This is a genomic window from Bacillus kalamii (assembly GCF_047238185.1).
GTDB lineage: Bacteria > Bacillota > Bacilli > Bacillales > DSM-1321 > Bacillus_AD.
In genome coordinates, this window is the sequence record NZ_JBDFMI010000006.1 from 452,501 (window position 1) to 567,843 (window position 115,343).

General features: G+C 42.8%; 108 protein-coding genes, 4 tRNA genes, 1 pseudogene and 2 riboswitches (2 of these 115 running past the window's edge). Of the genes and pseudogenes, 31 read left to right on the forward strand and 82 right to left on the reverse strand.

Annotation, left to right across the window (positions count from 1 at the left end; translation table 11 throughout):
• The 3 genes from ABC357_RS19980 to ABC357_RS19990 all read right to left on the reverse strand — a co-directional run.
• On the reverse strand, positions 1–867 hold the 5' portion of the coding sequence (locus ABC357_RS19980; protein WP_412889331.1) for a LacI family DNA-binding transcriptional regulator. Its footprint begins 162 nt before the window's first position; 867 of the gene's 1,029 nt are visible here — the first part of the coding sequence; the start codon lies at positions 865–867; its stop codon lies beyond the left edge, outside the window.
• 57 nt (positions 868–924) lie between these two features.
• Positions 925–1,443, reverse strand: a complete 519-nt coding sequence (locus ABC357_RS19985) for a GNAT family N-acetyltransferase (RefSeq protein WP_412889332.1) — start codon at positions 1,441–1,443, stop codon at positions 925–927.
• Between the two features lie 99 nt (positions 1,444–1,542).
• The gene (locus ABC357_RS19990) at positions 1,543–1,977 is read right to left on the reverse strand and encodes an N-acetyltransferase (protein WP_412889333.1); all 435 of its coding nucleotides are present in this window, start codon (positions 1,975–1,977) and stop codon (positions 1,543–1,545) included.
• 114 nt (positions 1,978–2,091) lie between these two features.
• On the opposite strand from ABC357_RS19990, the gene ABC357_RS19995 reads away from it, so the two are divergent.
• The gene (locus ABC357_RS19995; protein ID WP_412889334.1) at positions 2,092–2,511 is read left to right on the forward strand and encodes a YkvA family protein; all 420 of its coding nucleotides are present in this window, start codon (positions 2,092–2,094) and stop codon (positions 2,509–2,511) included.
• On the opposite strand, the gene ABC357_RS20000 is transcribed toward ABC357_RS19995, so the two are convergent.
• The 5 genes from ABC357_RS20000 to ABC357_RS20020 are packed head-to-tail and all read right to left on the reverse strand — an operon-like array spanning position 2,500 to position 6,345.
• On the reverse strand, positions 2,500–2,853 hold the full coding sequence (locus ABC357_RS20000) for a MaoC family dehydratase (protein ID WP_412889335.1): 354 nt from the start codon (positions 2,851–2,853) through the stop codon (positions 2,500–2,502). The two genes, ABC357_RS19995 and ABC357_RS20000, sit on opposite strands and share 12 nt — an antisense overlap.
• A complete protein-coding gene (locus ABC357_RS20005; RefSeq protein ID WP_412889336.1) occupies positions 2,850–3,212 on the reverse strand; it encodes a hypothetical protein in 363 nt (120 codons plus the stop codon). Before ABC357_RS20005 ends, ABC357_RS20000 begins: the two co-directional genes overlap by 4 nt.
• Positions 3,209–4,306 (reverse strand): acetyl-CoA C-acyltransferase, encoded by a 1,098-nt coding sequence (locus ABC357_RS20010; protein WP_412889337.1) that lies wholly within the window; start codon positions 4,304–4,306, stop codon positions 3,209–3,211. Before ABC357_RS20010 ends, ABC357_RS20005 begins: the two co-directional genes overlap by 4 nt.
• Positions 4,291–5,757, reverse strand: coding sequence for an AMP-binding protein (locus tag ABC357_RS20015; RefSeq protein ID WP_412889338.1), 1,467 nt, complete (start codon positions 5,755–5,757; stop codon positions 4,291–4,293). The genes ABC357_RS20010 and ABC357_RS20015 overlap by 16 nt, the downstream gene beginning before the upstream one ends.
• 18 nt (positions 5,758–5,775) lie before the next feature.
• The gene (locus ABC357_RS20020) at positions 5,776–6,345 is read right to left on the reverse strand and encodes a biotin transporter BioY (RefSeq protein ID WP_412889339.1); all 570 of its coding nucleotides are present in this window, start codon (positions 6,343–6,345) and stop codon (positions 5,776–5,778) included.
• A gap of 171 nt (positions 6,346–6,516) precedes the next feature.
• Here ABC357_RS20020 and ABC357_RS20025 point away from each other — a divergent pair, with 171 nt between their 5' ends.
• Together ABC357_RS20025 and ABC357_RS20030 are read left to right on the forward strand one after the other, a co-directional pair.
• On the forward strand, positions 6,517–7,470 hold the full coding sequence (locus ABC357_RS20025) for a LacI family DNA-binding transcriptional regulator (RefSeq protein WP_412889340.1): 954 nt from the start codon (positions 6,517–6,519) through the stop codon (positions 7,468–7,470).
• A 96-nt stretch (positions 7,471–7,566) separates the two neighbouring features.
• Positions 7,567–7,863 (forward strand): hypothetical protein, encoded by a 297-nt coding sequence (locus ABC357_RS20030; RefSeq protein ID WP_412889341.1) that lies wholly within the window; start codon positions 7,567–7,569, stop codon positions 7,861–7,863.
• 96 nt (positions 7,864–7,959) lie between these two features.
• Here the strand turns inward: ABC357_RS20030 and ABC357_RS20035 are convergent, their stop codons facing one another.
• The 4 genes from ABC357_RS20035 to ABC357_RS20050 all read right to left on the reverse strand — a co-directional run bounded on the left by ABC357_RS20035 (position 7,960) and on the right by ABC357_RS20050 (position 12,955).
• The gene (locus tag ABC357_RS20035) at positions 7,960–10,080 is read right to left on the reverse strand and encodes a catalase (protein WP_412889342.1); all 2,121 of its coding nucleotides are present in this window, start codon (positions 10,078–10,080) and stop codon (positions 7,960–7,962) included.
• 120 nt (positions 10,081–10,200) lie between these two features.
• Positions 10,201–10,701, reverse strand: a complete 501-nt coding sequence (locus ABC357_RS20040) for a hypothetical protein (RefSeq protein ID WP_412889343.1) — start codon at positions 10,699–10,701, stop codon at positions 10,201–10,203.
• 91 nt (positions 10,702–10,792) lie between these two features.
• The gene (locus ABC357_RS20045) at positions 10,793–11,422 is read right to left on the reverse strand and encodes a DUF305 domain-containing protein (protein ID WP_412889344.1); all 630 of its coding nucleotides are present in this window, start codon (positions 11,420–11,422) and stop codon (positions 10,793–10,795) included.
• An 84-nt stretch (positions 11,423–11,506) separates the two neighbouring features.
• On the reverse strand, positions 11,507–12,955 hold the full coding sequence (locus ABC357_RS20050) for a DEAD/DEAH box helicase (protein WP_412890084.1): 1,449 nt from the start codon (positions 12,953–12,955) through the stop codon (positions 11,507–11,509).
• Between the two features lie 293 nt (positions 12,956–13,248).
• On the opposite strand from ABC357_RS20050, the gene ABC357_RS20055 reads away from it, so the two are divergent.
• The 3 genes from ABC357_RS20055 (at position 13,249) to ABC357_RS20065 (ending at position 16,049) form a co-directional block, all read left to right on the forward strand.
• Positions 13,249–13,446 carry a hypothetical protein gene (locus ABC357_RS20055; RefSeq protein ID WP_412889345.1) on the forward strand — a complete coding sequence of 66 codons (198 nt, stop codon included), beginning with the start codon at positions 13,249–13,251 and terminating at the stop codon, positions 13,444–13,446.
• A 439-nt stretch (positions 13,447–13,885) separates the two neighbouring features.
• Complete coding sequence (locus ABC357_RS20060; RefSeq protein WP_412889346.1) at positions 13,886–15,328, forward strand: amino acid ABC transporter substrate-binding protein/permease; 1,443 nt, start codon at positions 13,886–13,888, stop codon at positions 15,326–15,328.
• Positions 15,321–16,049 (forward strand): amino acid ABC transporter ATP-binding protein, encoded by a 729-nt coding sequence (locus ABC357_RS20065; protein ID WP_412889347.1) that lies wholly within the window; start codon positions 15,321–15,323, stop codon positions 16,047–16,049. The genes ABC357_RS20060 and ABC357_RS20065 overlap by 8 nt, the downstream gene beginning before the upstream one ends.
• 162 nt (positions 16,050–16,211) lie before the next feature.
• Here ABC357_RS20065 and ABC357_RS20070 read toward each other — a convergent pair whose 3' ends face one another.
• Positions 16,212–16,907 carry a GNAT family protein gene (locus ABC357_RS20070; protein WP_412889348.1) on the reverse strand — a complete coding sequence of 232 codons (696 nt, stop codon included), beginning with the start codon at positions 16,905–16,907 and terminating at the stop codon, positions 16,212–16,214.
• A 17-nt stretch (positions 16,908–16,924) separates the two neighbouring features.
• On the reverse strand, positions 16,925–18,034 hold the full coding sequence (locus ABC357_RS20075) for a mandelate racemase/muconate lactonizing enzyme family protein (protein WP_412889349.1): 1,110 nt from the start codon (positions 18,032–18,034) through the stop codon (positions 16,925–16,927).
• An 86-nt stretch (positions 18,035–18,120) separates the two neighbouring features.
• Between ABC357_RS20075 and ABC357_RS20080 the strand changes: the two genes are divergently transcribed.
• Entirely contained in the window at positions 18,121–19,392 is a 1,272-nt protein-coding gene (locus tag ABC357_RS20080; protein ID WP_412889350.1) for a transcriptional regulator, read from the forward strand.
• A 115-nt stretch (positions 19,393–19,507) separates the two neighbouring features.
• Here the strand turns inward: ABC357_RS20080 and ABC357_RS20085 are convergent, their stop codons facing one another.
• The 9 genes from ABC357_RS20085 to pruA form a co-directional block, all read right to left on the reverse strand.
• Complete coding sequence (locus ABC357_RS20085) at positions 19,508–20,623, reverse strand: amidohydrolase (RefSeq protein WP_412889351.1); 1,116 nt, start codon at positions 20,621–20,623, stop codon at positions 19,508–19,510.
• A gap of 116 nt (positions 20,624–20,739) precedes the next feature.
• On the reverse strand, positions 20,740–22,122 hold the full coding sequence (locus ABC357_RS20090) for an FAD-binding oxidoreductase (RefSeq protein ID WP_412889352.1): 1,383 nt from the start codon (positions 22,120–22,122) through the stop codon (positions 20,740–20,742).
• 51 nt (positions 22,123–22,173) lie between these two features.
• On the reverse strand, positions 22,174–23,349 hold the full coding sequence (locus ABC357_RS20095) for a M20 family metallopeptidase (RefSeq protein WP_412889353.1): 1,176 nt from the start codon (positions 23,347–23,349) through the stop codon (positions 22,174–22,176).
• Between the two features lie 38 nt (positions 23,350–23,387).
• Positions 23,388–25,013, reverse strand: coding sequence for an amidohydrolase (locus ABC357_RS20100; RefSeq protein ID WP_412889354.1), 1,626 nt, complete (start codon positions 25,011–25,013; stop codon positions 23,388–23,390).
• Between the two features lie 297 nt (positions 25,014–25,310).
• Positions 25,311–26,687: a sigma-54 interaction domain-containing protein gene (locus ABC357_RS20105; protein WP_412889355.1), complete on the reverse strand. Its 1,377-nt coding sequence runs from the start codon at positions 26,685–26,687 to the stop codon at positions 25,311–25,313.
• Between the two features lie 204 nt (positions 26,688–26,891).
• Positions 26,892–27,146: a biotin/lipoyl attachment domain-containing protein gene (locus ABC357_RS20110; protein ID WP_412889356.1), complete on the reverse strand. Its 255-nt coding sequence runs from the start codon at positions 27,144–27,146 to the stop codon at positions 26,892–26,894.
• Positions 27,147–27,174: 28 nt separating this feature from the next.
• The gene (locus ABC357_RS20115; protein WP_412889357.1) at positions 27,175–28,437 is read right to left on the reverse strand and encodes a Glu/Leu/Phe/Val family dehydrogenase; all 1,263 of its coding nucleotides are present in this window, start codon (positions 28,435–28,437) and stop codon (positions 27,175–27,177) included.
• Between the two features lie 20 nt (positions 28,438–28,457).
• Entirely contained in the window at positions 28,458–29,651 is a 1,194-nt protein-coding gene (locus tag ABC357_RS20120) for an ornithine--oxo-acid transaminase (RefSeq protein ID WP_412889358.1), read from the reverse strand.
• 84 nt (positions 29,652–29,735) lie between these two features.
• On the reverse strand, positions 29,736–31,283 hold the full coding sequence (pruA, locus tag ABC357_RS20125) for an L-glutamate gamma-semialdehyde dehydrogenase (RefSeq protein ID WP_412889359.1): 1,548 nt from the start codon (positions 31,281–31,283) through the stop codon (positions 29,736–29,738).
• A 221-nt stretch (positions 31,284–31,504) separates the two neighbouring features.
• Between pruA and ABC357_RS20130 the strand changes: the two genes are divergently transcribed.
• Both ABC357_RS20130 and ABC357_RS20135 read left to right on the forward strand, forming a co-directional pair.
• Positions 31,505–32,917 carry a sigma-54 interaction domain-containing protein gene (locus ABC357_RS20130; protein ID WP_412889360.1) on the forward strand — a complete coding sequence of 471 codons (1,413 nt, stop codon included), beginning with the start codon at positions 31,505–31,507 and terminating at the stop codon, positions 32,915–32,917.
• A gap of 107 nt (positions 32,918–33,024) precedes the next feature.
• Positions 33,025–33,360, forward strand: a complete 336-nt coding sequence (locus ABC357_RS20135; RefSeq protein ID WP_412889361.1) for a heme oxygenase — start codon at positions 33,025–33,027, stop codon at positions 33,358–33,360.
• A gap of 217 nt (positions 33,361–33,577) precedes the next feature.
• Here the strand turns inward: ABC357_RS20135 and ABC357_RS20140 are convergent, their stop codons facing one another.
• A complete protein-coding gene (locus ABC357_RS20140) occupies positions 33,578–34,039 on the reverse strand; it encodes a YbaK/EbsC family protein (RefSeq protein WP_412889362.1) in 462 nt (153 codons plus the stop codon).
• A gap of 314 nt (positions 34,040–34,353) precedes the next feature.
• Positions 34,354–34,459: riboswitch (SAM riboswitch) on the forward strand.
• Positions 34,460–34,562: 103 nt separating this feature from the next.
• Here ABC357_RS20140 and ABC357_RS20145 point away from each other — a divergent pair.
• The 4 genes from ABC357_RS20145 to ABC357_RS20160 are packed head-to-tail and all read left to right on the forward strand — an operon-like array spanning position 34,563 to position 38,209.
• Entirely contained in the window at positions 34,563–35,576 is a 1,014-nt protein-coding gene (locus ABC357_RS20145) for a methionine ABC transporter ATP-binding protein (protein WP_412889363.1), read from the forward strand.
• Complete coding sequence (locus ABC357_RS20150; protein WP_412889364.1) at positions 35,566–36,237, forward strand: methionine ABC transporter permease; 672 nt, start codon at positions 35,566–35,568, stop codon at positions 36,235–36,237. The genes ABC357_RS20145 and ABC357_RS20150 overlap by 11 nt, the downstream gene beginning before the upstream one ends.
• A gap of 27 nt (positions 36,238–36,264) precedes the next feature.
• Positions 36,265–37,092 carry a MetQ/NlpA family ABC transporter substrate-binding protein gene (locus tag ABC357_RS20155; protein ID WP_412889365.1) on the forward strand — a complete coding sequence of 276 codons (828 nt, stop codon included), beginning with the start codon at positions 36,265–36,267 and terminating at the stop codon, positions 37,090–37,092.
• 28 nt (positions 37,093–37,120) lie between these two features.
• A complete protein-coding gene (locus ABC357_RS20160) occupies positions 37,121–38,209 on the forward strand; it encodes an iron-containing alcohol dehydrogenase family protein (protein ID WP_412889366.1) in 1,089 nt (362 codons plus the stop codon).
• A gap of 58 nt (positions 38,210–38,267) precedes the next feature.
• On the opposite strand, the gene gpmA is transcribed toward ABC357_RS20160, so the two are convergent.
• Entirely contained in the window at positions 38,268–39,023 is a 756-nt protein-coding gene (gpmA, locus tag ABC357_RS20165) for a 2,3-diphosphoglycerate-dependent phosphoglycerate mutase (RefSeq protein ID WP_412889367.1), read from the reverse strand.
• Between the two features lie 262 nt (positions 39,024–39,285).
• Here gpmA and ABC357_RS20170 point away from each other — a divergent pair, with 262 nt between their 5' ends.
• On the forward strand, positions 39,286–40,062 hold the full coding sequence (locus ABC357_RS20170) for a DUF817 domain-containing protein (protein WP_412890085.1): 777 nt from the start codon (positions 39,286–39,288) through the stop codon (positions 40,060–40,062).
• 44 nt (positions 40,063–40,106) lie between these two features.
• On the opposite strand, the gene ABC357_RS20175 is transcribed toward ABC357_RS20170, so the two are convergent.
• From ABC357_RS20175 to ABC357_RS20190, 4 genes are all read right to left on the reverse strand, one after another.
• Positions 40,107–40,595: a PaaI family thioesterase gene (locus ABC357_RS20175; RefSeq protein WP_412889368.1), complete on the reverse strand. Its 489-nt coding sequence runs from the start codon at positions 40,593–40,595 to the stop codon at positions 40,107–40,109.
• A gap of 197 nt (positions 40,596–40,792) precedes the next feature.
• Positions 40,793–40,933 (reverse strand): hypothetical protein, encoded by a 141-nt coding sequence (locus ABC357_RS20180; RefSeq protein WP_412889369.1) that lies wholly within the window; start codon positions 40,931–40,933, stop codon positions 40,793–40,795.
• A 133-nt stretch (positions 40,934–41,066) separates the two neighbouring features.
• A complete protein-coding gene (locus ABC357_RS20185) occupies positions 41,067–42,581 on the reverse strand; it encodes an NCS1 family nucleobase:cation symporter-1 (RefSeq protein WP_412889370.1) in 1,515 nt (504 codons plus the stop codon).
• The gene (locus ABC357_RS20190) at positions 42,578–43,816 is read right to left on the reverse strand and encodes a Zn-dependent hydrolase (protein ID WP_412889371.1); all 1,239 of its coding nucleotides are present in this window, start codon (positions 43,814–43,816) and stop codon (positions 42,578–42,580) included. The genes ABC357_RS20185 and ABC357_RS20190 overlap by 4 nt, the downstream gene beginning before the upstream one ends.
• A gap of 229 nt (positions 43,817–44,045) precedes the next feature.
• On the opposite strand from ABC357_RS20190, the gene ABC357_RS20195 reads away from it, so the two are divergent.
• The gene (locus ABC357_RS20195; protein WP_412889372.1) at positions 44,046–45,209 is read left to right on the forward strand and encodes a PucR family transcriptional regulator; all 1,164 of its coding nucleotides are present in this window, start codon (positions 44,046–44,048) and stop codon (positions 45,207–45,209) included.
• Between the two features lie 48 nt (positions 45,210–45,257).
• Here the strand turns inward: ABC357_RS20195 and aspD are convergent, their stop codons facing one another.
• From aspD to ABC357_RS20210, 3 genes are all read right to left on the reverse strand, one after another.
• Positions 45,258–46,892, reverse strand: coding sequence for an aspartate 4-decarboxylase (aspD, locus tag ABC357_RS20200; protein WP_412889373.1), 1,635 nt, complete (start codon positions 46,890–46,892; stop codon positions 45,258–45,260).
• Between the two features lie 24 nt (positions 46,893–46,916).
• Complete coding sequence (gene aspT, locus ABC357_RS20205; protein ID WP_412889374.1) at positions 46,917–48,605, reverse strand: aspartate-alanine antiporter; 1,689 nt, start codon at positions 48,603–48,605, stop codon at positions 46,917–46,919.
• 167 nt (positions 48,606–48,772) lie between these two features.
• On the reverse strand, positions 48,773–49,453 hold the full coding sequence (locus ABC357_RS20210) for a YdeI/OmpD-associated family protein (RefSeq protein ID WP_412889375.1): 681 nt from the start codon (positions 49,451–49,453) through the stop codon (positions 48,773–48,775).
• Between the two features lie 104 nt (positions 49,454–49,557).
• On the opposite strand from ABC357_RS20210, the gene ABC357_RS20215 reads away from it, so the two are divergent.
• Both ABC357_RS20215 and ABC357_RS20220 read left to right on the forward strand, forming a co-directional pair.
• A complete protein-coding gene (locus ABC357_RS20215) occupies positions 49,558–50,442 on the forward strand; it encodes a PucR family transcriptional regulator (protein WP_412889376.1) in 885 nt (294 codons plus the stop codon).
• 118 nt (positions 50,443–50,560) lie between these two features.
• Complete coding sequence (locus ABC357_RS20220) at positions 50,561–51,658, forward strand: ABC transporter ATP-binding protein (RefSeq protein ID WP_412889377.1); 1,098 nt, start codon at positions 50,561–50,563, stop codon at positions 51,656–51,658.
• A 67-nt stretch (positions 51,659–51,725) separates the two neighbouring features.
• Here ABC357_RS20220 and ABC357_RS20225 read toward each other — a convergent pair whose 3' ends face one another.
• Both ABC357_RS20225 and ABC357_RS20230 read right to left on the reverse strand, forming a co-directional pair.
• Complete coding sequence (locus ABC357_RS20225; protein ID WP_412889378.1) at positions 51,726–52,202, reverse strand: hypothetical protein; 477 nt, start codon at positions 52,200–52,202, stop codon at positions 51,726–51,728.
• Between the two features lie 105 nt (positions 52,203–52,307).
• Positions 52,308–54,659, reverse strand: a complete 2,352-nt coding sequence (locus ABC357_RS20230; protein ID WP_412889379.1) for a glycoside hydrolase family 65 protein — start codon at positions 54,657–54,659, stop codon at positions 52,308–52,310.
• A 228-nt stretch (positions 54,660–54,887) separates the two neighbouring features.
• Here ABC357_RS20230 and ABC357_RS20235 point away from each other — a divergent pair, with 228 nt between their 5' ends.
• Positions 54,888–55,661 (forward strand): DUF1189 family protein, encoded by a 774-nt coding sequence (locus ABC357_RS20235; RefSeq protein ID WP_412889380.1) that lies wholly within the window; start codon positions 54,888–54,890, stop codon positions 55,659–55,661.
• Between the two features lie 40 nt (positions 55,662–55,701).
• Here the strand turns inward: ABC357_RS20235 and ABC357_RS20240 are convergent, their stop codons facing one another.
• Positions 55,702–56,721, reverse strand: coding sequence for a LacI family DNA-binding transcriptional regulator (locus ABC357_RS20240; RefSeq protein WP_412889381.1), 1,020 nt, complete (start codon positions 56,719–56,721; stop codon positions 55,702–55,704).
• Between the two features lie 289 nt (positions 56,722–57,010).
• Between ABC357_RS20240 and ABC357_RS20245 the strand changes: the two genes are divergently transcribed.
• The 5 genes from ABC357_RS20245 to ABC357_RS20265 all read left to right on the forward strand — a co-directional run bounded on the left by ABC357_RS20245 (position 57,011) and on the right by ABC357_RS20265 (position 63,449).
• Positions 57,011–58,291, forward strand: a complete 1,281-nt coding sequence (locus tag ABC357_RS20245; protein WP_412889382.1) for an ABC transporter substrate-binding protein — start codon at positions 57,011–57,013, stop codon at positions 58,289–58,291.
• Between the two features lie 118 nt (positions 58,292–58,409).
• Positions 58,410–59,360 carry a carbohydrate ABC transporter permease gene (locus ABC357_RS20250; protein WP_412889383.1) on the forward strand — a complete coding sequence of 317 codons (951 nt, stop codon included), beginning with the start codon at positions 58,410–58,412 and terminating at the stop codon, positions 59,358–59,360.
• Positions 59,361–59,372: 12 nt separating this feature from the next.
• Complete coding sequence (locus ABC357_RS20255; protein ID WP_412889384.1) at positions 59,373–60,197, forward strand: carbohydrate ABC transporter permease; 825 nt, start codon at positions 59,373–59,375, stop codon at positions 60,195–60,197.
• A 207-nt stretch (positions 60,198–60,404) separates the two neighbouring features.
• Positions 60,405–61,073 (forward strand): beta-phosphoglucomutase, encoded by a 669-nt coding sequence (pgmB, locus tag ABC357_RS20260; RefSeq protein WP_412889385.1) that lies wholly within the window; start codon positions 60,405–60,407, stop codon positions 61,071–61,073.
• 102 nt (positions 61,074–61,175) lie between these two features.
• Positions 61,176–63,449, forward strand: a complete 2,274-nt coding sequence (locus ABC357_RS20265) for a glycoside hydrolase family 65 protein (RefSeq protein WP_412889386.1) — start codon at positions 61,176–61,178, stop codon at positions 63,447–63,449.
• A 426-nt stretch (positions 63,450–63,875) separates the two neighbouring features.
• On the opposite strand, the gene ABC357_RS20270 is transcribed toward ABC357_RS20265, so the two are convergent.
• Together ABC357_RS20270 and ABC357_RS20275 are read right to left on the reverse strand one after the other, a co-directional pair.
• Positions 63,876–64,217, reverse strand: a complete 342-nt coding sequence (locus ABC357_RS20270; protein ID WP_412889387.1) for a zinc ribbon domain-containing protein YjdM — start codon at positions 64,215–64,217, stop codon at positions 63,876–63,878.
• A 303-nt stretch (positions 64,218–64,520) separates the two neighbouring features.
• Positions 64,521–65,774, reverse strand: a complete 1,254-nt coding sequence (locus ABC357_RS20275) for a hypothetical protein (RefSeq protein WP_412889388.1) — start codon at positions 65,772–65,774, stop codon at positions 64,521–64,523.
• 226 nt (positions 65,775–66,000) lie between these two features.
• On the opposite strand from ABC357_RS20275, the gene guaC reads away from it, so the two are divergent.
• Positions 66,001–66,984 carry a GMP reductase gene (gene guaC / locus ABC357_RS20280; RefSeq protein WP_412889389.1) on the forward strand — a complete coding sequence of 328 codons (984 nt, stop codon included), beginning with the start codon at positions 66,001–66,003 and terminating at the stop codon, positions 66,982–66,984.
• Positions 66,985–67,074: 90 nt separating this feature from the next.
• Here the strand turns inward: guaC and ABC357_RS20285 are convergent, their stop codons facing one another.
• Genes ABC357_RS20285 through ABC357_RS20295 form a run of 3 tightly spaced genes read right to left on the reverse strand, consistent with a single transcriptional unit; the run spans position 67,075 to position 69,938 of the window.
• Positions 67,075–68,550, reverse strand: coding sequence for a sodium:solute symporter family protein (locus ABC357_RS20285; RefSeq protein WP_412889390.1), 1,476 nt, complete (start codon positions 68,548–68,550; stop codon positions 67,075–67,077).
• A complete protein-coding gene (locus ABC357_RS20290; protein WP_412889391.1) occupies positions 68,547–68,747 on the reverse strand; it encodes a DUF3311 domain-containing protein in 201 nt (66 codons plus the stop codon). Before ABC357_RS20290 ends, ABC357_RS20285 begins: the two co-directional genes overlap by 4 nt.
• An 18-nt stretch (positions 68,748–68,765) precedes the next feature.
• On the reverse strand, positions 68,766–69,938 hold the full coding sequence (locus ABC357_RS20295; protein ID WP_412889392.1) for an aminotransferase A: 1,173 nt from the start codon (positions 69,936–69,938) through the stop codon (positions 68,766–68,768).
• A 284-nt stretch (positions 69,939–70,222) separates the two neighbouring features.
• Here ABC357_RS20295 and ABC357_RS20300 point away from each other — a divergent pair, with 284 nt between their 5' ends.
• A complete protein-coding gene (locus ABC357_RS20300) occupies positions 70,223–71,665 on the forward strand; it encodes a sigma-54 interaction domain-containing protein (protein WP_412889393.1) in 1,443 nt (480 codons plus the stop codon).
• Between the two features lie 48 nt (positions 71,666–71,713).
• Here ABC357_RS20300 and ABC357_RS20305 read toward each other — a convergent pair whose 3' ends face one another.
• The 9 genes from ABC357_RS20305 to ABC357_RS20345 form a co-directional block, all read right to left on the reverse strand.
• Positions 71,714–72,880, reverse strand: coding sequence for a GGDEF domain-containing protein (locus tag ABC357_RS20305; protein WP_412889394.1), 1,167 nt, complete (start codon positions 72,878–72,880; stop codon positions 71,714–71,716).
• 118 nt (positions 72,881–72,998) lie between these two features.
• On the reverse strand, positions 72,999–73,988 hold the full coding sequence (locus ABC357_RS20310) for a glutaminase (protein ID WP_412889395.1): 990 nt from the start codon (positions 73,986–73,988) through the stop codon (positions 72,999–73,001).
• 283 nt (positions 73,989–74,271) lie between these two features.
• Positions 74,272–74,775, reverse strand: coding sequence for a HugZ family pyridoxamine 5'-phosphate oxidase (locus ABC357_RS20315; protein ID WP_412889396.1), 504 nt, complete (start codon positions 74,773–74,775; stop codon positions 74,272–74,274).
• 17 nt (positions 74,776–74,792) lie between these two features.
• On the reverse strand, positions 74,793–75,584 hold the full coding sequence (locus ABC357_RS20320; RefSeq protein WP_412889397.1) for an ABC transporter ATP-binding protein: 792 nt from the start codon (positions 75,582–75,584) through the stop codon (positions 74,793–74,795).
• 1 nt (position 75,585) lies between these two features.
• The gene (locus ABC357_RS20325) at positions 75,586–76,572 is read right to left on the reverse strand and encodes a FecCD family ABC transporter permease (RefSeq protein ID WP_412889398.1); all 987 of its coding nucleotides are present in this window, start codon (positions 76,570–76,572) and stop codon (positions 75,586–75,588) included.
• 27 nt (positions 76,573–76,599) lie between these two features.
• A complete protein-coding gene (locus ABC357_RS20330; protein WP_412889399.1) occupies positions 76,600–77,586 on the reverse strand; it encodes an ABC transporter substrate-binding protein in 987 nt (328 codons plus the stop codon).
• A gap of 170 nt (positions 77,587–77,756) precedes the next feature.
• Positions 77,757–78,269, reverse strand: a complete 513-nt coding sequence (locus tag ABC357_RS20335) for a QueT transporter family protein (RefSeq protein WP_412889400.1) — start codon at positions 78,267–78,269, stop codon at positions 77,757–77,759.
• Between the two features lie 150 nt (positions 78,270–78,419).
• Positions 78,420–79,175, reverse strand: a complete 756-nt coding sequence (locus tag ABC357_RS20340) for a 3-oxoacyl-ACP reductase (protein ID WP_412889401.1) — start codon at positions 79,173–79,175, stop codon at positions 78,420–78,422.
• An 88-nt stretch (positions 79,176–79,263) separates the two neighbouring features.
• A complete protein-coding gene (locus ABC357_RS20345; protein ID WP_412889402.1) occupies positions 79,264–79,485 on the reverse strand; it encodes a DUF2829 domain-containing protein in 222 nt (73 codons plus the stop codon).
• Between the two features lie 122 nt (positions 79,486–79,607).
• Here ABC357_RS20345 and msrA point away from each other — a divergent pair, with 122 nt between their 5' ends.
• A complete protein-coding gene (gene msrA / locus ABC357_RS20350; RefSeq protein WP_412889403.1) occupies positions 79,608–80,123 on the forward strand; it encodes a peptide-methionine (S)-S-oxide reductase MsrA in 516 nt (171 codons plus the stop codon).
• A gap of 87 nt (positions 80,124–80,210) precedes the next feature.
• On the opposite strand, the gene ABC357_RS20355 is transcribed toward msrA, so the two are convergent.
• Positions 80,211–81,332 carry a M20 metallopeptidase family protein gene (locus ABC357_RS20355; protein ID WP_412889404.1) on the reverse strand — a complete coding sequence of 374 codons (1,122 nt, stop codon included), beginning with the start codon at positions 81,330–81,332 and terminating at the stop codon, positions 80,211–80,213.
• Between the two features lie 612 nt (positions 81,333–81,944).
• Positions 81,945–82,907, reverse strand: coding sequence for a helix-turn-helix transcriptional regulator (locus tag ABC357_RS20360; RefSeq protein ID WP_412889405.1), 963 nt, complete (start codon positions 82,905–82,907; stop codon positions 81,945–81,947).
• A 109-nt stretch (positions 82,908–83,016) separates the two neighbouring features.
• Here ABC357_RS20360 and ABC357_RS20365 point away from each other — a divergent pair, with 109 nt between their 5' ends.
• Complete coding sequence (locus ABC357_RS20365; protein ID WP_412889406.1) at positions 83,017–83,496, forward strand: GyrI-like domain-containing protein; 480 nt, start codon at positions 83,017–83,019, stop codon at positions 83,494–83,496.
• Between the two features lie 457 nt (positions 83,497–83,953).
• On the opposite strand, the pseudogene ABC357_RS20370 reads toward ABC357_RS20365, so the two are convergent.
• Positions 83,954–84,376 (reverse strand): annotated as a pseudogene (locus ABC357_RS20370) (cytosine deaminase); the annotation flags it as partial.
• 135 nt (positions 84,377–84,511) lie between these two features.
• Positions 84,512–84,610: riboswitch (SAM riboswitch) on the forward strand.
• A 105-nt stretch (positions 84,611–84,715) separates the two neighbouring features.
• On the opposite strand from ABC357_RS20370, the gene ABC357_RS20375 reads away from it, so the two are divergent.
• A complete protein-coding gene (locus ABC357_RS20375) occupies positions 84,716–85,837 on the forward strand; it encodes a 5-methyltetrahydropteroyltriglutamate--homocysteine S-methyltransferase (protein ID WP_412889407.1) in 1,122 nt (373 codons plus the stop codon).
• A 302-nt stretch (positions 85,838–86,139) separates the two neighbouring features.
• Here the strand turns inward: ABC357_RS20375 and rlmH are convergent, their stop codons facing one another.
• The 14 genes from rlmH to ABC357_RS20445 form a co-directional block, all read right to left on the reverse strand.
• Positions 86,140–86,619, reverse strand: coding sequence for a 23S rRNA (pseudouridine(1915)-N(3))-methyltransferase RlmH (rlmH, locus tag ABC357_RS20380; RefSeq protein WP_412889408.1), 480 nt, complete (start codon positions 86,617–86,619; stop codon positions 86,140–86,142).
• 94 nt (positions 86,620–86,713) lie between these two features.
• Positions 86,714–86,872, reverse strand: coding sequence for a CxxH/CxxC protein (locus ABC357_RS20385; protein ID WP_412889409.1), 159 nt, complete (start codon positions 86,870–86,872; stop codon positions 86,714–86,716).
• Between the two features lie 207 nt (positions 86,873–87,079).
• A complete protein-coding gene (locus ABC357_RS20390; protein ID WP_412889410.1) occupies positions 87,080–88,258 on the reverse strand; it encodes a S1C family serine protease in 1,179 nt (392 codons plus the stop codon).
• 132 nt (positions 88,259–88,390) lie between these two features.
• A complete protein-coding gene (locus tag ABC357_RS20395; RefSeq protein WP_412889411.1) occupies positions 88,391–89,185 on the reverse strand; it encodes an MBL fold metallo-hydrolase in 795 nt (264 codons plus the stop codon).
• Positions 89,186–89,259: 74 nt separating this feature from the next.
• The gene (locus ABC357_RS20400) at positions 89,260–90,066 is read right to left on the reverse strand and encodes a two-component system regulatory protein YycI (protein WP_412889412.1); all 807 of its coding nucleotides are present in this window, start codon (positions 90,064–90,066) and stop codon (positions 89,260–89,262) included.
• On the reverse strand, positions 90,047–91,399 hold the full coding sequence (locus ABC357_RS20405; protein WP_412889413.1) for a YycH family regulatory protein: 1,353 nt from the start codon (positions 91,397–91,399) through the stop codon (positions 90,047–90,049). The genes ABC357_RS20400 and ABC357_RS20405 overlap by 20 nt, the downstream gene beginning before the upstream one ends.
• The gene (walK, locus tag ABC357_RS20410) at positions 91,396–93,225 is read right to left on the reverse strand and encodes a cell wall metabolism sensor histidine kinase WalK (RefSeq protein WP_412889414.1); all 1,830 of its coding nucleotides are present in this window, start codon (positions 93,223–93,225) and stop codon (positions 91,396–91,398) included. Before walK ends, ABC357_RS20405 begins: the two co-directional genes overlap by 4 nt.
• 7 nt (positions 93,226–93,232) lie before the next feature.
• Positions 93,233–93,943 carry a response regulator YycF gene (gene yycF / locus ABC357_RS20415; protein WP_412889415.1) on the reverse strand — a complete coding sequence of 237 codons (711 nt, stop codon included), beginning with the start codon at positions 93,941–93,943 and terminating at the stop codon, positions 93,233–93,235.
• A 163-nt stretch (positions 93,944–94,106) separates the two neighbouring features.
• Positions 94,107–95,534 (reverse strand): LysM peptidoglycan-binding domain-containing M23 family metallopeptidase, encoded by a 1,428-nt coding sequence (locus ABC357_RS20420; protein WP_412889416.1) that lies wholly within the window; start codon positions 95,532–95,534, stop codon positions 94,107–94,109.
• Between the two features lie 348 nt (positions 95,535–95,882).
• Positions 95,883–95,955 (reverse strand) — tRNA-Phe (locus tag ABC357_RS20425).
• Between the two features lie 6 nt (positions 95,956–95,961).
• Positions 95,962–96,037 (reverse strand) — tRNA-Asp (locus ABC357_RS20430).
• Between the two features lie 74 nt (positions 96,038–96,111).
• Positions 96,112–96,183, reverse strand: a tRNA-Glu gene (locus ABC357_RS20435).
• A gap of 9 nt (positions 96,184–96,192) precedes the next feature.
• Positions 96,193–96,268 (reverse strand) — tRNA-Lys (locus tag ABC357_RS20440).
• A gap of 232 nt (positions 96,269–96,500) precedes the next feature.
• Positions 96,501–97,793: an adenylosuccinate synthase gene (locus tag ABC357_RS20445; protein WP_412889417.1), complete on the reverse strand. Its 1,293-nt coding sequence runs from the start codon at positions 97,791–97,793 to the stop codon at positions 96,501–96,503.
• Positions 97,794–98,086: 293 nt separating this feature from the next.
• Here ABC357_RS20445 and ABC357_RS20450 point away from each other — a divergent pair, with 293 nt between their 5' ends.
• Positions 98,087–99,511, forward strand: coding sequence for a polysaccharide deacetylase family protein (locus ABC357_RS20450; protein ID WP_412889418.1), 1,425 nt, complete (start codon positions 98,087–98,089; stop codon positions 99,509–99,511).
• A gap of 74 nt (positions 99,512–99,585) precedes the next feature.
• Here ABC357_RS20450 and dnaB read toward each other — a convergent pair whose 3' ends face one another.
• The 5 genes from dnaB to ABC357_RS20475 form a co-directional block, all read right to left on the reverse strand.
• Positions 99,586–100,950, reverse strand: a complete 1,365-nt coding sequence (gene dnaB / locus ABC357_RS20455; RefSeq protein ID WP_412889419.1) for a replicative DNA helicase — start codon at positions 100,948–100,950, stop codon at positions 99,586–99,588.
• A gap of 198 nt (positions 100,951–101,148) precedes the next feature.
• Complete coding sequence (gene rplI, locus ABC357_RS20460) at positions 101,149–101,598, reverse strand: 50S ribosomal protein L9 (protein ID WP_412889420.1); 450 nt, start codon at positions 101,596–101,598, stop codon at positions 101,149–101,151.
• A complete protein-coding gene (locus ABC357_RS20465) occupies positions 101,595–103,565 on the reverse strand; it encodes a DHH family phosphoesterase (RefSeq protein ID WP_412889421.1) in 1,971 nt (656 codons plus the stop codon). The genes rplI and ABC357_RS20465 overlap by 4 nt, the downstream gene beginning before the upstream one ends.
• Positions 103,566–103,621: 56 nt before the next feature.
• Positions 103,622–104,563: a YybS family protein gene (locus tag ABC357_RS20470; RefSeq protein WP_412889422.1), complete on the reverse strand. Its 942-nt coding sequence runs from the start codon at positions 104,561–104,563 to the stop codon at positions 103,622–103,624.
• A gap of 229 nt (positions 104,564–104,792) precedes the next feature.
• Entirely contained in the window at positions 104,793–105,539 is a 747-nt protein-coding gene (locus ABC357_RS20475; protein WP_412889423.1) for a DUF2087 domain-containing protein, read from the reverse strand.
• A 439-nt stretch (positions 105,540–105,978) separates the two neighbouring features.
• On the opposite strand from ABC357_RS20475, the gene ABC357_RS20480 reads away from it, so the two are divergent.
• A complete protein-coding gene (locus ABC357_RS20480) occupies positions 105,979–106,731 on the forward strand; it encodes an SDR family NAD(P)-dependent oxidoreductase (RefSeq protein WP_412889424.1) in 753 nt (250 codons plus the stop codon).
• 91 nt (positions 106,732–106,822) lie between these two features.
• Here ABC357_RS20480 and rpsR read toward each other — a convergent pair whose 3' ends face one another.
• The 6 genes from rpsR to ABC357_RS20510 form a co-directional block, all read right to left on the reverse strand.
• Positions 106,823–107,059 carry a 30S ribosomal protein S18 gene (rpsR, locus tag ABC357_RS20485; protein ID WP_050616648.1) on the reverse strand — a complete coding sequence of 79 codons (237 nt, stop codon included), beginning with the start codon at positions 107,057–107,059 and terminating at the stop codon, positions 106,823–106,825.
• A gap of 58 nt (positions 107,060–107,117) precedes the next feature.
• On the reverse strand, positions 107,118–107,639 hold the full coding sequence (ssb, locus tag ABC357_RS20490) for a single-stranded DNA-binding protein (RefSeq protein WP_412889425.1): 522 nt from the start codon (positions 107,637–107,639) through the stop codon (positions 107,118–107,120).
• 72 nt (positions 107,640–107,711) lie between these two features.
• Positions 107,712–107,999 (reverse strand): 30S ribosomal protein S6, encoded by a 288-nt coding sequence (gene rpsF, locus ABC357_RS20495; RefSeq protein ID WP_412889426.1) that lies wholly within the window; start codon positions 107,997–107,999, stop codon positions 107,712–107,714.
• A 165-nt stretch (positions 108,000–108,164) separates the two neighbouring features.
• Entirely contained in the window at positions 108,165–109,265 is a 1,101-nt protein-coding gene (ychF, locus tag ABC357_RS20500) for a redox-regulated ATPase YchF (RefSeq protein WP_412889427.1), read from the reverse strand.
• A gap of 173 nt (positions 109,266–109,438) precedes the next feature.
• Positions 109,439–109,636 (reverse strand): DUF951 domain-containing protein, encoded by a 198-nt coding sequence (locus ABC357_RS20505; protein ID WP_412889428.1) that lies wholly within the window; start codon positions 109,634–109,636, stop codon positions 109,439–109,441.
• A 20-nt stretch (positions 109,637–109,656) separates the two neighbouring features.
• Positions 109,657–110,541: a mechanosensitive ion channel family protein gene (locus ABC357_RS20510; protein ID WP_487247128.1), complete on the reverse strand. Its 885-nt coding sequence runs from the start codon at positions 110,539–110,541 to the stop codon at positions 109,657–109,659.
• A gap of 201 nt (positions 110,542–110,742) precedes the next feature.
• Here ABC357_RS20510 and yyaC point away from each other — a divergent pair, with 201 nt between their 5' ends.
• Complete coding sequence (gene yyaC, locus ABC357_RS20515) at positions 110,743–111,384, forward strand: spore protease YyaC (protein WP_412889430.1); 642 nt, start codon at positions 110,743–110,745, stop codon at positions 111,382–111,384.
• Here the strand turns inward: yyaC and ABC357_RS20520 are convergent.
• The 5 genes from ABC357_RS20520 to rsmG all read right to left on the reverse strand — a co-directional run.
• A complete protein-coding gene (locus ABC357_RS20520; RefSeq protein WP_412889431.1) occupies positions 111,375–112,088 on the reverse strand; it encodes a DUF554 domain-containing protein in 714 nt (237 codons plus the stop codon). The genes yyaC and ABC357_RS20520 overlap by 10 nt on opposite strands.
• An 88-nt stretch (positions 112,089–112,176) precedes the next feature.
• A complete protein-coding gene (locus ABC357_RS20525; RefSeq protein ID WP_412889432.1) occupies positions 112,177–113,016 on the reverse strand; it encodes a ParB/RepB/Spo0J family partition protein in 840 nt (279 codons plus the stop codon).
• On the reverse strand, positions 113,009–113,770 hold the full coding sequence (locus ABC357_RS20530; protein ID WP_412889433.1) for a ParA family protein: 762 nt from the start codon (positions 113,768–113,770) through the stop codon (positions 113,009–113,011). The genes ABC357_RS20525 and ABC357_RS20530 overlap by 8 nt, the downstream gene beginning before the upstream one ends.
• 345 nt (positions 113,771–114,115) lie before the next feature.
• Positions 114,116–114,982, reverse strand: a complete 867-nt coding sequence (gene noc / locus ABC357_RS20535; RefSeq protein ID WP_412889434.1) for a nucleoid occlusion protein — start codon at positions 114,980–114,982, stop codon at positions 114,116–114,118.
• A gap of 187 nt (positions 114,983–115,169) precedes the next feature.
• On the reverse strand, positions 115,170–115,343 hold the end of the coding sequence (gene rsmG, locus ABC357_RS20540) for a 16S rRNA (guanine(527)-N(7))-methyltransferase RsmG (protein WP_412889435.1). The gene runs 543 nt beyond the window's last position; only the last 174 of its 717 coding nucleotides appear in the window; its start codon lies beyond the right edge, outside the window; the stop codon is at positions 115,170–115,172.

The following is a 115,343-nucleotide window of genomic DNA, read 5'->3' on the forward strand; positions in this document are numbered from 1 at the left end:
TACCTCATAATCATCAAATCCGATTACAGCTATTTGATCAGGAATAGCCATTCCTTTTTCCTGAAGATACGAAAGAGCTCCTGCTGTCATAGTATTATTGGCAATAAACAATGCTGTAACTTGTTTAGACTCAACCAATTCGCTCGCCAGCCGATAACCTTCCTCAAATGTGACATCGCCTGTTTTTATGAGACGCTCCACCGATTCAAATCCGGCTTCCTGCAATGCCCAGCAATAGCCTTCAAATCGTTCCTGTGATGAAGAAATGTCATTCTTGCTGGATATAAAACCTATTGAAGTATGTCCTTTCTGCAGGAGATGCCTAATCGCCTCAGAACTTCCTTTGAATTGATCGGCGCGCACACAGTCGCCCTGGAAGGACCTAATATTTCTATCTATTAGGACTATGGGATATTGTTCAGTCACGACATCACTAATTTGTTCGAACTCTTTTGCAACAGGCGCTAAGATTACCCCATCAACCAATTGAGCATTGAACATCTGGATCAGTTCGCGCTCCACCTGCAAATCTTCATAGGAATTGCACAGTATCATTTTGTAGCCATTCTTCGTAAGAATTGATTCTACTCCTTGAGCAACTGTCATAAAAAAAAGATTGGCCATATCGGAATAAGCTTTCACCGGTATGATTAATCCAACCAAATATGATTGCTTGCTTCTTAGAGATCTGGCGATAGAGTTGGGAAAGTAGTTTAACTCTCTCATTGCCTCATGCACTTTTTTACTGACCTCCTCAGATACATAACGGGTTCCATTGATCACATGCGAAACTGTCGCCGTTGAAACACCTGAACGTACTGCTACATCTTTCATACTTGGTTTACTGCTTTTTTGTCTGCCAGCCATGAATAGTAATCCTTTCTCTTGTCCAATCATTCATTTAACTATTATATCACAATATTTTCATGCGTTTTTATGGATGCTATAGACGAAGTGGGGCATATCCATATTGTAGTAATGCTTAACAAATGTCTTCTCAACGGACATTCCGTTTCGTTCTGCCACTCTTTGGGAAGATTTATTTGTATCCCGTATAATGCTCACTACCCGATGTTTATTCAACACTCTAAAGGCGTACTCTTTACATCCAACGGCCGCCTCAGTGGCAAATCCTTGATGCCAGAATTTTCGCTTTAATAAATAGCCGATTTCCAACTCAGGAGTCCCTTCCACATCCTGCATTGTCAATCCTGCCTGTCCGATAAATGCACCGGTCTCTTTGTGAATGATAGCCCACAGCCCAAATCCATCTTTTTTATATCTTTTCCGTTGCTTATCGAGCCAATCCTGCACTTCTTCATCGTTAAATGCATGTTCATACGCGTACATCACTTCTTCATCCTGCAGTATTTCAGAAAGATTTCCATAATCCTCCTGTGCCATTTCCCTTAAGTACAGCCGCTCGGTTTCAAAAACAACCATAATTAGCGCATCTCCTTTCTATAATTCTTTATTTTATCACGATGGCTCTTTTCTTTAGGAAAAATCGAATGATTATAATCAAAAAGCTTTTAGCAAGCGCTAAAAGCCACGTTTCATCATATATCTTTTTTCACCGGTATCCGTATCGCTGTCACTTGAATAAACATGGAATCCATGCCGCTCATAAAAAGCCAAGGCACGTTTATTTTCAGCAAATACCCCTAGCTCCAAATCCGAATGCTTGTTGCAAGCAAAATGAATAAGCTGGCTGCCGATTCCTTTGCCCCGAGCATTGCCGGCTACAAACAATGCCCCGATATACTTCTGGTCAATCAACGAAATAAACCCTTGAATGCGTCCTTTTTCTTCATATACATACGTTTGGCTTCCTGGAAGATAATAATCCCTCACTACGTTATATTGAGAGCGCCAATATGAATCTCTTATAAAAGGGTGCCCTGCGATCGCGGCTTCCAGCCATATATCCATTATGATGTTTATTTCCTCTTCAATTTGCTTTAATCCTCTGATCAAGCTAATGCACTTCTTTCTTTTAGTCGTATATTTTGCATTATGGGGGTAAATGGACTACTTTACTAGTATAGATAATAACACGATCCAGATATCCATTTTAGGAGTGTTGTACATATGGAAAATGAAAATGGAAAAAAGGGAATAGCTGCATATTGGGGTAGGGCGAAAAAGCTAACGGCTGACAGAAAAAAGCTGACAGAGCTCATACAGAAAGCGCTCGCCAAATCAAATGGAGAGAAAAATGTGCTTGGGAACGCATGGAGCCAATTGCAACTTTTGGTTCAATTGGTCCGTTCATGGATGAAAGGAGAATATAAGGACATCCCTATGCGTTCCATCATAACGGCTGTAGCATGCCTGATTTATTTCGTGGCTCCGGCAGACTTGATACCCGATTTCATATTAGGGTTAGGCTATGTGGATGATACTGCTGTACTGGCATTTACATTCAGGCAAATCGCTAAAGATATAGACGATTTCCGTGTTTGGCAAGAAACAAACCGATCCCCAAAGGAAGAAGAATCATTCGAGTAAGCCCGTTGCAATAGTCCCTGCAAGCACTTGCCTGCTGCCAACGAAGCCTTCTATATCATACACATTCCCCAGGGATGAAATATGTAAAGATACTTCTTCCCCTGCATGGACAGGGGATATAAAACGCAACGAATGGCGGACGATGGATATGCCTTCCGGAACCGCCTCATCGGACAAAATGCCCCAAAGCTTAGCCATGGATAATAATCCATGGGCCACTATCCCATTAAATCCGCTGTTTCTTGCCGCCGTTTCATCTATATGTATTGGATTGTGATCACCGGAAAGTGAAGCATACTCCTTAATATCCTCCGATGTTAACATAAAATAGATTTCTTTCATTGTTTTCCTCCTGCCGATAAAGTGGATTCCCCCGAAAAGCAAAGCTGGCCCAAGCGGTCGTAAACATCCATTGTTTCCAAAAAAAACGTTCTGCCATGGAGTGCCCGCCTCTGTTGAATGGCCAATGAAAAAGTATACGGCTCGTCTATATATACGTGTTTCGTCTGGGTCCATTCCTGTTTATGGAGAATAACTGGATGAATTAATTCCCACGGCTTTTCTACCTTTTGATAGGCAAGTAAAATGGCCGGTGAAGGAACGGTTGAGCGATCCTGCCTTTGTCCTTTTACAATATGCAAAAATGGCCGAATGTCTTCTTCCGTAAAAACAATCAATTGTTCTACCTGCATATCTTTCATGATACCACCTCGAATAAGACCGCAACTCCAATCCCGCCGCCGCTCCCCACTGCTGCCAATACATATTTTGCGTCCGGAAGATGGCTCACAGCATGGAAAAGGCGAGTTACTAAAATGGCTCCGGAAGCCCCGTATGGATGGCCCATCATCAATGCTCCCCCATATCGATTCAATTTTTCATAGGAAATGCCCAATTCTTTAGCGCATGCTACAATCTTTACCGCAAACGCCTCGTTTAACTCCACTGCATCAATATCGTCCATATCCAATCGGCAACGCTTCAATAGTGCTTGTATGGCAGGCACAGGGGAAATCCCAGGAAAATTCGGATGGACCGCAGCCACTTCACTGTCCACGAAACGCAGCATCTTTTTGTACCCTTTTTCCCGTGCCTTTTTTTCAGACATGACCAAAACGGCAGAGGCGCCATCGTTGATGCCGCAGCTATTGACAGTCGTTACTGTGCCGCCCTGCTGTTGGAAAATAGGTTTTGCCCTTTGTATAAGCTTTTGCCAAGCTCTTTCCTTCAAAAAGCATTCATCAACAGAAAAGCCTTGAAGCGGGACTAGCTCTGGAATAAATAAACCCGCTTTACTCGCTTTCAAGCTTCTTTCGTAGCTTAATTGCGCATAACCGTCTTGAACAGCCCGTGAGATTCCATAAAAGCCCGCTACCATTTCTGCCGCTTCCCCCATTTCAGGATCGCCGATGCTATCCGGGGAAAAGCGCGCACGGCGGCTGAAAGGAGAAGTGCTCGCACTTTCCACCCCTCCAGCTATATAACATGATCCTGCTCCTCCCTGCACGTTATAGCAAGCCATTCGGATCGCTTCTAATCCGGAACTGCATTGGCGGTCAATCGTCAAACCTGGCACTGCTAGCGGAAGCCCCGCTTCTAGAGCCGATAACCTGGCCACATTCCCTCCGGGCCCCACGACATTCCCCAAAATGATATCGTCTAGTTCTCCTATGGCAGAAGGAACCAATCCCCTTAAGAGCGGCGCCGCCAATTGATGGGGTTCGAGACTTTTCAACATGCCGTTTTTTTGGCCGATGGGCGTCCTTTTCGCTTCTACAATCATCGCGTTTTGCAATTGTATGACCTCCTGCCCAAGTGTTCATATAATAAAGGCCTTGAAATCTTTCCTCCAGCTGTCAAAGGCATAGTGTTAATGAAATGCCATTCACGGGGGACCTTATAGGATGCCAGACGCTCTCGGCAGTACTTTTTCAACTCTTTTCGCGAAGCATTTCCTTTAATCACAGCAGCTGCGATTTCCCCCCAATGTTCATCTTTTATCCCTAAAACGACAGCTTGCTCTACCGACGGATGACCCAACAGGACTGATTCGACTTCTTCCGGGAAAATATTGATGCCTCCATAAAGAATCATATTATTCTCCCTGCCCGCGATGGTCAAATACCCTTCTTCATCAAGCGATCCAATATCCCCAACTGTCATCCAGCCATCTTTGTCATGCACTGCACGTAAAGAGCCGCTGCTTTTTTCCTTGTAACCCAAAAAGGTCATCGGACTTTTCACATAAATCCTTCCCGCCCGATTCGGCGGAAGGCTGCTTCCGTCATTGCCGCGAATATCCAATTGCACATTATAAAAAGCTTTACCGACAGAGCCTGGTTTTTCCTGGTTGCACATATACGCGACATAACTCAATTCACTGGCCCCATAATATTCATAAAGCCGGCTATTGGGAAATACCTCTCTCACCCGCAGCTTCAACTGATCTTGCCATTTTGCGCCGGATGATATGATAACCAGTTCTTTATGTATGACCCTATCCTCCTGAACCAGCGACTCAAGCATGGTCGGAACCAGGTAAAGCGCCGTAATTGGATTGCATTCAATAGAATGATAGACTCTGCCGGCCGAAAAGGAGGAAAGCAGATAAATGGATCCTCCCAAATGAAGAGTGCTTAATGCCCCGTAAAGAAAATGGGAATGCAAAAGTGAACCTGCAATAAGCACGTGGTCTTTGCCACTTCTTTGAAAATCGATTGTATCGCAGGAAAAACTCTCAATCCATGAAGATTGGGAGCGGATAAAAGCCTTTGGAGTGCCGGTCGACCCTGATGTAAAACCCATATAAAAAGGGGAAGAGCCATCAACAGGCATTCTTTCAGCATCAGATGCAGCCTGGACTTCCCGCCAATACTCTGCCCACCTATATAAACGGCTATCTATCCCATTAAAATGGCCCATTAGGTGTTCAGACGCGATAATAATAGAAGGATTACTTAAAGACACTCTCTCTTTAAGTTCATATTCGGTCCAACGTTGATCAAAAGGCACGACTGTCCAACCCGCCAAAGCAGCTCCAGCAAAAACCGTTAAAAATAGTTTTGGGTTCGATAGGCAAATTCCGACCGTTCTATTAGAATGACCAAAAGCAGTGAACCAGGATGCCTGTTTGCTTAATAAAGCAGCCCACTCCTTGTAGGTTAGGTTTCCCTCCTCTGATATAATCGCCAACCGTTCAGGATATTTTTCGCTATGTTTCAGGCAATCATCCATGATTGATGCCATTTCCACTCCCCCTATCGCTTATGCGGCGCGTTTAGATTCTACCAATCCCAGTTGCTTCACAATCACTTTAGACTTACGGATCCGGTACACAAGATACGAGCTCAGAACTATCTTCAGGAAATCGCCTGGAAGGAAGACTAGGCTGATTTTCAATACATGTATGATTGACAGATCCATCACGAATGCTTGTACAGTGACACCGCATGCATATAAGAGAATAATACCAAAAACGACATTCACAATGAACATTTTAAAAAAAGTGACTTTCCTCATGCGTTCCACACTATAACCAATCAAAAAAGCGACCGGAATATACCCAAATAAATACCCGGCGCTAGGGCCTACAAAGACACTCGGGCCTCCCCTGCCGCCGCTTAGTAAAGGAAGCCCCGCTGCAACAATTAACAAAAATACAATCAGGCTTCCTCCGCCTCTTTTCGCCCCCAATATGCCGCCAGCTAGCATAACCCCAATTGTCTGCATGGTTATGGGAACGGGCGTAAATCCAAGAGTGATCGGCGGCAGCAAACCAAGCACACCCATAATGGCCGCAAATAAAGCAACTTGCGTCATATCTCTTACCTTCATATCATTCCAGCCCTTTCTCTGTTTATTAAGCTTATTGTAGATAGCAAAAAAAATTATGTCAACTTAAAACATTTTAAGTTGACATTTATCTTCTGCAGTATGTATTGATATGAAATGGTTTCCATAGGTTAAGCTATGTATATATCAATTTGTCAAAAAAGGATGTGCGATATGGCAAACATAAAAGATATCGCCAAAATGGCGGGTGTATCAGTTACAACTGTTTCAAGAGTGTTGAATCAGCATCCCTATGTAAAGGAAGATAAAAGAAAAAGAGTAGAAGATATCATTAACAAGCTCGATTATCGGCAAAATTCAAATGCTATCCATTTAGTGAAAGGCAAAACCGAGACAATCGGCGTTATTGTCCCTTACATCGACCACCCCTACTTTCAAATGCTGGTCAGCGGAATTACAGAAGAAGCTTTTAAACAGCAATATTCCATCCTTTTATGCCCTACAAATTATAGCATCGAGGCGGAAAATACCTACTTAAAAATGCTGCAGGCAAAACAAATAGACGGCCTCATTTTCTGTTCGCGCGCAAGCTCTTGGGAACGCTTGGTTTCCTATTCACGATATGGCCCAATCATCGCTTGTGAGAAATCAGAACTTTTGCCGTGTGTTTATACAGACCACTACAGGGCTTTCACAGCCGGGGTTGAGTACCTTGTACAAAAAGGGCATACCCGCATTGGCTATTGCAGTGGCAGGACTAACAGCCAAAGCTCGGTAATGAGGGCACTTGCCTATCAACAGACTTTATCTTCATTGGATCTGCCAGTTACTCAATCTTGGGTTTTTAATGAGTGTTTTACAATCGAGGACGGAAAGGCAATCATGGCAAAACTTCTCGCTTTGGAAGAAAGGCCGACTGCATTGCTCGTCAATGGGGATAGTATAGCAGCCGGTATGATCATGCAGGCAAAAAAAGAAGGGTTATCCATCCCGGAGGATTTGGCCCTCATCGGAATCGACAATCAGCCGATTTCCGAAGTATTGGAACTAACGACCATTGACCAGCATTTAAAGGAATTGGGGCTACAAGCATTCAACTCTGTAAAACATAGAATTGCGTGCCAAACAGAAATCCCTTTTTCAATTATTGAACGCCTATCTGTTTAAAACACCTGCTTCAGGTGTTTTTTTCTTGACTTGAAATGCTTTCCATCATTTAAAACGAAAAAGAGGCAAAAAAATGTATGGAGGTATTTTTCTATTATGGCTATAGATAAAAATGTATATCTGCGCGGAATCTTTGAGATTGATTTGGACGGGTTTTATTATTCTTTCGGTGAGTTACACATCAAAGGCTCTGATCTTCGACTAACTCAGCTACCGTTTCCCTCCTGTAGCGAAGCTATCCAGCTTCCATTAACCAGAATAATGGCAATTAAAAAGCCATACAGAAATATCCACTTGTGTTTTGATCACAAGCGAAGTTCTTATATTCGTTCACTCTGGATTCAAAAAGGCAATTTAGAAGAGTTTTACTCTTTCATGAATTCTATGCGTTAACATAAAAAGCCCGTTTCACGTGGAACATATTTACTTTTTATCCATTATATAAAAAACTCCACTTTTTAAGGTGGAGTTTATTACAGACCATACTCATTAAATGTTTCTGTTCCAATGGCGTTGTTTGGCAATACCTTGAACCAAGGCCTTGCTAAAATCGCTGACATCGCCGGTAGCATTCATTTTTATAATTAGTCCGGCATCATCATACAATTTTTCTTCTGTGCTCATGCTTTCAGGAGCAAGCGGCTGGATGCCTGCTGCTTTCAATAAGTCCGCTCCTTCATTCACAGCAGCCACCGTTTTGAAGTGCTCAAAAGCTTCCGCTGCAATAACGATCGCTTTTTTATTATTCATAAGCCGCTCCACGCTTTGTTTTCCGCCCGCAACATAGACGCCATCAAAAACGACGGAATCGGCAGTGAACAAGTTTTGGTCCACCGGAAGAACCTGTCCTTCCTGGCTTTCGATTTGCCCTAGATTTTCACTGATGATTTCATATTGGGCCCCTTCTTTTTTTAGGGCGTTGATAACATCGGTTACTTCCTCATAATTGAAACCATCATGGGCAAGGATGGCTACTTTTGTTGTTTTCGGGCTGGCGGTTGTATTCATCATGCTTAAAGCAGGTGAAACGTCACTCACTTCATAAGCAGGGGTTGTTTTCGGAGCTTGGGCACCGATTGCTACTGCTACATTTTTAGCCAATTCCGTGTCGATGCGGCCGATCAATTCAACGACCTCCTGCTGTAATTCCTTGCTGGTCAATTTGCCGACTTCGAAAGAAAAAGCCTGCTGGATATGCTGTTTTTCAACTGGAGACATACTGTTCCAGAAAAGGATTGCCTGGCTGTAATGATCTTTAAAGCTTTCACTTCTTTTTTGCACTTTGCGCCCTTCAACTTTTTCCTGATAGTGTACATACCCGCCTTCTTCAGCTGTTGATGTCTCAGGGTAATTATCGCTTAAACCATTCTTATGGTAGCTTGTCTTCCCTTGATGGATATTCATTTGTCCATATCCGTCACGTTGGTTGTTATGGACAGGGGCTACAGATTTATTAATCGGCAGCTGATGGAAATTAGGGCCGCCTAAACGAATCAGCTGGGTATCTGTATATGAGAATAAACGTCCTTGAAGCAACGGATCATTTGAAAAGTCGATACCAGGGACTACATGGCCTGGATGGAATGCCACTTGCTCGGTTTCAGCAAATACATTGTCCACGTTACGGTTCAATGTCATTTTACCGATAATTTTAACCGGCACTACTTCCTCCGGCCATAATTTAGTTGGATCCAAAATGTCAAAATCAAATTTGAATTCATCTTCCTCCGGAATCAGTTGGACACCGAATTCGTATTCGGGATAATCCCCTCTTTCAATGGATTCCCATAAATCACGGCGGTGGAAATCAGGGTCTTTACCAGCTAATTTTTGGGCTTCGTCCCATACCAAGGAATGGACCCCAAGGATCGGTTTCCAATGGAATTTAACAAAATGGGCTTTGCCTTCTTTATTGACGAATCGGAATGTATGGATACCGAAACCTTCCATCATGCGATAGCTGCGGGGGATCGCACGGTCTGACATATGCCACATTAACATATGGGCTGCTTCCGTATTGCGGACCATGAAGTCCCAGAATGTATCATGGGCAGACGCAGCCTGAGGCATTTCATTGTGCGGTTCAGGTTTTACTGAATGGATAAAGTCCGGAAACTTAATCGCATCTTGAATGAAGAATACAGGAATATTATTGCCGACAAGGTCGAAATTCCCTTCGTCCGTGTAGAATTTTGTTGCAAATCCTCGAACATCGCGGACTGTATCCCCCGAACCCTTTGATCCAGCAACGGTTGAGAAACGCGTAAAAACAGGCGTTTTCTTACCGGCCGCACTAAGAAAATCGGCGCTGGTGTATTCGCTCATATCTTCATATGCTTCGAAAACACCATGTGCTCCATATCCTCTCGCATGGACAATCCGTTCAGGGATCCGTTCATGGTCGAAGTGCGTCATTTTTTCGCGGAAATGAAAATCCTCCATTAATGTAGGGCCTCTATCTCCCGCTTTCAATGAATGTTCATCTTCTGAGACGCGCAACCCTTGGTTCGTCGTCAATTTTTGTCCATAATCATTAACTCTGTGCTGTTCCAACTGTTCATTTTTCTTTTCTGCTCCTTGTGAAGAAGCATTATTCATATCTTTATTCATCTAATAATCCTCCCCAACCGTATCAATGTTTGATTCAATATAATTGATATACCACTGTCGAAACGAGATAAACCAACTTTCATATATCCTCTAGACGGTTGGGAAACAAAAAAACCCCTTTTATGGGGTTTGGCCTGTTTGAATAAATTGCTGAATTTCATGGACTCTTTCTACTATTTTTTGATATTGTTTCTCCGTTTCAGGAGATATGGCATGGCTGACTTTTTTTGTATAAGGATCTTTATTTGTTTTCACTTCTTTATCTTTTGTTGCCTGGCCGCCAGATTTTTTGACATCTTGCTGAGCAGATTTGCCTTTGGATGTTTTTTGGTTAACGGATTGATTTTTTTGCACAGATGAAGAAGGATTTTCTGTTCCGTTATTTGTAGAATCTTCCTTTTTCGCGCTCTCCTGATTTTCTTTCTGCTCCAGAGAAGCATGCTTGCTCTCTGCAGGCAATGAATTTGACCCCACCAACAATCCAGCCAATATCCACATAGACGTAATTGTGCCATAGATAAGAAATCGGCTTTTTACAGCATTATTCTTTTTAATCAAGTAATGGCCGATCAAAAAAAATACCGCCCCTCCGACAAACCATCCGGCCGTTGCCAGTATCATAAGCTTTCTCCCTTTATCACAGTTTTCCTAATTATATCATGGACTTGCCTGACCTAAAGAAAGCCAACCCCTTTAAAGGATTGGCTTTCTGTTAATGAAGTTTTACACGCATCCGTTCCATTTCCTGCAGCTGGTCGCCTTGATTCTGAATGATGCCGGCTGCAAATTTCCGAAGCTCCGGATCTGATGTGAACTGAAGGATATTTTTAGCCATTTCAATCGCCCCTTCATGATGGGGAATCATTCCATCAAGAAAATCTTTATCAATATTTCCCGTTGCTCGTACATTCTTCATTCGTTTGAACATTTCTTGAGCGATTGACTGATATCGCCGTATATAGGTTGCTTCTACTTCTTTATCTATTGTGGGATTTGCTTTCAATCGCTTGAGCATGGCTTTCATTTGGCTGACGCCTTTTAATTGATCAGTGATGATTTGGTCTGCCAGCTTTTTCACCTTGCGGTCTCCCCCATATTTCAGCTCATTTTCCGACATGGATATGGCTGCTTCGTGATGGGGAATCATTTCATTCAGGAAATCGATTGATGGATCACCGGTCTTCTCTGCAGCATCCATCTCTTTTATCATTAACCGTAAGATACTGTTATAATTCTGCAGGTATATGGCTTCTTTCTGTTGTGGCGCGGCCTGTGCCTGGAATCCTGATAGGCCAAGCATAAACCCGGTACATAGAATGGCCATTTTGAAGCATTTCATCATATGGGCATAGCTCCTTACATATAAGTGTGAATGACCTTATTATGCAAAAAGATTTGGCCAATTATGCAGGCCCGGCGCGAAAAGCTATTTTAATGCTTTATGAACTTTCAATTGCTTACCCTTAATTTTTCTTTGCTTCATTTCCTGCAGGACATGCTGCCCTTTTCCATTCATAATTTCTACATATGAGCATGTATCCTGAATGGTAATGATACCTATGTCCTCTGCCGTAACGGAAGGAATTGAACAAATGGTACCGACAAAATCAACGGCTCTGACTTTTTTCTTCTTGCCGCCGTTGAAGTACAATTTCATGATATCTTTATTTAGATTTTCACTTTTTTCTTTTTTCAGCTCCGGCTTTTCTGCCATTTTTTTCTTGAACGTCTGTTTCTTCTCCTGAACCAGGACAGCGTTCGGCTTCTCCATTACCTTAAGGGGACCGCCGATAAAATCTTCAATGGTTTGAATCATCACTTCATCGCGGGATGATGCCAGCATGATAGCTTTCCCCGATTTCCCGGCCCTTCCTGTCCTTCCCGTACGATGGACATAGCTTTCTTTTTCCACTGGCACATCATAATGGACCACCAGCGATATATTCTCTATATCGATTCCACGGGCTGCCACGTCTGTTGCAATCAAATAGCGGCATTCCCCTTTACGGAACCCTTCCATGACACTGAAACGTTCTTCCTGCCTCATGCCTCCATGGATCCGGCCGCAAAGAAAACGAAGCCTTTTCAACTGTTCGTACAATTGCTCCACCCGTTCCTGAGTTCGGCAAAAAACAATACAACTATCCGGATTTTCCACCGTTACCACATCGAGAAAAGCATTCAATTTTTCACCATCTCTCAGCATTAAGACAGCTTGATCAATATCACTCTCTTGGCGGGAGCTATCCATCTTTATTTCTATTTGCACGGCATGATTCATATACTTCATGGACAGCTGTTCTACATCTTCAGGGATGGTGGCCGAAAAGAGCATGGTCATCTTTTCTTCCGGAAGATGGTCCATGATTGCCTCTACTTGATCGATAAATCCCATATTCAACATCTCATCGCTTTCATCTAAAACAAGGCACTTTACCTTTTCAAGCGATAGTGTGCCCTTTTGAATATGGTCAAGCGTTCTGCCAGGCGTACCGACGACCATGTGGACCTTTTGCTTCAGCTGTATTTTTTGCTGCTCGAAGGACTGCTTTCCAAAAAGGGCTACTGCCTTGATCCGTTTGTATCTGCCAATATTCGTAATATCCTTTTGGATTTGCGCAGCTAATTCACGGGTGGGTGTTAAGACCAATACCTGCGGTTTATTTTCCTCCCAGTCTGCCATCTCACAAAGCGGAATGGCAAATGCGGCCGTTTTACCGCTTCCCGTTCTCGATTTCACGATTATATCTTTCCGCTCAAGCGCAAGCGGAATTACTTTTTCCTGTACCTCCGTCGGACGCTCATACCCAAGCCCCTTTATGGCTTTCTGTATATCCTGGTGGAGTTGGAACTTGTCGAATGTTTGATTCATAATGCTACCTCAGGCTTTCTGTTTTCTCCCTATACTCTGCAGACACAACCACATTGAAAAGGGAAAAAAGAATAAATGTATACGGACACGTAATGTGTGCAGACTTCTTTTTTAAAACAAATGTATGTTTATATTATACGCATTTTATCAAGGATTTTAGCTATTTTCTATTGGGGCCAACGAATTATTATTTTAGGAAAACTTGCCGGATGTGAAAAAATTTCGCATAATAGAGAGTATGGCAGATGGGCCAAACACCTGAAGCTGTCTAAAAAACTAGAAAGGAAGGTCGGCACATGTCTGACGAACCTAGTCAAATTACCTCAGTAACGAAGAAACTGAACTTACAAGAAGCTATCCAATTAAAATTGGCTCAAAAAAAGCAGAATCAGAAAGCAACCCAAAATCGCGATAACTACACGACTGCTACTAAAGGGCTGAAAAGCCAGCAAACGAAGAAAGCCAACAATCAAAAAAAACGCACGGGAGTCTAATCCTTTTCCGTTCTTCATCCGCACCCCATTTTCCTGGTCAAAAGACACGTTTTATCCCATCACGCAAAAGGGTAAAGCTGAACAGAGCAAATGGCTTTGTCACGATTATACATAATTGGGGCAATCCAGGAAGATAAAACAATCCGCTTTTTATATAGGTGCCATTGACCGCGAGAACAAACAGCTAAACGTGTCGTTTTAAGATGAACATAAAGACTTCTTCCTCTTCGCTTGCACTTTTCACCCTGCCTATCAGCTCTAAACATCTTCGTTCTCTGCTTCGCCAATACACACATATGCATAATCAAATAACAAAATATTCATATTTTATTATTATGAATCTGATTATTCAAAACAGGTTTGTTTTTTTGTAGTACAGCCATTTTCTCATGCTTAGGAAATTTGCACTTTATTTTATTTTCATTGAAGGAGGCTCACTATGAGGAATAATAAAAAGTCTATTATTCTCGTAACATTATTTGCACTTTTGTTGACTATGGTCATCCCATTTTCGACCATTGCCCACGCCAAAGGCAATGAAAAAACATACGAAATTGCCACAGATACTACATTTGCTCCATTCGAATTTCAGGACACTGATGGAAAATTCATTGGAATAGATATGGACTTATTGAACGCAATCGCCAAAGATCAAGGCTTCAAGGTCAAAATTAAACAGTTAGGCTTTAACGCCGCTGTCCAAGCCCTTGAATCCAAACAAGTGGATGGCGTCATTGCCGGAATGAGCATTACAGATGAACGGAAATTGAAGTTTGATTTCTCCGACCCTTACTTTGAATCAGGCGTTGTCATGGCCAGCAAGGAAGGAAATGACGACATTAAATCATATAAGGATTTAAAGGGAAAGAGTGTCGCAGTCAAAACAGGGACAGAAGGGGCAACCTTCGCCAACAGCATCAAAGACAAATACGGCTTCAAAATCACAACTTTCGATGACTCAGCCAATATGTATGATGATGTTAAAACAGGAAACTCAGCCGCCGCCTTCGATGATTACCCGGTGCTTGCTTACGGTGTGGCCCAAGGGAATGGATTACAGCTGGTTACCGATAAAGAAAAAGGCGGTTCATACGGTTTTGCTGTTTCAAAAGGACAGAATAAAGAATTGCTTGATAAGTTTAATGCCGGCCTTGCAAACCTAAAAAAATCTGGAGAGTATGACAAAATTCTCGATCATTATCTAAAAACGGATAAATCTACTGAAGACAAAGGCTTTATTGGATTGATCAAATCAAGCTATCCGAGCTTACTAAAAGGGTTGGGCATGACCCTTCTCCTGACAGTCGTCTCATTAGTAATCGCATCTATTTTAGGTGTTATCTTTGGATTATTGAGAGTGGCGCGCACTAAATGGGCTCGCGCAATCGGAACCATTTATGTCGATATCTTCCGAGGGACGCCTCTGATCGTGCAGGCATTCTTTATCTACTTCGGTATACCGGCAGCGCTTGATTTCCGGATGTCCGCAATTGCAGCCGGATTAATTACACTTAGCTTAAATGCCGGTGCATATATGGCTGAAATTGTCCGCGGAGGAATTGAATCTGTCGATAAAGGACAAATGGAAGCTGCAAGAAGCCTTGGTCTTCCATACGGAAAAGCAATGAGTAAAATCATCTTGCCACAGGCAATCCGATTGATGATTCCTTCCTTCATTAATCAATTCATCATTACGCTGAAGGATACATCCATCCTTTCCATCATCGGCATTAATGAATTGACTCAAAGCGGAAAAATCATCATTGCAAGAAACTTGGAATCTTTTAAAATGTGGTTGATTGTAGGTATCATGTATTTCATCATCATCATGATCCTTACACAGGTATCAAAACGTATGGAAAGGAAGATTAAGCATGGTTAAACTCAAGGTTAGTTCTTTAAAGAAATCATACGGTCAATTGGAAGTGCTTAAGGAAATTGACCTTGAAGTAAAAGAAGGCGAAGTCATCTGCCTGATTGGACCATCTGGTTCCGGTAAAAGTACATTGCTGCGCTGCCTGAACCTGCTGGAAGAAGTAAACGGCGGCGAAGTCATTGTAGACGATCATATTTTGACGGACCGTAAAGTCGATATCAATAAAGTACGTGAAAATATAGGGATGGTATTCCAGCACTTCAATCTCTTCCCTCACCTGAGTGTAATGGAAAACATCACACTTTCGCCTGTAGAGTTGAAAAAGAAATCCAAAGCCGAAGCACAAAAGGAAGCTATTAGGCTTCTTAAGACAGTCGGGCTCGAGGATAAAGCAAATGCGAAACCGGCTCAATTGTCAGGAGGGCAGAAGCAGCGTGTTGCCATCGCCCGGGCACTTGCGATGAATCCGGACATCATGCTGTTCGATGAACCGACAAGCGCATTGGACCCTGAAATGGTCGGCGAAGTGTTGAATGTCATCAAAGAACTAGCCAACCAAGGAATGACAATGGTTATCGTAACCCACGAAATGGGCTTCGCCCGCGAGGTCGCAGACCAGGTTATATTCATGGACGGCGGATATGTGGTAGAGAAGGGCTCGCCAAAAGACGTCTTTGAAAATCCACAGCATGCGCGGACGCAGGACTTTTTAAATAAAGTGCTATAAAGCTTGAAGCTGGAGAAAAAAACCGCCACCGTCCCTTTTGGATATTTCACTTAGCATAGCTTCTTCAAAAAGGCAGGTATACGGTTAGACGGTTTTCCAAATCAGCATTTCAAACGTATCATATAAGTAAGGAACCGGCTCGCCAATAGCCGGTTCCTATTTTTATTTGTGGTATAAAACTTCGTGCCTACCTTCCTTTTCCTTCAATGAGTATCCCGTGAATCCATCAGCAAGAAGCTTTTGCTGGCCGGCTATATCAGACATAAGGCATGAAACCTTCTCCGTACGGTCTGCCTTACCGCTCCCCTTGATTTCTTTTATAAAAATATAGCGCAATAAATTCCCGTACTTCAGCTTTAGAGCGGCAATTTCCATCCCTTGGCCGAACTTATCCTTCAAGCTTGGGATATTGCCTGGAGCTACAGTACAGCATACATACTTGAAACGGCCTGTTTCTTTAGTCAGCGTATCCATGATCAAGCCCGCCAAAAGCTTTTGCAAACCGTTCCCTCTGTATGAGGGATGGACATTGGTAATTTCCTGGTAGATCACCTTTTTAAGGTCGTTTTTATCCAAACCGGCGTCTATTCCCAGGTGCTCTTCCTCTGTATCCGGAACCAAAAGGGCTCTGAACGCTATTAGTCTATCATCTGCAAATACGCCAAGCATAAGTCCCTTCCCTGAAAGTATATATTGATATTCTTCAGGCGACAGCGGCTGGAGAAACTGTCCAATAGCCATTGTATCCAAGACCGTTTGCTGAAGATCTAAGATTTGCCCTAGCTGGCTAGGTTCCAGCTTGGACACGGAAAAGCATGTACCGTCATTCAAAGTTCCTGTATGGATAGCCTTTTTCATCTGCACCTCTCCTTTTTTTATCGAATGCATTCTTTATCATGCGTTAACTCTTTAAGAATATCTTCCTGTATGTCCACTCCAAGCCCCGGTTTCCCATTCAGGCGAATAAATGGAACATCGTACGCGAGATTTCCGACATCCTTGGAAAATTTGAGCGGACCAGTCAACTCCACTGAGGTAATATTTTTTTTGGAAAACGCCACATGAAAACCGGCGGCTGAACCTATCGATGATTCGACCATGGAGCCTATTTGGCATTCAAGGCCCGCTATTTCAGCTTGATGGGCCAGCTTCACGGCCGGGTAAATGCCGCCGCACTTCATCAACTTAATATTAACCTTATCAGCGGCTCCTTTCAGGATAATTTCTCTCATTTCCCTAGCTCCCTTCAACCCTTCATCAACCATGAGGGGAATATCGACTTTAGCCTTCAATGATGCCATTCCATCGATATCATCTGCCAATAAAGGCTGTTCAAGCCAATCAATATGGAGCTGCTCCAGCAGGCGGGCAGCGCCCAACGTTTTACTGCTGTTGATCCATCCTTGGTTCACATCTACACGGATAGCTATTTGGTCCCCTACCGCTTCCCGGACCGCCTTGATGCGGTTGATGTCTTCCGCAACATGCTTCCCAACTTTCATTTTGAAGGAACGGTAGCCCTCTGCCACTTTTACTTTAGCTTCAGCTGCCATATCCATAGAATCTTTTATGCTTAAAACGTGCGTAATGGGGAATGAATCATGGTAACGCCCGCCGATCAACTGATAAACCGGAACACCGAATTTCTTCCCTGCCACATCATGGCAGGCAATATCTAAGGCCGCTTTTGCAGTTGGTGCGCCGTAGAGAGCGCTGTCCATCAGCTCATGGATTTTTTCGAATTCTGCCGGATCTTTGCCAATCAATATAGGCGCCAGCTGATGTTTGATCATTTGGTAAACACTTTCCCACGTCTCGCCGGTAACATGTTCATCGGCGACCCCTTCCCCGTATCCGATCATCCCTTCGTCTGTTTCAACCTTAACGACGACAGAAGGCATATCGTCATAAGTATGGTAACTGATGGCAAACGGCTCTTTTAGAGGCAGCCGGATAGAATATAATGTAACAGAAGTAATACGCATGGATATCCATCCTTTCTATTTACAATGATTAAATGATATATTTTCTATAAATTATGTTCATTCTTAAAATTGGAGTGTTATGACGTATGCAAATCAAAATCGCTGTAATCGGCTCAGCTGAATTTCTGCAGCATGCCGGGAAAGCCGCTAGACAAATGGACGGGCTTACTATTATTCCAGGCATATATGATCAACCACAGGCAGCACCATCCCTACTGGGGAGCCTCGAACCTTATGATGCGTTGTTTTTTTCAGGCGCGCTGCCCTACCATTTTTCAAAGGATCTGTTGGCATCCATTTCCTGCCCTATTTCCTTTCTGGAACAGAATGAACTGGCCCTATCGCTCTCTTTATTGTCCATTCAACGCCATCATGGAATACCACTGGAACGGATTTCTGTCGATGTGTTCAACACCTCGTTCATCCCGCAATTATTGGAGGAAATCGGTGCAGCCGTATCCATGGAAGCAATGGATTATAAAGATATGCTCGATCACTCCTTCCAGATTGATAGAATTGTCGATTTCCATAAAGAATCCTTTCATAAAAAGAAAACGGATATTGCATTAACCAGCATTCATGCCGTCTATCACCGGCTGAAAGAATTGGGCTTGCCGGCAGAAAAAGTAATAGATCCATATAAATCATTATTAGATGGCCTTCAGCAGCTTAAAACGCAAGCAGAGCTGCTCCATAACCGGGCATCCACTTTAGCGATAGCCATTATACAAGGCGCTTCAGATGATCGAGTAAAACAGGCTGCCCTTAAGCAGCTCATCCAATCCCTCCAGGCAGCCGAGGAACGGATGGAAAATGGATCGACCATCCTCTTCACCACACGCGGATCGGTCGAAAGAGTCATTCAAACCGACCTGCTGGTAAAAGTCCTGCAGCAGACAGAAGCGAATATAGGACTCGGCTACGGGCAAAATGTCCTTGAGGCGAAAGACAACGCACAATCCGCCCTGCACTTCGCCGCCAGGTCAAGGGAACGATCCGCCTGCTACTTGATCACCGATACAAAAAAGCTGATCGGCCCTCTTCCCGTCCAAACTACAGGGCACCACTTAGCCGCGACCGAACAAAGCTTACTGGATATATCGAAGGAAACAGGGCTTGGACCGGCGAATGTATCAAAGGTTATTCAATTTTGCGAAATCCGCAGCCAAAACCAATTTACAGCAGCAGATTTGACCCACTATTTACAGGTGACCCGACGGACGACCGAGCGGATCCTAAAAAAACTGTCCGACCACGGATATGTCAAAATTGTCGGCGAAGAAATGGCCTATCAGCAAGGAAGGCCCCGTTCCATTTACGAGCTGCAAATCCATAAACAAAGCGGTAAGAATTATTAACGAAGCGTCATTCTGATGCTTCTTTTTTATTGCCGGATCCCTTTGTTAGAAATGTCGCAAAATAGTCGCTATTTAATTATGATAAGCCCTTGCCCCTAAGTCCGTCAAACAGCGCTTATTCTTTAAAAGGCTTCGCCATCAAAAGAGCTGCCGCCAGTACACGTGCGCCTTGATCCAATATGGACCGTTCAAACGTCATTTGCGGGTGATGCAGTCCAGGCTTTACTGCCGCACCGACGCCTATCATCGTTGCAGACACCTCCGGATGTTCAATTGTATAAAAATGAAAATCGTCGCTGCCCGACGTCTGAACATCATCTGCCACTTTTTCCTTGCCCAAAGTCTTTATTATTGCCTCTTCCGCAATTGCTCTTGCCTTTGGGGATACGACCGCACCAGGAGTGTAATCCTTCCATTCAAATTCAATTGGACAGTTGTGCAACTGTGCGATTGAATTCAAGCCGGCAGAAATGCACTCTTTCATTTTCTCAAGGATATCATTTTTTTGGGCACGAATATCGATTGCAAACTCTACAGTTCCCGGAATAATATTCAAGCTTTCCCCTCCTGCTTGGATCTTCGTTAGTTTAGCGGAATACACATCCCACGGAGAAAAATAGATATCCTTTAAGAATTGATGAATGGCCATAATGACATTGATTCCGTTTTTGCCTTGATGGGGTCGAGCACCATGCGCATCTTCCCCTCTGATTTTTCCTTCCAGGAAGATGGCTGCGCCATGTCTGATAGCCGGCGAAAATTGCCCCAGTTCCATTTCTTCCGCCGGCCGCACATGCACGCCAAAAAAATGGGTGACATCCTCCATTGCCCCGTGCTTGATCATTTCAAGCGAGCCATTCCCTTTTTCCTCCGCAGGCTGAAAGATAAAACGAATCTTATGATCAATCTTGCTGTCGAGGACATACAGCAGCGCTCCAAGCACCATGGCAATATGGGCATCATGGCCGCACGAATGATTGGCTTTCCAAATTCCATCCACCTCCTGCCATAGTGCATCTATATCTGCTCTTACAGCAACTGCCCTTTGGCCTTCCCCAATCTCTGCGATCAGCCCCGGGCTGTCCGGAAGCCTGCGGTACGCAACCTGAAGCTCATCAAGAATGGCTGCAATCCTGTTCGTCGTGCCGATCTCCTTCCAACTGGTCTCCGGATGGGCGTGGAAATAGTCGAACCATTCTAAAATGCGTTTCTCATGAGCTGACACTTTCATTCCCCCTGCCATTATTCAAATTTTTCAGTCAACTATTATTATAATATAAAAAATTCTTAAAAAACGGCAAAAGCGCCATTTTTCATAGCGCTTTTACCGGATATATTCCCTTGCCATCATAAAATCCGGCTTTTTTCTATAAACATTTTTCCCGGATTCAATATTTGGTCAGGATCGAATACGTGTTTAATTTGTTGCATGACCTTTAGTGCCAGACCATGCTCTGCTTTTTGGTACTTCATTTTTCCAATGCCGACTCCATGCTCTCCTGTGCAGGTGCCGCCCAATTCAATAGCCCGGAATGTAATAAGTTCTTTTATTTCTTCAGCCGCATCTACTTCATCCTGCTGATTGGGATCATACATGACCAGAGTATGGAAATTGCCATCGCCCACATGGCCAAGAATGCCGCCCAGCAAGCCGCTTCCGTCAATTAAATCCCTCGTATACATAATTATTTCTGCCAGCTGTGATATCGGAACACAGGCATCCGCCCCGCTTACTTCCAGCCCTTTTTTATGGCGGAATGCATAGGCCATTTCATGGCGTGCTTTCCACAATTGAGCTCTTTTCATAGAATCGTTTTCTCTTTCCCAATTCATGCACCCAAGACTTGACATAAGCTGTTCAACTGTATTTGCGTCTTCTTCTGCATTTCCTTTCGTTCCAGCAAACTCAAAGAATAAAGAATGGTATTCTGGATAGTCATAGTCGCCGTATACATTTACTTGCCTTATACTCGGAGCGTCCACCAGTTCCATTCTGAGGACTGGAATGCCGTATTGCAACACGGCTTGGGAAGCCTCGATACAGTCCTTCAAGTGAGTAAACGTACATCTGGCTGCCACTGTATGTTCGGGGATCCCGTGCAATTTCAACGTTATTTCCGTAATGATGCCTAGTGTCCCTTCAGAGCCGGCAAATAAACCATTCAAATGGTAACCGCTGGATGATTTTTTCGCCCGTGATCCTGTATGTATAACCTTTCCGTCGGACAGTACCACTTCTAGGTCCAATATCTGGTCGCGCATGGCTCCATACCTTACTGCTGTTGTTCCGCTTGCATTCGTTGCAACCATTCCACCGATGCTCGCATCGGCACCAGGATCTATGGGAAAATATAAGCCATGTTTATTGATAGCCTGGTTTAATTCCATACGGGTAATACCGGGTTGAACGGTAATGGCTAAATCCTCGGGAGAAAAGGAAATAATATTTTTCATTTGTTCAAAGCTGATAGACAGCCCTTTTTTTAATGGGATAGACTGCCCCTCAAGCCCCGAGCCTGCACCATAATCTGTTATTGGAACACCATGCTTTCTGGCAGTCTCCACTATTTTCATCACATCGAAGGTAGACTCGGGAAATGCAACTGCGTCAGGCATAACAGGGCTGTGGAAGGATTCGTCCTTACTATACTGATATAATGCGGTTTCGTTTGTGCTTATTTTTTCTGCCCCTATTAATTCCATCATCTCATTCAACCATTTTTTAGCCATCTTCATCCCCCTTGGATTTTTGATTAATCGAAAGACAAAAAATGTAACTGGTTACTTTAAAAATTTGAATACAGCATTGGTGAATATGTGTACACCGTAAATAAATGAGTCTTCATCAATCATAAATTGCGGATGGTGGTGCGGATAGACGATCCCTTTTTCTTTGTTGCCTGCGCCGATGACGAAATAAGTGCTTGGCGCTTCCTGTTGGAAGGCGGAGAAATCTTCTGCAGCCATTTTAGGGTCTATATGGATAAGGGTGTCTTGGCCGTACAATTCAATCACTGTTTCTTCCACAACCTTTGTCACTTCATCATCATTGACTACTGGAAGATAGCCGCACTCATATGTAAAGGTATAGGTTGCACCATGGGCTTCCGTAATTCCTTTGACAATCCGCTCCATCAGTTCCGGAATGATCTTTCGGTATTTCGCATCAAAGCTGCGGACAGTCCCCGTCATTTCAACTGAATTGGCAATTACATTCGCTGCATCGCCTCCGACAAACTTGCCGATGGAAACAACCACTTTATCCAGCGGGTCGATGTTGCGCGATACAATTTGTTGAATATTGGAGACAACCTGTGCACCTATGGCAATGCTATCAACCGTCTGGTGCGGCGATCCCCCATGCCCTCCACGGCCGTTTACGGTGATGAAAAAGCCATCCGGCTCTGCCATCATCGGACCGTAAGCCACGCCGACTTTGCCAAGCTCAAGATCTGACATAAGGTGGGCGCCGATAACATAATCGACACCTTCCATCACGCCTGCCTTCACCATTTCCTGGGCACCGCCCGGAAAATATTCCTCCGCATGCTGAAAGAAAAAGCGCACTTCCCCTTTTATCCGATCTTTCATTCCGGATAATACTTTGGCAGCTCCTAAAAGGATGGATGTATGGCCATCATGGCCGCATGCATGCATGACGCCGTCCACTTCAGATTTGAAATCTACATCCGCTTCTTCTTTGATCGGCAAAGCATCCATATCAGCGCGGATAGCCAACGTTTTTCCAGGATGGTCCCCGATCAGGCGAGCCATCACACTGTACTTAGTCGGGCGGGACACTTCCAGATTCCCGAAAGAAAGGAGCTTATCATACACAAATTGTGATGTTTTCTCCTCATGGTAGGATAATTCAGGATGGCGGTGCAGATGCCTTCTCCACTCAACAACCTCTTTCATTAAATCTGTATCAATGTCTATCGATTTTGTTTGTTCCATGTTTCATTCCTCCTTATCTATTCAAATAGAAACCTTGATCACTGCTTCTTTACCGCTTCCCGTTCAAATACGCGTTTTCCGGACATATACGTTTCCAACACTTTTATCTCACCGATGCTTTCCGGTTCCATATCCAGGATTGGCTGGTCAAGAACAATGAAATCAGCCCAATATCCTTCTTTCAGTTGGCCGATATCAGGGATTCCGGTAACACGCTGGGCCTCCCTTGTATACAAAGCTAGCGCAGTCGGTACGTCGATCCGTTGGCCGGCTCCTGTATCCGTCCCGTCATATGCCTTTCTCGTTACCGCCGATTGAATGCCTATGAACGGGTTAGCTGGTTCCGCCCATGCCGTAGCCGGAGCGTCGGATGAAAAAGCAACCTTAATTCCAGCATCAAGCATCGAGCGGACCGGATAGGTACTCTTTGTCCGTTCTACACCGAGGTTAGTAAGGTACGATTCAATTTCAGCAAATATAAATACAGGCTGCGGTACAAAAGCAATTCCTGCCTCTGCAGCTTTCGCGATTGCCTCGGAGGTTGGCATAGCCGCATGCTCGATACGTACGGAAGGGATATCCTTCAACCATGGCTCTTTCCCATGAAATGTATCCACAATCAAATCGATGGCCTGTTCACCCATCGCATGTACAACGATTTGGACGCCGTTTTCCCTTGCAGCTGCTTCCGCCTCTTCCAATTCCTCTTTTGTTGTCGTCTGGATACCAAAATTCTGGCTATCTCCTAGGAATGCAGGATTTACCCATGCAGTTCTGCCGGAAACGCTACCATCGGAAAAAAGTTTGATGCCTCCTACATGGATCTGCTGTTCTTTCTCTTTTTGCCCGGCTGAAAGATGCGGATTATTCTTAAATTCTTCCCATAAATAGTAGAGGGCGGCTCTTTGCTTAAGCCCTTTCGTTGCAGCCTGTCTGTACATGTCCAGATAGTCATGCGGCTGTGTCAGCGCCATTAAATCCGTAATGGCAGTGATTCCGTAGCTTAATAGCACATCACTTAATTCAGCCAATTCCTCAGCATCCTCCTCCACTGTGGTTGCCGGCATACAATTCTTGACCAAATCCTTGGCACTTTCGCGGAGGACGCCGGTAGGTTCACCTCTTTCATCGCGATCAATTTTTCCGCCTTGTGGATCTGCGGTCTCTTTTGTAATCCCGGCCAATTCAAGCGCTTTGCTATTGACAGTTATTATATGTCCGCATGTACGTGTCACCACTACTGGTGAATCCGCCACTGCCTCGTCCAAATCCCATCTATTCGGCGAACGCTTTTCCGCTAATTTCCCTTCATCGTACCCCCAGCCTTCTATCCATCCACCGGCTTCTTGTCCTTCACGGCGCTTGCCTACTTCCTTCTTCAAATCTTCAATTGAGTGCACTGCCGGAGGTGTACAAGCAATCTGTTTGGCCCCCTTCGCCAAGTGCAATGGATGCATGTGGGCATCGACAAAGCCCGGCATGACCGTACGACCTTGGAAATCAACCACACTGTCGGCAGCGCCTTGTACATCTTCACGGTTTCCGATCCAGGTGACTTTTCCATCTTTTACAGTGAACGCATCTGCAAAAGGCATATGGGCGTCGGCTGTAAACACTCGCCCATTCACATATAACTCTTCTTGAACATCCATTTTTTTCATCATCCATTACCCCTTTTTTAAAAAATGGCCACCCTTCATCCTTTAGCTCTCCATATGATTCTTAATAAAGTAATCGCTTTCATTTTCTCTTTTATACATACATGTCTGTCCGTGAAATACACTTTCCTTTATCTTTAGATGCAATTAACATACCAAGTTTTTCCTTTTACCCATCTGCCTTGTTACTCTTTCTACTGCCACGCTCACTTAAAATAGTTTATTCTGTTTTTTAATGACTTTTTCATATTCTTCTATATAAAAAAAGAGGAGAAAAATTTCCCCTCTTCAGTCAAATAATTTTTACCGCAATTGATATTTATCCATCTTATATTTCAATAGTTGTTTTGAGATGCCAAGCTGCCTTGCCGTTTCCGCAATTGTGCCCTTGCTTTGTTCCAGCCCGTTGACTATAAGGTTCTTCTCATAATCTTCAACAGCTTCTTTCAATGCTTTTGCCTGTTGAACAGAATCATACCGCTTCTTTGAATGAAAAGATGTTGTTCCTTTTATCCGGTCAGGCAGGTCTTCTACCGTGATCGTGCTTGAATTAACATTATTGTAGGCAGTCTCAATAGCATTCTTCAGCTCCCGGATATTCCCGGGCCATCCGTACTTTAGGAAAAGGTCGATCACTTCGTTGTCCATGCGGTCAATATACGTATCCATATTTGTATTGTAAAAATCGATATAAAACTTTGTTATTGGGAGGATATCTTCCTTGCGCTCCGAAAGGGAAGGCAGATTCAATTGCACAACGCCCAATCTGTAGAAAAGGTCTTCCCTCATCCGCTTTTCCTCTACGAGAAGTTCTGGATCTTCATTGGTGGCGGAGATAATCCGGATATCCAGTGTAATACTTTTCGTGCCGCCTATCCTTCTGATTGTCTTCTCTTCAATAGCCTTCAGCAGCTTAGCCTGCAGATTCATATCGAGTGAATTGATTTCATCCAAAAATAAAGTCCCGCCATTGGCCTGCTCGAATACCCCTGGCATATCTTCGGCGCCAGTAAAGCTTCCTTTCGTCGTACCAAAGAGTGTACTTTCCATCAAGGTAGCCGGGATGGCACTGCAGTTAAGGGAGATAAAAGGAGAACCGAAACGATTGCTGAGATTATGGATGGCTTGGGCTACTACTTCCTTGCCTGTACCGGTGCGGCCGTAAATCAGTACCGTTGAATTCGTTTTGGCCGTTTTTCTGATTTTTTCCTTAATCTCTTCCATCTTGCCGCTTTCAGATATTAAATTTTCGATTGTATAAATTGTATTATTCTTCCTATATACTTTATTGCTTGCAAATCTATCTAGTTTTTTGATGTGTTCTTTTGAGAAAAAATGTTTGGAGAATTCGATAGCGCCAATAATTTGTCCATTTTCGACAATCGGATAGGAACTGTTTCTAGAAACAATTACATTTCCGGCATTTGTATGGATTTCCTGCCTGACATCCACAATCGGCTGGCCCGTGCGCATGACATTCAAAAGGGTACTGTTTTCATCTGTCAGATCGCTATAAAAGGAAGTGACCTTATTGCCAAGAAAATCTTCCGGTTTTTGGCCCAATTCCTGCAATACATATAAATCGGCCAAGTCATAAAAAAGAACATAGCCTTCTTTATCTACAATCAGCACATTGTCAAACTGAGATAAATGATCAAACTTCTCATGTGGAGTTCTCAAAATCTTCCCCTCCCCGCCTGCGTTAGCAAATGATTTCTCGTCTCTTGTTGAAATAGAGGTAAAATTTCCAATACATTTATTTTAGCACAGAAACTCATTTGATTTCTTCCGGCAGTTATTCTGGATTAGACATTTCATTGAAGAAAAAAGGCGACCATCCTCATTCCTTTATGAAGAATTGAGGGGTCACCTGCTAACATCCTATTAATCCGATCCAGTTATTAGGTAGTCATCCTGTATGACCGCCAACGAATCATTCCTTTTTACCCGGTTGCCTATTTCAACATTCATTTCTGTAATGTGGCCGCTGACTCCCAGTGAAATATTGACCAGTTGGTCATCACTTGTCTTAATCAAAAATAAATCTTCCCATTCATAGACATATGCATCTTTCTTAATAAAGACCTTTTCAATCACGCCATCACGGTCGCTAGCAATCGAGTAAGATGGTGTTCTCACTGGATCATTTCCTCCTTTTATATAAGCCTTACACCCATCCGCGGAATTTAGAAGCTTCTGCCATGCGTCTGACGCCAATCATATAAGCGGCTAATCTCATATCGACGTTTCTGCTTGTTGAAAGTTCGTATACTTGTTTGAATGAATGCTTAAGCACTTTATTCAACTTCTCTTGTACTTCTGGCTCTTCCCAATAATATCCTTGGTTGTTCTGCACCCATTCGAAATACGAAACGGTCACACCGCCTGAGCTTGCCAATACATCAGGAACAAGCAGGATCTTGCGCTCTGTCAAAATTCTGGTTGCATCCAAGGTTGTAGGTCCATTTGCTGCTTCAACCACGATTTTAGCTTTAATTTCATGTGCATTATGTTCAGTGATTTGATTTGAGATAGCAGCAGGAACAAGAATATCGCAATCGCTAGTAAGAAGTTCCTCATTAGTGATGGTATTGTCAAATAATGTCGTGACCGTACCGTAGCTGTCTCTGCGATCCAATAAATAGTCGATGTCCAAACCATCTTTGTCATAAAGAGCTCCGTAGGCATCCGAAATGCCGACTACTTTAGCGCCTGCATCATGGACGAATTTAGCCAAGAAGCTTCCTGCATTTCCGAATCCTTGTACAATAATACGCGCATCTTTTAATTCGATGCCAATTCTTTTGGCTGCCTCTTCAATGCAAATGGTCACTCCCAATGCAGTTGCTTTGTCTCGCCCTTCAGAACCTCCTAGTACAACAGGCTTCCCGGTAATGAATCCAGGAGAATCGTATTCTTTTAATCTACTGTATTCATCCATCATCCATGCCATAATTTGAGAGTTTGTGTAAACATCCGGAGCCGGAATATCCTTGGTAGGCCCGACAATCTGGCTGATTGCACGAACATAGCCGCGGCTCAAGCGCTCTAGCTCTCCCATCGACATTTCTTTAGGATTGCAGATGATTCCGCCTTTCCCTCCGCCATATGGCAGATTGGCGATGCCGCATTTTAAACTCATCCAAACAGAGAGTGCCTTGACCTCTTCTTCATTCACTTCGGGGTGAAAGCGAATTCCGCCTTTGGTCGGTCCCACTGCGTCATTATGCTGTGCCCGGTATCCAGTAAAAATTTTCGTTGATCCATCATCCATTTTTACTGGTATACGGACTGTCAGCATACGGAGCGGTTCTTTAAGCAACTCGTATAGATCTTCTGAGTATCCTAATTTTACTAAAGCTTCTTTAATGACAATTTGTGTTGATTGCAATAGACTAATTTCCTTATGTTCCTGCGTTGCCGTACTCATTTCAAATCACCTCTATAGTATTATGCTAAAACGTTTTTGATGCGGTCGATTGCCCAGTCAAGTTCTTCTTTTGTAATCGTAAGCGGAGGAGCAAAGCGAATAACCATATCATGCGTTTCCTTGCAAAGCAGCCCGCTGTCTTTCAGTTGTTCACAATATGGACGGGCTGGTTCTGTAAGCTCCATGCCGATAAACAATCCTTTTCCACGCACTTCTTTAATGATTGGATTCTTGATTTCTTTCAAGCGCTCCGTGAAATATTGGCCCATTTCTAATGAACGTTCAGCTAATTTTTCTTCTTCCAATACATCCAATGAAGCAATGGAAACCGCACAAGCAAGCGGGTTTCCACCGAAAGTGGAGCCATGTGAACCCGGATTGAAAACGCCTAATATATCGCTGTTTGCGGCTACACAAGAAATTGGGAATACTCCGCCTCCAAGCGCTTTACCCAGAATGTACATATCAGGGATGATATCTTCCCAATCACAGGCAAATGTCTTGCCTGACCGGCAAAGCCCAGCCTGGATTTCATCAGCAATAAATAGTACATTGTTTTCTTTACATAAGTCATATGCCGCTTTCAAGAATCCTTCAGGAGGAATGATGATGCCGGCTTCCCCTTGAATCGGTTCAATCAAAAATGCTGCTGTATTCGGTGTGATCGCTTCTTTCAATGCTTCAATATCGCCATAAGGAATAAGTTTAATGCCCGGAAGCATAGGACCGAACCCACGTTGATATTCAGCATCTGAAGATAATGATACCGCTGTCATTGTACGGCCGTGGAAGTTCCCTTCACAGGCAATGACTTCAGCCTGGCCATCCGCAACTCCCTTTACTTCATATGCCCAGCGACGCGCAGCCTTAAACGCTGTTTCTACTGCTTCTGCCCCTGTATTCATAGGTACAGTCATATTCTTAGTTGTCAGCTTGGCGATTCTTTCATACCATTCTCCCAGCTGGTCATTATGGAATGCGCGTGAAGTCAACGTCACACGGTCTGCTTGGTCCTTCAATGCTTGGATGATTTTTGGGTGTCTGTGCCCTTGGTTGACAGCTGAATAGGCGCTGAGCATATCCATGAATTTATTGCCTTCAGGATCCTGCACCCAAATCCCTTCAGCCTTTGAGATAACGATCGGCAGCGGATGATAATTATGCGCACCAAATTGTTCTGTTTGTTCAATCACTTTTTCTGATACTGTGTTCATTCATTTATTCCCCCTAAATTGTATGAAAAGGGTCCGGCAGTTTAAGCTGCCGGCTTCCCGCCCCTTATATTGGCCATACTGACATTAAAATTGTTCTGCTGTTGTCTTGCCCTGCATATGAAGCAGCAAGTAATCAGGACCACCGGCTTTTGAATCGGTACCTGACATATTGAAGCCGCCAAATGGCTGATAGCCGACAATTGCAGCTGTACATCCACGGTTGAAATACAGATTGCCGACATGGAAATCCTCACGTGCCTGTTGGATGTGGGCACGATTTTTAGAGATGACCGCACCTGTCAATCCGTAAATTGTATTGTTCGCGATATCGATGGCATGGTCGAAATCTTTCGCTTTGCAGAAAGCTACAACTGGCCCAAAGATTTCTTCCTGCATAATGCGTGCGTTCTCTTCGACATCGGCAATGATAGTAGGCTGGATGAAATATCCTTTTGAAGAATCGCCTTCTCCGCCTTGGACAAGCTTGCCTTCTTTCTTGCCGATTTCAATATAGCCCATAATTTTGTCATAAGCAGCTTGATCGATGACTGGACCCATTTGGTCTCCGCCCTCTGCAGGGTTCCCGACCGTCATTTTTTTCGTTAATTCAACAGCACGCTCTAGCACTTCGTCGTATACATCCTCTACGATCACAGCACGTGAACAGGCAGAACATTTTTGGCCAGAGAAACCGAATGCAGAAGTAACAATGGACTCTGCCGCCAATTCTAAATCCGCTTCGCTATCTACGACGATTGTATCTTTTCCGCCCATTTCAGCGATAACCCGTTTCAGCCAAATTTGTCCATCATGCACTTTAGCTGCTCTTTCATTGATTCGGACCCCAACGTCGCGTGAACCGGTGAAGGATACAAAACGAGTACGCGGATGATCGACAAGATAATCGCCAATTTCAGAACCGCTGCCGGGCACATAGTTCACTACTCCTGCCGGAAGACCTGCTTCCTCAAGAACTTCCATGAACTTAGCCGCAATAACAGCCGTAGTGCTTGCCGGTTTCAACAATACTGTATTGCCCGATACAACTGCTGCCACAGTCATTCCTGACATGATGGCAAACGGGAAGTTCCAAGGAGAAATGATCACTCCCACACCCAACGGAATATATCCAAATTGGTTATGCTCAATGGCACGGCTTTCAACAGGCATTCCGTCCTTCAGCTTCAGCATTTGGCGGGCGTAGTATTCCATGAAGTCGATTCCTTCTGCCACATCCCCATCTGCTTGGCTCCAAGGTTTACCGGCTTCCTTCACAAGTATGGCAGAGAAATAATGCTTCTTCTTGCGAACAATTGCTGCCGCTTTGAAAAGAATATCGGCTCTCATTTCCGGACTTGTTTTTTTCCAAGTCTTGAACGTTTCATCGGCACTTTTCATTGCTTGCTCTGCATGTGCTTGGGTTGCCTTGGAAACGTATCCGATCACTTCATCTTTTTTAGCGGGATTATAAGAAACAATCTTATCATCTGTCATTATTTTTTCGCCGTTAATAATCAGCGGGTAAGACTGTCCAAGTTCGTTTTCGACCTGCTGGATTGCTTCTTTGAATGATTGTTTCTCTGCTTCCAGGGAAAAATCAGTAAATGGTTCATGTTTATACGACTGTACCATCTTCACATCTCCTTTTTAAGTGCATTTGTTTTGTCGCTTTATTTAATTGCAAGTATCGTGCCAATAGTGAAAACCTTACTTTCCAACACTTTCTATTAGGAGCATGCAAAATTTATCGGCATATATATATGATAAATAATTTTTCATGCAACCAAAATTTGCACCTCTGCCATATAACCCTTACACTTATGGTATATTCTTTCAAAAGGGGATGATTATGGGTGGACTTATATCAAATATTGAAAATCAATGGCTTTCAGCCTATATTGCGGACAATCGTCGATGTCATCGATATGGGCATTCATATCATTAACAAAGAAGGATTAACGATTATATACAATAAAAAAATGGCGGAAATAGAAGGAATGGCTTATGAAGATGTCATCGGAAAAGCCATTCCAGACATTTTCGACTTTCAGGAGGAATCGGTCAGCACCTTAATGGAGGCTCTTCAAACGGGCCATGAAACGAAAAATTCCAAGCAGACCTATTTTAATAATCTCGGGCAGGAAATCACGACCATCAATGATACCTACCCTCTTTATGACGAGGAGCAGCAAATCATCGGAGCTATAGAGATCGCCAAAGACATTACTAATCTGGAACGGCTGATTAAAAATAATATTTTGAACAAGGGAGGCACCCGCTATACGTTTGACAGCATCATCGGGGCAAGCGAAAATTTTGCAGAAGTGATCGAAGCAAGCAAGAGGGTTACGCGGACTTCTTCTTCCATCTTGATCGTCGGGGAAACCGGCACCGGCAAGGAATTGTTCGCCCAAAGCATCCACAATGGCAGCAATAGGTCCTCTCAGCCATTCATCAGCCAAAATTGCGCATCCCTTCCAGACAGTCTAATCGAAGGCATTTTATTCGGAACAAAAAAAGGCGCTTTTACTGGCTCCATAGAACGCCCTGGCTTATTTGAACAGGCTGAAGGAGGTACCTTGCTTCTCGATGAAATCAACTCACTGGCACCAGCATTGCAGGCCAAGCTTTTGCGGGCGCTCCAAGAAAAAACGATACGCCGTGTCGGCGATACAAAGGATAAAAAAATAGATGTACGGGTTATCGCAACCATCAATGAAGATCCGATTGAAGCAATCGCCAATGACCATTTGCGAAAAGACCTTTATTACCGGCTCAGTGTCGTCTCCCTCTTCATCCCTCCGCTGCGGGAGAGAAAACAGGACATCCTTTTACTGGCGCAATCATTCATAGAAAAATTCAATGCACTATTCGATATGACAGTCCAAGGCATTTCCGAAGAGGCTTTAACCTTGTTCCTCGAATATGATTGGCCAGGCAATGTACGCGAGCTCGAGCATATAATCGAAGGGACGATGAATCTTTTGGAGCCGCAAGATAAAGAAATCAAATCTATCCATCTGCCGATGCAATTCAAAAACAAAATGCGTATAAAGGATCCTGTTCTGGACACAACCATTCCGGTTAGTACACAGACGGAAGCAGTCACAGCTTTGCCTTTGGATGATTATATGGAGAAAACCGAAAAGAACTATCTGCTCAGCATTTTGAACAGCCACGGGCATAATATATCGCAGGCTGCCAAGGCACTCAACATAAGCCGGCAGAGCCTTCAATACCGCCTTCGGAAATTTAATATTAAATAATCAATGCTGATTATTTAAGTTTGGAGTATTCTGAGCGTATAATAGTTTAGTAGACTTTTGTTTCTCATGAATTGCATTGAAATAGGAGAAAAAGGAGCTGTTATGGAATGATCGTCGTGACAAACCGTATTAAAGTGAAACAAGGAATGGCTGAAAAAATGGCTGGGAGCTTCACTAAGCCAGGCGCATTGCAAAGTATGGACGGATTTGTGAAGGTTGAAGTTCTGATCACCAAGAATTTACCCGATTATGACGAGCTGAATGTGAATATGTATTGGGAGAACATGGAGGGCTTTACTGCCTGGAGACAAAGCGATTCTTTCAAAGAAGCCCACAAACGTCCGGATCCTCAATCGGATGAAGCAAAAAAAGAATCACCAATTCTCGGCAGCGAATTACTTATGTATGACGTAGCTTCCGTGCTCGAAGCAACTGCAAAATAAAATAGACATATGCACAGCCTTAATGGCTGTGCTATTTTTTTGAAGAAGCTATGCTTAAGGCGTGAAATCAATACCAAAAGGACCGGTGGCGGTTTTCTCATCCAGCTCCAAGCGCCACACCCCCTCGGTCTTAAGCCAAATCTTGTTCAAAGGCATAGACTAGCCTTTATCAGTGCTTCGTCTTAAGCTGGTCGTGGGGAAGCAGGCGCTTTTGCTATTATTTACATACATCCACCCAATCAGTCGCTTTCGAATAGGTTTGAAGCTCATCCAATGATAGTTCAATTGCCGAATGGCTGCTGCCGCATGCAGGGAAGACTGTTTCAAAACGCTTCAGCGATTCATCCAAATAGACGTCCAACTTATTTCGCAGTCCAAACGGGCATACTCCCCCTATCGCATGTCCCGTAAAATGGAGTACTTCATCTGGCGAAAGCATTTTAGCTTTATAGCCAAATCTCGTTTTAAATTTTTTATTATCGATTTTCATGTCCCCTGCAGTGACGACAAGGATGGCGGTGTCTTCTTCCTTGAAAGATAATGTTTTGGCGATACGGGCAGGAATAACCCCTACTGCCGCCGCTGCTTCATCAACTGTAGCGCTGGATTCAACAAATTCCTGTATGCGGCCATCTATCCGGAACTCCTGAAAATACTCTTTTACTTGTTCAATGGACATGTCATTCTCCTCCTGGCTTACTAATAATCAAATTATTCAGATATTTAATGACTATTATAGCACTCACTGTTACTTGATTGTTATGAAACTGTTCAAATCAGTTGACACGCGGATATTATTCATTTATTTACATTTATTCAATAAACATACATACACCATGACTATTAAGTCTCTATCCCTACATATATTTGAAAATTTTTTTACCTTGATACCAACATAATGGAACCGCTTTCTTCTAATAATTCTTTTAATTAGGCGATTGACAGATTCTCCATCTCTTAGTACTATTTTTTTAATATTAAAACTTCATACCATTCTTATCGAGAGTGACCGAGGGACAAGGCCCTATGACGTCCGGCAACCCCCTGTAAGGGAAGGTGCCAATTCCTGCAGAATGACTTTCATTCTGAAAGATAAGCCGATGCACATGTGCAAATCGATGCTTCTTTCAGTGGAAAGAAGCATTTTTTAATTCCAAAAACCATTCTTTAGCAACGGGAAATACATATAAGGAGGACACCATATGATTAATATTCAAAATGTTTCAAAAATTTATAAAACAAAGAGTGGCGAAGTGACAGGTGTGGATCAGGTTTCACTATCCATTCATGAAGGAGAAATATATGGGATTGTCGGCTATTCAGGAGCCGGAAAAAGTTCTTTGCTGCGCTGTATTAACCTGCTGGAGCGTCCTACATCAGGGAGCATTTATGTAGATGGCCAAGATTTAACAAAATTAAAAAGCGAAGAGTTAAGGCGGGCCCGCCTTAAAATCGGGATGATCTTTCAGCATTTCTACTTAATCAGCCAAAAAACAATCTATGAAAATATTGCTTTTTCCTTAAAGGCTGCCAAAACACCGGCCTCCGAAATCAAGGCGCGTGTCGAGGAATTACTCGATATAGTAGGCCTTCTCGATAAAAAAGATGTCTATCCATCCCAATTAAGCGGCGGGCAAAAGCAAAGGGTAGGCATCGCGCGCGCCCTGGCAAATAACCCGACTGTCCTGCTTTGCGATGAAGCGACATCGGCACTTGATCCTACCACAACCAAATCCATCCTTGCCTTGTTGAAAAAAATCAATGAGGAATTGAACATAACAATTGTACTGATTACACATGAAATGAATGTTGTAAAAGAAATTTGCCATCGAATGGCCATCATGGAACGGGGAAAGGTGATTGAAGAAGGCCAGGTATATGACCTTTTTGCCAACCCTTCCACTGGGCTGACAAAGGAATTCATCTCTAGTGTCCTATCGTACGAGATTCCATCTGCCATTCTGGACACGTGCAATGGAACCATCGTCAAAATTACATTTAGGGGATCGATCGCCGGCGAAGGCATCCTCTCTGATACACTGCAGACATTTGCTGTACAAGGCAATTTTCTGCATGGATCAATCGAATACATCCAAAAAAAACCTCTTGGCGTCTTCATTATGGAGATAGCAGGGAAAAAGGCGGAAGTGCAGGCAGCGCTGCAATTTATTGCAAATCGTTCGGCACAAGTGGAGGTGATACGCCATGGGCTTTGATTTTGCACATTTGGCCGAACTCATACCGGATATTAATCAAGCATTCTTACAGACACTCTATATGATTGCCATCTCTCTTGCCGTATCCACCATTATCGGATTGCCTACTGGCATTCTTTTATACATGTCAGATAAGGGCCTTTTCATTAACGGACGGTGGTTGAATGGCATCCTTGGCTTCATCGTCAATATGATCCGGTCCATTCCTTTTATTATATTGCTTGTTGCCCTAATTCCTTTGACCAATGCGCTTTTGGGCACTACTATCGGCCCTGCAGCGGCAAGTGTCTCTTTATCGGTAGCAGCGATACCTTTCTTTGCCCGCATTGTTGAAACAGCTTTGCGTGAAATCGATAAAGGGGTTATTGAAGCAGCTATCGCAGCCGGAGCAACTCCATGGATGATCATTAAAGACGTGCTTTTGCTTGAAGCCAAATCCGGCATTATATCAGGGATTACACTGACCCTTATTTCACTGATTGGTTTCTCGGCAATGGCAGGCGTTGTCGGCGGAGGCGGGATAGGCGATTTAGCCATCCGCTTCGGCTATTACCGTTATGACAATACGATCATGATAACAACCGTCATTATCCTGATCATCCTCGTCCAATTAATCCAGCTTCTTGGCGACTGGATCGCCAAAGCGGTTGATAAAAGATAAAACACATATAGAAAGTGGGAGAACTTCATGAAGAAATGGTTTTTGGCAATTATTCTAGTATTATCGGTTACTGCACTTGCAGCTTGTGGAGGAAAAGATTCAGGGAAAGCTGCAGACAAAGACACGAAAGAAATAAAAATAGGTGCAACAGCAGGCCCATACAGCGACATGGTGAAGAAAGCTATCCAACCTGGCTTAGAGAAGAAAGGATACAAGGTCAAAATCGTTGAATTCAGCGATTATATTCAACCCAACAAAGCATTAGCAAATGGGGATATCCAATTGAACTTATTCCAACATAGCATTTACCTAGAAAACTTTGCGAAGGAAAACCATTTGGATCTGACAGCTCTTATTTCTGTCCCTACTGCTCCAATGGGCATCTATTCAAAAAAATACAAATCGCTGGACGGCATAAAGGAAGGCTCGGCCATCACCATTCCAAATGACCCGACCAACGCAGCCCGGGCATTCCATACGCTGGAAGATGAAGGGCTCCTGAAATTGGATCCAAAAACGGACCCACTGACTGTATCCGAAAAAGATGTGAAAGAAAATAAAAAGCATTTAAAATTCCAGCCAATTGAAGCAGGACAGCTCCCACGCTCAGTTGATAGCGCAGATTTAGCAGCCATTCCAGGCAACTTTGCCTTGGCAGCCAAAATGGATTTATTAAGTGCGCTTACGCTTGAAAATATGCTCGACCCATACCGCAACATCATCGCCGTTCAAACAGATAAAAAAGATGCTGCATACGCTAAAGATGTGAAAGAAGTCGTGGAATCGCCTGAATTTGAAAAAGTAATTGATGCCGACTTCAAAGGCTTCGGAAAACCAGATTGGATGAAAAAATAAGTTTTTAAATGGGAAAGAGGGAATCAGAATGGAAACCATATCTGTACACGGGGCACCCAGCGAATATATCCTTCAGAAGGGAAGCCTTCAGTTACTGGAAGAGAAGCTCAAAGAGCGCGGATTTGAAAAAGTGATCATTGTCCACGGCCGCAAATCGTGGCATGCCGCACGGCCGTACTGGCCGGCACTGAGAGATACAAAAAGCATTGATTTTACGTATGGAGGCGAATGCTCTTTCTCCGAGATAGATGCCCTTTCCCAGCTGGCTGCCGAACATCATGTAGATGCCATTATCGGTGTCGGCGGCGGTAAGGTACTGGACTTAGTGAAGGCCGCAAGCCATGTGACACATACACCTTATATCCTGATACCGACGCTCGCTTCCAATTGTTCTCCATGGACGCCTGTAGCCGTTATCTATGACAATGCTGGCGTATTCAGCCGTTTTGATGTATATCCTGAGGCAGCTAGCCTCGTTTTGGTGGAGCCTTTGATCTTGCTGGCTGCACCCTTAGAGCTGTTAGTGGCCGGAATTGGGGATACATTGGCCAAATGGTACGAAGCGGATGTCCAAATGGCTTCGATTGCCGATAAATCCGTTCCCTTGCAAATTTCACACCACGTCGCCGCCTTATGCAAAGAGCAACTATTGACACACTCCGAGGCAGCAATAGAGGCAGTGCGCTCAGGGCAATTGAATGATTCTTTCATTCAAATTACCGAAACGGTCATTATGCTGGCCGGCATGGTTGGCGGATTCGGAGACCATTATGGACGAGTCGCCGCTGCCCACGCCATACATAATGGCTTAACAGCGCTCGATGAAACCCACGTTGCCCTCCATGGCGAAAAAGTGGCCTATGGCATTCTAGTCCAACTGGTCCTTGAAGATAAATGGGCTGAAGTGAAAACATTGCTCCCATTTTACCGCCGGCTTTCCCTGCCGGCTTCCTTAAAAGAAGTAGGAGTGACCGATCTAACCAGCGATAAAATAAATCAAACCGCCCAAAAAGCGACCATCCCTGGCGAATCGATTCATATTTTGCCTGGCGGACCGGTGGGAACAGAACGTGTTGCCCGAGCCATCATAGATTTAGAAGCCTTTATTGGCCGATAAACATGTTATCTTGAAATCTTCCTAGAAAAAAAAAGCAGGTGATCCCTGCTTTTTTTTTCTATTCTGTTTGTTTTCCTCGCTCTTTCAAATGCTTAGGAATTTCCTCTTTTGCTACTTTCCCTTCCATTCCTAGATAATAATGGCGGATAGGCTTTAAATCGTCATCTAACTCGTATACAAGCGGAGTCCCTGTCGGTATATTCAAGCTGGCAATCCCATCTCCCGGAATGTCATCCAAATAGCGCACCAGTGCTCTAAGGGTATTCCCGTGTGCGGATATAATGATTTTTTTATTTTCTTTCAGCTTAGGAGCTATATGGTCATTCCACTCTTCAAGAACCCTTTTCTCCGTGTCTTCCAAATTCTCGGACAGAGGAATTTGCTCTTCATTCAATTCATGGTATTTCTGCTCATGGCCGGCGTAGCGTTCATCGTCCTTTGACAATTCCGGCGGCCTTACATTCACATACCGTCTCCATTTATGTACTTGTTCTTCCCCATATTTATCGGCCGTTTCCTTTTTGTTCAACCCTTGCAGGGCACCATAATGCCGTTCATTCAATTTCCAAGATTTATAGACAGGAAGCCACATCAGGTCCATCTCATCAAGAATAATCCATAATGTCCGGATTGCGCGTTTTAAAACGGATGTATACGCCAAATCGAAAGTGAATCCATTTTCAGCTAATATTTTTGCCGCCCGCTTCGCTTCTTCAAGGCCATTTTCTGAAAGATCTACATCTGTCCAACCTGTAAACTTATTCTCCAGATTCCATACACTTTGCCCATGCCGGATAAGCACCAGTTTCTTCATTCATCAGTTCCTCCTTCTACGAACTTCATCTATATAGCATCTTCCCACATTCTACCTTTCCATAAACATTCGCATCTGCTTTATTATTATTAAAATATAATTATTTCACCTTTACGATGTAAGGATGGGATGTTCAACAAAGGCAAGAAACCGGCATATGTCTCTCATTTCTGGCACTTATCAACATGCTTATAGTAGAATAGAAAACGGAATATAGATTCATCAATTCTAAAAAAGGAGCCAGCTACACTTGAAATCACTCATGCACTTCGCTTATCTTCAGGCGATGTCCTGTATTTTCCCTGTCGTTATTTTCGTTGCCCTGGCCCTTTCAAAAGTGGTCGAAATCCCTTACCTTCATAGGTATGATTTCATCCTCATCATCTGTATTGCCGCTCAAGTTTTTATGGTCGTGGCAAAACTGGAGACGATCGATGAACTGAAAGTCATTTGCTTGTTTCATATTATCGGCCTGGCCCTTGAACTCTTTAAAGTACATATGGGCTCATGGGCGTATCCTGAAGAAGCATATAGCAAGTTTTTCGGAGTCCCCTTGTATAGTGGCTTCATGTATGCTAGTGTGGCAAGCTATATATGCCAAGCCTGGAGACGGTTGAATTTGAAAATTACCGGTTGGCCCAAGGCGTTCTGGACAATTCTTATTTCTGTCCTTATATACTTGAATTTCTTTACCCACCACTACCTTTTTGATGCCAGATGGTGGCTGACAGCTCTATTGTTCATTATCTTCTTCAAAACAGTTGTTTACTTTAAGTTGAACGGGCGTATGTATCGTATGCCGCTTTCCTTATCCTTTCTTTTGATTGGTTTCTTCATTTGGATTGCTGAAAACATAACAACTTTTTTAGGAGCCTGGCAATACCCGGACCAAAGGCAAGCATGGTCCCTTGTCCATATCGGCAAAATCAGCTCATGGTTCCTGCTTGTGGTCATTAGTATCATTATTGTTGCGCAATTAAAAAAAGTGAAAGATACTAGCGTGCAAACGTCACGTACACCCCCTTCATATGATGTATAAAAAAGCAATTGGGCCAATTAGCGCCCAATTGCTTCTTCTGTTATTCATTCACTTTTCACAAAAGTAGATGGCATCACAACAGCGATTACTTCACCTGCCGCACATAGCTCATCGCCTGCATAAACAACGGTTTCAACCTTCCATTTTTTCGGATGGATTTCAGACACCTTCCCTACCGCACGCAAAGCCACCCCTTGAGGAGTCGGCTTCATAAATTTCACCTGTAACGATCCAGTAACAAAGCGGGGCGGCTCAGCGCCATCCCCAGGTTCATGGCCATTTTTCCGATGCATCGCCAATGCTGCAGAACCTGTTCCATGGCAATCGATCAAAGAAGCAATCAATCCTCCATAAACAAATCCCGGCAGTGCTTTATGTTCCGGCAGCGGCTGATAAATCGTGATTGTTTCGTCTCCCACATTCCATCCTGTGCGGAAATGATGGCCATCTTCATTTAAACGGCCGCAGCCATAGCACCAAGCGAAGTCATCCGGATACTCATCCTGGATGGCAACTAACACTTTATCTTCCATCAGAAACCCTCCTTTTTAAGACCATTATAGCACGGACAAAAGGAAATGATTGGAACATCTAATGATGTAGCCTCTTTTCATAAATGAAAGCAATATATTAAAAAATCATTTCCTGCATTCATTCTTTATTTCGCTCTTTCAGTCATTCATTAAGAGAATATATAATTTTTCGCCTCATTGACTGCATTCGAGGCTTCCTACATATACTGGTGCCGGCCGATGCAATCGGAAGAAGCCTGGCCCCGCCGGACGGCATTGCTGCAGGGATTATGGTCGCACTCATTGGGTTCGCCATATTGTATGTTTCTTTTGTCGGAAAAATAATTCTGTTTTTCCACGTATGGAGAAGCCTCCTCACATTCCAGTGCGTTCAATGAAACACTGTAATCAGCCTGTTTAGAGAAAATAGCTAAAAGAAAGAAACACCTTCAGGGCGGTTCAGGCCCAGGGTGTTTCTCAATTTCTCCCGTATTATTTGGCTGCCGCTTTCAGATCTGCCGCTTCCGTATCATCTTTTCGAGTGGTGATCTCTTCATATTCCTTTGAGGTTAGTAGACTTCGGTCATTTCGCATTAAGTACGTATAGCATGCTCCGGCAATCACGAGCCCAAACATCAGGGCATTTTCCCAGAGAAACGAGAGAGAAGGGACAATAAGTCCGATAGCCGGTATTAGAATGCCTATCGCGAATGAAAGGATGCTAGCCATGTTAAAGCCTGATCGATAGCTGTATCTGCCATCCGGCCTGTATAATTCAGCCAAATGCAGCCTCCGTTTCCTTACAACCCAATAGTCGGCCATAGCGATCCCATCGATTGGCCCCAAAAAAGCGCCAAGCGTTCCGAGGAAACCGTATAGCAATGTGCTGAAGTTGGACAGTAGATACCACGGCTGCATCAAGATAGCCAAGACACCTGTTATCAGTACGCCCAGGCCAAAGGTTATGTGCTTGGGAGACATATTCTCAATCGCACGGGCCGGGGCTACCAAATTGGCGCCTACATTCACTGCCAGACAAGCAAGTACAACAATGATCGCGCCGATAAACACGATGGGCGTCGGAAATTTGGCCAGCAATTCAACTGGCTGCCAGATAGCCTTGCCGAATACTATGACAGTAGCGGAAGTAACAAAAATACCTATAAACGAAAAAATAGTCATCGTAAGCGGAAGGGCAAGGCTTTGGCCGATTTGTGAGGATTTATGTGATTTGGCGTAGCGGGCAAAATCGGGAATATTCAAGGAAACAGTTGCCCAAAAGGCGATGACACTCGTAACGGAAGGGAAAAACACAGCGAGAAAAGAACCAGTTGTATGGAATTTGCCCGGTTCGGTCAATAATGGCCCTAGGCCATGGGCGCTTTTAATGGCCCAGATAAGAAGAAAAATAGAAGCAATGCCAACTACCGGACTGGCGATAATCATCAGCCATTTTATGGCTCCCGGCCCTTTGAAACCGACGATGACATTCAGCAGAAGAAAGAAGGCGAATGTGATGGCTGTATGGAAAGGAACTTGATCCCAAAAGGAAAAAGCGACGCCCATCAGTGTATCAATAGCTGTCGTACCGAACCAAACGTTGATGCCGAACCATGCAGCCGATATGAGCGCCCTTGTGACAGTCGGGATATGCGCCCCTTTCGAACCGAACCACAGCCTGGCAAAAACGGGATAAGGAATGCCGTATTTCGTGCCTGCATGGGAATTGAGGAGTACAGGAACCAGGATGATGCAATTCCCTATAAAAATCGTTAAGAGGGCCTGCCACCAGTTCATCCCGACAGAAATCATGGCACTTGCCATTGTATAAGACGGTAAACAAAGGCACATACCGATCCAGAGAGAAGCAAAACTCCATCCAGTCCAGGAATGTTCACTCCTAGAGGTCGGCCGCAAATCCTCATTCCAGAGCGGGCTGGACTCTAAGGATTTGCTCACCCCGTCCTTTAATGTAACGATTGAATTTTCTTCAATCTGTACTTTCATACACGCTCCTCCCTTTTATTGGAGGCCGACAGCAGCGACATGACAGTTCCCAACAGGATATTGGCTCCTTTGGCGCAATCCTCAAAGCTGGTATATTCCTCCTCGCAATGGCTTTTGCCATTTAAGCTTGGAACAAAAATCATAGCAGATGGAATATAGCTGGCTATAAACTGTGCATCATGCCCGGCGCCGCTGTACATTCGATGGGCAGAGTATCCGTATTCCCGGCTTACCGCTTCCATCCGTGAACAAATGGAAGGCTCAAAAACAACCGTATCTCTTCCCCATAATTTTTCGGAAGAAATGCGGCAGCCTTCTTTTTCTTTCGGCAAGGCTTCGATCCGATCGACCACTTGTTTGATTTTCTCGGGATCCTTATGCCTTGCTTCCAATGTGAACACAACTTTATTGGGAATGACTGTATGGATATTAGGGGAAACATTCATGCGCCCCATTGTAAAGACTAATTCATCATCAATTGTGGACAGATCTCTGCGGAGCTCGGTAATGGCTTCTGCTGCGACGAATAATGGATCTTTTCTCATATTCATAGGCGTAGTGCCCGCATGGTCGGATTCTCCTGTTACCGTAATTTCATAGCAGGCCATCCCTAAAACACCTTCAACAATGCCTATTTCAGTATCGAGGCTCTCCAGTACAGGTCCCTGTTCGATATGCAGTTCCAAATATGCCGTCCCTTCTTTCAGCCGATGATCCTCGCTGCCTTCATAGCCGCTCTCCTTAAGGGCTTGCTTGAAGGTGAGGCCATCCTTATCAGTTGATTCCAGCATCTTCTTTTTATCAAATTTACCGGAAAGAACGCCTGAGCTCATCATAGCTGGATCGAATCTTGCGCCTTCTTCATTTGTAAAATTAACGACCATCAATGGAATTTCCGGCTTGACGTTAAAATCACGCAATGTTCTAATAACTTCAAGCGCAGATAGCACTCCCAACACACCATCAAACTTGCCCCCTTTTTCGACTGAATCCAAATGGGAACCAAAAACAATCGGAGGCTGGTCGCTTTTTCCCGGCAGGACACTGTAGATATTGCCCATATCATCCACCGCCACATCCATTCCGAGATCCCGGCAACATTGGCTAAAATAATTCCTGGCTTTTATATCTTCCGCTGAGAGGGACAGCCGTGTAACCCCTCCATTTTCCGTAGCACCAAATAAACTGAATTCCTTTAATGATCTTTGTAATCTTTCCTCATCGCACTTGATCATTCATGAAAACCTCCCTATTTAAGTGTATGGAAACCAAAATTCTTAAAATCATTCTACTTGATGAACAATTGCCTGTACACTAGGCAATCTGCTCAAAATCTTTGTGCATTTGAACAAAGAATGGAGCCTTCCAAACAAATAACAGATGAAAAAATCTAGAAAAGCACGTTATAATTAGAAAAAATCACCAAAACATATGAATGATTTTCTAAAAAGGGGGTTTTTCCTGATGGTCGCCTTAAAGCAATTGATTCAATTGCCGGAATGCAAGGAGCTGACATTAGTAGCAGGAGAGAAAGGCTTGGAGCGCCCGATCAATGGCATTAACGTTACGGAAAGTGTGGAACTGTCCCATTTTTACAGACCGAATGAACTGATGGTCACTACCGGCATCCTTTTCGAAAGGGATGAAAGGAAACTGCTACATATGATTCAAGAAGCCTGCCGCAAGGACACTGTAGGCATCGTATTGAATATCGGCCCTTACATTTCCGAAATCCCGGAAACCGCACTCCGATTCGCGGATGAACATCATTACCCCGTTTTCCAGCTGCCGTGGACCTATCGGATCGCCGATTTCATTAAAACAACACTCTCTTTTCTATCTTCCTATCCATCTCTCTCAACGCCGGCAGAGGATTTAGTATCTTCCATTCTATTTAACGACCCGCCAGCAAACGAATGCACGATACCCGAACTCTTAAAAGCTGGATTTATCCCAGGCAGTCAGATGGCCATTATGGTCTGGACTTGCGACAAACCGGACATCCCTATTCAAGCTTATAAGGGCTATATAGATAATGAACTGGCGAGGAGATACCCTTTGTTCCTCTCCACTAAGTCGAAAAATCAATTGATTTATCTTATGAAGGCAGACGATACTATCCATTTGGACAATACTATTTCTTCTTCCATCCTTTCGGTGCAAGAGGACACTCGCTTCATCCATCCTTCTGCTTCTTTGAGAGCAGGAATAGGAAGTGAATATACCGTCTTTCAAAAAATGCGCAAAAGCTATGAGGAAGCAATGCATGTCATACGGCTGCAACAGCATGAACATTGCCAGTCCATTTATACATACAGCGGCTCCGGCGCCTATAAGCTTCTTCTTTCGATTGATAACAAATCTCTCCTCATTGATTTCCATGAAGAACTGCTCGGCCCCCTCAAACGGTATGATTCGCTTCATGATACAAAGCTCGTTGCTTTTCTGCGCATCTATCTGCAGGAAAATGGAAGTACAAGCAATATCGGCAAACGGACATTCATTCACAGAAATACGGTTTTATATAAGCTTAAAAAAATCGAATCTCTCCTAGGTTTCCATCTCGCAGAGCCGTCTGCCCAAATGAATCTGTCACTCGCTTTCATGATCGAAGACCTTATGTCCTGACATTAATCGAGGCTGTGCGGGTAGCACAGCCTCATTAAACCATATAGATTACCCTTTAAAACGTTTCCAATCATCCGCGTATTCAATGAACAATTCATTGATTGCTTTTCCGATTTCGATATACTGATCATTTTTCAGATTGGCGAGTGACACACGGATCGACCATGATGGCCCTTCAAAACCGCTCCCATTCAAGAGGACAATACTATACCGCTCAGCCAATTGAAATAAAAATTCAATCGCACTGCGTTCTTTCTCCAAATACTCGACAAATTCCGGTCCGTATTCCATCCTTGCCCATACAAGAAGGTCATACTCATTGTAGTAGGCCGTGCTGTGCGGGTTCTTTGTCATGGTCAGCCCTTTGAGGTGGTCGTACAATAACTTTTTCCTTTCCCGGCAAATCCGCTTCGTCTGCTCTTTATACGTATTGTCTTCATCCAGCAGTGAGAACACCGAAAAAATAGCCATCTGGACTTGCTGCGGTGTTGAGAGCCCTGCTGTATGATTCAAAGCGACTTGCCTGCTGTCTGCTACGATACGGTTGATGAATGTAATGCTCTCAGGATCGGTCGTCAATGAAGAATAGCGCCTGTTGATTTTTTCTTTCGCTTCGGCAGGCAGCTCGGCAATACGCTTATTGAAAACATTGTCTTCAGCCAGCGCAATAACGCCAAGCCTCCATCCTGTGACGCCAAAGTATTTCGAATACGAATAAACACCTAATGTATTGTAAGGCATAGTGACCATCAGCGATTGGAAGCTGTCGGCAAATGTACCGTACACATCGTCCGTTACAATCATTAAATCCGGATTTTTTTCTTGGACGACTTTTTTCAAATAAGCCATGGATGCTTCATCCATTGCCACTGACGGCGGGTTGCTCGGATTGACGATACAGACAATTTTCACAGCCGGATCTGCCAGCTTATCCAATTCCTCCTCAGGATACTGCCACGTATGCCGCCCATCCTCATTCATTGCCGAAGCATGGACCTCTATCACCTCAAAATTATACCTGGGCAGCTCCGGTATATCGACATAAGGGGTGAAAATTGGAACCATAAGTGCCAGCTTATCTCCATCTTTCATTAAACGATTTGCCATTAATGAATCAAATATATAGCACATTGCCGCTGTTCCGCCCTCAACTGCAAACAGGTTATGCGTATCGGTCTTTGGGTCGCCGCCCATTTCCTTCATTAAATACTCTTTTACGACTTTCTCTATATGAACAAGCATCCGGTCCGGCACGGGATAGTTATCTCCGATGATGCCATCGACCAGTTCAAATAACCAGCCGTCGGGATCGAATGAATGCTGTTCTATGCCATACTCGATAATGTCTGCCAGCAATTCGATGCCGGCTGCTTCTGGGTGTTCCTTGTGATAACGTCTGAAGCGGCCATAAATGCCCGGCTTTTCAGGCATGCCTGCCAAATCTCCATCACTCCATATCCGCTTTGTTTCCTCAACAGCGAATAAGCCAAGTGTAAAAAATGCCTGCCTCGGTGTAGCGGCGGTCCAGTTAGGGTTCCCTCTCCCCGCATTCAACAGGAGGCGGACACCCTTTTTTTCCTGCTGCCGGGCAAGGCTGATCAATTCATCCTTCAATTCAAACGGGCTCAATGTTTCGGCCTTTTTCATCCATTCTTGTCTTGTGCTTCCGTTATCTTTCGTCATCTTAGCTGTCCTTTCACATCTGTTCTATTTCGAAAAAAATAAAATAATGATGGATCCCCACACTGTCAGCAATATATTGCCTACAGCATATGTCACGGTATATCCGAGAACTGGGGCGTTACTCTTTGCTTTTTCCGTAATGGCACCAATGGCGGCAGTCGTTGTCAATGCCCCGGCGCATGCCCCCAGAATAATGGGTGCCTTCCATTTAAAGACATACTTGCCAAGCAATATGCCGGCGATTGTCGGAATGGTCGTCACGACAATTCCTGCAAGCAGAAAGCTGATGCCCGAGGTTTTGATGCCGGATATAAATCCTGGACCAGCGTTGATGCCTACAACCGCAACAAAAGCAGCCAACCCCACATTTGTCAGGAACCAAATGGTCCCTTTTGGTATCAGCCCGATCGTAGGGCGCCGGGAATGGATTAATCCGAATATGAGCCCCATGATCAATGCCCCTCCGCTTGTCGAAAGAGTTATGCCGATCCCGCCAACCTTAAGGGCCGGAATGCCGATCAAGCCTCCAAGTAAAATACCGAGACCAACAAAAACCATATCTGTTTCAGAAGAATCTCTTGCCGGCTTTCCGATTTTATAGGCCAATCGTTCTACATCCTCCTTAGGGCCAGTAAGTGTCAAAACATCCTTCTTATGAACGACCGTATCATGGTCATAAGGGATTTCCTCGCCTGTACTATGAAGCTTGGAAATATAGACACCTCTTGTTAGTGTCTTATTCCGGATGACAGAGATGGCTTGGTCGATTACAGCCTCGTTTTTCACATAGACCTTCAAGTGCTCCAATGGGAAATTAAGCAGCAAATAATCGGACACCTCTGTCCCCAATTCTGCGAACTTCACCTTGCTGACATCACTTGTTTTGAAAGAGAATACAACGCGGTCATCATCCTGGACGACCGTATCGGCATCTGGAACGATAATCTCTTCATTCCGCTTCATACGGACAATGAAAGCGCGGATGTTATCGCTTGATACTTCCTTCTCAATTTGGGAAACTGTTTGGCCGATAAATGCATCATTCAAGATAAAAGCTCTGTAATCCAAATCGGTTGCCCCGGAAAAAACACCGTTCCCTTCTTCAACCTCATCGTTTTTCTTCTCTAGCTTCTTGCTTTCTTCGGCTAAATCAACACCCAATAGCTTAGGTCCGATTGTCGATAACATGAACGCTGTGCCGATAGTGCCGAAAATATACGTCACGGCATACCCCACTGGGACAAAATCGGACATTGTTTTTTTATCGGCAGCGGAAAGGGACAGCTTTGCAATTGCATCCTGCGCAACCCCGATTGTAGCCGATTGCGTCAGCGCCCCTGCGGCAAGCCCTCCTGCCTGGCCGGCATTATAGCCTAATATTTTCGCAACGATAACGGTTGCCGCCAAGCCAATCACACAGACAATGACAGCGAATATGACTTGCGGGATGCCGTCTTTTTTCAAACCTTTGAAAAATTGCGGCCCGGCGTTATATCCTAATGCGAATAGAAACAGCAGAAAGAAAACAGCCTTTACAGTCGGATTGATTGTTATATTCAATTGGCCGACAACCACACCTGTAATTAAAACACCTGTAACTGATCCGACTTTGAAATTCCCGATTTTTATGTTGCCCACCGCATATCCGACAGCGAGCGTCAGGAACAAAGCCAGTTCAGGATACGTCTTAAGAGCATGTACGAACCATGTCATATTTTCACCTCTTCTTGGAATGGACTGATTAGTGACTCTTATTTTTTCCAATAGACCGCATCTTATCCATTCCGCCTAACACTTTCCTTTACTCCATGCGAAAAAACGCTCTCGGCTAATGCCAAGAGCGTCATCCAAGAACCTTTTATCCAGGAGCCATTTTGGGCTCATTTTTTATTTCGCCGGTATAAATCAATCGACTTATATCCTTCAGCAAGAATTCTTTCCATCTCGGCCAACCGTTTTTGCTGTGTCGCCTCTCTTTTCGCACTGTACACATATCTGGCCCAATTCTTTTGATAGCCAGGCGTCAACTGCAAAAAACAAGTCAGTAGATCTTCATTGCCGCATAAGTATGTTTTAATATCCTCCACAAAAGAAATATAATCATCTACGCATTGGCTTTTACGGGGACTCGCCTCTTTTTTTGTTTTCTTTACTGCCCATTTAAGGCCGATGACTGTAAATACCTCATTGAAGCTGACCATCCTCGAGAATTTCAGCGGGCTGCCTTTAATATACCCGTCCTCATCAGTCGGCAGCAGGTCAAAGAAGCGGTCGCGGTCAATATATGCTTCATATATCTTATTATTCTTTTTTGGATACACAATGAACACATAACCCTGTTCATTCAATAACCGTTGGCCGATTACCGTCTGAACAGCTTCTATATATGCCTCTTCACTGAATATAAACATAAACAGGCAATCATATTTATCTCTTTTTAGAGTGTCATCATACTCAATGCCATCAAATTCCGTCATTCCTTCAGGAAGATGAAGGACCGCTTTTTCTTTATATTTTGGGATGTTCAATTTTTCTATAATCGTTTTCATGTAGACTCCCAACAATGCCTCCTTATGAAAAATGCCGCTCTATATTATACTTATCGTTAAAGACTATTGCTATTCTAATATACAAAACAATGAAATGGATTCATGAAGGAGACTATATGTTAAAGAAATTAAAGCTTCAATACCCCGATGCCGTTGAAGAGCCCGATGCAGAAGCAGCTTTACAAGATTATTTCTGGGTCACCCTTCAGGAAGAAACGATCGGCATCCCTTTGAAAAGCTTAACTCCCCAAGAAAAACAACTGCTTTCAGCACTTTTTCACCCTTCAGCCTTGCCTTCCGGATTAAACGTATCTGTTGCACAGATGGCTTGGCACCAATACTTCAATGGAAAAGGGAAGCGGCCGCTGACCAGCTGGACGCATATTCGGCTTATTTATTTTTCTGCTGCCTCCTCTTCCTTTGCCGTCCGGAATTTTGAAGAAGCTATGCTCTCCTTCTTTGCCGAGGAAAGCCTAATCATCTGGGAGAATCCACAAGCCGGCTTCATTATCGAAAACCAGTCATTGGACGCTTTGCCCACCGGAGAACTGAATATGATTATCCAGGTTCTCGAAAGCGATTTTTTTGTTAAGATTCATCTGTTCGCAGGCATTTTCCATGCGATTTCCGACCCTTTGCCCCGCCACTATGAAATGGAGAAACGCTGTTTTTCCATCGCCCGGAAGCATGCTGCGGCCACACGCCTGCATTCTGTCAAAACTATTTTCCCTTATTTACTGCTGGAAGGCATACACGCCGATAAAGACTGGTTTGTAAAGGAAATCCTAGGGGATACAGCGAATGATAAGGAAATGATTCACACAATCAAAACGTATATTTCTTTAAACCGGAATGCCAGCTTAGCATCGAAACAGTTATTCATACACAGGAATAGCCTTCAATACCGAATCGACAAATTCAGTGAAAAAACCAATCTGGATATGAAGCAATTCTCTGATTCCTTGGTAGCTTACCTGGCCATCCTTCTGCTCGAGGACTGACAGCATAGTTCACAAAAGTGCAGAGGCATTTTTGTGCAACATTCACATTCCATTCATTTTTAATAAAGCATACGATTTTACTATAATAAATGACAAATGATTATGGAGGAATGACAGGATGGCTGAATTGCGTTTGGATCATGTATATAAAATGTACGATAATAAAGTAACGGCTGTTGAAGATTTCAACTTGCACATTGAAGATAAAGAATTCATTGTATTCGTCGGCCCTTCGGGGTGCGGAAAATCAACGACCTTGCGGATGATTGCAGGATTGGAGGAAATTTCGAAGGGCGATTTCTATATTGACGGAAAACGGGTCAACGATATTCCGCCGAAAGATCGCGATATCGCCATGGTATTCCAAAACTATGCCCTTTATCCGCATATGTCCGTTTTCGATAACATGGCGTTCGGATTGAAGCTTCGTAAAATGCCTAAAGATGAAATCAACCGCCGTGTACAGGAAGCCGCTAAAATCCTTGGCTTGGAAACGTACTTAAATCGGAAGCCTAAGGCACTTTCCGGCGGGCAGCGCCAGCGTGTGGCATTAGGCCGGGCGATTGTCCGCGATGCCAAAGTATTCCTGATGGACGAGCCGTTATCCAACCTGGATGCCAAGCTTCGCGTTACAATGCGCTCGGAAATCGCCAAACTGCATAAGCGCCTGAATACCACCACTATTTATGTAACGCATGACCAAACAGAAGCAATGACAATGGCAACCCGGCTTGTTGTCATGAAGGATGGCATCATCCAGCAAATCGGTTCCCCGAAAGAAGTTTACGAAAATCCGGAAAATGTATTTGTCGGCGGATTCATCGGTTCTCCATCCATGAACTTCCTGAACGGTACGTTGAAGGATGGTTATTTCCAATTCGAGACAACAAAAGTGACTGTACCGGAAGGAAAGATGGAAATGCTTCGCAATCAAGGATACTTGAATAAAGAATTGATCCTCGGCATCCGCCCGGAGGATTTCCATGATGATTCTCTTTTCATCCAATCCTCCCAGAATACGGCCATATCAGCCCATATCGATGTATCGGAACTGATGGGAGCAGAATTCATGCTGTATTCTTCAATCGATGGCCAAAGCTTTGTGGCCCGCGTCGATGCCCGTACAGTGGTGACAGCAGGACAGGTTCTTGAACTGGCTTTAAATATGGACCATGCCCACTTTTTCGATAAAGAGACTGAGGTGCGCATCCGATAAGCTTCCTTTCCCCTTGGCGCAAGCTTCCGAGGGGATTTTTCATACCTGCCATTCCTCCTACCGGACGCTATTCCACTTCCAGCTTAAACGTATAAAAAGCATCGCCGAGAGAGGTATTTTTATGTTTGTTATCCATCCACCAGACACTGTATACATACGTATAGATCCCTTTTTGGCCAGGGGCTTGAAAGGTTTGGCCGTTTTCCAGCTTTAGCTCCTCCTCCTTATTTTCTTCTACCATTTTAGTAAAATGGATCTCATCCGGCTTCGGCTCAAAGTCCATTTCGATAGAAACTCTTTCATTCGGTTCAACAGCCAAAGGCTTCTTATCCTTCAGTAGCTCATAAGGCCCTGCCGTGTCAGCGCAGACTCCCCTCCCCTTGCTTGACCAGCAATACGTTCCAAGCGTCGATTTCAGGCGGCCAGATTCCGCGGAAATAAGGACATCCGGCGGCTTTGCACCCGACAGTCCGTTTTCCGTTTTGGAACAGCCCACCAGTAAAAAAATGGCCGCCAACAAAATGGACAGCTTCTTCTTTTTCATCCATCCGCCTCCTTTACCACATAGACGTTCAAACTTCCGGCTAGGTTACGCTGATTGGGGATAAATAACAAAAAGCGCCCCCGCATGGCAGGAGGCACTTACCTTTTAATCGATTGGGATTTCAATTGTCTCTGTAACTGTATACTCTTCCCCGTTATGGCTAAAAGTGATCGCTTCGTTTTTCTTCGTTTGCTTTTCAACTTTCAGTGAATCTTTTGTAACCGTTACTTGTAAACGATCCCCTTTCCAGAAAATCGGGAAAGCCAGTTTTGACCAAGCTTCCGGAAGAGAGGGTACAATACGAAGCTTGCCATTCAACATTCTTACGCCGCCGAACCCATTCACGACACATTGCCAGATGCCGCCCAAGGCTGCGGCATGGATGCCGCGGTCACTCGTCTTCATATTAGGCCCCAAGTCGATGGCGCACGCTTGATTGAACAATTTATAGGCCATGTCTTTATCGCCCATATCCGAAGCCAGCACACAGTGTGTAGACAGGCTCAGAGAAGAATCATGCAATGTTTTTGGCTCATAGTATTCCCAGTTGGCCTTTTTGACATCCTGGCTGAACAAATCTTCAAGCAAGTAGAACAGTGCCATCATATCTGCTTGCTTTGATACCTGGATATTATTTACCTGTGTTAAGTTATAGTCTACGAACATTGAGCCGACATTGTCCTGATTTTTATATTTTTCCAGATTGATGACCTGTTTTGTTAGATACGTATCATCCTGCCCGATGACAAGGTCTTCCTTACGCGGCTGCGGCAAATAGACTTTATCCACTTTGCTTTCCCATTTTGCATAGGTGGCATCAAGGTCAAGTTTTTCATTCAGGCGGGCAAAAATTTCCGGCTTTTTTTCCTTCAGCATATGGTAATAGCCCATTGCATTCTTGATAGTCCAATGCGCCGTATAATTAGTGAACGCATTGTTATTGACGTGCTCCTTATATTCATCCGGTCCTACGACATTATTAATATGGTATTCTTGCTTCTCCTCGTTCCATTCCAGGCGTGACTGCCAGAATTTCGCTGTGTCCAGCAACAATTCATAGCCGTATTTCTCCATGAAATCTTCATCGCCAGTGATTTGATAATATTGCCATGCGGCAAAGGCAATATCGGATGTAATATGCTGTTCAATAAATCCGGACCAAATTTTTGTCGCCTCACCTGTGATAATATCGGCAGCTCCCCATACGGGTGTTACCTCTCCATCTTCCAGCCAAGCAGATTCCCAAGGGAACATTGCTCCTTCATAGCCATTTTTCTGCGCTTTTTCGTGGGCGCCAGGAAGAGTCAAGTAACGGTATTCCAGCAGGCTTCGTGCCACTTTAGGATGGCTGTAGATGAAATAAGGCAATACGAATAGTTCTGTATCCCAGAATGTATGGCCTTTATAGCCTTCTCCCGATAAACCTTTTGCCCCAACACTCATGCGGTTATCATGCGCAGGCGTAAAAACAGTCAAGTGATACTGTGCAAAGCGAATGGCCAGTTGGTCGAAGCCATTAGTGCTTTCAATAGTGATCGGGCAGGCATCCCACACGGTTTCTTTCCATGCTTTTGCATGATCCTCGAATAATGCCTTATATCCGATGCTACTAACTGTTTCTAACTGTTTTTTTGAATGGTCTTTCAAGTTGCCGATAGCCTCCGTATCTTTGTCTCTGCTTGTAAATACATTCGCTATTTTTTCGATAGCAAATGTTTCGCCCTTGGCAACTGGAATTTGATTGTAAGCATAATAGATTCTGCGGCGGTCCATCAGAATTAAACCCTCTGCTTCAAATGGCTGGCCGCCCTTTTCGAAGGTATGGGCCGTGTTCAGAGTAAAATCGATATTGCTTTCAGTCGTTGTTTGTACTAATTGCAAGATCTTCTTATCGTATAGGCGTTTTTCTCCCTCTTTAAAATGCTGTACGCCACTGTTGGATACTTGCGCATTAATGCCGGAGGTAATGCCGATTTCCGCATCTTGGCTTATTGGCGTTATTTCCACTCTTTGGGCAATGACATGCTTGTCTGCCAAAGAAATAAAACGGCGGAATGTTAATTGATATGTTTTATTGCTGTTGGACGTCCAGACCAAACTGCGCGTTAGTTCCGCTTCCTTCAGATTCAGTGAACGTTCATATGCAACGATCGTTCCTTGCTCCAAATTAAAGTCCTGGCCATCCAGTGTAATATCCATCCATAGGACATCTGCTGCATTTGGCAGCTCTGTTACTTCATTATCGGCAAATTTATTGAACGTTCCTGCAACGAATAGATTGCGTGTTTCGTCTCTGTTTTTTTCTTCTGCAGCGGCACGCTGGCCCATATAGCCATTCCCTAAGCAAAAAACAGCCTCTGCTTTCCCCACTAATTTCGGATGATAGGCGGATTCTGTAACAATCCAGTTTTCATGGGAATCTGTTCCGCGGTTGTATTGCATAATAGAAGTTGACATATTAAAACGTCCTTTCAAAAGGAATATATTTGATTCTCTTGATGTTTTCACCGTTCGTAAGTATGTAAATATTCCAAAAACATAAAAAATAGGCATTCCCACTCATTTTATCCGAAACGTTTCGTATAAACAAGGAGATATTTAATCTTAGGGTTTTTGTTATGTTAAACTTTAATAAAACCCTTAACGAATAAAACGTTTCGGAAATTTGAGAAATATGGTGATAAAGTGAATATCGTCGACCAGTTCGTTGCCAGCATCGGCTTTTCCGCCAAAAAGGTGGCCTCCTGGAGAAAGCAAAGCCTCTGGAAATCTTTCTTCTATGTGCTGCTCCTTATTCTGTTGTCAAATATATGCATATCAGGCTATGCCCTGTACAAAGGTGCGCAACAAAGCCTTTATGAACAAGCAAAACAATTACATCCGTTCAGCATTACAAAGGAAGGCCTGCATACAGAGGGGCCCCCACAGGCAATCACCCTCCCCCAAGTGGAAACAATCATAGTAATAGGGAGCGGCTCAGCTTCAGCCTTCCGCACAAATGGCATCAAAAATGTCATAGCACTCGGGGAGAAGCAATGGAGTTACGGGAGAATCGGTTTTCCGGGAGCAACATTCGATTATAGTTCTTTCCCGCTCCTAACAGGGAAAAACGGAGATAAACTAACAAGCGAAGAGGCTGTCTCATGGGCGGAAAAAATATCTCCCAAGGTGGCCTATTTCGCTCCCCTCTATCAGTATGCCAATGCAGCGATAGATCTCATCACCCATCTGGCAATTGTCAGTATGCTCGCCTTAGCCGGATTCGGCTTTAAAAAGTTTGTGAAGATCACTTACAGAGAAGCATGGACGATTACTGCTTATGGAATCAGCGCCCCTATTTTTGTGAAGACTGTATTTGAACTAATGGGCTTTGAAAGCAGCTTTTTCTTCTTGCTTTATTGGTGTGTTGTTGGTTTTTTTGCTTTGCGTACCATTCGGTCCATCGAAGAGGAAGCATAAAAAAAATACCGGCATGGCGCTATAAACATGCCGGCATTTTTTATGCACCGGAGGGAGGTGCTGTCGAATCTCTGACGATCAATTGATTATCCAATGTAACAATACATTCCGTTTCTTTTCCCTCGATGAATGACACCATCATTTCTGCAGCTTTTCTCCCCATTTCATATGGGTTTTGGGAAACCGTCGTCAGGCTTGGTGTCACATATTCCGATAACAAAATATTATCAAAACCGACTATTGATAATTGATCCGGAACCATGATGCCCAGTTCCCTCGCGGCCTTTATGACACCAAGCGCCATTACATCGCTCGCACAAAAGATGGCTGTTATTTCCGGATAGCCAAGCACTAGTGAAATAGCGCATTGTTTTGCCTTATCTTCATCAAAATCTCCATCGCAGACAAATTCCGGGCGAAAATCAACATCGCACTCTTCCAATGCCTCCTTATATCCCTTCAGCCGTTCAATACTGACATGGGCAGAATCATGGCCGTTGATGAATGCAATATTCCGATGGCCCATTCGGCATAAATATTTGGTCGCTTGTTTGGCACTTTCAGATTGATTGGTAGTGACATAGCCGGCGTTGGGTGAACTGGCCGGTATGTCGATTAGAACACATGGCTTGCAGCTTTTTTTCGCCTCCAGCAAGTAAGGATCATCTATTTTTAATCCTTGGATGATGATCCCGTCCAAATTCCGTTCATTATACAATTGTTGATACGTTTTATTCCTTTGTTTGGAGCTCGTCGTAGTCAGCATGACCAATTCATACTCCAAATGCTGCAAGTAATCCATCGCACCGCACAACGTTTGGAACATAAAATTATCCTTAATGCCGGATCTTTTCAAATCTGTAATCAGAAAGCCGACCGTATGGCTTGTTTTCATTACAAGGCTGCGCGCCAGCATATTAGGCGTGTAGCCCAATTGTTTAGCTGCTTCCTGAATTTTTCTCCTTGTGTTTTCATTGACATCCAAATAACCGTTCAATGCTCTGGATACCGTTGTTGTAGAAAAGCCAGTAGCTTTCGAAACATCCTTTATAGTTGCCAACAACTTTCTCTCCTCACGAATAGTTCATCTTTTTGTGCCATTTTATATCATACTTATTTAATAAAATTTTTGTACTATTTTTATTATAAGTGTTTTCTGTTTTTTTCTCAAAAAGAAGCACCTTATCCCGAAACGTTTTGGATATTATATATTAAAAATAAACAATATATACAATTTACAAATAATAAGCATTGATTTAATAACTCTCAATGTTTAAAATTTAGTAGACAATATATCCAAAACGTTTTCATAAAGTAATGGTTATACATCTTGAGGAGGCTAATACAACATGAAAAAGTTCATCAAACCAGCTGTTGCAGCCATGGCATCTGCTATGTTGCTCGCTACCGCTGGCTGCAGTTCGGACGGCAACAAAGAAAAGGCATCAGCCGATGAAAAAGCAAAAACAATTACAGTCGGATCGTGGAAAGGTTCCGAAGCGGAAGTTGCCACCTACGATCAATTGCTAGAAGCTTTTACTAAAAAGACAGGCATCAAAGTTAAAAAGCGGATTTATAACGATTATGCTACTCAGCTACAAACAGATTTAATCGGCGGAACAGCGCCAGACGTGTTCTATGTGGACGTATCTGAAGCCCCTGCACTGATTGAACAAGGTGTTCTTGAGCCCCTTGACTCTTATATTGATAAAACAAAAGACTTCGATAGCGAAGATTTTTATAAACCTGCCTACGACGGATTTAAAGGAACGGATAAAAAGCAATATGGTATTCCGAAGGATAACTCCACTCTAGGTTTATTCTATAACGAGACATTGTTGAAACAAGCTGGCGTTGATCCTTCAACACTCCCTACCGAAGCAACAGAGTGGCCGGAATTCCTGAAAAACCTGCAATCGAAGCTGCCTAAAGGAAAACAAGCCTTTGTTTCCTCTCCTGAATTGTCCCGCCATATGCATGTATTGCAAGTGAACGGAACAAAAATTGTAGATAAGGACGGATATGCTGTTCTTTCCAAGAGCAATCAATTGGAATATCTTCAGATGTACGTCGATGCCTATAAAAATAAAACGATCAACAGCGCAAAAGATTTAGGGCAGGGTAACTCCGGGGATTCTTTCGGCGTTGAAGCTGCCGCTATCATGCTTGAAGGAAACTGGGGCGTCGCTAACCTGCAGCAAAACTTCCCCGACGTAAAATTCGGAACAGCTGAACACCCAACGATCGGCGGCAAAAAAGCATCAATGATGTTCACGGTTTCATACTCTATGAACGCCCATTCCGATAAAAAAGAGGCTGCCTGGGAATTCATCAAGTACGTAACCGGCACTGAAGGAATGAAATTGTGGGCTGAAGGCGCCGGTGTAATCCCAAGCCGCACATCTGTCACTGAAGATATGAATCTAAAAGACAACGCATTGATGGCGCCATTCATCGCTGCCGCCGACTATGCTACTACATGGCAGAATGGCCCTACGCTGCCGATCATCATGCGTGAATACAACAATATGCTTCCGGCAGCACTTAAAGGTGAAATGTCATTGAAGGAAGCTATGAAAAAAGCAGAAGCATCTGCCAATAAAGATATTAAAACGCAAATCAAAAACTGATAGTCAACAACCGTCATACTCGTACGGTCTTAGAAAAGAGCTAAAACATAAAAGGCGCCTTCTTACATATCAATGTCCGGAAGGCGCCTTTTACAAATACACGAAAGGAGCCAGATGAATGGCAAAAGAATCACGATCTTCCAACCAGTCTCCGATAGAGCCATTAAAGAAAAAGGGCTCTAAAAAAAAATACCGTGAAGCTCTGACAGGCTACGGATTCATGCTACCAGCAGTCATAATCATGCTTATCTTCACTTTGATCCCTATCTTTTACTCACTCTTCTTATCATTTACGAAAGTAAATTTAATTGGCGGTATCAATTTTGATTGGGTAGGCCTTAAAAACTACAGTAATGCATTGAACGATGAACGCGTATGGATTGCACTGAAAAATACCCTTCGCTATGTCATCATCGTTGTTCCATGCCAAACGATCATTGCCTTGCTGATTGCCGCAGTCTTGAATTCAGGCGTTAAATTCCAGAATACGTTCAGGACGATTTTCTTCCTGCCGACATTGACTTCCAGTTCGGCTTTGACGATGATTTTCATGTTCCTATTCAGCCTGAACGGCCCTTTCAACAATATCCTTGTCAGCATGGGAATGATTGATGCGCCCATTAACTTTATTAACGAAACAGAATTCGCTTTAAACACGATCATGGTGATGAATATCTGGTCAACTGTTCCATTCTTTATGACTATTTATTTGGCAGGCCTGCAGGATATCCCTCACTCTCTATACGAAGCAGCCGATATCGATGGTGCAAATGCATGGCAAAAATTAATAAAGATTACCGTTCCTAACCTAACACCTGTAACAAACTATGTCCTATTGATGGGCATCATCGGATGTTTCCAATTATTCGACCAAGCCTATATTATTTCCGGAGGCAGCGGCGGACCGAACAACGCTACTTTGACCTTCTCGCTGATTATCTATCAATATGCCTTTAAGACGATGGGAACAATGGGGTATTCTGCAGCGCTTGCCATCATCTTAACCATCCTAATCTTTGTGGTTTCCATGATTGCACGTAGAGTAAATCGCGAAGAGTCGCATTATTAAGGAGTGACACCTATGAAAAAGTTTAAATGGTCGAGAGCCATCCTATATGCCATTCTTGTCATATATGCTCTTGTAACGCTCTATCCGTTTCTATGGGCAGTAATGGCAGCCTTCAAGCCTTACAAGGAAATTGTGGCAGGCGGTTTGAATATACTGCCACAGGAAGGCACACTGGATAACTTCAAATATATCTTTACAAAGGACCCGCTATTCGTGAAATGGATCTTCAATTCCTTCATCATTGCGGGCATCGGAACAATCGTCAATATCATCATCAACACCATGTCCGGATATGCGTTGGCCCGGCTTCGCTTCCCTGGGCGCAACTATATTTTCATTCTGATTTTAGTGGTCATGATGGTACCGGCGCAAATTTTATTAATACCAAACTACTTGATTATGAAATCACTTGGATTGCTTGATACATACAGTGCCCTGATCCTGCCGGGCGCCATCAATTTTGCCTACATCTTCATGATGCGCCAATTCTTCATCAATTTCCCGAAAGAAGTCGAAGAAGCGGCACAAGTCGATGGTCTGAACAGATTCCAAACATTTTTCAAAATCGTTTTCCCGATGGCGCGCCCATCAATCGCCACTCAAGGTGTATTTGTATTCCTTGGTTTCTGGAATGAATTCCTAAAGCCGCTCCTGTACATTTCTTCTCCGGAAAAATATACATTGACGCTCGGACTGCAAACATTCCAAAGCCAAAACCTGACACAGTGGAACTACATAATGGCGGCCTCCGTCATATCCATCGTCCCAATCATCATCCTATACATCCTGCTGAACAAATACTTCATGCAAGGCTTCAGAATAGGCGGGGACAAATAGAAAAGCGAAAGGCGTCTGCTTAGCCCCGACAAGCTTAAGGCAAAACACTGACAAAGGCTGCCCTTTGCCTTTGACAGTGGTTTGACTTAAGACCTCGAGGGGCTGGCGCCTGTAGCCGGATCATGAAAAGCCGGTACCGGTGGCTCTTTTTCCAAAGAAAAAGAGTCAGTATAATCTAGTAATATACCAAGGAAAGAAGGAAACCCATTGAATAAGCTAGAAGCTGTCATTTTTGATTTGGATGGTGTCATCACAGATACTGCAGAATTTCATTTCCTTGCCTGGCAAAAGCTCGGGAAGGATTTAAATATCCCGTTCGACCGGGAATTCAATGAAACATTGAAAGGGGTCAGCCGGACGGAATCCTTGGAGCGTATTCTGGCATTTGGCAACAGGCAGGATGATTTTTCTCCAGCAGAAAAGGAAGCGCTCGCTGTAAGGAAGAATAATCATTACGTAGAACTGATTGCTCATATCACTGCCGAGGATTTGCTTCCAGGCATCGGGCATTTTTTAATTGATTTAAAGAAAGCCGGGTTGAAGACCGGTATGGCGTCAGCTTCAAAGAATGCATTTAAGGTGACAGAAAGACTGGGCGTACAGCATCTGTTCGACTACATTGTCGATGCCGCAGCTGTTACCCATTCCAAGCCTCATCCGGAAGTATTCCTGAAGGCAGCAGAAGGTCTTGGCGTTTCTCCGGAAAACTGTATTGGTATAGAAGATGCACAAGCCGGAGTAGAAGCCATCAACTCCGCTGGCATGCTGGCGATCGGCGTTGGCGACCAGAAAGCGCTGAAACATGCGGCTCATGTCGTATCTTCGACTGACCAACTGACTCTTAATCTAGTAAAAAGCATTTTCGATAAGTGCTAAATGAAGCACACGCAGCAAAAGGCTCAGCAAAGCACGCTCTGTTCGTGATTATTTTGACGGGCCTTTTCTTCTGCACGATTACCTTATAGGAGGGACGTCCGCATGACTTGGACACTGACATCCGCAAAACTATCCCAAAAGGACTTATTGCAGGAAGAAAGCTTATTTTTTCTCGGCAACGGTTATTTAGGGGTCCGCGGCAATTTTGAAGAAGGCTATCAAGACGATTTTACGAGTATCAGAGGAACTTATATCAATGCGTTTCATGAAGTGACAGAGATTACACACGGTGAAAAATTGTATGGTTTTCCTGAATCACAGCAAAAGCTGGTCAATATTACAGACGCACAGACAATTTCCCTCAGCATCGATGGGGAATCCTTTTCTTTATTCGACGGCGATGTCCTTTCCTATGAACGGAAATTGCATATGGATAAAGGCTATGCAGAGCGCTTGATCAACTGGCGTTCCCCTAAAGGCCATGAACTGAAGCTGGCCTTTAGGCGCGCTGTATCCTTCGATGTAAAAGAACTATTCGCTATTCAAGTAACCATTGAACCAATTAACTATCACGGCGAGATCACGATTACCTCTACCATTAATGGAGATGTTGAAAACTTCACCGATCCTACTGATCCACGTGTTGCATCCGGCCATGCAAAACGCCTGCATGTCATTGGGGCATCAGAAGAAAACGGCGTTTGCTCGATTATCAATGAAACATACGTGTCCAAACTGCGGACTGCTTGTACAGCAACCTATTCAGTAGATGCCGAGCATTCACTGCTTCATCAAGTCCAGGAAAAACAAATTACAACAACATGCTCTTTCATGCTGACTAAGCCGGTCGTCTTCACTAAGTGGATGGCTTACACAGACACCCTGCGCCACGGGGATCAACTACTTGATAAAGCGGTAAAAGCCCTGCATGCATTCACCCATTTTGAAGGACTTCTGGATGCGCAGAAAGCCTATTTGGCGGATTTCTGGAAGCATGCCGACATTATCATCGGCGGCGATGCCAGCCTGCAGGAAGGCATACGCTTCAACCTATATCATCTGCTGCAATCCGCCGGCCGCGATATGCATTCCAATATAGCTGCCAAGGGATTATCAGGAGAAGGATATGAAGGGCATTATTTTTGGGATACCGAAATTTACATGCTGCCGGTCTTCCTGCTGACAAAACCGGAGCTGGCCAAAAATTTATTACTATACCGCTACCATATATTAGATGGAGCGCGTGAGCATGCAAAAATAATGGGACATTCAAAAGGGGCATTGTTCCCATGGCGTACAATTTCCGGAACCGAATGCTCCGCTTATTACCCTTCAGGCTCAGCCCAGTATCACATCAGCGCAGACGTGGCATACAGCTACATTCAATATTACTTGGCCACAAAGGACATTGAATTCATGAAGCAATACGGTGCGGAAATGCTGTTTGAAACGGCACGCCTATGGGCGGATGCGGGGCATTTTATCGATAACCGATTTGTCATCAACGATGTAACAGGTCCCGATGAATATACATGCGTAGTCAACAATAATTACTATACAAACGCCATGGCGAAGCACAATCTAAAATGGGCTGCCGCTATCTATCGCAACCTTGCAGAAAGCGATGCTGAAAGCCTTCAGGCAGTTACAGAAAAAATCGGCATGCTTCCGGAAGAAGCGGCGGAGTGGCAGAAAGCGGCCGATCTGATGTTCCTTCCTTATGATAAGGAGAAGGATGTGAACCCTCAGGATGATAGCTTCTTCCAAAAAGCAGTCTGGGATTTTGAACATACACCTAAAGAGAAGTACCCATTATTGCTTCATTACCATCCGCTAGCGTTATACCGCTATCAAGTATGTAAACAAGCGGATACAGTCCTTGGGCATTTCCTGCTGGAAGATGAACAAGATTTCAGTACAATCAAACATTCATATGATTATTATGAAAAAATCACTACGCATGATTCCTCGCTGTCGCATTGTGTTTTCAGCATCATGGCCTCCAAAGTGGGATACCGGGACAAAGCGTATGATTATTTCATCGAAACAGCACGGCTTGATTTGGATAATACGCACGGCAATACAAAAGACGGACTTCATATGGCCAATATGGGCGGAACATGGATGGCCATCGTCTATGGGTTTGCAGGCCTGCGCATTAAAGAAACAGGATTAGACATCTCCCCCGCCCTTCCCGAACAATGGAGCGACTATTGCTTCACCACTAGGTATCAAGGCTGCCTTCTTGCCATTACAGTGAACCAATCTTCCTTGAGACTGCAATTAGTTGAAGGAAAAAGCTTATCTATAAGGGTTTACGGGAAACCCGTACAAATTACAGCAGAGCAGCCGGTCGAGCTGCCCGTACAGTCTTAGTCCAGAAACGAGCGGATACCAGCCACTATGGCTGGTATTTTTTATTTCTGTTCTTTTTGGTTTGGCTTAAGGAATAAATACAGGTATGCTTTTGTATAAAGAAAACGGTAAAGAAGGTAAGAACTATTATGTCCGCTATTCTAGTCGTACTGATCATCCTTATCGTCTATTATCCCTTGACCGGAGATAGATCCATTTTAAAAACAGCGATTCCCATACTGGCCGGATTACTCGTGTTCCACTTCTCTCCTTTTGTTTTATCCTACTTTCAGATAAGCGAGAGTGTAAAGTTCACCATCCGTTTTTTACTGTTGGCCATATGTTTGGCCATCTCTTTTGCTCTTATTAAGAGATACATGAAATAGAAACTGAAAAAAACACCTTATCCGTAAGCCTGCAGACTTTTGGATAAGGTGTTTTTGGGTTTTATATTTTTTTAACGAACTCAGACTTTAGCTTCATCGCTCCGAATCCATCGATCTTACAATCAATATCATGGTCGCCATCCACTAAACGGATGCTTTTCACTTTTGTGCCTTGCTTCAGGACAGATGAACTTCCTTTTACTTTCAAATCTTTAATGACTGTTACAGCATCGCCGTCATTCAAGATGTTTCCATTCGCATCCTTGACAACCTTTTGGTCCTCATTCTGCTCCGCTTCAGCTGTTGCTGACCATTCATGGGCGCATTCAGGGCAAACCAGCAGGCTTCCGTCTTCATATGTGTATTCTGAACTACATTTTGGGCAATTAGGCAATTCTTGCATCGTTCACATTCCTCAATTCATTTTTATTATATAATAATCCAGTCTCATTCCCTTTTGAACAAGCCACATGGATTTCCAGCGTAACATTCAATTATTAGTTTGGATAACAACAAAAAATCCACATATAACAAACTGATCAATAGGAAAAAACACGACTATTTATTATTATAATATAATTTATGAACCTTTTCCTATTCGTTTACCCATCCATTTTTTCCAAAGAGCTGCCACCTATTATTCTGAAGGGAAACATTCCACTATAAAAAGGGGATTTAAGGCATATGTATCCTTAGGAACACATTTTTAATTGGAAATTGTTATTTTCTTTTCAACAATTCCTTCTTTCGATAACGATGCAAAGTAGGCGTTTCCACCCTTTGTAAAAAATCCAACCGTACCCCCATACTGCCATCTAAATGAATCCTTTATCGTATCTTTCAACTCAATTTTTTGAGTTGTAGCGGAAATAACCATAAACCCAGATGAAGCCTTCGGATAAATAAGGGTCGCCACTCCATTCTTCACCTGGACGGCAGGCTTTGCCTCCCGAATGAATCCTGGCAATCCTGTCTTGGAAGCAAGGACTTTTCCATCTGCACCGATAAGGTACATAAATCCTTTTTGATCAGGAGTTGTACCGGCGATCATATATGCATCGAGCAGGTCAATGTAAGTGACATCATACGTATAATAAGCGACTTTTTTATGCAAGACTTTAGGTGCGGAAACGAATTGGTTCGTTTCCGGGTCATAGACTGCGTACATCAGTTGGGCATATTCCTGGCCGCCTACATATCTTTGCCAGACTAATGCTGTATTTTCCTTAGAGGCAGCAATGATTGGCCACCACTCTCTGTTCTTCCCGGATGTGAGTTTTTTCCCGTACAAAATCTTCCCTTCTGAGGATAAAGTGGTGACCAGGACATCTTTTCCTGAGCCAAGATCGTTCACACCGCCGCCATCGACCCAATCATCGGACCAGAACACAACATGGCGGTTCTTGACTGAAACTCCATGCCCGGAATGTCCTCCATCTTTAATGGTCTGTGGGTACGGTTTGATGACATTGAAATCCTGATCATATATGACATATCGTTGTGCCACTTCATTTTCAGCATTATTGCCGTCTTCAAATGTCAGCATAATATGCCCGTCCTCTGTCATTCCCCCGCTCACCGGCTCCTGTGCCTCCGGTTCATCAATCAAGGTCCTTGGCGATTCAATCTTTGGTTCTTTGCTATCCAGTGCTGCCTCGTACACATTATGATTCCAGCTGCCATCATCCTTTTCAGTATCTTCTTTTGGATGTGAACCAGACCAAATAAGATGATAGTTCCCCCCCTTGTTGGGAATTAAATCGATTCCATGCATATATTCACGAAGATCTTCATCTTCATCATATTGTTGGCGTTCATTTACATTCGACAGGCTACTGACCTTATAGACCGTTTTCGTTGCTTGCTTCCCTTCCGTCTCGTCCGGATTGCATGCAATCAGTACAGCGCTCGTTAGAAGCGTTATGCCCAAAAGCAGCGGCCAACCTTTTATAATTCTCATCGATAGTCTCCTCTGTATTTTTTACCTTTATTGTAAATGCTGTCCAACTAAATTGATATAAAAATAAGCTTACAACGCTACCTCAGCTCTCGGCACAATCAACACGTTTGTTAGGAATTTACGATTAGAAAGCTTTGACTTCCAGGATAAAATAAGGTAAATTACATATGTAACGAACATTTTTAAAAAGTAATTACTATAACGTTCGTATTTAGAGGTGGATAAAATGAGAAAAGTATTTGATTACGAAGATATTCAATTAATCCCGGCCAAATGCATTGTCAACAGCCGTTCTGAATGTGATACAAGTGTTACTCTTGGCAAGCATACGTTTAAATTGCCTGTCGTACCAGCCAACATGCAAACCATCATTGATGACCGAATTGCTATTTACTTAGCTGAAAACGGTTACTTTTATATCATGCATCGCTTCAATCCGGAAACACGCATGTCTTTTATAAAAGATATGCACGAACGCAGCTTGATCGCTTCGATCAGTGTCGGTGTGAAGGAAGAAGAATACGAATTCGTCAAACAACTGGCAGAGGAAAAAGTAATCCCTGAATATATTACAATCGATATTGCCCATGGGCATTCGAATGCGGTCATACGAATGATTCAGCATATCAAACACCATTTGCCTGAAAGCTTCGTTATTGCAGGAAATGTAGGGACACCTGAAGCAGTCAGGGAATTAGAAAATGCAGGTGCCGATGCAACAAAAGTGGGAATCGGACCAGGAAAAGTCTGCATCACCAAAATCAAAACCGGATTCGGTACAGGAGGCTGGCAGTTAGCTGCCCTGCGCCTATGCTCAAAAGCAGCGACAAAACCCATTATTGCTGATGGGGGCATCCGAACACACGGAGATATCGCCAAATCTGTCCGCTTTGGCGCATCCATGGTGATGATCGGCTCCCTATTCGCTGGCCATGAGGAATCTCCTGGCGAAACCATCGAAAAAGACGGCAAGCTCTATAAAGAATATTTTGGTTCAGCTTCCGAGTTCCAAAAAGGCGAGAAAAAAAATGTGGAAGGCAAAAAGATGTATGTTGAGCATAAAGGCCCTTTAGAGGACACATTGAAAGAAATGGAACAAGATCTTCAATCCTCCATTTCTTATGCAGGCGGAAACAAACTCGACGCCATCCGCAAAGTCGATTATGTAGTCGTAAAGAACTCCATCTTCAATGGCGATAAAATATTTTAATTGACGTGAAGAAAGGCGGCCAGGAACCATTAACAGGGTTCTTGTCCGCCTTCTTTTTGGTGCCTTATAAGAAACAGAATGAGGTTTTATTTATACATTGGCTTCTTCCTGTTGGTTGAACTTTTGGACAAGCTGGTCTATAAGGCTTACTGCAATCATAGTCAAAATGTTAAGAAGAACGATAAACAATCCGATATTAATATCTTGCAATCGATCAGGGAGTGCGGGGAATAATGTAGCTGTCGTTGCACTTGATATACCTACATAGATAGCGACAAGAATGCCTACAATCATGCCGCTGATCGCTCCTGATTTCGTTATAAAATTATTCTTGGTTAATGAACAGTATAGTGCAGGAGCCAGTTGTGTAATGAAATTATAGCTCATCAAGAAAAGGAGATTCAGAGCACCGCTTGAATGCAGGGCTAAATACAAACTAATGATGGCGAGCAAAATGGTAAAATTTCGTGCTACTTTACCCAAATGCTTATCAGACGTATTTTTGGCATAGGCGGCATATATATTTTTGGTCAGCATGGAAGAGGCCGCAATCAAGTAAACGGAACAAGGAACTAACGCCCCCAATAAGCCGATTGCACCGACGACACCGACAAACCATGGATTAAACGTCTGTATAATGAGGTTAACCAATGCCAAATCGCTCTGTCCTGCAACCAATCCCGGTATGACCAATAGGGCAGTAAAGCCGACCATGCAGGCAAATAGCTGCATAAGGGAATAGAGAGGCAATAGCATCGTATTTTTCCGTAATGCTTTATCGCTTTTAGCTGAAAAAGTAGATAAAAATGAGTTCGGCCACATAAAGAAGCCGATTGTATTTAAAATAATCGTCGATATAAACCAAATGGTACTCGCCCCAGTATGCTTCAAGGTCAAAATATCAGGGGCGGATTCGCTCAGCTGCTTAAATACAGGCGAAATCCCTCCACTGTAATGAAAGGGGATGTAAATTCCTAAAAACACTAATACACCGAATGTCATTACATCCTTTACAAGCGCAACTCTTGAAGAACCATGCAGACCGGATATCAATGTATAGATTACGACGGCTATTACCCCGCCCCAAATGGCTACAGTGGGGGATATCGCCCCGAATGAGGCAACAGAAACGATCAATCCAAGCCCCTTAAGCGCAATAACCATCATAGGGACCATCGATACGACACCGACAATCGTTACAATCTTACCAAGCAAAGGACTGTCATACTTTGACATGAAAAAATCGGCCTGCGATAACAGTTTATGTTTTTTGCTATAGCGGCGGATAGCCGGCAAAATCCAGAAACCTACGATACAACCGAGAGCAATATACGACATAATGTAATAAGCAGACGGCCCTCCTGAATAGGCCAAGCCGACAAGCCCTGTTAACGTGAATGTCGTAAAGAATTCTCCAGCGAGCAGGAAGAAAGTGATGATAGTGCCCATACTGCGACCGCCGAGCGCCCATTGTTCAATTCCACTTCCCTGCCCCCTGCTGGACTTCAACGCCCAATATATACTCAATAATAGAAAAAAAACAATAACAATTACTGCCGTATTCATTCATTTTCCTCCTCTGGCAAACGGCCATCCAATTTATAAAGAATGGTTAAAATGACTGATGTCAATATGACCCAAAGGACAATCCAAAAATGCAAAAATGGCAGACCAAGGACAAATGGTTCTATACGGTTTGCGAATTCAAGGCCGCCTATCAACCCGATAAAAGGCAAAATGGCCAGTAAATAATATCCCTTCATAACCGATCCCTCCTGAATTTACTGTACAACTGTTCCAGTCAAATTTTTTATGAATTGTTCCATCCGATTGAGCCCTTCCTCCAGATTTTCCATCGAGCATGCGTACGATATGCGGATATAACCTTCCCCGTAATCAGAAAAAGCATTGCCGGGGATGACGGCCACTTTTCCTTCTTTAATAAGCCTATTTGTAAATTGATTAGAGCTTAAGCCTGTCTTATCAATAGAGATGAATAGATAGAAAGCTCCATCCGGCCGAATAATATCTAATCCCATATCCGTTATACGGCCAACTATATAATCGCGCCTTACTTCGTATTCCCGCCTCATGGCATCCACCTCCGGCAAATCCCTCTCCAAGGCAGCCAAGGCCGCATATTGGCTCAGCGAACTGGCACAGACACAGTTGAATACGTGCACCTTCAGCATTTCTGCAGTGAGATAGCTGGGAGCCAGTGTAAATCCAAGGCGCCAGCCTGTCATAGCATGAGATTTAGAGAGGCCGTTGATGATGATGGTTTTTTCTTTCATTTCCGGAAAGGCTGCGATCGATCGATGTTTTTTTCCATAGGTCAGCTCACTATATATCTCATCTGATACAATGAAAATTTCCTTGTCTGACAGAAGATCGGCAATATCCTTTAATTCCTCCTCATCCAATAGGCTGCCGCCCGGATTGGATGGATAAGGGAGAACGATGCATTTTGTCCGTTCGGTGATTTTTTCCTCAATCATTTTTGCTGTCATCTTAAATCGATTTTCCCTTGTGTCCACAAAGACAGGCTCAGCATTGCATAATCGGATGAGCGGTTCATAGCCGGGATAAATAGGTGCAGGAAGAATCACTTCATCTCCTTCCTCTAAAATCGTTCTAAAGGCAATATCCAATGCTTCACTTGCTCCGGTTGTAATCAAAATTTCATCTTCTGCCCGATAATGCAGCTGATAGCGTCTAGCCATATAATCAGAAACTGCTTGCCGGAGCTGCAATAGCCCGGCATTATGCGTATAGCCTGTCAACTGCCCATCGAGCGCTGCCTTGCCGGCCTCGATGATTGGTTGAGGAGTGGCAAAATCGGGCTGGCCGATGGTAAAATTAATAATGCTTGGATCATCGGCCACCCTGTTAGCTACATCGCGAATGCCTGAAATCTTAATGCCCTTTACACGTTTGTTGATTAAATGGTCCATCTATTCAACCCCTTTTCATAGTGTCATAGCTTATCTAGCAACTATTATGCCAATAAGAAAAACCCTATAAATGTAAGCATTTACATAGACAGGGTCTCTATTTTCTGATTCTAAATAGATTCATAGAGTCTTTTGCAGAGCATTCTGTGTACATCACAATGGAGTTTTTCTAATTGCTGTGCTAAAGGGGAAAAAACCGATTCATAAACGAATCAGTTTTCATTTATTTAAAAATTCAGATATACTATTCTAATAAAAATAAATCAGGTAAAGGACTGCATGTGATGAATGCCAAACTGCTTCATGATCTTAATGAACATTTTATGTTTGACGTATTAAATTCCTTGGAAGATGGCATTTGGATTCTGGATAAGGACGGCAATGTTTTATGGGTCAACGATCAGGTAAAGGAATCGTTTAAGGAAATCACTGATACGGAATTACTGGCAGACAATGTAATGGACATGGAAGAACGAGGCATCTTTTTCCCTTCCATCGCAAGGCTGGTTATCGAGCACAGAAATTTTGTCAGCACTGTCCAGGTTACGAAAAATAACGTTATTTTGCTCGTATCAGGAAACTATATCCCTGATGAAAATGGACATATCAAATATATTATCACCCATGCGCGTGAGCTCAGCAAAACGTTAAAAGCGACCATCGAACCGGAAAAAACGGAAGCTCTCCTGCAGCAATACAGACAGCAAATGAAACAAGTCATTCTGCAAAAATACCGTGAAACCGACGATCATCTAATCGGACAAAGCAAGGCAGTAATGACGATGTTTGATTGGATCGAGAAAGTGGCAGATGTCGATACGACCATACTCCTAACCGGCGAAACAGGTGTCGGAAAAAGTACGGTCGCCCATAAAATACACCAACTGGGCAATCGGAATAACCAGCCTTTTATCCATTTGAACTGCGGGGCAATTCCTGAAACCTTATTGGAATCAGAGCTGTTCGGCTATAAGAAGGGAGCCTTCACCGGAGCCAGCCATAATGGAAAGCCCGGACTCATCGCAGCCGCAAACCGCGGAACGCTCTTTTTGGATGAAATCGCCGAGTTTCCTTTGCGCCTTCAAGTGAAGCTTCTGCAATTTCTACAGAATAAGACGTATTTACCGCTGGGAGATTCTAAGCTAAGAAAAGCAGATGTCCGTATAATCGCTGCTACTAATGCCAGTCTTCAAGATCGTGTAAAGGAAGGCAGCTTCAGGGCCGATCTCTTTTATCGTCTCAATATCCTGCCCTTTACCATCCCTCCGCTCAGGGAGCATAAAGAGGACATTATACCGCTGGTGCATTTTTATTTACAGAAATACAATCAGAAATACGGAAAGATCCATACGCTATCTGAAAAGCTAATCAATGCCTTATATAATCATAGGTGGGAAGGCAATATCCGCGAGTTAGAAAACCTATTGGAGCGCCTTGTCATTACGACCGAACAGCGGGAAATAACTTTAACTGATTTACCAAAGGAGTTCGATCTGGAAACAGAGGAACTCGAAGAAGCGGTAGAGGAGATAACGGGCACATTGCCGGAGCAGTTGGAAAAAATCGAAAAAAATAGGATTATGAATACATACAAAGAACTGCAGAGTACCAGAAAGACCGCACAAAAACTGGGCGTCTCCCAATCCTATATTATCCGCCGCCTTAAAAAATATAATTTAACGATTACACAGGATAAAGAGCTGGTGGAAGAACTCCATGCAGATTAGTCCTAACAAAAAAAAGCGAATAAACGGCTTAAGCCTATGTTCGCTTTTTTACGAATACATATCCCGTTTGTCCTCTGGCATGTCATTATATACTCTAAAGGTATTTTTTCCGCTATGTTTGGCATAATATAAGGCTTTATCTGCATAAGAAATGACTTCTTCCGACCGTTGCAGCTGAGATGTGTTTATATAGGCGCCCAAGCTGATCGTAACCACTTCCCCATTTTTATTACTGAGGAACTCGATTTTTTCCTGTTCGATAGCCCGTACGATTTGGCTGGACAATAAGTGGATTTCATCACTTGATTTATCATGGAATACGATTAAAAATTCTTCCCCTCCGTACCTGCCGATTCTTCCACCGTTTGCACCGACAAGATTCTTCATCACGTGTGCGGCCCTTTCCAGACATTTATCTCCTTCAACATGGCCATATGTATCATTATAGAGCTTGAAATTATCGATATCGACGACCATGCAGCATACCAAATGGCCGGGCTTCTTAAGCCAGGTATGCATACACTCAATAATTGATTTTCGATTAGGAATATTGGTCAGAAAATCATTGTATGCAAAATAATTCAATTTGGCATTTTGTGTCTCGATCATCCTCTTTTTCCTATAGTCTTTATAGGCTTCATTATTGCAATACCGGACAATAATATTGGCAATAATGACCATATAGAAGGAGTTGACCGTTTCAGCCCAAAAAAGCTTAGAAGGCAAATCAGGTATAAAAACCAATAGCATCAAAAAAATAGTGAAACTGATGAAATGAATGGTCCAATGAACCAAAGATGGTATACGTACCCCAACTGAATTTAGTAATACAATTTGCATAAAGATATAGGAGGACAAGCCAGTCCTCACATCTAAAGCGGCAAATACAGCGCTCCACACTGAAATAAACAAAACATATCCATATTGTATACTCTTCATTCTCTTGATCTGTTGAGTGGAAAAATGAAATACCCCCAGAAAAAGAATAGCCCCTGCAATAGCTGAAAGATATACATACAAATAATAATCCGGAATCTCAGGCAATTTAAAGTCGGCGGAAAAATAAAAGCCTGCCATCATAATGCTTTCTAACAGGAGCACCATGATGGCAACAATCAATAAAAATTTTCTATTCTTCGCAAGGCGAAATTGCCAAAAGTCATGGTCATGCATAATTGCCGGGTCTGTAAGGATCTTGGATCGTAAACCTTTCATGGCATCACCCATTTTTCATTTTTATATTTTTTAGTATATCACAATAACTTTCTGAAAATTTATATCAATGGGCTGTATACTAAAAAAGAAGCCTTATCGGAAGGCTCCTCATTTTGGATTAAAAAATCGTGAAATCCCATTTTCTTGCGATATGCCGCAATAATTGCACCCCTGCGACACTGTTTCCGATTTCATCTATAGCTGGGCCATAAATGCCGATGCCGCAGCCATCTGGAAAAGGAGTTCCCTGGGACTTGACGCTTGGGGGAATAGCCGCCAAAATGCCGCCGGACACGCCGCTTTTAGCTGGTACACCCACAAATGCGGCGAACTTGCCGGATGCATTATACATGCCGCAGGTTACCATCAACGCCTTTGTCAACCGGGCTAATTCCTTCGAAAAAATCTTTTCCTTCCGTACAGGATGATATCCATCCAGTGCCAGGACTAACCCAATCATAGCAATTTCCTCTGAATTCACCTCGATGGAACATTGCTTTAAATACACTTCCAATGCTTCTTCAACAGAGCCTTCCAGGAATCCGGTCTCCTTCAAGTAGTGGGCCAATGCACGGTTTCGATGGGCCGTGTGCCATTCCGACTGGAATACTTCTTCGTTTACCTTCGGCCGCTTCCCTACTATCTTTTCGATAAAGGTACAGATTGCTTCCACTTTATCCGTAGGCGTTTCACCCACTAGCATGGATGAAACCGTAATGGCACCGGCATTGATCATCGGATTGAACGGTCTTCCCGGATTATGCATTTCCAGACGGACAATCGAATTGAACGCATCGCCTGTCGGTTCAACATCCACTCTTTCCAATACATATGGAATCCCATGCTCCATGCAAGCTACAATAAAGCTGATGATCTTCGATATGCTTTGTAACGTATAGGGAGCTTCCCAATCCCCTGCTTTCACAACTGTACCGTCTGCGCCGATCATGCAAATACCTAATTGTGATGAATCTGCCCTTTTTAAAGCTGGTATATAAGAAGCGCACTGCCCTTGATCCGTATAGGATTTATATTGTTCCACCCACTCTTCTATACGCTCGATGCCATCCGGTCTTGTCTGTTCCATTACATCTTTCAATTCTCCCATATCGTCTCTTCCTTTCAATTTAGGGAAAATAAATGATGAGAACCTAAGGATCCTCACCATTCACTAATGATCTGTATATTGGCATGCTGCCTAGTTTACGCAGCACGGCTGATTTTCATATTGTCTAAGCTCGTAAAAACACTCCATTATTATTACCCATTAAGTTGATAATACGCCACAGATTATCTGTTCGTAAAGGAGGGATAAAAATGGAAAAAGAGGATTGCTATATTTGGGCCACACAAAAAAACAGCTCTAATGGCTGCTTTTTGGTACACACTCTTTATTGCTTATCCTTTTTATCCACTACCACATGTGTAAATGTACTTCCCGTGACATCCACATCAAATGCCTGGCCGAAGCCAACCACATACCGGCCTGCCCGTGGATTCAGCTCGAACAAAGAGAAATCCAATCCTCGCAGCAGATCCATCATCGCCTTGCCGTGGTCTTTTTCAAACCTAGCAAAGATTTCTCCATGCCCTTCATTCCCGATATTTTCTGTTGTGCACTGAAATCGTACGCGTTCTAGAGCGAATTTATTTTGGGCGCCTTTCTCATCAGCAATCATCATAATATGAATGAATTCGTTACTTTCTATAAACCGGTAATGATCCGAGATTCTGCTGATATATATATAGAACTTGCCGTTTAATTGAATATAAGGTGTGTAACTGATGAAGGGGTCTCCGTTTCCATCTTTGCTGCTGATTACCAAAGTTTTGCATGCATCCATAAAGCTGGCATACTGCTCTTTCTTTTGCTCGATATCGATTTGCTTTTTCATTTCTTTTTTTCCTCCTCTTATTGAATCGGCACAGGAGATATGCCGATAATATGAATCTGCGGCTTTCCATGCCTATAATGGGAATCAATTTCACATTCTACCCCATATATCCGGCGAATCATCTCTTTTGTCATGACTTCTTCCGGAGTTCCATAATGTTTCACAGCCCCTTTTGACAGGACACATATTTTATCACTATAGATGCTTGCCTGATTCAAATCATGCAGCACCATTACAACGGTCGTCTGTAATTCTTTGTTTACGGCATGGACCAATTCAAGCAGCTGGAGCTGATGGGCAATATCCAGATAGGTTGTCGGTTCATCAAGCATCAATATTTTCGGCCTTTGCGCCAATGACATCGCTATCCATGCCCTCTGCGCTTCCCCTCCGGATAGTGATGCTACTGAACGGCTTCTAAGCGGCTTCAAGCCTGTTTTTTCGATTGCCCAATCCACAATTTCTGTATCTTCCTCGTTTGGGCGTTCATACCATTTTTTATGGGGAAGTCTGCCGTATTTCACCAAATCCTCCACTGTTAAATCCGCAGGCGGTTCATTGGACTGAAAGAGGACACTCAACAACTGGGAAATTGGTTTACTTTTTAATGATTGCAAATCCTTCCCATCCAAGAAAACCGTATTTTTCTCCACAGAGATCAATCTGGACATCGCCTTCAAAGCTGTCGATTTACCTGAACCATTTGGCCCGATAATCGAAACGATTTCTCCCTTTTGAACATGCATTGAAAAATGATCTAAGATCTTTTTTTGGTCAAGAGTGATATTCAATGATTGTACCTTCAACAAATCAAATGTCACCTGCTCTCATTAAATATAGGAAGTAAGGTCCCCCTACCATCGCCATCACGATGCCGGCAGGTATGTCCAATGGTGAAAATAAAGATCTTCCCATTGTATCGGCGATAAGAAGGACGAGCCCTCCCAGAACCATGCTCATAGGTATAAGAAGGCGGTAATTAGAACCTACCAGCAGTCTTGACATATGAGGCACCACCAGTCCGACAAAGCCCAATAAACCTACGGCCGCCACCGAAACAGCTGCTAGATAGACCGCTACAAATGAAAGCAAAATCCGGATACGGTTTGTATTTTCACCTAGATTGACAGCGACATTTTCCCCTAATCCCAAAATATTGGCCGATCTTATGCAGAATAAAGCCAATACCCAACCAATGACAGAATAAGGAAGCAGCATCCAAAGATCGCCCATGCCTTTGCCCGCTAAGCTTCCATTCATCCATTGCAAGGCAGAGGGAAGCCTATCGCTGTATAAAATGGAAAGCAAACCGGTGATTCCTCCGAAAACAGCATTTACTGCCACACCCGAGAGAATAATCCGCACGGGAGAAATGCCATTTTTCTTCCATGCAAGGGCATATACCATTATTACGGCTACAAGCCCGCCTCCGACTGCAGCAAGCGGGATCCACTTGCCAAAGCCGGGAAACAACAATAATATGAACAATACTGTAACCGCAGCGCCACTCGATACGCCGGTTAATCCCGGATCTGCCAGGGGGTTTTTCATAACAGACTGCAGCAATGCGCCTGAGATTGCAAGGTTTATTCCTGCAATAACGGCAATCAAAACTCTAGGAATCCGCAAATCCCATATGATGGTTTCAGATAGTGTTTCCCCTGAACCAAAGAGCGTCCTAATGGTCTCTCCAGGGGCGATGAAGACACTGCCGATCCCAATGGACAGGATGATAAAAGCAATCAAAAGAAAAAAGGCAATGATTATGCTGGCTCCGCGCTTTGTTTTGACTTCCATTTTTCTCGACCCTCATTCTTTATCAAATTACTTATATAACATATCGTTCAATTGCTCGAGTCCTTCCGTTGCCTTTTCAATAGAAGCGTATCCAAACGTTTCATAATCCAGCGCCTGTACACGGTCTTCCTTAAACGCATTCAATTTCTCCCATGCCCCATTCTTTTTCACCTCCGCTTTAAATTGCTCCAAAGCAGCTGTTGGATCTCCATGGGAAACGAGCAAAATGGCGTCTGGATTGGATGTAATGACATCTTCCATGTTCATTGGAACGTATGCCTCTTTAGAATTGGTAGCTTCACTGACAATATTGGATGCACCCAGTTTTTTGGCCAGACTGCCGACATATGTAGTATCATTCATCAGCATGAAGGATTCGCCTGATCCGAACAACAGCATAACTTTCGGTGCATTTTTTCCTTTTACATGCGCTAAAACAGCTGATTCTTTCCGGTCCAACTGTGCAAGGTAGTCGCTTGCTTTTTGTTCCTTGTTCAATGCTTTACCTAAAACCCCTAGCGATAATTTCAATTCCTCATAAGAATCGGTTGGAATATATGCCCTAGCCAATTTACTGTTCTTAACTTTCTTCTCCAGACTATCCTCAATCGATTCCGGCCCAATAATCAATTCAGGCTTCAGGCTTACTATTTTTTCGACATCCGGTTCGATCGTAGAACCGATTTTTGTAATGCTGTCGAATCCTTCAGGCAATGTATGGGTCGAAGTTGGTATGCCAACCGGCTTTATATCTAAAATGTGCAGCATTTCTGCTATAGAAACCGATGTGGTCACAATCGATTTGCCCGCATTTTCAGGAAACTGCTTTAACAATTCAGCCACTTCACTGCTATTTTCACTGAATGCACTGATTTCAGTTTTGGATGTTTCAGTATCCGCTTTATGAGCTTCCGTTTTCTCCTTGTTTGCAGCCGGCTTGGCCGTATCTTCCGAACATCCCCCCAACACAAGCAAAGAGAAACAAAATAAAACTCCATATACACTGTTCTTCATCTTTTAATCCCCCGTCGTTTTCTAATTGAAAATAATTATCATTATCAATTAGAAATATATCAGACAACTTCATTTTTAACAATATGTTTTCAGTTTTTTTACACATAATTTAATACAATCTGCTTTTTTCCATCAAAAAAGGAGGGCCCGATTGGACACCTCCTGCTCATTTATTTGGTTAAATCTACTTTTTTCTTAATGAAATAAATCGCTATACCGCCGACTGTCATTGATAGCAATTCACCAAGCCCGACCGTAAAGTATGTCGGCCAGAACGGCAGATCATAAAGAATCGTCAATTGCCCTGCAACAGTAAACATCGACAGCGCGAAAATCAATGCGGTAATGCTTATTTTCAAAATATCATTCTTCAGCTTCTTCGTCACTGCCCGGCACAAAATCAACACTAGAAATGTAGAGATACCGCCGATTGGCACATCCATAACCCATGTAGGGGACATGAAATTGGCCAGTATGACTCCCAATGTGACCGCAATGACGTAGCGTTTATTATACAGCGCCAGATAGTTGAACATCTCCGATAATCTCAATTGGATGGCGCCAAAGCTGATAACGGATAATAAAACGGTCACTGCCACGTATAAAGCAGCAACAAGTGACATCTTCGTGAGCTCGCTTACCGAAGATGCACGCGATGAATCTTTTGAAATAGACGTATTCAATTTAATTTCTCCTTTGTAAAGCAACTATCCGCTGCTTTAGTAATAACTACGGCCAAAGGAAGTAGAGCTCTTCGCCCTATCAGAAGTGCCGCAGTGCAAGCATTTATGCTTACCCGCGTATTATAACAGAAGAAAAGTCCATTGAACACACTATTTTACAATCCAGCCTCCATCAATCGGCACGGTCGTTCCGTGCATATAATCCGCTGCACGGCTCGCGAGAAATAACGTTAAAGCGGCCACTTCGCCTGGTTGCGCCCAGCGCCCGGCCGGTGTCTCATCCGCCACCCATTTCGCCATTTCCGCTTCGCCCTCGAAATCCGCCTTGTTCATCGGAGTTTGAATCGCACCGGGGGCAATCGCATTTGCACGGATTCCCTCGCGGCAATAATCCAAATCCAGCTGTTTCGTATAACCGATGATCGCATGCTTGGACGCCGTATAAGCAGCTCCGCCTCCACCCGCCACAAGACCGGCAATCGAAGCCATGTTCACGATGACTCCCGCTTTTTTCTTCAGCATATGGGGCAGAACAGTATTGGTTACCAGATATGTGCCTTTCACATTCGTGTCCATGATGCGGTCCCACAGTTCCTCATCGGTATCAAGCGTTTTTGCAAAGCCATCGAGGATGCCTGCTGTATTCAGTAAAATATCGATAGAGCCTCTCTTTTCCAACGCCTGCTCGACCGCTTGCTTTACATCCTCTCTTTTGCTCACACTGCCTATTGTGCAGTGGAACTGCTGGCTATATTTTTTTTTCAGGAATGACAGACCGTCTTCATCTATATCAAGGGCGCATACATTCGCTCCATTTTCCATAAAAGCGAGGGCTTGCGCCTGCCCAATTCCAGACGCTGCCCCTGTTATAAATACGGTCTTCCCTGCATATTCTTCGAATTTCATAACGTCACCTTCATTCAGAACCAAAGCCTCATAGCCAGTTCCTTAGTTTGCACTAAAAAGCCCACGATTTCTCATGGGCTTAACATGCTTATTCTACAATCGTCCAATCTTCAGCCAATAAATCGCATACTGTTGGCGTGAACATTGTATAGCCTTCTCCACGTACATTGATTAAAAAATACGGGTTTAAATTCTCTCCATCATGCTTGCTCTGACCAACTAGCTTCACGTATAATTCAGCTCCTTGCCAGCCTTCACGAATCACTTTTTCACCGTTCTTCAAGCGCGGTAATACTTGTTCAAATGTCATCTGTTTTCATCCTTTACCACTTCATTCTTTACGGAAAGTATACTGGAAATCACCATAGTTTACAACAACGTGCAGGATAGCCTCATGCCGTTATATACTAATAGAAAAAGAGGAGGATGAACATGGAGAGTATTTATTTCGCGGGCGGCTGCTTCTGGTGCATGGTCAAACCTTTCGATTCCTACGACGGAATTGAATCAGTCGTTTCCGGATATATGGGAGGGCACGTAGACAACCCTACATATGAACAAGTAAAAACGGGAACCACCGGCCATTATGAAGTGGTGGAAATCGTTTACGATGAAAAACGATTTCCTTTAGAAAAAATTCTCGATATCTATTGGCCGCAAATCGATCCAACCGATCCGGACGGCCAATTTCAGGATAGGGGGCCACAATACAGGACAGCTATTTTTGTCACGAATGGCGTACAAAGAAAACTGGCTGAACAATCCAAAACGCAGATTGCCGAATCTGGCAGATTCGAAAAGCCAGTCGCAACAGCTATTTTGAAGGCATCCACCTTTTATCCAGCTGAAGACTACCATCAGGATTACTATAAGAAAAACCCTGCCCACTATAAGGAAGACCGGGAGCAAAGCGGTCGGGATGAATTCATTGAACGGGCATGGCGCTAACATAATAAAACAGGCCTCTCTTGGGGGAAGAGAGGCCTTATCGGACTTGCAGAGCCTTTGCGGGAGGAAACGCTCAGCCAGTATATATTATTTTGTACCCGCTAATCCTTTAAATAATTCTACGCCTGTTTCAAGGATTTCATCACGGTAATCGTACTCGTACGTGTGCACTTGAGGATAATCTTCCCCGTTTCCGATATAGACATAGGCCCCTTTAACATATTTCAAATAATGGCCGAAGTCTTCTGACGCACGGTATGGAGCAGGCATTTCGCGTAAAGGAAGCCCTTTTTCCTCGCACACTTTACGGACTTTATCGACGCATTCCTTCGTGTTGACCGTTTCAGGGAATTCGTCATGGTATTGAAACGTTACTTTAATGCCTTGTTCTTCACCCATTTTTAATGCCATTTCCTCTAGGTTTTTTTGCAGCTTATCCAATTCCGCTTCTTTTTCGGCACGGATCGTCATGCGCAAAGCGCCTTCATGGGCTGCGATGCCATAGTTTTCGGATCCCACATCCACTTGAACGATTGTACAAAGAACCAAACCTTCATTGTTTTCTTTGGCAGTCAATTTAGGAATCGCTTCAATGATTTTCGCAATTGCAAAGGATGGATTGACCCCATCTTCCGGTTGGCTGGCGTGGGCTGGTGAACCAACCATTTCAATAGACATTCCTTTAGACGCGAATTGGGCTGTCCCATCGATGACATTGACTGTTTTGAATTCGATGCCCGCCATATTATGGTAGCCGAAAATTTCTTCTATGTTTTCCTCTTTAATGACTTCAGCGGCTTCTATACCGCCTTGCGCTGTTTCTTCTGCATGCTGGAAGATGAAGAAAATATTCTTGTCTGCCCCTTTTTGGTCCACTTCAAGAGCAAAGCCGGCAAGGGTGGAAGAATGTCCGTCATGTCCGCATTTATGGGATACCCCTTCATTTTGAGATCCCCATGGCAAATCGATCGTTTCTGGGATAGGAAGGGCATCAAAATCAGCACGGAATGCAATATTAGGCTTATCGTCACCGATAATGTATTTGGCATAGAAGTATTTGCCTTTATCAACGATTTCCAGATTTTTTGTATGTTCCTTAAGGAAATCCATCAAATGTTGTTTTGTCCAAACTTCATGATAAGACAATTCAGGATGGGCATGAAGCTCATGGCGCAATTGAATCGCTAAATCTAGATTTTTCTTTTCCATAGTAATCACTCCTAACAATGATTCTTGTTTATATCCTATCCATAAGCAAAATTCCATTTTTTACTATTCCGAAGTGCAACGTATGCTTAAACACTTCATTGAGAAAGTTTACAGGTTCACATGCCATGCCCATATTCATTATAGGCTTCTAACCTATTTCCGGCTCAAGACCATTTTTCAGCAGCTGCTTATGGCGGCCAGAATACACGTTATTAACTAAATAGGTTCAATCTTGATCAAAACTCAATATGCCGCCAGTTGAAATCGACCAGCCACATATTTATTCAAGACTATCACCTTGTTTCAAGCTCAATACGTACGTACGGTTTGGATTCAACTATTGTTAAATGGCCGGGACAACAATAGTGTGTTCCTTTTGTTTACATATTCAGTATACCGAATATGTAAAGGCGCAATATTCCAATCCATAATAGTGATTATTCATAATTGGAAAGATGGGATGGAGGAAATTATGGGAGCACCAGAGAGATAAATCGTATAAAGAAGTATTCTGATTTCTATATTAGAAAAGAAAAAAGCAAAGCATCTGAATTATACATGCTTTGCTTTATACATATATTCCTTATACTACAGTGAACAGATTGGCATAGCTTATCGGTTAAATAAGCACAGTCTCTCTCTTAAAACTTCTAAGACTTCTTTTGGCAATTCCTTGATCTTTATATCAGCGCCAAGGAAAAGGAGCCAATTCGTGATTTCATTCAATTCTTCGGGATTATCAACATTGATGTTCATTTTTAGGAGAGCTCTGGTTTGGTATGGGTTCGTATAGGAAATGGACACCTTTATAGGATGGTATTTTTTGAACTGGGCAATCGCCGATAGGCCAAGTTCAAAAACAAGGTTCATTCCTTCTTCCTGTTTACTTAGCTTTTCTAAAATCTGTTTTCTGCTTACTCTTTTTTTCGTTGGGTATCGCTGCACATCAGTAAGATGATCGACAGGGAAAATCCGCCTCTTTTCATCCGTTAAAACGAAGCCTTCAATCAGCCAATGGCCTTTTTCATGATAAAGGCGCAAGAGATATATCGGGTAATTCCTTATTACTTTCTCTTCTTTAATGGCAATCATTAAATAGCTGTCCATAAGAAGGAGTTGAATCAATTTTTCTAGAATAGGCTGGGGCAGGTCGGATAAATCCAGCAGCTCGGGATTATGTGGGTTGGTCCCTTCAAAAATCAAGATTTGGTTTAAAAGAACAAGGTCATCCTGCTGATTTTTCGAGATAAGGCCCAGTAATTTTTCAGCTAAAGACTGTCGGCTCTTTAGATAAGGGAGTTGTTTATTCCTTGTGGCCATAAAAGCAATAAAAAGAGCCTTAATCTCATTATCGGTAAAGCGGACAGCAGGCAGAACTGAATTGTTCATCACAAAATACCCCCCATCCCTTCCAACCTCAGCAACAAGCGGCATCCCCATGGCTTCAATTTCTCTAATATCCCTAATAGCTGTCGAACGAGAGATGCTGAATTCTTGCATGATTTCAGAAATGGTAAAGTGGGCTCGGTTGTTGATATACCTCATTATGATATTGATCCGTTCAACTTTTTTCATCGAAGCCTCCAAAACAGTATCATTTTTTGACACGATTTAAACTTATTATAAACTCATCAAGTAAAAAGACGAATAACTTGATTAATTCAAAAAAAGGAAGGTTTTAAAAATGGCAGAATATACGATTGAAGAAAAAGAGGGCTTCACTGTTTTAGGAATTGGAACTGAGCTTAAAAGCGATTATACAGATTTTGCTGGCATAAACAAGGAAAAGGCAGACTTTTGGCAGGCTATCAAAAATGATGGAAAACTTGATGCTTTAAAAGCCATAGCGACAAACGACTACGTTTTTGCCGTCAACGAAGCGGTAAATAACAAGATGATGCATTATGCTGGCGTCCTAACAAATGCGTCGGTACCGGGAGAGACCCGCGATATCCAATTCCCTAAAGGGGAATACCTCGTTGTTAAAGGGGAAGGACATACAGCCGAAGAATTGAGCAATACGCTTACTGGCGTTGCCTTTGGCCAGGTCCTGCCAGAAGCAGATCATGTTGCTTATGTCGGCGGGCCGAATGCAACAGTTGAAATGGGCATGCGGAATGGCGTGGTTTATGGTGAAATGTGGATTCCGGTTGTTAGGAAATAACGGGCAAAAGTCCATTTTTAAAATCCTGAATAAAAAGGACTACAAATTGAAAAGACCATCATCTTTTTGATGGTCTTTTCTTGCACTCCGTAACGTATGAATTATTCTTCAATACATTGCATTACATGTTGAATATAACTGTCTAAAGGTCGTGGTGTATCTATAATCAAACATTTATATTCAGATGGTTTTTTACTGTTATGAATAGCGGATTTAAAGGCTTCTCGGATTGTATCTCTTTTATTTGGCTGATCATTCTTTCACGTTTTTTTAATCTGCTGTTGATTTCATTTCGGTCATCAACGTAGCATTCCACATATTTATAGTTAGCATTATATTTCTTTACTAATCCAGTCCCTTTTTCAACCATTTCATCATATAAACAAGGACTATCGAATATAACAGATTGCCCCTGTGATAAGTGAAATTCAATTAAAGACCAATCAATATTGTATGAAATTTTACCAGCAAGTTTTCCTTCCTCGATTCCGTAATTTTCTTCAATCATCAGCGTTTTAGCGCTATTTATTGTGATTAAATCAATGGAATTGACCATTTGCTCGTAAGCTATTATATGGATGCCCATATGCAATACTTGAAGCATATTTCCTGTACACAATGGATACCATGGGGCCCACTGCTGTTGTATAGCTCGCTGTTGTGCGAGTTCCTATTCTACGTTCGTGTATGCCTCTTTTGCGACCACCTCAACAAAGCGTGATTGCTCATCATCAATCTCATCGAAGTGAATATCCACTAATCGGTTATACTTTTCAGCGATGTCAAAGGCTATTTTTAATGAATCGACTCCATATTCTATCGTAAATTCAAAATGAGGAATACCGCCTACTGCATCTGTGCCCATCTTCAATGATTCTTCATAAAATGAGTGGCTAGAATATTACCTGCATCTTATATTTATATAATTTTCATAAAATTATATAAATTAGACTCTAAGCATTGACATTCAATAATTATACAAGTACATTGGTAATTATAATTGAATATTCAAACATTCTTATTTAGAGAGATGGAGGGACTGGCCCTAAGATATCTCAGCAACATACATTTTTGTATTGTGCTAATTCCAGTAGCGTACGCTTGATGATAAGAAGAGTAATTATCAATGATACTAGTCTCTTCTTTTTTAAGAAGGGGTTTTTTGTACCCTGAAAAAGCAAACTAAATATACAAATTTACTTTAGAGGGGTTGTCCATATTGATTACTACTATTTCGAAAGCGCCATTTAGAGCAGACCATGTAGGAAGCTTCTTACGTCCACAAGCGCTAAAAGATGCGAGGGCGCAATATCAGAATGGCCAAATCACGAAAGAAGAATTACGTTCAATAGAAGATAGTGAGATTACTAGGATTGTGGAAAAACAAAAAGAAGTAGGCCTTACAGCTGTGACAGATGGTGAATTCAGAAGAAGATGGTGGCACTTAGATTTCATAAGAGCCATCGAGGGGATTCGCGTTTATGAAGTAGACTTAACGGGTGCTTTTAATGGTGCAATGAAAAAAGCAGAAGCATATACAGTTAGTTCGAAACTAAAATTTCCAAAGGATCATCCATTTTTGGAGGATTTTATGTATTTGAAAAGACTTGCTGGTGACCATGTTGCGAAAATTACAATACCAGGTCCTAATATGATTTTCCATTCGGGTGTAGTTGGAAGCGAACCTTATTTAAGTAATCCTTCTTACCCTTCACTAGATGAGGTTGCTAAAGATATTATTAAAGTATATCAGGATGCTATTCAAGCTTTTTACGATGCAGGATGCCGTTATTTACAGCTAGATGATACAAGCTGGGGTGCATTGTTCAGTGATGTATTCCGGGAAAAAATAAAGGTACGAGGTTTTAATCCGGATGAATTAGTGAAAAAATTTGCTGATATTACTGTTGAAGCAGTGGCCAACAAACCAAAGGATATGGCAATTACCCTTCATATTTGCCGTGGAAATTTCAAATCTTCTTGGTTATATCAAGGTGGATATGAACCAATTGCAAAAGAATTATTTTCCCGCGTTAATGTAGATGCCTTCTTCTTAGAGTATGATAATGAACGATCCGGAGATTTTACCCCATTGCGATTCATTAAAGATCAACATGTCGTGTTGGGCTTAATCACATCTAAAACCCCTGAACTCGAAGATGCATATGAAATCAAAAGAAGAATTGAAGAAGCAGCGAAATTTGTAAATATTAATCAACTTTGTTTAAGCCCGCAATGTGGCTTTGCATCTACCGAGGAAGGAAACATCCTTACTGAAGAAGAACAGTGGAGTAAATTATGCCATGTAGTGCGTATCGCAAAGGATGTTTGGGGAGAATAGGCTTCACGTATGAACAAAAACAGAAAACGCTTGTTTACCCCAGGATAGCTTAAGACGTCGAAAGGATAGGGCTTATAGCTGGAGATCTTCTTGCCCCACTTCAAAGCCAAACGGAGCTTATGCAGCAGAAAAAACAACTTATTTCCTAGCATAGCAGGTGTAAGCTTAGACAGATTTCCATATTCAACAATTTATCCTTTCTTCTCTTCTGAAAAAGGAGGCTTTGAATTTTATATTCAAAGCCTCCTTTTATTTCTGTTTATTTCAAACCACCCGTACTGTAAAATAGTAAAATCAACCTTCTACTTATGGTACGGTTCCCCCCGATTAATCCGAAAGGCCCGGTAAATCTGCTCGACCAATACAAGCCTCATCAACTGGTGGGGAAAAGTCATTTTACTGAAGCTGAGTGTTTCGTCGGCACGTATCATGACGTCCTTGCTCAAGCCCAAAGAACCGCCGATGACGAAGGCGATTTTGCTTTTTCCGTATGTAGCCAGGTTGTCAATCCGGCTGGCGAGCTGCTCGGACGATTTCATGTCGCCCTCGATTGCCAATGCGATTACATGGGTGTCCGGCGAGATTTTCGCAAGGATGCGTTCCCCTTCTTTTTGCTTCACGATCAACATATCAGTTTCACTTAGATTTTCCGGCGCCTTTTCATCAGGCAATTCAATTTCATCTATTTTGGCATAGGCCGATAACCTTTTTGTATATTCAGCAATTCCTTGCTTCAGGTATTTTTCCTTCAGTTTTCCAACGGTGATGATGGAGATATTCACAACTTATCCTCACTTTACAAACAGAATATAAACAAGTTATCCACAAAAGTTATCCACATGTCAACAGTTGCTGTCCACATTTTGTAGGCGAATATTAGTTCCCTACCATATATACAGCTGGCTCTGAACAATATTCACAGCCTGTTGATAACTTTTTTTCCTCTGGTATTTCATTCATTACAGGCGCTGTTTCATATTCATATACAACCACGTCCAACGCTAGATCCACGTGTTCTTTGCAGCAATAAATCATTTGGTGTTTCCTCCTAATTTCCAATCTGTTTCTATATAGTTTTTCCGAAAATAACGCACAAAAATCGCCTTCTCAGAAGAAAAGGAATTTATCCACAACGTAAAGCTTATACTACGTCTCGTACCTGAACTACATACATTCACATCATAGCATACCGGAATAAGTTATCAACAAGAAAAGAGCCGCGCATGCAGCTCTTTTCAGCTTTTAGAATGTGCCTCCCTGAAGGACGACTTCCATATCAATCGTTCTTCCATCCCGATATATCGTTACCTTCATTTTATCTCCAATTTTCTTCTGTTCATATAAATGTGTCCGGAAGCTGGCCATATCCGTAATTTTTTCTCCATCCATCTCAATGATGACATCATATGGCTTCATGCCTGCCTTCGCAGCTGGAGAGGATTTCTCTACATCAACAACGGCTACGCCTTCCTTGACAGTTGCCGGCAAATGGAATGTATTCTCCCGATGGAACTGAGTCACTTCAGCGATTGGCACTAGACTAACACCTAGATACGGACGCTTCACTTCACCAAATTGCTCAATATCCTCGATGATTGGAATGACGGAATTAATCGGAATGGCCAACCCGATGCCCTCCACTTCATTCTGAGCGATTTTCATTGAATTAATGCCGACTAGCTGGCCTTTAATGTTCACAAGCGCACCGCCGCTGTTGCCGGGGTTGATTGCAGCATCCGTTTGAATGACGTCAGCATTCCAATCGACAATGCCATCATTGTTTATATCGATTTCAATTGTCCGGTTTAACCCGGAGATGATTCCTTCCGTCACTGATCCGGAAAATTGCAGACCGAGGGGATTCCCTATTGCAATCGCTGGCTCACCGGGCTTTAGTGTATCTGAATTCCCGAATTCTGCCGTTGTTTTCACCTTTCTTCCATCTATAGAAATGACGGCCAGGTCGGTCCAAACATCGCTTCCAAGGATTTTGGCCGGCACCTTTGTACCATCAGACAATGATACCTCCAGTCTGTTGGCGCCATCAATAACATGGTGGTTGGTAATAATATAAGCTCTGCCATCTTTTATTTTATAAACCACACCAGAACCCGTGCCCGTTTCACCACCTTGGTTGAACAAGCTTGCTTCCTGTATATTGGTAATGCCGACAACAGCATCGGCTGCTTTATCAAATGCTTCTGTAACTGATGAATTTACATTATAGGCAACCTTTTGCTGAATCGATGATTCTTTTCCCGTATCTGACCCGTACCTATTCAAAATGCTGGTTGAAGGCAAAATAAAGGCAACAAGCAATGCCCCGATCAGAACGCCTGCCAATCCCGCAAGAAAATACCCTGTTCTCTTTGGCTTTTTCTGTCTGTATCCTTCATTATAATGATCATCATAATAACCCATATTCTCATTCCTCTCCTATTAACAAATATAGAGTTTATTATTGTCCATTCACTATTAGTATAGCCGTATTTTACAGAATATATCTTTACTGAACATAAAAAAAGAATGGGGGCTCCCCATTCTTTACACATATTATACCTCTATCAATCCAGTTGCCTTTTTTGGATCTGTATCATATAGCGAAAAGCCATCGCCAATCACAAATCCTTGATTTTCAAGCGTTTGGGCAACTGCCATCCGTGCAAGGTCCTTCATATTATTATCGAGGCTAAGGTGGGCCAGATAGATTCGTTTTGTGTTGTCGCCGATCACATCGCCCATTGCGATGGCCGCATCTTCATTGGAAACGTGGCCAACATCGCTAAGGATTCTTCTTTTGACACTCCACGGGTAACGGCCCATCCGCAGCATGCCGACATCATGATTGCTTTCAAAAATGAAGGCATCGGCATTTTTAATGACACCTTTCATCCGGTCGCTCACATAGCCTGTATCCGTCATTAGGGCCACTTTCTTGCCATCATGATGGAATGTGTAGAACATCGGCTCTGCTGCGTCATGGGAGACGCCGAATGATTCAACATCCAGACTCCCGAATGATTTGACTGTTTCCATGTCGAACACAAATTTCTGGGCAGTCGGCACTTCCCCGATACTGCCTTCCATCGCCTGCCATGTCTTTTCATTGGCGTATACAGGCAGCTTGTACTTTCGGGCAATAACACCAAGCCCTTTAATATGGTCGCTGTGCTCATGCGTCACAAGAACAGCCGTCAGGTCCTCCATGCTTCTTCCAATCTGCTGGAACAAGCCATCCATGCCTTTTCCGCTGAATCCTGCGTCTACCAGTATCCTCTGGTCTCCCGCTTCTATATAAAATGCATTTCCCGTGCTTCCACTCGCCAAAACACTAAATTGCATAGACATTTTCTCCACTCCAATGCTTAGACACTCAGGAAGGTATCCCCTGAGTGTCTTCTTTTCTCCATTGACTTACTTTCCTATGGTTCCATTCCAGTTTCCAATTCAGGCTTGATCACTGAATTGGATGACAGGATTTCCCCATCAAATGCTGTAACGAACAAGTTATCTGTTTTATTTAGCTGCACCCACCATGAAGGTACAAAGATAATGCTTGAATTCTCTACATAGTAGCAATAGACAAGCTCTACATTTGTGATTTTGCTCTTAGCCGGGATATTTCCGTTCTTGTAGAGCACCTCAATCGCCTTAATGGCGTCCTGCAAATCTTCTTTTCCTTCATTTGGCTCAATATCCTCGAGATAGGTCTGCTTGTATGCAAGAATTTCATTTTTATCATTCATGAACAATTCAAGCTTGGCAAAATAATTTTTAACGAACATCTTCCCTTTATAGGTCTGATAATACACCAGGCTATTATTCTGTTTGTCTTTTCCGAAGTATTTATAATGCTCTCCGTAAAGGACATTACCTTTTACAAATGCATCCGCCTCAGAATGATCCTTTTCACCGACCGGCAAGGGTGTATTCAATTCAACAGACAGTATATTGCCTTCGGGGTTAATAGTCGATTGGTTTTGAAGCTTAAGCTTCTTTGTATCATCCTTTGAAAAAACCTTCCTCTTGGTGGATATATATTGGTCCGTCCCGGTCTTCTTCGGCAAGGTCGTATATTGAATATCATTTTCCTTCAAGTTATCTTCAATGGAAGATTCCGATAGATATTCATATTGAGTGCTTTTTTTACTGATATATTGGTGGAGAAGAAAGACATCCAGTACGAGAAAGACGATAATGAAAATTGTTTTAGTTTTGCTCCAATCCATTCATACGCCCTCCCGACATGCTTAAAATTTCTTCCTTGTCTGTCTCCACTTGCTTCCATTCACCATTGACTTTATAGAACCAAGCAGGTTTCAAGACGATATAAAGTGTCTGATCATTCTTTTTCTGCAGCTCGTAACCGATCGTCAATCCTTCTAAGTTATCCAAGTCCACATTATTTCTGGTCAATGTCTGAAGGATGGAAGTCCCTGACGGTATCGTAACTGGGTCCTGGTGAGAATCATAAACGGATCCAAGATTAAAAGTCGGACGCTGGTATTGGCTGATTTCATTTTTTCCCCATACTTCTTTTATTTCCGACATGCCATCCTCATTGAATACCGGCAGGCTGTTCATGTATAGACGGAATTTCGTTTTATAGGCCTTTTCATCAACTTCAAAGAAACGGTACCCATTCTCCCAGCCGGCATGGTCATTCATATAGCTAATGCTTCTATCGATCAACTCAGAAGGGATCGGCTCATACAGGTTATTGTAAATCAGATTCTCATAAATTAAGATCAGCGACTCATTGTACACGTTCATGACACTTCTTCCGTTTGAATAGGAATATTGCTCTCCGAATGGCGTATGCTTCTTCGTCACATTGTTGGGCTCGGAAAATAGTGCATTCTTAAAGTCAGTAGAACTAATTTTATCAATGAAATACTTAGATTTATTCACCTGTAATGAATTAGCCGGAATATACATATTTTTATTCTTCACATTGATCATGGTTTTCATATCCGAACTATTTCGCACTTCCTTCAATTTCTTCTGGAAGTCAGCAATATTCTTATTATCGCCCACATTCATCCTAATAATGGACATATCAGTGGTCGACAAAAAATAAACATAGTTTTCTTGGCTATTCCCTGTTAGAGTAGGCAGCAGCAGACGGTCAAACTCGAAATCAGGTAACTCTTTGCCATTTACACTCAATTCTTTTTTATACAAAGAAAAGGAAACATCATCAGGAAAAATAAATTCAGCCATTCCATCTTTATGAGAAAAGTCTTTAAACTGCTCTGGATTGATATTCTTCAATTGTTGGAAACCATAAAACTGCCAATTTTGCATTTGCATAATCAGGCTGCTAATTACATGTTCAGAATACGTCCCCAGATGGCCATTTTCATTGTGATAGATCAACTGAGACGGTTTAAAGATATCAGACATATTTTCAATTTTGCTGGAAATAGCTACGTTATTGATATAATCATTGGTATTGATTTCTTTAATATTGGGGGAATAGGTCCAGATATTCCAAGTCATTAATGCACTGAACAGCACTAAAAATGTAAGAACGATTGTTTTTATTCCTTCTTTATTCATTCCCACTCATCCTCTTGATCTTCGTAAGGTAGCGTGAAGAAAATGGTTGTTCCTTTTCCTTCTATGCTTCTGGCCCAGATGCTCCCCCCATGAGCAACGACCATTTCCTTGGCAATAGCGAGTCCAAGGCCTGTCCCGCCTAGATTTCTTGTCCGGGCTTTATCCACACGATAGAAACGGTCGAATATTTTTTCCAGCTTATCCTTTGGAATGCCCACTCCTTCATCCTCTATGCTGATTTCGATACTTTTCTCCAGCTCTCTTAAACGGAACGTCAACTGGCCGCCCTCCGGTGAATACTTGATCGAATTCGAGATTGTATTATATAAAACCTGTGTGATTTTATCTTCATCAATTTCGACGAAAATCGCTTTTCGCGGAATGATTCGTTTAAATGTAATATGGCCTTCCTTGCCCATTTCAAAACGGTCGATGATTTGATTGAAGAATTCACTGAAGTTCACCCAATCCTTCTTCAAGCGGTAATCTTTGCTATCCATTTTCGAAAGTTGGAGCAAATCATTGACCAGGCGGATCATCCGCTCTGTTTCATTTTGGGTGACATTCAGGAAGTTCGGCGCCAAATTCTCATCCTTCCAAGCTCCATCGGCAAGCGCCTCCAGATAGCTTCTCATCGTCGTCAAAGGCGTTCTTAACTCATGCGATACATTGGCAACGAATTCTCGGCGCTCCAAATCGATTTTTTCTTGATCAGTAATATCATGCAGAACGGTGATCAAGCCGTTCACAAACCCCGTTTCCTTTTGGATGACAGAAAAATTGGCACGTAAAATATAGTGTTCTTCATCAGTGCTGAAATCCAGATTCAGCGACTCCTGCTGCGCCAAAAGGTCTTCAAACGTATAATCATCCTCCACGCCCAACAGTGAAACAATCGGCATGGAAAGCACAGTTTCACGTGAAACGTTCAACAACTGCGCAGCCGGTTCATTAATCAAAATGACGCGGCCCTTCCGGTCAGTCGCAATAACGCCATCTGTCATAAAGGCAAGTACAGATGAAAGCTTCCTTCTCTCCCCTTCCGTGGTTGCCTGCAGATCCTGCAGTTTTTTCGTCAGGGAATTGAATGTCATGGCAAGTTGGCCGATTTCATCATCACCATATTTCCTTACTTTACGGGTAAAATTACCTTTTGCCATAGCTAGCGCCTGGCGTTTCATATCCGCCATCGGGCGGGTAATCGTTTGGGCAAGTAGAATGCCAAGAACTGCTGTGACACCAAGTGCAATAGCCGTTCCAGTCGCAAAGATTTTATTGATTTCACGGAGCTGTACAAATACATTTTCAATCTTGGCGATCAAATAAATAGACCCTTCTTTACGGCCGGTTTTATTATCGGGATCAGACAGGATTGGCATGGATAGAACCCAAATACGTTTATTAGTCCTACCGTCTATGAATACTTTACTAGATTCGATTTCCATCTTGGTCATCGGTTCCTTGACCCGTTTATCAATAATCCCTTTATTATCAATATCCGATGTAGCCAGGATTTTATTGTTTACATCCAGTATCCGTACTTCTGAAATATCATCCGAATCCGCCTTGAAGTCCTGCAGCACTTTTTGCAGGTCGTCATTCAATTGGGCAGTATCTTTATCCCGAGATTTGGCAAGTTCAGCCTTCACGTTATAGGCTAATAGATTGACCTTCTCTTTAATGGAATTCTGAAAGTTATTGACCATGCTCTTCTCTAGGCGGTCGACAAAATACACACCGATTATTTGCATGGCGACCAGAATGAGCAAAACATAAATCAATACAAATTTCATATGGATGGAACGGAAAAAACCTACTCTTTTCATGAATGTATTACTCCTGTTCAGGATTACGTAAGTAGTAGCCTACTCCTCTTCTTGTTACAATCCAGCCCGGATGGCTCGGATTATCCTCAATCTTTTCACGAAGCCTTCTGACAGTAACATCGACTGTCCGGACATCGCCATAGTAGTCATAGCCCCACACCGTTTGAAGCAAATGTTCACGTGTCATGACTTGTCCAATATGTTTTGCTAGATAATGGAGAAGTTCGAATTCACGGTGCGTCAATTCAATCGTTTCTCCTCGCTTCGATACAATATAAGCATCAGGATGGATGGTTAATGATCCAACCGTAATCTCTTTATTTTCCTCATCTTCTGTACTTTGGTTCGTAAGCGTAAGCTGCCGTCTGAGATTTGCTTTCACCCTAGCCAGCAATTCACGCGTGCTGAATGGCTTTGTTACATAGTCATCTGCACCAAGCTCTAATCCAAGAACCTTATCGATTTCGGAATCCTTTGCCGTCAACATAATGATCGGTGTATCGTACTTTTTCCGGACTTCCCGGCATACTTCCATGCCATCACGGCCAGGAAGCATAATATCAAGAAGAATCAATTCAGGCTGTACTTCTTCTACCATTTCCAACGCTTCATTGCCATCATAGGCGCAATAAACGTTAAATCCCTCTTTTTTCAAGTTAAACTCAATAATATCCGCAATCGGTTTTTCATCGTCTACAACAAGGATCTTTTTCTCCATTATAAAATCTCCTTCTATTTTAAAATTCATCTATATTTCGTTCATTGTTATTTCATTTGAGCAGTCTCTCTCTAATACTTTATCATGTTGGCAATTGTAATTCACCTTTTTGGACAGTAATCTTACATGGAAAAAACCTTCGGCTTTCTTGCCGAAGGTTTTTTCAATTCAAATAAGACAGCGGGTTCATTAGTTTTCCGTTTTGGTACACTTCAAAATGAAGATGAATACCGGTTGAATCTCCAGTTGAACCCATAATCCCGATCTTGGATCCTGCCGCAACGATTTGCCCCTTTGCAACATCAATGGATGCTAAATGGGCATAGACTGTTTTCATGCCATTCCCATGATCAATTTCAATTTTATTGCCGTATCCTCCGTTTACCCCCGCAAAGACAACTACTCCATTATCAGCTGCTTTAATGGTACGGTCGGTCGGCCGGGCGATATCAATGCCCTTATGCATTTTGCCCCAGCGATAGCCAGTTTCGCTTGAAATATAGCCGCCGATGGTCGGGCGCACTAGCTTCCCGGTTCCTACTGATGGCTTGTTCTTAGTCCCTTTCAGTACCTTTTCAGTTACTGGCTGCTGAGCAACATGTTCAGATAACGTTTCTTGGAAAACTTGTTTTCCATTCACCTGTTTAATCAAATACCTCGTTTTCTTGATTCCGCTCTTACCGGCCTGCTGTACTTTTATTTCATTTCTGTACAGGCGGTCTGTCATTTGGACCTCACGTTGATATGGGATTGGCGTTTGACGGACAACTTCCCGGTCAACTGTGACCTCAAGCAATGGATTGGTAGTCATCACCTTTACCGTGTCTCCTTCAGACAGGTCCATATCGCCTTTGCTCTTTTTATTCCAGCCTAATAAGCCCTTCGCCGTTGTCCCATAAGTTTCAGCAATTCCAGGAAGCGTATCGCCTGGCTTGACTATATAATCGATTTCCTTCCGTTCAGTGCTATTCAAAAGATCCAGGCCCTGTTTAACCTGAATAATTTGGTCTGGTTTAACAGGCTCCTCTTCCACTACTAAATCCTTCGAAAAATGAATCGCGCTTATATGCGATTCCTGGCTCGAAGGATCTGTTTGGCTCTTTTCATTTTGATGAAACTGAACCAGTTCATCTTTATCTACATATTGCAATAGATATTGGTACAATAACTGCTCTGCTTCCTTTTGCGTGGAAACATATAACGCAGGTATATTATTCAACTTAATCGCATGTGCAATCATTTCTATTTCAACATCCGTTTTCAGCTGCTCCAATACGGATGGAGCTAGAACCTGATCGCTAAATACTTCTTCAGGAATGAAGCTTATATCTTGATCTATTTCAAAAACCCGTTCTGGATTTTGTTTCTTGGCTGATTCAAGCTTTTGTTCAAGAATATGGTCCAACTCAGCTTTATCCTTGGAGTCGATGTCGCCGATATATTGATCATGGTTGTATACATGGTAAATGGTTTTCAAATCTGTTATTCCATCGGCAGAAGCCGCTGATTGAAGGGATAACCCGAAAAATGCTGTAGTGAATAAAAGCGCTTTTCCTATTCCATTCATTGTGCTTTTTTTCCTAATAGCCATATCAATTCCTCCCTGGCTGCTAACTTTCCGGCCAAAATAAAGAAGCCATGCAATAGGCAATGGCTTTCTTTTTCAGCTTCATATAATGTATCATATAAATCCGCAAAAATAGGATTCGTCTTTATACTGTAATAGAACTGTATCATTCATAGAAATGACTTCATCCTTTTCCAGTTACATCTAAAAAATTGGCGTTTTTATGATAAATAAACCCATTTATTTGGAAAAAATCTGCATGAATGTTACAACGGACACACGCTATATCAAGAAGCCGCCCATTGCTAAGGCATCATGGCAAAAAGATAAAATAAAAACGCCTACTGAATAGGCGTTGGATAAAGATTAGGATGGCTCAGGACGGAATCGAACCGCCGACACAAGGATTTTCAGTCCTTTGCTCTACCGACTGAGCTACTGAGCCAAATAATGGCGGTCCCGACGGGAATCGAACCCGCGATCTCCTGCGTGACAGGCAGGCATGTTAACCGCTACACCACGGGACCACAAACTTACTATATATAAAGTGAAAATCAATATGTCTAATCTCTTTTGCTTTTCACTAATTTTAATCGAAAAGTGACCCGTACGGGATTCGAACCCGTGTTACCGCCGTGAAAGGGCGGTGTCTTAACCGCTTGACCAACGGGCCTAAATTCAATGGTGAGCCATGAAGGATTCGAACCTTCGACCCTCTGATTAAAAGTCAGATGCTCTACCAACTGAGCTAATGGCTCATTCTGTTTTGCCGCTTTTATCTCTCAGCGACGTTTTTAATAGTATCATATACTTCTACTCTATGGCAATATATTTTTCAAAAAAAATATATTCAAACAATTTAATCGGTTGGATAGACTATGAACCTTCCTTAAAAATACTCAAACAAATACCTTTTCGAAGCTTCGCATAAGCCTGCAAGAACATATAAAATCCCCGCCTATATTAGACTTGGCGGGGACTTATCTAAACTTAAATTTGTCTCCAAGGATTGTTCACTACATTCGTTTGTGTACGGTCAGGGCCGACAGAGAAGACGGATAAAGGAATACCAGTCAACTGTGACACGCGCTCAATATAATGGCGTGCATTTACAGGAAGCTCATCCAATGATTTGCATTCTGTAATATCCTCCGTCCAGCCTGGAAGCTCTTCATATACCGGCTCACACTGGGCAAGCTGCTTCAGGCTTGCAGGGAATTCTTCGATTACTTTACCGTTATAGCGGTAAGCTACACAAATTTTCACCGTTTCAATACCAGTCAATACGTCCACTGAATTTAATGAAAGATCCGTAATGCCACTCACACGGCGTGCATGGCGCACCACAACGGAATCAAACCAGCCGACACGGCGCGGCCGTCCAGTCGTTGTACCGTATTCACGCCCCACTTCACGAATCTGGTGTCCGATTTCATTATCCAGCTCTGTAGGGAAAGGACCATCTCCCACACGGGTTGTATACGCCTTGCATACTCCCACCACATGGTCAATCTTGGATGGGCCGACACCCGATCCGATCGTTACCCCGCCTGCCACTGGGTTGGAGGAAGTAACGAATGGGTATGTGCCTTGGTCGATATCCAGCATGACACCTTGGGCGCCTTCAAACAAGACTCTTCTTCCTTCATCCAATGCATCATTCAATACGACGGAAGTATCGCATACATATTGTTTGATTTGTTGTCCGTACTCATAGTATTCCTCAAATATATCATCAATAGAGAAACCATCTGTTTCATACATTTTTTCAAGAAGCCGGTTTTTCTCTTCAAGATTTTGCTCCAGCTTTTCCTTAAATACTTCCTTATCCAATAAATCTGCCATTCTGATTCCGATCCGGGCAGCTTTATCCATGTAGGCAGGTCCGATCCCTTTTTTGGTCGTACCGATTTTATTAGCCCCTTTTCGAGCTTCCTCCACTTCATCCAATTTCAAATGATATGGAAGGATGACATGGGCACGATTGCTGATACGAAGATTATCGGTAGTGACCCCCTGTTTATGCAAATACTCCAATTCGGTAATAAGCGCTTTAGGATCTACCACCATTCCATTGCCTATTACGCATATTTTATCACTATAAAAAATCCCTGAAGGAATTAAATGTAGTTTATATGTCACACCATTGAATTTGATGGTATGGCCAGCATTATTTCCTCCCTGATAACGCGCAATTGCTTCCGCGTGCTCAGATAAGAAATCTGTAATCTTACCTTTCCCTTCATCTCCCCATTGTGTTCCCACTACTACTACTGAAGACATTTCCTTGCACCTCCAAAAGTACCTTTATCCGATTTCTTTTAAGCAAGCCTATTTTATCAATAATTACGGATGAAAGTCAACAAAAACACGAACATTTAATATTTATTTCATATTATTCGTTCGTGAAATTTTTATCAAAATATACCATTTAAATACTATCTCCATAAAAAGGAATTTCATGTATAATGAAAGAGTTGAATTCGGTAGAATATTACATATTTTTCTGACTGATTCAGTCAATAACCACATATACATAGCTTGTAGCTTACTAAAATGTTTGGGGGATTAATGCAATGAAATGGAAATTCGTCGTTCTTTCGCTTGCCGTTTTGTTTACACTGACTGCCTGCGGGAAGATGACAAATAGCGGACAAAAAAAGGACACACATGTACAGACTTCGGTAAAAGAATCAAAGTATCCGGGCATGGAAATTGAAACAGAAGTAGGCGAATACAAAACCTATAAATATGCCATCCATTTTCCCAGAACCAAACATGAAAAGATTAATTCATCCATCAAATCATTTGTTAAAAATGAAAGAGACCAATTTATTTCTGAAGCCAAAAAGAAAAAACCACAAGGCAAGAATTATTCGGAATTATTGTTGGATTACGATATTACCCATTCTTCCAAAAATCTGCTGACTGTTGTTTTTTCCAGCAATGCCAATCTGGTAGGCGAACAGAGCAATGATTCAATCTATACCCTGAATTTCGACCGTAAAACTGGAAAAAAAATCAAATTGGATGCTCTATTGAAAAATGATGATGCTTCCTTACAAAGGCTTTCCAGCATTGCTCAATACAGCTTATTAAATAACAGCAAGATCATGGCTAAAACGAATCCAGAAAGAGTAATGGAAGGAACAAAGGCTGAATTATCGAATTACCGAACGTATGGTTTTTCCGATCATTCGATGGATATTTACTTCCATCAAAACCAGGTTGGCCCTGCCTATAAATTACAAATTGCTTTGAATGAATTAAATGGTGTCGTCAAAGATTCCTATATGAAAACATTAGAACAGGTCATCACGAATGATACTGAACTATTATCCGACACAACAGGCAAAAAAACAGAGAAAAAGCCGTATCGCCTGATACCAGGCCAAAAATATGTTGCACTCACATTTGACGACGGCCCACATCACCAGTGGACACCGTATATTCTGGATGTGCTAAAGAAACATAAAGCTAAAGCCACTTTCTTCGTCTTGGGAAATCGTGTTGAATACTACCCTAATATAGTCAAACGTGCATTCGATGAGGGGCATGAAATCGGCAGCCATTCATGGAGCCACCCGAAACTGACCAGCTTGACAAAACCTGAGCTAGTCAAGCAAATCAATCAAACGTCCACCGCAGTCGCGAAGATTATCGGGCAGACGCCCACATCTTTCAGGCCTCCTTATGGTGCTTATAATCCTGAGGTTCAGCGGATGGCGAATGCCCCTATCGTGAATTGGTCTGTCGATACATTGGATTGGAAGCATAAAAATAAAGATTTGGTTAAAAAAATCGTTAAGGAGCGCACCCATAATGGCAGTATCGTCCTTATGCATGATATCCATGAAGCCTCGGCACTCGCACTTGATGATATTTTGACCAGTTTATCCAAACAGGGCTATCATTTCGTAACTGTCAGCCAGTTGCTACAATTGCAAGGAAACCCAGGAAACTATGTAGGGGAAGTCTACTTCAACGGCAAAGTATCGTAACCGGGGAGATTGGCAAAATAAACAATCTGGCCCTGTATATATAAAAAAGGAAAAGGTTATAGCCTTTTCCTTTTTTATGCGCCTGGCGGTATATTTGAATCGTCGAATCTTGTTTCGATATTGACGAATTTATTGTACTCCTTCACAAACGCAAGGGAAACCGTTCCAACCGGGCCATTACGCTGCTTGGCGATAATGATCTCGATGATATTCTTATTTTCCGATTCTTTGTCATAGTAATCATCACGGTATAGGAACGCCACAATATCGGCATCCTGCTCAATACTCCCAGATTCCCGGATATCCGACATCATCGGGCGTTTATCCTGGCGTTGTTCCACTCCACGGGAAAGCTGGGACAGTGCAATGACAGGGACCTTCAATTCACGCGCTAAAGCCTTCAATGAACGGGAAATTTCCGATACTTCCTGCTGGCGGTTATCGCCGGATTTGCCATTCCCTTGAATAAGCTGCAGGTAATCGATCAAAATCATTCCCAGGCCATGCTCTTGCTTCAAACGGCGGCATTTGGAACGGATATCCCCGATCCGAACACCCGGTGTATCATCAATATAAATACCGGCATTCGATAGGCTGCCCATTGCCATCGTCAGCTTTCTCCAGTCTTCATCCGTCAGCGCGCCTGTTCTTAAGTTCTGCGCATTAATATTGCCTTCCGCACACAGCATACGCATAACCAACTGTTCCGCTCCCATCTCGAGAGAAAAGATCGCAACATTTTCTTCTGTTTTCGTTGCCACGTTTTGCGCAATATTCAGGGCAAAGGCCGTTTTACCTACTGATGGCCGGGCTCCCACTATTATCAGGTCATTACGCTGGAAACCAGCCGTCATTCGGTCCAATTCTGCGAACCCAGTCGCAATACCGGTAATATCGCCTTTTCGATTGGCGAGAACCTCTATATTATCATAAGTGGACACGAGAACATCTTTAATATCCTGGAAAGCACCTGCATTTTTCTGCTGTGCCACTTCCATGATATTTTTCTCTGCTTCACTAATATACGCTTCAACTTCATCGGTACGGCTATATCCGTCCTGGACAATTTGGGAAGCAACCCGTATGGTACGGCGAAGCAACGCTTTTTCATCGACAATTTTGGCATAGTACTCTATATTGGCTGCCGTTGGCGCAGATGCTGCCAACTCACTTAAATAGGTTACACCGCCAACATCCTCAAGGCTTTTCGTTGCAGATAATTCCTCCGTTACGGTTACAAGGTCCACAACGCTGCCCCGGTCATTCAGATTAACCATCACCTGAAAGATTTTTTGGTGGGCAACTCTATAAAAATCCTCTGCCATGAGCAATTCTGTCGCAACAATCAACGAGGAAGGCTGAAGAAAGATTGCGCCCAAGACAGCTTGCTCTGCTTCTATGTTTTGCGGCGGAATTTGATTTTGGAAGATCTCATTCATACATTAACCCCCTATTGTGCGAAAAAGTTCCTCTCATAAGCATAAGACGACTCCCTAATGAATCATAAACAGGAGTCGCCTTTATGCCATTATACTGTAAGATGCACTGAAATTCTTGCATCGCCATTCCGTCATTCCTAAAAAATGATATTCTCATTTTACAATGGCTGCGGTTATTCGTACATGTCAATTTTTTGCTTACTTAGCTTCTTTTACATGGACATTCAATGTAGCGGATACTTCGTGGTGAAGCTTTACAGGCACTTTTGTATATCCAAGAGAACGGATGCCATCAGGCAATTCCATTTTTCGTTTATCGATCTTGATGCCTTCAGCTGCCTGAAGCGCTTCTGAAATTTGCTTTGTTGTGATGGAACCGAAAAGGCGGCCGCCTTCCCCAGCTTTAGCTTCCAACTCAACAGTCAGTTTTTCGATTTTTTCTTTCAATTCTTTCGATTGCTGTAATTCTTCAGCGGCAACCTGGCTTGCTTTATTTTTTTGCGCTTCAAGTTTCTTTAGGTTAGCGGGAGTTGCTTCCACGGCCGCTTGCTGCTTCAAAAGAAAGTTTTGAGCGTATCCATCCGATACATTTTTCACTTCGCCTTTTTTACCTTTACCTTTTACATCTTTTAAGAAAATTACTTTCATCCTGTATACCCTCCCAAATAATCATCTATCGCTTGCTGCAATGCTGCAACAGCTTCATCCACTGTTTTATTTTCTATCTGGGTTGCGGCATTCGTTAAATGGCCGCCTCCATTCAATGATTCCATTATGATCTGGACATTGATGTCTCCCAGTGAGCGCGCAGAAATGCTGACCGTCTGTTCCGAACGTCTGGACACAACGAATGATGCCCCTACTCCGTCCATGCTCAGCAGTGTATCTGCCGCTTGCGCGATCAATACCTGCTCATGGATTTCATCCGGTTTGCCTTTTGCGATCGCGATCCCATCCCGATAGAAATAGACGCTTTCTATTAACTGCGCCCTTTTTATATAGGTGGACAGATCCTCTTTCAGGAACCGCTGCACCAAAACCGTATCCGCTCCATTTGAACGCAGGTAAGAGGCTGCATCAAATGTCCGTGAACCGGTCCTCAATGTAAAGCTCTTCGTATCGACAATGATACCCGCCAATAGGCAGGTCGCCTCTAACATCTCAATTTTACTACCTTTTTCTTGATATTCAAGTAGTTCCGTTACAAGCTCTGCTGTAGAGGAAGCATATGGTTCCATATAAACAAGCAGTGCCCTGCTGATGAATTCCTCGCCGCGGCGATGATGGTCGATAACGACAATTTTTTCTGTATTCCTAACCAATTTTTCATCAATAACCATAGAAGGCTTATGTGTATCCACTACTACAAGCAGCGTGTCATCCGTTATAAGCTCGTGGGCATCTTCCGGAGAAATAAACCGCGAATACAAATCAGGGTCCTTTTTCAGTTCCTGCATTAATCGTTGTACGCCTGTGTCCAGCTCTTGAAAATTAACAACAATGTATGATTCCTTATTATTCATGTTGGACACTTTTGATATCCCGATTGCAGAACCGATCGCATCCATATCCGGAAAACGGTGCCCCATAATGATGACTTTATCGCTGTCCAGTATAATATCCTTCAGTGCATGGGAAATGACTCTCGCCCTTACCCTGGTCCGTTTCTCCATCGGATTTGTTTTGCCCCCAAAGAATTTCACTTTACCATTTGGGAGCTTGATTGCAACCTGATCGCCGCCTCGCCCCAAAGCCAAATCAAGGCTTGATTGGGCAATTGTCCCCAGCTCAGGCAATGAAGAAGCTCCACAGCCAATGCCGATGCTCAACGTCAAGGGAACATGCTGCTTTGCTGTCAGCTCCCTGATTTCATCCAGAATCGCGAATTTATCCTTTTCTAGGCTTTGGAGGATATCCTCATTGAAAACACCCAAGAAACGGTCGGAAGAGGTCCTCTTGAGAAATACGCCGTTATCCTTCGCCCATTTATCAAGCTGCGACGTCACAAGGCTATTCAGGCTGCTTCTACGCTGATCATCCATCGCCTGGGTCAATTCATCATAATTATCGAGGAAGATGATTGAAATGACTGTTCTTTCATCCTGATATTTTTGCTCAATCTGGATCTGTTCCGTCACATCAAATAAATACAGCAATCTTTCCTCAGGCTTCAGCAAAACTTTGAACTTGCGATTATACAACGTAACTGTATCCTCTTCGAGTTCTTTCTTAATCGTATAAATCAACGGTTCAGCAACTTCATAGAAGGAACGCCCCACAAGTGTATCCTCATGGAAGCAGGTTGCCATATAAGGGTTGGTCCACTCGATTATATTCTCGTCGTTGAACAGAATAATCCCGATAGGCATTTCCAGCAATGCCTCTTCCCCAACTTTTTTAAGACGGTACGATAGTGTCGAAATATACCTTTCGGTTTCTTTCTTATTATTGAATTCAATCACAAGGATGGAATAAAAAAGAAAGATGATAAATGGCACACTGATCAGAGCCATGAGCCAATTGTAATAGGCTAGGACAATGAGCAGGATAGTAGTGATGACCAGAAGTGTATATAGCGGATATCGAATAGGTACTTTTTTTAATTTTGATAACATCTTTTCAGCTCCTAAAAGCTACTAATTTCAGCATCTTTACCGGACAGTACACATCCTTATTTGCTTGCGATCGATTCCCTGATGCGAAAGCCTAAATCCATAATCCCTAAGATGCGGACAAAAGAAGATGCAATCGGTATGAAAAATGCCAATACCACAACTACAATCGGTATGCCTTTTGACCATCCCTTTGAACGGCTGTAAAAAAACATGAATGATATACCCTGCAGCATAATAAAGAATTCCAATATGAATTGGATATTCATCAATACTGTGTAGAAATAGTCACCCTGCTCCGGATGCATAAACAGTATGAAAAGCATACTAAGTAAATAATACCATAAAAGACTTCTTGGAAGCTTTATGTCACGTACAGAACCTATTTCAAGCTTAGCAAACCGCGATCGGTTTATCACTGCCTTGCTCGCAAGCACCATGAGCGCGGTCATGATCATTGACGACAACACAAGGAGACTTGGCAATAGCGTTTGGAATAATGACTTGAATTGTACAAGCTGGTCCAATAGCTGATCAAGCTTTTCTTCCTGTCCAAGGGCCTTCAAAGACTGTCCAGCTTGTTCAGTTGAGGATTCCAGCATTTTAAAGAATGAGTCAACCACATTAATGTCCATTAAATACATCGCTGCCAGGAATGAAAGCAGCATGCTCGCAATGAACAATAAAGTAGAGATAATGAACATCTCTAGTTTGCTTCTATTTGTTCTTATGTAATAGCCAATTGTCATTCCGACTAAACCAACAGTTAACGTGATCGGCAGCAAAGCCACATTGCCTAAAATAAAGGTAATAAGCAGCGCTGCGATAAGGAATATGGTTGACCATTTTAAATCATATTTGCTTGCTACCAGCGCAAAGGGAGCAGGCATAAAAAAGAAAAGAATGATCCCTAGCACCGGGATATATAGGAACATGAGCAGCATTAGTATCGTTAAGGCCAGCAGAACGCCACTTTCCGCCAGTTTTTTTCCTTGATTCAAATGTATGTATCTCCCTTCATTGTATACAAAGTAAAAGAAAATTTATCATTGTAATATATATTATGTACAGTCCACTCATTGTACCTATTATACCCTGTATCGTTCAAACTTACTGCACTTTATATAGTATATATTTGACTACTTTATTACGGACATGGGAGCCTTCGCCTAAGCAAAAAAACCTTCTCCCGACTGGAAGAAAGGTTTTTCCTTTTTCAAAAGCGGCACACTATTTTTTGATCCAGTAAGAGCTGCCGTCTTTCTCGCGATCCAAAAATCCATATTCTATCAAATAGCGGCGTACTGTGACAAAATCCCCGTATACAGATTTGATCAGTTCGTTCACTTCTTTTTCTGAATAAGTCCGCTCTGGTTCAAACAGGTTCATCATTTCCCGGAGAACGATGATTTTATATTTTTGCTTCATGGAGAAGGTGGTCAATTTCCCATCCTTCATATACTTCTGCAGGACTTTTTCATTTTCCTCTTCCGTTACCCTGTAGCGATCATCAATCATCGTTGCTGTCTTCGGAATCTCCATCATTGCCGGAGCATGTTCATCCTTTTCCTTCAGCAGCTCCATCATCGTCAAGTAGAGCTTAGCCTGCCTTTCCTTTTCCTTTAAGACAAAACGGTGGTTCCTAATCGTCGACGCGCTGCCTATACCCAATTCTGTTTGAATATCCCGGTCTGACTTACCTTGATAAAAAAGTGTCAATAGATTTTTTTGGTGTTCCGTCAGGCCAGTCAACTTTTTATCCAAAGCAACTAAGTGTTCAAACATACTTCCATGATTGTCCTTTATATGAAACTCCATCATTTTATACGCTTCATACAGCCGATCGCCTTTAGGATAGATAATGCCCTTTTCTACATGTTTGCCGCAAACGAGACAAATATAGTCATTATCCTGTTCTATATACCCTTTTTTTAATTCGTTTATGTCTGCTTTCCAGAACCATTCGGAATCACTCATCATTTATTCCCCTTTTATTATTTTATAAACATTTTATATTTTTGTTTGTAATATGTCAAACAAATTAAATAATGTTTATTTAACACTATAATTACTGTTTCAATAACGAGTAGCATTTTAGATACAATAAATCAAGTATTAACTATTGCGAAATATCTTTTTTTACAAAGTAATCTTAATCTTTTGACCACTTTTTACTCGTGTGCTAGTATGAAATTGAGCCAGTTGCGATGCGCTGGCAGCGGCTTTTCCCACTGATTGTTTAAGTATTTAATTGTTGACATAACAACAGTTTTTATGCCGTTCATTTAAGTAGAGAGGCATAAAACACCGTTAAAAAACAAGTAGGTTCGCAACATAAAGTTTGAACATTTTAAAAACTTATACAATCAGAAGAAATAATATTTTAATATATAAAATACGAAAGAAGGAATGGGTTATGGATAAAAAAATAGTTTTAATTACAGGCTCAGCTACTGGTTTAGGACGTTCTGTCGCGCTCAAATTGGCAGACAAAGGCTATAATTTAGCCCTAGTTGATTTCAACGAAGAAGCCGGCAATGAAACACTTTCCCTTGTAAAAGAAAAAGGGGCAGAAGCAATCTTTGTAAAAGCGGATGTGTCCAAAGAAGAAGATGTACAAAACTATGTAAATAAAACAGTTGAGAAGTTTGGTAAAATTGATTACTTCTTGAATAACGCCGGCATTATGGTTCCTTTAAAATTGATCCACGAATACGAGTTGAGTGAATTTGAACGTGTTATTTCTGTCAATTTAAAAGGTGTATTCTTAGGATTAAAATATGTTATTCCGGTTCTTCAAAAAAATGGAGGAGGAAGCATCGTCAATACAGCTTCTTCAAACAGCTTCAAACCAACAGCATTTAACGGCCTCTATTCAGCAACAAAGCACGCTGTAGCCGCATTGACAAAATCAATCGGACAAGATTACCAGGACCAAAACATCTATGCTGTCGGTGTTGCGCCTAATAATATGAAGACAGGCATTGCAAACAAAACGTTCGGCAACATGACAGAAGAACGTGTAAAACAATTGCAGGCAAGCACAGGACCTAGCAGAGCTGCTACACCGGAAGAAATCGCAGATGTGGTTATCTTCGCTTTAACAGAAGGCGGCCCTATGTTGACTGGTACAATCGTCAACTGTGCAGGCGGGGAAATTTACAATTAATCTTTCTTACAAAAAGTGTGCACAAACATAAAGACCAATCATATACAACAAAAAGGCATCCGAGGAAACCTCGGATGCCTTAATTAGTGATTTATTCACCAGATACGTATGGAAGTAAAGCCATAGTACGTGCGCGTTTGATAGCAACTGTCAATTTACGTTGGTATTTAGCGCTTGTTCCTGTTACACGACGAGGTAAAATTTTACCACGCTCAGAAACGAATTTTTTCAATAAATCTACATCTTTATAATCGATGTGAGTGATACCGTTAGAAGTAAAGTAACATACTTTACGACGTTTAGCACGGCCACCTCTGCGTCCACCCATTGCCATTGGTTATTCCCTCCTTATTGAATGTTGCATATAAACAAACGGTGTTTATATATTAGAATGGCAGATCGTCATCCGAAATGTCGATCGTTTGACCGCCATTTGCAAATGGATCATCATCTACACGAGTGTAGTTGCCATTCCGCTGTTGGTTTTGGTTTTGATTCTGGTTACGATTTTGGCCATATGATGAATAATCATCACGCTGTCCACCGCCGTAAGAACCGCCTTCGTTTCTGCTGCCACCGTTATTGGAGCCTTTAGGTTCCAAGAATTGGACACTTTCAGCCACAATTTCAGTCACATATACCCGCTTACCATCTTGTCCCTCATAATTACGTGTTTGAATGCGGCCGTCAACGCCAGCCAGGCTTCCTTTTTTCAAGAAATTAGCCACGTTTTCCGCCGGCTTACGCCAAACAACACAGTTAATGAAATCTGCTTCACGATCACCTTGCTGATTCGAAAAATTTCGATTCACCGCAAGTGTGAATGTCGCTACTGGTACACCTGCTGGCGTATAGCGCAAATCTGGATCTTTAGTTAAACGTCCTACAAGAACGACACGGTTCATCATCAGAATCAACTCCTTCCATTCCTCTGCACTTTACCGGAAAGCACCTTGGAGCGGATATTTTAAATCTATATATTATGCTTCTTCTTTAGTTACCATATGACGGATCATATCTTCATTGATCTTAGCAAGACGGTCGAATTCTTGAACTGCCGCTGCATCAGATTGAACTTTAAGAATCATGTAGTAGCCATCACGGAAATCATTGATTTCGTATGCAAGACGACGCTTGCCCCAATCTTTTGTTTCTGTTACTTCCGCACCATTATCAGTAAGGATTGTGTTGAATCGCTCAACCAAAGCTTTTTTAGCTTCCTCTTCGATATTTGGACGGATGATGTACATAATTTCGTATTTTCTCATCACTGTCACCTCCTTTTGGACTAACGGCCCATTATGGGCAAGGAGCAATTAATTAATTACTCACGAGCCTTGATTATATCATAGGTTTTTATCTATTGCAACAATCGGTCCAATTCTGCCATAAGAAAAAAAGATCCCCCTAAGGGAATCCTTCCTTACTTCAGCTTATACATTAAAACGGAAATGGATTACATCTCCATCTTGGACGATATATTCTTTTCCTTCTAATCGTACCTTTCCTGCTTCACGTGCAGCTGCCATACTTCCGCCGGCTAATAAATCATCGTATGAGACTGTCTCAGCACGGATAAATCCTCTTTCAAAATCGGAATGGATAATACCTGCACACTGTGGAGCCTTCATGCCCTTCACAAATGTCCACGCACGCACTTCCTGTATGCCTGCCGTGAAATAAGTTGCCAGGCCAAGTAAATCATAAGCAGCTCTGATCAATTGATCCAAACCGGATTGTTCAATACCCAATTCAGACAAGAACATAGCTTTCTCATCAGCATCCAATTCGGCAATTTCAGATTCGATCTTTGCACAGACAACGATAACCTCTGAGTTTTCTTTGGCTGCGTATTCACGGACCTTCTGCACATATTCATTGTCGCTTGAATCTGCTACATCATCTTCACTGACATTTGCCACATATAGGACAGGCTTGATTGTCAAAAGATGCATCATTTTAACAACGCGCATTTCTTCTTCTGTAAATTCAACAGCACGGGCGGGCTGTTCATTTTCGAAAGCTTCCTTTAGACGGACTAGGATGTCATGCTCGTACATAGCTTCTTTATCCTTTTGCTTAGCCATTTTTGCAACGCGGCCAATACGCTTATCAACAGATTCAAGGTCAGCAAGGATAAGTTCCAGATTGATGACCTCGATGTCATCAATAGGATCCACTTTACCAGAAACATGTGTAATATTTTCATCGTCAAAACAACGGACAACCTGGCAAATGGCATCTACCTGGCGAATATGGGACAAGAACTTATTTCCTAGCCCTTCCCCCTTGCTTGCTCCTTTTACGATACCGGCAATATCCGTGAATTCGAACGTAGTCGGCACTGTTTTTTTCGGCTGTACAAGCTCCGTTAATTTTTGTAGGCGATAGTCAGGCACTTCAACGATCCCGACGTTCGGATCAATCGTACAGAATGGATAGTTGGCAGATTCTGCCCCTGCTTGAGTTATTGCATTGAATAATGTTGATTTACCAACGTTCGGCAAACCGACGATACCAGCTGTTAAAGCCATGTAAACACTCACTCCTCTTATACTGTGGGGTTTCCTTCTTCAGAAGTCTCTATAAACCCGTTTATATTGTCTATTTCACTAATTGCATTCATTACGATCTTATTATAAAACCTCTACCAATTATAGAGATTACATGCTTAAAAAACAAGTGAAGTTATAGCCTCTATTGCTCTTCACTCTTCGTGTTTTTCGAGGATTTTCTTCATTTTTCGAGTGAATTCTTTACGGGGAATGAGTACACTGTGCCCGCATCCTTCGCATTTTATGCGGATATCCATCCCTAAACGGATGATCCGCCACCTATTTGCTCCACAAGGATGCGCCTTCTTCATTTCAACAACATCCTGCAAGCCATATTGTTTTTCTTCCATCCGATAAGCCTCCCTTTCGCCTACTTAGCCGCTTGCTCGGCATGGTGGTCCTGCCGATTATACATAACCATCCGTGGGAACGGAATTTCAATGCCGTTCGCATCCAATGTAAGCTTCAACTCTTTACGCAGTTCCCTTGCGATAAAGAAGTGCTGCATAGGGACCGTTTCTGCCGTAATACGAAGAACGACTTCTGAATGCCCCAAATTTTGCACTCCCAGCAGTATAGGTGTGTCTACCATATCTTCATAACGATCGGGCATCGTTTCCAGCAATTCCGTTATGACTTTCTCTGCTTTTGCCAAATCCCCTTCGTAGGCAATGCTCAGGTCAATAACAGCCAAGCTGTTATGGATTGAGAAGTTCGTCACTTCCAAAATGCTTCCGTTTGGAATGATATGGAGCTCTCCGGTGAATACTTTTATCTTCGTCGTTCTCAGGCCTATTTCCTCAACCGTTCCTTCCGTTGTCCCAATCCGAACATAATCACCTACTGCAAATTGGTCTTCAAAAATAATGAAAAATCCGGTAATGATATCCTTCACCAAACTTTGAGCCCCAAAACCGATGGCTAAGCCGACAACTCCCGCTCCGGCAAGAAGCGCCTTCACATTGTAGTTCAATGTTTCTAATATCATAGTCAAAGCAATAAAATAGATAAAATACGTAACAACATTCTTCAATAGCTTAAGCATGGTCGCTTCTCGTCGTTCTGATACACGCAGAGGGCTTTTTGCACGCAATATAAAGATGTTGTTAATAATTTTCTTAACGAACTTCACCACGAGTCCGGCAATAATGATGATGAGCATGATTTTAACGATAACCTCGCCCAAATGGATCCAAAGTCCCTCGTCTAATAGTTTGCCCACCAAGCTGTCAACCACTTTATTTCCAGTTGCTATTTCTTCTTTTAAAGCCATATATTCACCTTCTATTTCATATTCATTCAGCTAATCTACAAGAAACGAATATGAGTGTTTCCCCTAATCCCTTCATTACCTATGAACCATGACAAGGATTTATGTTCCAAATTCTTCTCTATCATGTATACTTTTCCTCTCTTTTCCGTATACTGTTACTACTATACCGAAGGGGCGAGAAGCATGATTCCTAAAAAAAGAGACATTCTTCCAAACGATCTGCATAGCCGTATTTCATATGAACAAAATGATGCTGTTGAACAATTAGCAAATCAACTTTTACTTTTCTTGCCGGCAGGCAAGCCACAAGCTATTGTCATTGCCTGCATTGGGACAGATCGTTCCACCGGTGATTCTCTTGGCCCTTTGGTCGGAAGCTTCTTAAGTAAAAAACTGAAGCCGCCATTTTTTGTATACGGCACGTTGGAAGAGCCAATTCATGCTGTCAATTTACAGGAAAAAGCAGAAAAAATCAAAGAGATGCATCCACATGCCTTATTCATCGCTGTTGATGCCTGTCTAGGAAAAGTAAAAAGTGTCGGAACAATCCAAGTCATCGATGGCCCCTTGAAGCCAGGAGCTGGCGTTCATAAGAAGCTCCCTGAAATCGGCGACTTCCATATCACAGGCATTGTAAATATCAGTGGATTTATGGAATTTGTTGTTCTTCAAAACACTAGGCTGAACCTTGTCCTTAAAATGGCAAAAACCATTTCTGACGGAATCTTGCTGGCAAGTCGGAAAACATCCATCCAAAACGGCCATTTACACAGTTATTGGCCATCCGCCATAAGCCAACAAACCGAAAAGGCAGATTACAATTGAATATGCCCATAGTGGAAGATGGCCACCATAATCGCAACAATAGGGATAGCCGGCAGTAGATTAGCCACTCTTATCTTAGTTATACCCATAATGTTTAACCCTATAGCCACAATCATTATACCGCCTGTAGCTCCCATTTCAACTATGAAGAAATCCATTAAGCTGCCGGGAACAATAGCAGCAATAAATTTGGCGCATATAGCAATTATTCCCTCATATAAAATAACCGGTACAGCCGAAAACAGGACACCTATTCCTAGCGTGCTGGCTAATACAATCGCCGTAAATCCGTCAATAACGGCTTTTGTATACAAAACACTATGATCACCACGAATTCCGCTATCCAATGCTCCCAGAATTGACATGGCCCCAATGACAAAAATCAAGGTGGAATTAACAAATGCACCTGCTACATCAGTATCTCCTTTTGTTTTCAGCAACCGTTCCAAATGGCGGCCCAATTGATTCAACCGCTCTTCCAGCTTCCACCATTCGCCAAATGCAGCCCCAAAAACAAGGCTTAAAATCACCACAAGTATATGCTGGCTTTTTATTCCCATCTGCAATCCAATTAAAATAACGACTAGCCCGATCGAGTACATAATCGTTTCTTTCATTTTATCCGGTATATTTCGGAAACCCCTGCCGATTACAGTTCCCATGATGATGCCGATTCCGTTCACAACGCTTCCTAATATAACCATCCCAATTCACCTTATTTACTGTAGTTTAGACTCATGCTGTTTTTCTTACAAATAAACCATCCTGAAGGGATGGTTTATGACAATGATTCTATCTTTCAAGTAAATCCAGAATGCGATTTAAATCTTCAGGAGAGAAAAACTCGATTTCTATTTTTCCTTTTTTCTTTTTTTGCGTAATCGTAACGGTCGTTCCAAAACGTTCACGCAAAAATGTTTCACGCTCTTCAATGAATATATCTTTTTTGATTTCTTTTTTCTTTGTTTCACGTGGAACATTTTCATTCAACTCTTGAATGAATTGCTCTAATTGGCGGACGTTCAGCTCTTCCTTCACTACTTTTTCCACGACACCAGGCAGCAATGCCTTTTTCTTCAGGCCAAGTAATGCACGGCCGTGTCCCATGGATAGTGTTCCTTGAGAGATCATTCCCTGTATGTCTGCAGGCAACGATAATAGTCTGATATGGTTAGTAATGTGAGGTCTGCTTTTTCCTAGACGTTTCGCCAATTCTTCCTGGGTAATATCTAATTGGTCCAACAGTGTTTGATAGGCAGCCCCTTCCTCCATCGGCGTCAAATCTTCACGTTGAAGATTTTCAAGAACCGCCAATTCCATCATTTGCTGGTTGTTATAATCCTTTACGACAACAGGAACCTTAGTTAAACCGGCTGCTTTTGCAGCGCGAAAACGTCTTTCTCCCACAACAATTTCGTAGCCCTTAATGCTTTTCTTCACGATAATCGGTTGAAGAATGCCGTGCTGCTGGATTGATTGTTTTAATTCTTCAATGCCTTCTTCTTTGAACAGCTTCCTAGGCTGATAAGGGTTGGGACGCAACTCTCTCACAGAAACCTCTTGAACTGAGTCATCTTTATCATTATCAATACTGAATAAAGCATTGATTCCTTTTCCTAAACCTTTAGCCATTTGACACCACTTCCTTTGCCAAATCTAGATATACTTCAGCCCCTCTTGACTTTGCATCATATATAATAATGGGTTCACCATGGCTGGGCGCTTCGCTCAATCGGATATTACGGGGGATAATCGTTTGATATACTTTATCCTGGAAGTATTTCTTCACTTCCTCAATGACTTGCAACCCCAAATTCGTACGGGCATCCAGCATGGTCAGCAATACACCTTCGATTTTTAATTCTTCGTTTAAGTGCTTTTGGACAAGCCGTACAGTATTCAATAGCTGGCTTAATCCTTCAAGCGCATAATATTCACACTGAACAGGAATAATGACAGCATCTGACGCTGTCAGCGCATTAATCGTCAATAGTCCCAGCGATGGCGGACAATCGATGATAATATAATCGTATTGGTCTTTCACTTTTTCCAGTGCTCGTTTCAATCGCACTTCCCTGGAAATAGTGGGAACCAGTTCAATTTCTGCACCAGCTAACTGAATGGTAGCAGGAATGACATGTAGATTTTCTACTTTTGCAGGCTTTATTACTTCACAAGCTTCTAAATCATCAACAAGTACATCATATATGCATTGATCGACATCCGCTTTTTCTATGCCGATACCGCTTGTTGCATTACCCTGTGGATCAATGTCCACCAACAGGACTTTTTTCCCTACATAAGCAAGGCATGCAGCAAGGTTAACGGAAGTAGTCGTCTTACCTACACCGCCTTTTTGATTTGCAATAGACACTATTTTTCCCACGATGTCACCTACCTTTACTCCTTCATTTATCCAACATGCAACCTAAAATCGCACGCATACGTCCATCCTGGGCGATCAAGGCGAATTATTTATATGTTCTTTTTGTTTTCCAGATGTTTCACATGTAACTTATTTTAACATAAAAAAGATGAAAGTATATTTGGCTTTCTGCTTTATCTCTCTATTATCAATTATTTACATAGGGATTATTTTGAGGATAAACCAATTGGAGAAAATAATCTCCGGAGAACAGGCATAATCGTGGAAATGGCGCAGTTTTATCTTATAAATAAAGGAGCCTTGGCTACAGTTATGTGCACGAAAGCTCCTTAGTAATCTATTTATTTACTTTTTCTTTGGTATTTTAATAGTGAATTGGTAATATTCTTCATGCTCTTCTTCCTCCGAATCGAGCTTGATTCCATTATCAATCACCATATTCAATGATTGCCTGATTGTATTGACGGCAATTCTCATATCCTTGCTGAATGCTTTTCGCTTCGGCTTAGGTTTCTTTTCTGTCGCTTCAAGCAGCTTCTCTACTCTTTCTTCCGTCTGCTTCACATTCAGATTTTTTTCTACCACTTCCTGTAAAAGGGCGATTTGCTTGGTTTCATCCTTTAAGGGAATAAGCGCCCGCGCATGGCGTTCTGTAATGATTTTTTGCATCAATGCATCCCTTACTTCTCCGGGAAGCTTTAATAGTCTCAATTTATTGGCCACAGTCGATTGTCCGATTCCCAATCTCTGCGCCAGCGCTTCCTGCGTCAGCTGATGCAATTCGATTAGCTTGCTATACGCCACGGCTTCTTCAATCGGTGAAAGTTCCTCACGCTGAAGATTTTCAATTAAGGCAACTGATGCTGTTTCCCGATCGTTAAATGTCTTAATGATTGCCGGGGCTTCTTCCCATCCCAGCTTCTGCATGGCCCGGAAACGGCGTTCACCTGCAATGATTTCAAACCGATCCTGTTCATATTCCCTTACAACAATCGGTTGAATAATTCCATGCGTATGAATGGTTTGTGCGAGTTCAGCAATTTTTTCATCATTAAAAACCGTTCTCGGTTGAAAACGATTTGGAACGATATCTGAAAGGGGAATTTTCTTTATTTCTTCATTATTGTTTGGTTGCACATCTTCTTCTAAATGTTCTTCCACAATTTCTTCTTTTTCACCAATGTTAAAAAAACGCGAAAAAGGATGCTTCATATCCCTGACACCACCTTTAAGAAACTCCCTCGGTACATATTCTCTATGGAAATGACAAGTTCCTTCTATTTTCTAACGACAAAATCAAACAAAAAAGACATTAGCTTTTCGTTTGATCGCACTTCTTCTATTTTAGTACATTCGCGGTTATCTGCCTATCCTCTGTTTTGCAAAATGCGTGTTTAGATTATAAGATTGGCGTTTTATTAGGCGTTCCAGGCTTTCGTGGATACTTTTTCGGCGTTTTCTTGATTTTTTTGATGGCAATAAAGCTTCTTTCGCTATTCTCAATAGGCAATAGCATGGTATCGATTGATTCTATTTCCCCGCCTAAAACAGAAATGGCTTTTTTGCTGTCCGC

What these genes read in the sequence shown, in the direction of transcription:
- ABC357_RS20505 (WP_412889428.1), bottom strand. Translation starts at nt 109,636, where the DNA reads ATGGAAGAAAAACAATATGGCTTGCAGGATGTTGTTGAAATGAAGAAG.
- ABC357_RS20055 (WP_412889345.1), top strand. Translation starts at nt 13,249, where the DNA reads ATGTCTGACGAACCTAGTCAAATTACCTCAGTAACGAAGAAACTGAAC.
- ABC357_RS20220 (WP_412889377.1), top strand. Translation starts at nt 50,561, where the DNA reads ATGGCTGAATTGCGTTTGGATCATGTATATAAAATGTACGATAATAAA.
- ABC357_RS20115 (WP_412889357.1), bottom strand. Translation starts at nt 28,437, where the DNA reads ATGAGTACGGCAACGCAGGAACATAAGGAAATTAGTCTATTGCAATCA.
- ABC357_RS20525 (WP_412889432.1), bottom strand. Translation starts at nt 113,016, where the DNA reads ATGGCTAAAGGTTTAGGAAAAGGAATCAATGCTTTATTCAGTATTGAT.
- ABC357_RS20330 (WP_412889399.1), bottom strand. Translation starts at nt 77,586, where the DNA reads ATGAAGAACAGTGTATATGGAGTTTTATTTTGTTTCTCTTTGCTTGTG.
- ychF (WP_412889427.1), bottom strand. Translation starts at nt 109,265, where the DNA reads ATGGCTTTAACAGCTGGTATCGTCGGTTTGCCGAACGTTGGTAAATCA.
- ABC357_RS20325 (WP_412889398.1), bottom strand. Translation starts at nt 76,572, where the DNA reads ATGGAAGTCAAAACAAAGCGCGGAGCCAGCATAATCATTGCCTTTTTT.
- ABC357_RS20060 (WP_412889346.1), top strand. Translation starts at nt 13,886, where the DNA reads ATGAGGAATAATAAAAAGTCTATTATTCTCGTAACATTATTTGCACTT.
- pruA (WP_412889359.1), bottom strand. Translation starts at nt 31,283, where the DNA reads ATGGTACAGTCGTATAAACATGAACCATTTACTGATTTTTCCCTGGAA.
- ABC357_RS19995 (WP_412889334.1), top strand. Translation starts at nt 2,092, where the DNA reads ATGGAAAATGAAAATGGAAAAAAGGGAATAGCTGCATATTGGGGTAGG.
- ABC357_RS20070 (WP_412889348.1), bottom strand. Translation starts at nt 16,907, where the DNA reads ATGAAAAAGGCTATCCATACAGGAACTTTGAATGACGGTACATGCTTT.
- rplI (WP_412889420.1), bottom strand. Translation starts at nt 101,598, where the DNA reads ATGAAAGTAATTTTCTTAAAAGATGTAAAAGGTAAAGGTAAAAAAGGC.
- ABC357_RS20025 (WP_412889340.1), top strand. Translation starts at nt 6,517, where the DNA reads ATGGCAAACATAAAAGATATCGCCAAAATGGCGGGTGTATCAGTTACA.
- ABC357_RS20120 (WP_412889358.1), bottom strand. Translation starts at nt 29,651, where the DNA reads ATGAACACAGTATCAGAAAAAGTGATTGAACAAACAGAACAATTTGGT.
- aspD (WP_412889373.1), bottom strand. Translation starts at nt 46,892, where the DNA reads ATGACGAAAGATAACGGAAGCACAAGACAAGAATGGATGAAAAAGGCC.
- ABC357_RS20345 (WP_412889402.1), bottom strand. Translation starts at nt 79,485, where the DNA reads ATGACATTTGAACAAGTATTACCGCGCTTGAAGAACGGTGAAAAAGTG.
- ABC357_RS20465 (WP_412889421.1), bottom strand. Translation starts at nt 103,565, where the DNA reads ATGTTATCAAAATTAAAAAAAGTACCTATTCGATATCCGCTATATACA.
- ABC357_RS20015 (WP_412889338.1), bottom strand. Translation starts at nt 5,757, where the DNA reads ATGGCATCAATCATGGATGATTGCCTGAAACATAGCGAAAAATATCCT.
- ABC357_RS20095 (WP_412889353.1), bottom strand. Translation starts at nt 23,349, where the DNA reads ATGGAACAAACAAAATCGATAGACATTGATACAGATTTAATGAAAGAG.
- ABC357_RS20080 (WP_412889350.1), top strand. Translation starts at nt 18,121, where the DNA reads ATGCAAATCAAAATCGCTGTAATCGGCTCAGCTGAATTTCTGCAGCAT.
- ABC357_RS20270 (WP_412889387.1), bottom strand. Translation starts at nt 64,217, where the DNA reads ATGCAAGAATTGCCTAATTGCCCAAAATGTAGTTCAGAATACACATAT.
- ABC357_RS20250 (WP_412889383.1), top strand. Translation starts at nt 58,410, where the DNA reads ATGGCAAAAGAATCACGATCTTCCAACCAGTCTCCGATAGAGCCATTA.
- ABC357_RS20475 (WP_412889423.1), bottom strand. Translation starts at nt 105,539, where the DNA reads ATGAGTGATTCCGAATGGTTCTGGAAAGCAGACATAAACGAATTAAAA.
- ABC357_RS20190 (WP_412889371.1), bottom strand. Translation starts at nt 43,816, where the DNA reads ATGATCAAGTGCGATGAGGAAAGATTACAAAGATCATTAAAGGAATTC.
- ABC357_RS20300 (WP_412889393.1), top strand. Translation starts at nt 70,223, where the DNA reads ATGAATGCCAAACTGCTTCATGATCTTAATGAACATTTTATGTTTGAC.
- ABC357_RS20145 (WP_412889363.1), top strand. Translation starts at nt 34,563, where the DNA reads ATGATTAATATTCAAAATGTTTCAAAAATTTATAAAACAAAGAGTGGC.
- rpsF (WP_412889426.1), bottom strand. Translation starts at nt 107,999, where the DNA reads ATGAGAAAATACGAAATTATGTACATCATCCGTCCAAATATCGAAGAG.
- ABC357_RS20030 (WP_412889341.1), top strand. Translation starts at nt 7,567, where the DNA reads ATGGCTATAGATAAAAATGTATATCTGCGCGGAATCTTTGAGATTGAT.
- ABC357_RS20215 (WP_412889376.1), top strand. Translation starts at nt 49,558, where the DNA reads ATGTTAAAGAAATTAAAGCTTCAATACCCCGATGCCGTTGAAGAGCCC.
- ABC357_RS20085 (WP_412889351.1), bottom strand. Translation starts at nt 20,623, where the DNA reads ATGAAAGTGTCAGCTCATGAGAAACGCATTTTAGAATGGTTCGACTAT.
- ABC357_RS20100 (WP_412889354.1), bottom strand. Translation starts at nt 25,013, where the DNA reads ATGATGAAAAAAATGGATGTTCAAGAAGAGTTATATGTGAATGGGCGA.
- ABC357_RS20365 (WP_412889406.1), top strand. Translation starts at nt 83,017, where the DNA reads ATGGCAGAATATACGATTGAAGAAAAAGAGGGCTTCACTGTTTTAGGA.
- ABC357_RS20175 (WP_412889368.1), bottom strand. Translation starts at nt 40,595, where the DNA reads ATGGAAGATAAAGTGTTAGTTGCCATCCAGGATGAGTATCCGGATGAC.
- ABC357_RS20035 (WP_412889342.1), bottom strand. Translation starts at nt 10,080, where the DNA reads ATGAATAAAGATATGAATAATGCTTCTTCACAAGGAGCAGAAAAGAAA.
- ABC357_RS20090 (WP_412889352.1), bottom strand. Translation starts at nt 22,122, where the DNA reads ATGGCTAAAAAATGGTTGAATGAGATGATGGAATTAATAGGGGCAGAA.
- ABC357_RS20400 (WP_412889412.1), bottom strand. Translation starts at nt 90,066, where the DNA reads ATGGATTGGAGCAAAACTAAAACAATTTTCATTATCGTCTTTCTCGTA.
- ABC357_RS20185 (WP_412889370.1), bottom strand. Translation starts at nt 42,581, where the DNA reads ATGAAAGTACAGATTGAAGAAAATTCAATCGTTACATTAAAGGACGGG.
- ABC357_RS20225 (WP_412889378.1), bottom strand. Translation starts at nt 52,202, where the DNA reads ATGAAAAAGAAGAAGCTGTCCATTTTGTTGGCGGCCATTTTTTTACTG.
- ABC357_RS20255 (WP_412889384.1), top strand. Translation starts at nt 59,373, where the DNA reads ATGAAAAAGTTTAAATGGTCGAGAGCCATCCTATATGCCATTCTTGTC.
- ABC357_RS20040 (WP_412889343.1), bottom strand. Translation starts at nt 10,701, where the DNA reads ATGATACTGGCAACGGCCGGATGGTTTGTCGGAGGGGCGGTATTTTTT.
- ABC357_RS20290 (WP_412889391.1), bottom strand. Translation starts at nt 68,747, where the DNA reads ATGAAGGGATATTATTTACTGGCCATTTTGCCTTTTATCGGGTTGATA.
- ABC357_RS20295 (WP_412889392.1), bottom strand. Translation starts at nt 69,938, where the DNA reads ATGGACCATTTAATCAACAAACGTGTAAAGGGCATTAAGATTTCAGGC.
- ABC357_RS20340 (WP_412889401.1), bottom strand. Translation starts at nt 79,175, where the DNA reads ATGAAATTCGAAGAATATGCAGGGAAGACCGTATTTATAACAGGGGCA.
- rpsR (WP_050616648.1), bottom strand. Translation starts at nt 107,059, where the DNA reads ATGGGTGGACGCAGAGGTGGCCGTGCTAAACGTCGTAAAGTATGTTAC.
- ABC357_RS20395 (WP_412889411.1), bottom strand. Translation starts at nt 89,185, where the DNA reads ATGTCTATGCAATTTAGTGTTTTGGCGAGTGGAAGCACGGGAAATGCA.
- ABC357_RS20275 (WP_412889388.1), bottom strand. Translation starts at nt 65,774, where the DNA reads ATGAGAATTATAAAAGGTTGGCCGCTGCTTTTGGGCATAACGCTTCTA.
- ABC357_RS20265 (WP_412889386.1), top strand. Translation starts at nt 61,176, where the DNA reads ATGACTTGGACACTGACATCCGCAAAACTATCCCAAAAGGACTTATTG.
- ABC357_RS20155 (WP_412889365.1), top strand. Translation starts at nt 36,265, where the DNA reads ATGAAGAAATGGTTTTTGGCAATTATTCTAGTATTATCGGTTACTGCA.
- ABC357_RS20520 (WP_412889431.1), bottom strand. Translation starts at nt 112,088, where the DNA reads ATGGTTATATTAGGAAGCGTTGTGAACGGAATCGGCATCATCATGGGA.
- ABC357_RS20005 (WP_412889336.1), bottom strand. Translation starts at nt 3,212, where the DNA reads ATGAAAGATATGCAGGTAGAACAATTGATTGTTTTTACGGAAGAAGAC.
- ABC357_RS20230 (WP_412889379.1), bottom strand. Translation starts at nt 54,659, where the DNA reads ATGTCAACTTCTATTATGCAATACAACCGCGGAACAGATTCCCATGAA.
- ABC357_RS20315 (WP_412889396.1), bottom strand. Translation starts at nt 74,775, where the DNA reads ATGAAAAAGCAAATCGATATCGAGCAAAAGAAAGAGCAGTATGCCAGC.
- ABC357_RS20355 (WP_412889404.1), bottom strand. Translation starts at nt 81,332, where the DNA reads ATGGAAAAGAAAAATCTAGATTTAGCGATTCAATTGCGCCATGAGCTT.
- ABC357_RS20150 (WP_412889364.1), top strand. Translation starts at nt 35,566, where the DNA reads ATGGGCTTTGATTTTGCACATTTGGCCGAACTCATACCGGATATTAAT.
- ABC357_RS20135 (WP_412889361.1), top strand. Translation starts at nt 33,025, where the DNA reads ATGATCGTCGTGACAAACCGTATTAAAGTGAAACAAGGAATGGCTGAA.
- ABC357_RS20390 (WP_412889410.1), bottom strand. Translation starts at nt 88,258, where the DNA reads ATGGGTTATTATGATGATCATTATAATGAAGGATACAGACAGAAAAAG.
- ABC357_RS20000 (WP_412889335.1), bottom strand. Translation starts at nt 2,853, where the DNA reads ATGAAAGAAATCTATTTTATGTTAACATCGGAGGATATTAAGGAGTAT.
- walK (WP_412889414.1), bottom strand. Translation starts at nt 93,225, where the DNA reads ATGAAAAGAGTAGGTTTTTTCCGTTCCATCCATATGAAATTTGTATTG.
- dnaB (WP_412889419.1), bottom strand. Translation starts at nt 100,950, where the DNA reads ATGAATGAGATCTTCCAAAATCAAATTCCGCCGCAAAACATAGAAGCA.
- ABC357_RS20245 (WP_412889382.1), top strand. Translation starts at nt 57,011, where the DNA reads ATGAAAAAGTTCATCAAACCAGCTGTTGCAGCCATGGCATCTGCTATG.
- ABC357_RS20045 (WP_412889344.1), bottom strand. Translation starts at nt 11,422, where the DNA reads ATGATGAAATGCTTCAAAATGGCCATTCTATGTACCGGGTTTATGCTT.
- ABC357_RS19985 (WP_412889332.1), bottom strand. Translation starts at nt 1,443, where the DNA reads ATGGTTGTTTTTGAAACCGAGCGGCTGTACTTAAGGGAAATGGCACAG.
- ABC357_RS20305 (WP_412889394.1), bottom strand. Translation starts at nt 72,880, where the DNA reads ATGAAAGGTTTACGATCCAAGATCCTTACAGACCCGGCAATTATGCAT.
- msrA (WP_412889403.1), top strand. Translation starts at nt 79,608, where the DNA reads ATGGAGAGTATTTATTTCGCGGGCGGCTGCTTCTGGTGCATGGTCAAA.
- ABC357_RS20480 (WP_412889424.1), top strand. Translation starts at nt 105,979, where the DNA reads ATGGATAAAAAAATAGTTTTAATTACAGGCTCAGCTACTGGTTTAGGA.
- guaC (WP_412889389.1), top strand. Translation starts at nt 66,001, where the DNA reads ATGAGAAAAGTATTTGATTACGAAGATATTCAATTAATCCCGGCCAAA.
- ABC357_RS20420 (WP_412889416.1), bottom strand. Translation starts at nt 95,534, where the DNA reads ATGGCTATTAGGAAAAAAAGCACAATGAATGGAATAGGAAAAGCGCTT.
- ABC357_RS20285 (WP_412889390.1), bottom strand. Translation starts at nt 68,550, where the DNA reads ATGAATACGGCAGTAATTGTTATTGTTTTTTTTCTATTATTGAGTATA.
- ABC357_RS20445 (WP_412889417.1), bottom strand. Translation starts at nt 97,793, where the DNA reads ATGTCTTCAGTAGTAGTAGTGGGAACACAATGGGGAGATGAAGGGAAA.
- ABC357_RS20450 (WP_412889418.1), top strand. Translation starts at nt 98,087, where the DNA reads ATGAAATGGAAATTCGTCGTTCTTTCGCTTGCCGTTTTGTTTACACTG.
- ABC357_RS20020 (WP_412889339.1), bottom strand. Translation starts at nt 6,345, where the DNA reads ATGAAGGTAAGAGATATGACGCAAGTTGCTTTATTTGCGGCCATTATG.
- ABC357_RS20140 (WP_412889362.1), bottom strand. Translation starts at nt 34,039, where the DNA reads ATGTCCATTGAACAAGTAAAAGAGTATTTTCAGGAGTTCCGGATAGAT.
- ABC357_RS20065 (WP_412889347.1), top strand. Translation starts at nt 15,321, where the DNA reads ATGGTTAAACTCAAGGTTAGTTCTTTAAAGAAATCATACGGTCAATTG.
- ABC357_RS20160 (WP_412889366.1), top strand. Translation starts at nt 37,121, where the DNA reads ATGGAAACCATATCTGTACACGGGGCACCCAGCGAATATATCCTTCAG.
- ABC357_RS20170 (WP_412890085.1), top strand. Translation starts at nt 39,286, where the DNA reads ATGCACTTCGCTTATCTTCAGGCGATGTCCTGTATTTTCCCTGTCGTT.
- ABC357_RS20195 (WP_412889372.1), top strand. Translation starts at nt 44,046, where the DNA reads ATGGTCGCCTTAAAGCAATTGATTCAATTGCCGGAATGCAAGGAGCTG.
- yyaC (WP_412889430.1), top strand. Translation starts at nt 110,743, where the DNA reads ATGATTCCTAAAAAAAGAGACATTCTTCCAAACGATCTGCATAGCCGT.
- ABC357_RS20385 (WP_412889409.1), bottom strand. Translation starts at nt 86,872, where the DNA reads ATGATTTATTGCTGCAAAGAACACGTGGATCTAGCGTTGGACGTGGTT.
- ABC357_RS20310 (WP_412889395.1), bottom strand. Translation starts at nt 73,988, where the DNA reads ATGGGAGAATTGAAAGATGTAATGGAACAGACAAGACCGGATGGCATC.
- noc (WP_412889434.1), bottom strand. Translation starts at nt 114,982, where the DNA reads ATGAAGCATCCTTTTTCGCGTTTTTTTAACATTGGTGAAAAAGAAGAA.
- gpmA (WP_412889367.1), bottom strand. Translation starts at nt 39,023, where the DNA reads ATGAAGAAACTGGTGCTTATCCGGCATGGGCAAAGTGTATGGAATCTG.
- ABC357_RS20360 (WP_412889405.1), bottom strand. Translation starts at nt 82,907, where the DNA reads ATGAAAAAAGTTGAACGGATCAATATCATAATGAGGTATATCAACAAC.
- aspT (WP_412889374.1), bottom strand. Translation starts at nt 48,605, where the DNA reads ATGACATGGTTCGTACATGCTCTTAAGACGTATCCTGAACTGGCTTTG.
- ABC357_RS20075 (WP_412889349.1), bottom strand. Translation starts at nt 18,034, where the DNA reads ATGCGTATTACTTCTGTTACATTATATTCTATCCGGCTGCCTCTAAAA.
- ABC357_RS20405 (WP_412889413.1), bottom strand. Translation starts at nt 91,399, where the DNA reads ATGAATAAAGAAGGAATAAAAACAATCGTTCTTACATTTTTAGTGCTG.
- ssb (WP_412889425.1), bottom strand. Translation starts at nt 107,639, where the DNA reads ATGATGAACCGTGTCGTTCTTGTAGGACGTTTAACTAAAGATCCAGAT.
- yycF (WP_412889415.1), bottom strand. Translation starts at nt 93,943, where the DNA reads ATGGAGAAAAAGATCCTTGTTGTAGACGATGAAAAACCGATTGCGGAT.